The organism is Brasilonema angustatum (assembly GCF_059505445.1).
The window spans coordinates 40,400-127,023 of sequence record NZ_JCACKO010000152.1 but is presented as its reverse complement, the minus strand read 5'-3'; the positions used below and the strand labels follow the sequence as shown (position 1 = coordinate 127,023).

Sequence of the window (86,624 nt, the reverse complement as noted above, 5' to 3'; positions counted from 1 at the left end):
TCCTCTGCTCCTCTGCTGCCTATTTGTATCAACCTTAAAGTGAAACGGTATTAGGAGTCTTTAGCATCGCTCTCGTTTGATGTCGCCAAATTTCACGAGGCTATTTGCGCCAAGCTGCCAATAACCCGTCACCAGAAAAAATATTATGACCAGTATTTTACCGCCAGTCGATGCTGCAACTGAAATTGAGAACCGCAAAGCCGATCACCTTCGTGTGTGCTTAGAGGAGGATGTACAATTCCGGGAGGTAACGAATGGGTTTGAGTGCTATCGCTTTACTCATTGCTGTCTTCCGGAATTAGACCGCAGTGATATCAATATTCAAACAACCTTCTTGGGTAAAAATCTTGGTGCACCACTTCTGATTTCTTCCATGACAGGAGGGACAGAACTCGCGCGGCTAGTCAACACTCGGCTTGCAAGTGTTGCTCAACGTTACCGATTAGCAATGGGAATTGGTTCGCAACGAATTGCTCTAGAGATGCCCCACCTAGCCTCGACTTTCGCAGTGCGCCACCTCGCTCCTGACATTCTGCTGTTTGCAAATTTGGGAGCTGTGCAGTTGAATTATGGATGTGGTCTTGTCGAATGTTTGCAACTTGTCGATATGTTGGCAGCGGATGCGCTGATTCTGCATCTTAACCCCCTGCAAGAGTGCGTACAATCTCATGGGGACACAAATTTCCGGGGGCTGCTTCGTAAGATTGCTGAACTTTGCGAAAAACTTCCCGTTCCTGTGGTTGTCAAGGAAGTGGGAAATGGAATCTCAGCAGCAATGGCACAAAAGTTAATTGATGTGGGAGTGACAGCAATAGACGTAGCTGGTGCGGGTGGAACCTCATGGGCAAAAGTGGAAAGCGAACGGGCAAAAGATAACAAACAGCGCCGTCTGGGACAAACTTTTGCTGACTGGGGACTTCCAACAGCTGAGTGCATAACCTCAATCCGTGCAGTCGCGCCAACAATTCCTTTAATTGCTTCTGGAGGGCTGCGTAATGGATTAGACGTAGCTAAGGCGATCGCCCTGGGAGCCGATCTCGCAGGTTTAGCCAGACCTTTTCTAGAAGCGGCTGTAAACTCAGAAGCCGCTGTTGATGAGTTGGTTGAAGTTCTTATTGCTGAACTGGAAACAGTTTTATTTTGCACTGACAATGTAACCTTGGAAGAACTCAAAAATTCTGGTGTGCTGCAACGACACGTTACAGTTCCAGGTGTTTGAAAGTAAGCTTATCGTTTGTCAAACGCTTAATTCAGCGCTATCGAAATACGAAGTGATACCTTTACCTGATTCTGATGGGGGGAACCCTCTAGCGTTAGTGATCACGTGCGCTAACACTAAAATCAAAGTTAATGATTTATGAACCGTTTCAAACCCACTAACCTTGAGTTTCGTCACAGCTAGTCGTAAGGATCGTTCCTAGTTCAATCAAAGGCTAGCAAGGCTTCTGGAAAACTTTTCGGTAAACCTGAGTTGGGTTAATTGTCTACTCACCCATTCAGAATTGAAGACACTGCGGTAGATGGGATTTTTAATTCTAAGATAGCCGTCGCGCTTTTCAACCAATCCGGATAGTAAAAGTTCTGCCTGTTCTGGACTATTGTCGGTAGGTACACCAGATGTTTGACTTTCCTCTGCTTGCAACACTCGCTCTATAAGACTTAACAATTGGACTGCACGCTGTTTGTTAAAAAGTAGGCGATCGCGAATCGTGTGGAGGTGTTCTGGCTCATCTTTTTCTTCCCAGTGTTGGATAATGTGCGTTTTCACCAATTGTTCTACCCATAACGCTTCTGTGTGTCTTGGTAAATTAATTATTCTATTAGATGTTTCCAAGGCAATTTGAACTATTAACTGAGAAAGTTTTTGGGTAAGAAATGGCTGTCCTCCTGTCCAGTAGAGAATCTCTTGCATAACAGCTTCGCTTTGGCTAATCGCTTCCTTTAACCTTTCAAGCAGGGGAGTGACTTCATGCAGTTGAAAGTCATGTAACTCTATTGGGATACCAATATTAAAAAGTGTGAGGTATTTGTCAGAAATTAGATCAGATGGACTGGCTACCCCAAATAGTGCAAATCCCAAGCGTTGAAAATTCGGGTTGTCTGCCTGCTGATTGTAGCAATGAGAAATCCAAGCAAAAAAGTCATTGACAGGAAAATTCAAACTCAACAAACTATCAATTTCATCAATGAAGATAAAAATGCGTTCGGCTTTGCCGTCTTTGGGAGATTTGCTTTGAATATGTATCAACAACACTTCTTCTACGAACTGGTATAATTTCTTTACCGGGCAAGTTCCTGCTTGCGTATCCCACCAATTTTGAAAATTGACCTGTTGCCCTAAATTTAAGCTGTGGAACAAGCTAAGAATGACGCTTTTATACCATTTTTCTGGTGTAAGATTATTGGCAGCCAACCTGTTCATGTCCAAATAAAGGCATTCATAGCCTTCTGATCTCAGACGAAAAATTGTCCGCTGTAGTAAAGATGACTTACCCATCTGGCGAGAGTTTAAGACATAACAGAAATCGCTAGCTTTCAAGCTAGCATAAAGTTGTTCGTCTGCCTGACGAACAATATATGAAAGATCGTCACTACGAAGGCTACCAGCAACTTGATACCGCATCTTAAGTTGTGATTAAAAAACAAAGAGATTGAATCGGCAGTAACAACAAGCGTTGGACACTCGAACCTCTGTTTCAAATACTTACGAAGAATTAAGTGTCTGAAATAATACGCAAAAGTTAGTAAACAAAAAAGTTTTTTAGAAACCCTGCTGTGTGGATATTTCAGCCTTTATCAACTAGTTATATCCAATAGCAGCTCTTTGAGGCGGTGTCCCCCCTCCGGGGGGACACCAAGGTTGCTGCATTTTATTCCAGTCAGAATGCTAGGGATTTTTTCAAACTTCCTTTTCCCAACCTTATGCGCTAAACATATCAATAAAAAATAAGGAACTTATAGGGATGCTAAATTTTTTCTCAAACGACTCTGGCTCAAATAGTAGATTCATTCTCAGCCGACAAATTCCATCCAAGAGGGCGATAAGCCAGAGGCTTGACGCTGCGCGTATCGCGCTTATTAACTTGTGAATTAGCTTCGTCTTAGTAGTTCCCTGTTAAGCGTTAAGCGTTCCCTGCTATAAAATTTAACGCCAAGATCTACTGACTCCAACCCATCAGTTGGGCTACTTGTTCGCAAATCAGGGTTGGATCGAAGGGTTTGGTGATAATTCCAGCGATATCCATTTGAGCAAAACGCCTACGCTCGTCCGGTAATACCTTAGCGGTTAGCAAAATCACCGGAATCGTTTGAGTTGTTGGGTTGGCTCTGAGTTGCGTGTAGAATTGGAAGCCATCCATCTCGGGCATCGATACATCAAGGAGAATAACATCAAAAGCATACCCTTGGACTTTAAGAAGTCCTTCATGACCCGATTGGGCAGATTGTGTCTCCCACCCTCCCAAATCCTCCAAGCAAGTGCAGATAAGGTCTTGCAGCGATTCTTCATCATCAATAACAAGGATGCGTTTAGTCATGATTTTCTCTTGATGGTATTGGCAATGTAAAATAAAAAGTGCTGCCTTCACCCAGTTTGCTCTGTGCCCAAATACTCCCCTTATGTTGTTGGACAATACTTTGGCAAATCGCTAAGCCTAAGCCAGTTCCTCCTTTAGCACGAGAATCGGAAACGTCAACCTGTTGGAAGCGTTCAAAAATCGTTTCTAGCTTGTCGGCGGGAATGCCTCTGCCTTGGTCTTTGACTTCAAACAGAACTGAGTTGAACTGAGGTTGGGCAGACAGGGTAATAACCGAGTTAGGGGCAGAGAACTTGATGGCATTGCTCAACAAATTGGTCAGCATTTGGATGATTGAGTCGGGCGAAGCCCATACGCAAGCGTTGGTGGGAGTAATCAAGAGTGTAATCGCAGCTCCAAGAGCGATTGACTGTACCCCTTCGACGGATCGTTGCATTAAATCTTCTGCTTGACAAACTTCCTTTGTAAGCTGTACTCGCCCCGAAGATAAGCGTTCTAAATCAAGGATGTCATTAACCAGACGCACAAGGCGATCGCTGTTTGTCAAAGCTTGCTGGAGCATCCGTTTGGCTTTTTCGGGTTTGTTGTCGTACATACCAGTATTGAGCAGCCCTAAAAATCCTCGGATTGCGGTGAGCGGGGTGCGAAGTTCATGGCTAACGACGGAAATGAATTCATTTTTCATCTGCTCAATAGCCCGCTGTTCGCTGATATCTTGGATCTGTGTGACGTAATATAAAGACTTGTAGTAAGAATCTCGTACCAATGACAGGCTCGTTAATCCCCAAGCGATCCGTCCTCCCTGGCACAAGTAGCGCAACTCTACTTGAGCATTGCGGTTTTCATTGCTCAAAACTTGCTTGATGCAATCCTGAAGTTGATGAACATCTTCCGGGTGAATGAACTCAAAAGCGTTCACGCTTAGTAACTCTGATTCAGAGCAGCCAAGCATTTCACCTAGCATCGGATTAATTTGCAGCCAGCGATGATTCAATCCCAGCAGCGCCATACCAATGGGAGCATCATGAAACGCATGGCGAAACCGCTCTTCACTCTCTTGTAAAGCGGCTGTCCTTTGAGCAACTTGCTTTTCTAAAGTACGATTGTAGTCAGTTAAAATCTGCTGAGCTTGTTTGCGTTCTGTGATATCTTGAAACGTGGTAATCGCATACGCAATATTACCCTTTTCATCAAAGACGGGTGTTCCTCGACTTTCCACGGGAATAATCCTATCTTTTTGGTGAATTTCTATATCATCCGCGATCGCCTGATTACCGCTCAACGCCCGCATGATTGGTAGTTGATCACTCGGGTATTGCTTAGAAGTTTGCGCAACATAAAGTTGATAAACTTCTCCCAATTGTTCGGCTGTAGCTGACGGCACAACTCCTTTACCCATTAACTCCACAGCCGTTCGGTTAGCATAGCACGATCTACCTTGAGCATCCAGCACTCCGATACCTATGGGTATTGCCTCTAAAAATTGAGACAGCCTCCTCTCATTTTCACGCACTTGAGCATAAAGCTTGGCATTTTCTATCGAAATTGCTGCCTGCGAAGATAACAGTTTCAAGACTTCCAATCTGTCTGGCGTAAAAGCCTCAGTTGTCAGATTATTTTCCAGGTACAAAATACCTACCAGTTTGCCTTGATTGAGCAGAGGCGCACACAAAATTGATTTCGGTTGCTGTTTAACAATGTAAGAAGTACGAATGAAATTGCCTTCACGAAAAGCATCATTCAAAACAATACTTTCTTGGGTACGGATAACGTAATTGACGATCGCATCACACACCATTGGGGTATGACTGCTGCCACCAACAGTTTCAAGCGGGATGGATGGTAAAATCTTGAATTCATTATTATCAACTGTTCCTGATGCCTCAATTACCCATTGCCCATTCTTGTTCCCTGGTTCAATCTGCGATTGTAAAATAAGGTAACCTTTCTGTGCCCCTGCATTTTCCAGGACAATTTTCATCATTTTTTCTAACAGGGTAGTTAGCACAATTTCACTTGACAGGGCTTGTGAGGCTTTGAGAACGCTGCTTAAATCGAGTTCACTAGATGTTTTTGAATCGGTGCTGAAAATTGCATTAGAGGTGTAAGGCTTAATGCCGTGGGAACTTGTTTTGGGAAAAAATTGGGGGTAGTGTTTTTCTAAATCTTTGACCTTTGCTGTTGCTCCCCAGCGTGTGTAGGTGTAATGAGCTTCTTGCATATAAGTTTGGGCAAACTTCAATCTACCACGCCCTAAATAAAACTTAGCAGCTAATTCATAAGCTAAGGCTTCTTCCTGGACATATTCATTTTCTCTTGCTCCTTGAATCGCTTGTTCGTAAAACTCCTCGGCTTCAAAATATTGACCTAAAACTCGTGCTTTCTCTGCCTCGACTAAATAAAATTTATGCAGATAATTCATCGGAGCATGATATGCCCATTTCTGCATCTTCTCTTGGTTTATATTCACTCGATTGAGATAAGTTTCTTTTTCGGAGCTTGAAGCCTCGACAAATGCACTCAAATGTGCCAAAGAATCATAGAAATGCAGTAAACCAGTAACTAGCATTGTAGCGAATCCTTCTAGATACTGTTTAGCGAGTACTCCATTTTGGACGGCTTGTTGAGTGTCACCAAATAAATAACACAATATAAGTTTATTTAAGTAAAAAAATAAAAGTTCTATTCTGTTATTGACTTTGATAGCAAGTGGTAGGCTTTGCTCTTCGTTATAGGCATTACCAAATAAGCGGATGGGATTTTCAGCTTTACCCAACAAATTGAGAACTGCTTGTCGAAAGATGGCTGTCCAATGAAAAGATGCTTCTTGTTTGATTCGAGCGATCGCTTTACTATAAATGGCTATCTCTTGTTCTAACTGTGTAAGTTCGTGACCGAGAAAATATAAATGTTCGCACACATAACAGGCGCAATAGCCAGCATATTCAAAGTCCCCAATTTCAACTCCGCCTTGATAGCCCTCAATCAAAACTGATATTGTTTCCTTGACATGCTCCTTCCAGTGCATTGAGTGAGCACCAAATCCCAGACAGATTTTAGCTTTTTCTTTCTGAGCATTTAACTGTTCTCCCAAAACTAAAGAAAGTTTGCCAAATTTATAAGCTGACTCATAGTCTTGGAGTATTCCACACAGAACTACTGTGTATTGACCATAAGCAAATGCTGATAATTCTATATTGCCATATGTAATAGATAGATTAATTTTTGATAATGCGATCAGTAAAAAAAGATTGGGACTCGTTATAAATGAAGCTGATGCTATACTTGATAGGACAAGCATCGCTGCTAGCTTTTCAGGTTCGGTCATCTTTGGCAAGCTAATTAAGTCTTCAATTTCCTGCCCATTCAAAAGTGAAGCTGTTTCCTCCAATCCTTTTTGAATATCTAACTGGCTCGGTTCTTCTGGTAATATCACTCCTAACAAATTTAGCACTTGCAGTCCAATATTAATGGCTTCTTTGAGGTTGCCCTGTGACACATATGCTTGGATTTTGTCATCATAAACTTTTACTTTGTCCAGCACTGTTTTGGCATTGTTTAACACAACTAGAGCCAATGGCTCCATCGTGATAAAGTCTCCGTTGAGGTACGCCGCCTCTGCTGCTTCTTCGTACAAAGCTAAGGTTAGGTCATACTCTTTGTGCCAACTATCTGCACTCAAGAGTTTTAGCCCGACATTCAAATACTCGACTGCTGCCCCATAAGCTGTTCCTACTTTGGCTTTCTGACCCGCCATCAAATTGAGTTTGGCGATTTCATTTCGCTCCTGTTGATAGGTGACTAATTCAACCCCAAGATTAAAATGATCAACAATGTCAAATAACCCATCGAATAAAGCATCGACTGAGATATTCTGTAACAATAGGCGACCGATTTCTAGGTGAATATTTTTTTTTTGCTTATCATCTATCAAAGCATAAGCTGCTTGTTGTACTCGGTCATGTAAAAATTTATAATTTTGAATGAATAGGTTCGTATCTAACTCAGATATACATAAGATTAATCCGGATTGAACTGCTGTCATTAAGTCAGAAAAAATTTCGCCCTGAGATTTTTCACAAATAATAGAAAGGGTTTTTAAGTCAAATTCAGCACCAACACAAGCTGCTAAACGCAAAATGTGCTGTGTGGATTCCGGCAATTTCTTTAACTCACCAATCATCAACTCCACCACATTGTCAGTGATATTCGTTGCCTGAATTTGAGCTAAGTTCCATTGCCAAGCATTGCGTTCAAAATCAAAGGTAAGGAGATTGTCCGCGTGCAGTGTTTTCAAAAATTGATTAACGAAGAAAGGATTGCCGTCAGTTTTACGCACTATAAGGGATGCCAACTGGCTGACTGATGGCATGTCTGCGTGCAATGTATCAGCAATTAATTGACTGATAGACTCACTTTGTAAAGGAGCTAAGGTAATAAAATTGACAGTCGCTCCAATATTACGCAACCTATCAAGAGTCATCATCAATGGATGAGTGCAGTTGACTTCATTATCTCGATACGCTCCAATCAGAAACAGATATTGTGTATCTGCATCTGTCATCATCAGATCTATCAACTTGAGGCTGGCGGAGTCAGCCCACTGCAAATCATCCAAAAAGATCACTAAAGGATGCTCTTTTAGACAAAATGTCTGGATAAAGTTTTGAAAAACCAGATTAAAGCGATTTTGCGACTCAGCAGCGCCTAACTCTAACACAGATGGCTGTTTACCAACAATCAGTTCCACTTCCGGAAGGACATCAATAATGACTTGACCATTAGAACCCAAAGCAAGTCGAAGTTTTTCTCGCCATTGCTCAAGCTGCACTTCAGTTTCAGTTAACAGTTGCTGTATTAATCCGGCGAACGCGCTTACAATGGCTGAGTAAGGGATATTTCGCTTAAACTGGTCAAATTTACCAGTTAGGAAATAACCGCGTTTTTCAGTAATGGGTTTATAAATCTCCTGTACTAAAGCTGATTTTCCAACACCAGAATAACCCGTCACCAACATCATCTCAATTTTGGATTTTAACCCTTGAATTGGTGACTGGTGATTGATGACTGGTGATTGCAGGTTTTCTTTTTCTCCTCCCCCTGCGACTCGCTCAAACGCCACCAGTAAAGTTTCAACTTCCGCGTCACGTCCATAAACTTTTTGGGGTATTTGAAACTTGTCAGAAATATCAGTCGAACCGAGAGAAAACGGTTCAATTTTGCCAGTTGTCTGTAACTGCTGAAGGCATTTTTCTAAATCAGCTTTTAGTCCCCAAGCACTTTGGTATCGTTCTTCTGCTGTTTTCCCCATCAATTTCATCACAATATCTGAAACTGTCTTGGGAATGGCTGTACCGCTTTTACCCTCTACAAGCTGATGGGGTGGAATGGGGTGTTGAGCGATATGACAATGTACTAACTCTAGAGCATCATTCTTTTCAAACGGTAGTTTTCCTGTCAGCAGTTCGTAAAAGGTAACACCGAGAGAGTAAAAATCTGTACGGTAATCAAGACTTCGGTTCATTCGTCCCGTCTGCTCGGGCGATATGTATGCTAGAGTGCCTTCTAAAACATTGGGATTTTTAAGAGTCGGATTAGAGCGGGTAATGAGAGTGGAAATACCAAAGTCAATGATTTTGAGTTGTCCAGTTACCGGGTTGAGGACGATATTCGAGGGGTTGAGATCTTTGTGGATAACATTGGCAGTATGAATCGTACCCAAAATCTCAGCTATCTTGATGGCAAGCTTGAGAAATTCTAGTAAAGAAAAAATTGCGGAAAGGCAAAAACTCCCTCCTACCTCCTTTAATAGAGTTAAGGATGTTGCACCAAAATCCTCAAAGATGATGACTAGAGTTCTTTCTATCGGTTCTAAGCCATAAGCCTTAACCACTCCATCTAAATTGAGATTCCGAGTCATTTCATATTCCTGCTTATATCGAGTTAACTCAGATGGTGTGGGATAGTCATCTTTGAGAACTTTGAGAATAACAGGTTGATTACCTGACTCTCGGATACCTCGATACACCAAAGAATTAACACTTTCGTAGATTTGGGTAAGCAGTTGGTAGCCTCGGATGGTAATCATCAACTTAAGTTAGGTGGCTCTGATATTTGAATCAATTAGGAATGACGAATTGTTTGGTTTAAGTTCCAATTCTCCGCTTTAAGATTTTTAGTTCTTGCTGTAAGCGGGAGCGATCAATGCGACTGATAACACGGGTGACTAATTCTGGTCCCACTACGGGCTTACCGATAAAATCATCGGCTCCCGCCGCAAATACCTGCTGAATCGATTCTAAGTCTGTATGAGCAGTAACCACCAAAATCGGCAAATTTCCCCACTTAGGATCTTGTCGCACTACGCGGCACAAATCAACACCACTGTATGTTGGCATTTCCAAATCGATTACGAGTAAGTCAGGCGTTGTGGTAGTTAATACCTCCCAAAACTGTTGGGGATCTTGCAAAGTCTTCACCCTCAGCCCCCAAGGTTGCAGCAGATTGCTTAATAGCTCCAGTGCTATTGGATCGTCATCTAAAATCATCACTTTGGCTTCGGAAGCTTGAGATTTGGGCAGAACTTGAGCGATAAGCCGTTCGCGCAGCGTGCGCTTTGCGCTCAGGCTTGACGCTAGCCCCGATAGCCCAAGCGTGCCGTTAGGCATAGGGGGCGCTATGCCTATGTCCTGCGGACACGCTACGCTAACGGCACGACTTCGTCTATCGCAAACGCGTATCGCTTCAAATATTTCAGCTGTGCTCACTGGCTTGTGTAAAAATCGTTGTACCCCCAAACGAGAAACAGCAACTCTGTGTGTCAGATTGTCTTGCTCACCTATCACCAAAATTGGTGTCGTGGGAAGCTGTTCCTTGAGTTTTTGCAGCAAGGTTAAGCCCTTTTCTATCGGATCTTGTCCATTGAGATTAAGCAAAACAGCTTGGGGAGATTGAGAAATCACTGCCAGAGCGATCGCCCAATTGCTAGCAACTTCAATCCGCACTCCCCAACTCATAGCTTCGGTTTTCAGTTGATTGCTCAAAGATTCATCATCGATAACGAGCACCAGAGGAATCTGAGTTGGCTCAAACTGTTCGATAGTTGGTGGTGTAGGAGGTTTACTAAGCGTCCCTTTGAGTTCACTCAAGAGTCTTGAGAGTTGAGGGGCTTGCGTTGGCGCTAAAGGCTTGTCGCCCATAAGGAAATGTTCAATCGCCCGCGCTAACTTTGATCCCATCTCGTAGCCAAACGATCCCAGTGTGCCTGCTAGCTTGTGTGCTTCGTTGCTCGCATGGTACCGGAGTTCGATCTGCAATTTCCCTAAGCGCAAAGCTTGTTCTACTTGCTCTAGCAAAGTTACCCGTTGGGCAAACGTATCTTTGTAACGTTCTATTACTTTGTTGACTGAAGCAAGATTTGTTTGACGTTTTCTTTTCCCTGTCTGTGCAAGTCTGTGTGTCTGTTCGTCCTGTTCACCAAACAACACACCCTTTGTTTCCTCAGTTTTCGGTGGAGTCTTAAGTCGATAGCCCAAGCCATAGACGGTTTCTAGTACCTCGGCGGACATTCCCTGAGCCTTTAGCTTGTGCCGCAAGTCTTTAATCAGATTAGTCACAGTTCCTTCGCTAGGTATGGCATCCATTGACCAGAGGCGATCAATGATGTCACTGCGGCTAAAGACACGCTGTGGATTACGCAGGAACAGCCCCAACAGGCTATATTCTTTGGGGGTTAGAGATATAAGTTGCCCTTTGTAAGTCACTTCTGCCGACACAGGGTTGATGCAAAGATTCTCCCACATCAGTACAGTTGGCGCTAGCTCGGTCTGTCCTCTACGCAGCAACGCCCGCATCCGTGCCAGCAACTCAGACAACTTGTAGGGTTTAGTGAGATAATCGTCTGCGCCTGCATCTAATCCCTTGACTACGTCGGCACTCTGATCTTTAGCAGTGAGTAAGAGAATCGGCTTTTGAACTCCCTGAATGCGAAGTTGACGGCAAAGACTAATACCATCGAGTTTGGGAATCAGCAGATCCAACAAGATCAAGTCAAAGTTCGATGATGTTGCTAATGCCAACCCATCTTGACCATCCGTTGCCAGTTCAACCGTATAGTACTGAGCCGTGAGAACCTCACACAGTACTGCTGCCGTTGGGAGATCGTCCTCTACCAGCAGAATTTTCACAACCTCTACCTATTAACTGACTTTTGTACCACTGATTTTTTTACCTTAACAAATGCTAAGTAAAGCATTTCATAAATCCGTGACGAATTGAATCACCGAAGCCCCTATGCCTAACGTCACACTACGCTATCGGGGCGGGTGTAATACCATTTCACGATATGCCTGATACAAATGATTGGTTTCTAATTCTTTCCCCCTGCCCCCTGCTCCCTGTTCGGGTGCTCGGGTGCTCCCCATTTGTATCAACCTTAAAGTGAAACGGTATAAGGGGAGCTAGTGCTCGGCTAGAGTTTCCCGACTTGTAGACGCCCAGCAGAAGGCTTGATTTACCCCAACTTTACCCCAATAATTTGTCCAACTTCATCCAAAAATATCTAATGCGGCATTTTTTACACTCTCTGTAGACCAGAAAAAATAGCTGAAATAGGGTTTTCTGATAAACAGTCTACTTGCAAAAGCTTTCGCTATTAGGGGTTTTGGTTATTATGCCAGGAACCAGACTTGAACTGGTGACACGAGGATTTTCAGTCCTCTGCTCTACCAACTGAGCTATCCCGGCGTGGAATTTATAATTCCCACGATTAATTAATGTAGCAAAGTTATATTAATTTTGCAAGTCCTTGCAGAAAAAAAATTTACGCAGCTTTTGTTTTCAACTTGACCCAGGCAAAAACAAAAAAATATACCACAAATTGAACAATAACGATACTAGGATCGGAAGCAAAGTTGAAAAGACCTGATACAAAGATGCCAACGATACTGCTTATGGAACCGACAATCACACATAGCAACACCAAACGAGCGAGAATCTCGCGAAATAGCACGCTCATGAGTTACCGCGATATCCTTGAATTAAGCTAGTGAGAATCATGCCTACTGCCAACGCACCTGACAAGACGATATTCAAAACGCTATCATTCGCTAAATTGGTTTTATCCATAAAGTAGAGGACAACCAATGTTCGAGAAAAGCATATGTTGTTTATACAAATCAATGAAAGTATTTTGAGTATGTAAGATTTATTTTTTCTTAAAAAATAACTATAAATTTTCTACATTAATATTATGTCAACTAGAGACACTTTTGCTGACAATATCACTCATTCTCTTTCCCAAAAGGAAACTAGTGAGTACAATCAAATATCCAGTCAAGTAGAGGGTGATAACGTCCAACCTGCGTCACATGAGCTTCTCAACAGTGAGAAAGCCCAGCGCATGGCAGAATTTTTTGGCTTTTTAGGCGATGCTAATCGTTTGCGTATTCTTTCACTGTTAGCTCAAGAAGAACTTTGTGTGAGTGATTTGGCAGCAGTATTAAATATGAGTGAATCTGCTGTTTCCCATCAACTGAGAAACTTACGGGCGATGCGTTTGGTTAGTTACCGCAAGCAAGGTCGTAATGTATTCTACCGCTTACATGACAGTCATGTTTTGCATCTTTATCAAGCTGTTGCTGAACATTTAGATCAACAGGAGTGAAAAATCATGGCGCGAAACTTTTTGCCAACTCATCGAGTTTCAGACACTCAAGTGCACCTGCGTTATACCCTGACGCATTTCGTACTGTCGCTTCAGCCAAGAGTGGCGAATTGTTTGACGAAGTAAGGGAGCAAGTTGAATCAATAGCCAACGTATCAGTGCATTTTTTCGTAGTAGTTCGCCTTGTGCTGCTTCCTCTGTCTGGAGTTGTTGGGCGCGGATAATTTCTGGCTCACGTTCCGCTTGAATGCGCGATAGTGCTGCGTCAATCTCTTCGTGTCCAGCTTGTGCGTCAAACAGTGGTACAAGGTGATTAGCAGCGACAATGACATCACGCAATGCGACGTTGATTCCTTGAGCGCGAATAGGAGACATTGGGTGTGCAGCATCACCCAGAAGCAACACTCCTGGCGCGTACCAGGATGGACAACGACCAACTACAACTGATAGCTTAATCGGAGTTTCGATGGTGTCTGCATAGCTACGGAAATGCTCTGCCATCCATGAGGGTGATAGCGATGCAAAAATTTCTGCCCAGTCTGCTTGTTTGCGATCGGTTTTTTCGTCTGCAGATATTACCCAAGCTAGATGCAGTTTTCCTTCCTCTGCTCCGTGAAAGATGGTGAATACGCGATCGCCACTAAGGATTAAATTAAACACATTATCTCCTGTAAACCTAGGACTGGCAGCAAGTTTGAACCAGAGAATATCCACATCCTTTGGCTGACGTACCAATTGCAACCCTGCCCGTTGTCGGATAACCGAGTTTCGACCGTCTGTCCCAATCACGAGTTCGGCCCAAATTTCACGTCCATTGCCCAGTTTCACACCCGCAACGCGATTATTAATCCACAGTAAATCCTTTACAGCAAAACCTTGTATAAATTCAAAGTTAGGATAAGCCTGAGCTTCCGTAATCATAGCTTCGAGCAATGGCGGTTGCGACACCAACGTACAAGGTTGATCTGCCCCCATTGGTTCCTCAACTCGAAACAACTGCTTTTTGCCTATGATGAACTCCCATGCGTCGAGTGGTCTATGAGGAATACGTTCCACAATCCCCGATAATCCCATTTGCTTAAGTGCATCCAACCCACTCGGCATTAACCCTTCACCGCGAAACACTCGATGGAAATCCTTCGCCGCCTCAATCAATGTCACTGCAATACCGCGTTTTACAAGCTGTAAAGCAAGCGTAGCACCAGTCGGACCTGCACCCACAATCACAATCTGCGCCATTACATATCCCCTACGTTTATTGAATTGTTTATAAAAAGGAGTCAGAAGTCAGAATGGGCTAGCCCCTAAGGGACGCTACGCAAACGCCCCGCTGCCCTAACACGAGTCAGAATTTTAAATTTTTAATTACTTATATTAACCCTTCCCACCGGTAAACGTTACACTCTCAATAAAATATCTGTTAAAAAACGCATAAATCGCCAAAGCCGGTAAAGTAAACACCATAGAAGCCGCCATAATATAGTTCCAATAACTAATGAATTGACCTTTAAAAGTATTCAATCCCAAAGGAAGAGTAAACATTTCTGGATCAAACAAAATAACTAGAGGTAACAAGAAATTATTCCAATTTCCCATAAATACAAAAACTGCTTGTGCTGCTAAAGCTGGTTTTGCTAAAGGTAAAACAATATGCCGAAAAATACCCCAAGTCTTCAATCCATCCAATTGAGCCGCTTCTTCTAATTCCTTGGGAAAATTCACGAAAAACTGCCGCATCATAAAAATGAAGGTAGCATTGACCATGCTAGGAACAATCATCCCTTGATAGGAATTTAGCCAGCCCAAAGCTTTTAAAATTAAAAATGTGGGAATGAGGGTGATCTGTGCAGGAACTGCTAAGACTGCCAAAATCAGGAAGAACCAGAAGCGTTTACCCTTAAAGTTCAGTCTTGCTAAGGCGTAACCTGCCATTGAGTTGAACAACAAGTTTAATACAGTCACACTGATAGCTATAACCACACTATTGAAAACCCAGCGCAGAAACAGCGGTTCTTGAAAAAAAATTTGTTTATAGTTGTCGAGAGTAAAGTTTTTAGGTACAAAATTAGGTTCACCGCTGACAATTTCTGATAGCGGCTTAAATGATGCTGATAATGCCCATAAAAAGGGAATGAGGGTGATAATTGCATACAGTGTTAGTACTATGTACAGCAGTACTTTTAGCCATGAGGTGCGAGAAATATGAGTCAAGTTTTTTCGCCTCCAAAAAACCGCCGTTGAATCAAAGTGATAACAATAATGACTGCTGCAAGTAAAAAGGCGATCGCCGCTGCATACCCCATCTGCAAGTTACGAAAGACAGCTTGATATATCAATAAAACTATTGTCAAAGTAGCATTATTAGGTCCACCAGTGCCGTTAGAAAAAATGTAGGATTGGTCAAACAACTGAAACGTGCCAATCACTCCTATTGTGACTACAAAAAAGGTGACTGGTCTGAGTATAGGAATTGTGATATGAATAAATTGCTGCCAGCCATTTGCTCCATCTAGGGATGCAGCCTCATAAAGTGAACGAGGAATATCCTGCAACGCTGCCAGATAAATCACCATGTAAAACGGTGCTGTTGACCAAATATTCATGAGCATAATACCTTTGAGTGCAACGGCTGGATCTCCTAACCAGTTGTAAGTAGGTAGCCCTACAAAAGCAAGAAAATCATTGAGTAACCCATTCGTGTTATAAATCCACATAAAAATCAGCGTCAACACAGCTGATGAAGTGACTGTCGGCAAAAAGTAGAGGATACGCCACCAATTTTTGGCGCGAATCCCAGAATTCAGCGTTACAGCTAGAATTAAAGCCAAGACAGTTTGAGCCGGGACAACAATTGCAACATATTGGGCTGTATTTCTTAAAGCAATCCAAACCTGTTCATCTTCAATGAGTCGCGTGAAGTTGCGAAAGCCTACAAATTGATACTCAATATTGCCAAGAAGTTGAACTTTGTGTAGGGAAAGATAAACAGCCCAGAGAATGGGTAGTACGACAAATGTGCCTAACACCAAAATAGTAGGCATCATAAACAAGTATCCAGCCAAGTCTTGTGTGATGTTCGATCTAGGCTTTGTTTGTCGCCTTCTGACTTCAAACACAAATGTACCTCCAACTCATTCGGCACCATCCCGACTGTAGCGATAGGCGATATATAAATTCAAAATTTCAAATCCAATCTCGAAAAAAATGCATGAAACTTTACTTATTCCATTGCAATCGCCTTAATCAGTTCATTCGCATCATCTTGTGCTCGTTGCATCGCCTGTTGTAGTGGTTGCTGTCCTAGCAAAGCACTGACAAATTGGTTGTCAAAATTGTTAACAATCGCTGCTGGGTACTCACCGACTTGCCAAGGTATAGCATAATTTACTCCTGCCACAAGTGCAGTTCGTAGGGGATCTTGCTCATAACCCAATTTCTGAGCAACAGATTTCCGAGATGGCAGAGCAAAGCCTGTTTTCGTCCACTTTGTCATACCTTCTTTACCCGTGAGATAAGAAATAAGTTCCCAAGCTTCGGCTTTGTGTTGGGTTTGCTTGTTCATCACGTAGGCAACAGTGAAAACCATTGTACTTTTGTTATTATTAATTGTAGGTAATTCTGCTGTAGCAAACTCTAAATTAGGAAAAGTTTCTGTAAGGTAGGGAATTGCCCAATTGCCCTCAATCACCATTGCAACTTTACCCTGACCAAACATTTCACTACCAGAATTTGTCCCAACATCAGACTTTTGAGCTGAGGAGTGGTCTTTTTGATACTGATCTACCGCCAATTGTAATCCTTGCAATCCGGCATGACTGGCAAAAGCTGCATAACCATTCTGGTCTATAAGTTGCCCACCAAAAGCTTTGATTTTGTAAGCTTGACGCGCTAACTCTGGAACTTCTCCAAAACCGTATTGATCAATTCTGCCATCTCGGTTACGGTCTATGGTCAACTTTTTTGAGTAGGCGCGTAATTCCTTCCAAGTTGTTGGAGGAGTGCTTAACCCTGCACTTCCAAAAGCTTTTTTGTTGTAGAATAAAGCAAGTGTCGAATAGTCCTTCGCAAGACCATAAATATGATCATTGTACTTGAAGCTATTGAGTAGCGTTTCCTCAAAGTCAGCTAGCTCAAAATCAGGAGTTATGTAGGCATCGAGTGGTTCGAGAACATTCTGGCTCATAAAAAAAGGAGCTTCAAGAGCATCTAAATAGAATACATCAGGAGCCGCTTCACCAACTAAGCGGGTTTTGATGACATCCATGTATTGGTCGTTGATGACTTCATGCCTAACTTTAATACCTGGATGCTTTGCTTCAAAGGCTTGTAGTAGTTCTTTCAAGAGTTTTTGCTCTGCTGGACTTGCTGTCCAACCACCGAGTTTGATGGTGAGTGCGGTTGGTGCTGAGGGAACGCTCGCAAAGGGGAGATTTTGACAACCAATCACCAAGAGGGCGATGCTTCCAAAAACAGATGCCCAAAAGGCGATCGCCACTAACAATCGTAAAAATTTCGACACGTTGGTTTGCATCACAGCCAAATAAAAATTCTGTAACTTTACATATTGCCTCTATAGCTCAAGATTAACTTTTTGTTTATCTAAATTTTTATTGAGACATGCAAGATAAAATAACGAACAATTACGAACAAAGTTTACACTCCCCGCTTGACTCATCTGTAGAGACAAGTATGGAACCCATTTCGCCAGAAACCGCTCTGCCTCTAGCCCCTAGAATACCCGAGATTGCAATTTCAGAACCGACTGTTGTTGCTAACTCAACACTCAGCCCTTCAGTTTTAAAGAAGAATGCTATTCGTATCAGCCTCAGAGCCTGCACTATAGATGGTGTCTTCACATCAATATACTTGACTATTGTCACTGGTGTTTTACTCTCTAATTTTCTGGTGGAATTAAATGCCAGTCCGTTGATTATTGGAATGCTGTCTTCCATTCCAATGCTGGTGAATCTCATTCAGCCGTTGGGTGCCTATCTATCAGAACGCACAACCAGTCGCTTTCGATATTCGCTCCTTACAAACGTAACTGCGAGGATAGTCTGGTTATTTCTACCCATTGGTATCGCCGCCCTTAGCTTCGGATATATAAATTCTCAGCAATTGATAGTTCTGACACTTGTGATTGTCTTGTTAATCAATATGTTGCAAGGATTAGGACATCCATCGTGGATGAGTTGGATGGCACTTTTAGTCCCTCGAAAGCTCCGAGGAAGATATTTTGGGTTGCGCAACGGTGCTTTCAGTTTAACTCATTTGATTTGTATACCAATAGCCGGTCTAGTTGTCTCAAAATGGCCTGGTGGAGCTTTACAAGGTTATGGAGTGCTTGTGCTGTTGGGGACTTTGTCAGGGCTGATAGGTCTTGGGTGTCAGTACTTCCAGGTGGATGTGAATCCACAGACGCAGCACGCTTCTGTCCTGGGTTCTTTTGTGAAAAATGCGATTTCTGGAGATACTGATAATTTAAATACAAATACTGATGAACAGTCAGAAACTATTTCTGGAGATACTGATAGTTTAAAGAAAAATACTGATGAACAGTCAGAAACTATAGAAAAAAAGACTCCTGTTATACCTGATTCGAGTGTGATAAAAAGTCTGTTAAATAACTTTAATTTCTTGATGTTTCTGTTGTATTTCAGTTTCCAGATGTTTAGCACTAACTTGAGTGCTCCTTATTTCTCATTCAAAATGTTAAATGATTTACATTTAGATGTCAGTGTTGTGGCACTCTACGCCAGTGTTCAGGCGGGGGTATACATGGTGATAACCATTTTCTGGGGTAAGTTATCAGACAAAATAGGTAATCGTCTAATCTTGATATTAGCGGGGATTCTACTTACACTTGTACCTTTATTTTGGTTGGAGATTAATGTTAGTTCCTTTAGCATTTGGCTGTGGTTACCGCTCCTACACATGTTAATGGGAACGGTTTGGGGAGCTATTGATTTATGCAACGACAATATGCAGATAGCAATTGCGCCTGTCAAACAACAATCCATTTATTTTGGAATGACTGCTGCCGTTACTGGGGTTTGTGGCGCTTTAGGTACAACTATAGGTGGTTTTATTGCACAAAATCCCTCATTAGGAGGTTTACCAGCAGTCTTTGTTGTGTCTTTTGTGTTCAGAATTGGAGCAATTATTCCCCTTTTCTTTGTGCAAGAAGCGCAAAGAAACTCTTTGACTCAAGTGATGCAAACTCTCTGGATATTTCGTAAAAAGGCAGTTGAGAATTAGACATGTTAAGTAGGTCAACCTAATTAAATATAAAACGCTTGACCTTTTTTGAATTCAAAGGAGGGCTACGCCCCGCTGCGCTAACGCTCGTTCAAAGGAGAGCTACGCCCCGTCGAGCGCTTTGACGAATGGATTTTTGCAAACCGCGTCGAGCATAATTGAGTGCGTTAAATAGCTGTTTCTACATAAAATTTTAGTTTCTACTTGCCTTATCATGTTCTGGTGTGCGACTTATTACTTCCGTTGTACCCAGAAAAAGGAGCAACTACTATGTTTCAAAAAAAGCGGTTTAAAGTCTTTGTTATCATAAGCACCTTACTGTTTTTGATACTAATACCACTTGTTAGTTCTGCACAGAAAGCTCCTTCTGCTAACATAACGACTTCTCCACAACAGACAATTGTCGCTCGTATGTGGCACAGTAGAACACCAGCTGCAAAATCTTCTGAATACGCAGAATACCTTTATGAAGCTGGGATCAAGAAAATACGCCTCATTGATGGTAATAAAGGTGTTCAAGTATTTCGACGCACAAATGATAAGGTAGCAGAATTTTATGTGCTTTCCTACTGGATATCACGAGAGGCAATTAAGAAGTTTGCTGGTGAGGATATTGAGAAAACTCATCACTTACCCAGAGACAAAGAATTCCTTCTCGAACTTGAACCTCAGGTAAAACATTTTGATTTGCTTGTTAATGAGTGGAACAAGTGAATTCTGAAATTGATAATGTTACATCGAACCCATGACAATACCCCAAAAATAAGCTTCAAAAGGATCCTCATCTTTATCTATATGCCTTTTGCTTCCCCAAGTGTAAACATCCATACTAATGCGACCGCTGTCGTGTTTCCACAACAGTCCCTGTCGAATTGAGATATTACCCAACACCGTGATCCAGTGAGTGGGGTAAGGTAGCGGTGGCGGATTGTCACCCAGCAAACCCTGTGCGGTAATCAAACCAAAGGCAACACCACCACCAGAGATAACTCTTGCTGCCTCATTCAAAGCATTGACTTCACCAAAAAGATAAGTGTGGGTGTATTTAACATTCCGGTAGCCTAAAACTTCCCGCGTCCATCCTTTCATCTCCCAGGATTTGGTCATCCCAGCTATATTGCGGACAATCTCCGGTGCATCTGGTTCAACAGGGAAAACCAAATTTTCTGATTCTCGCCACGTTGCTAGAACCATCCAATCAGCTTGCCCCATTCGTAGTCTGCCTCGACTTTGACGCAACCTATTTGATGCTTCAATGCGTTTGGTTCGTCCTTGAAAACCACCAGTTTCAAATAAACTACGGCAAATTTGCACGTAGCGCAGCGGTTGTTTACGAACGAGTTCAAATAAAATCGATGCAGGACCGCAAAACGGTTGTTGACCTTGGTTGACTTGAAAGGCGTCCAAAAGGCGCATTTTCATTTCCGCCAGCACTTGGTTTTTATCTAAATTTGACCAAACACTGGGGGCGTTGGATTTTTCAAATTCTGCTATTGCCGAAGCAACAGATGGATCTAACGTTGGGGAATTCATTGATTAAGTAGATGGGTAAAACATAAAAGAAACTGGCAGAGGTTACTAATTGCGACTTGTTAAGTGAGTGATTAACTACAAGCAATGAACTCTCGTACCTAATATTTATTAATACCCATCTACTTTTATCAATTACAGAATTTTTCCACGCAGCGAACGAACATCTCCACACCCATCGCTAAAATGGTTTCGTCAAAATCGAAACGGGGATGATGGTGGGGATATGCCAATCCTTTGTTAGGGTTCGCCGAACCCAAAAAGAAATAGCAACCTGGTATCTCTTGCAAGAAGTAAGACATATCCTCGCCACCCATTGTTTGGCATTCAGGAACAACACCTAGAGGCGTTTCTACCACTTCTTCGGCGACTGAGCGTACCAAATCCGCTATGGTAACATCATTGATCACTGGTGGGTAAAGCGACCAACAATTAAAGTCATAAGTAGCACCATGACTCTGGCAAATTCCCGCAATAATTTGCTCAATGCGCTGCTTGAAAAAGCCTTCATATGCTGGGTTAAAATACCTTACAGTACCACTCATCCTGGCTGTATCAGCAATGACATTATTCTTGGTTCCAGCATGAAGTTCGCCCACTGTCACCACTGCCGAGTCAATAGGGTTGACGTTACGAGCAACAATTGTTTGTAGAGCATTGACGATTTGGGCAGCAATCACCACTGAATCAACAGTTTGATGGGGCATGGCACCGTGTCCACCTTTGCCCATAATTGTGCATTTGAATGTTTCTACAGCTGCCATTAATGCACCAGCGCGGACACCTAGTGTCCCCAAAGGCAAATTATTCCAAAGGTGCAAACCGATAATTGCGTCAACATCAGGGTTTTTCAATACCCCAGCTTCTATCATCGGCTTTGCGCCTCCTGGTCCTTCTTCTGCTGGCTGGAAGAGAATTTTGACAGTACCAGCAAAAGTATCTCGATTCTGGTGAAGATAGTATGCTGTTCCTAGGGCAATTGCTGTATGTCCGTCATGTCCACAAGCATGCATCACCCCATCATGTTGTGAGCGGTAGGGTACTTCGTTAAGTTCTTGAATGGGCAAAGCGTCCATATCCGCGCGAATTGCCAACACTTTTTCAGTGCTGAGATTGTTACCCCGAATCGTTGCTACAATCCCAGTCTGAGCAATGCCAGTTTGATGCTCAATCCCCCATTCCTGCAACTTCTGCGAGACAAACTGGGAGGTTAATTTTTCTTGGAAACCCAGTTCTGGCTTTTGATGCAACTGTCGCCGCCATTCCACGAGTTGCGGTTGCAGTGAGCGGATGGGGAGCCGAACACGAGATAAATCAACACAAGAGGAGTTTGGGAATGTAGAAACCATGTTTCACATTTTTAAATTAAAATGACAGTTATGTATTTTTATTTTTACGCTTTAAACTTTTGCAAAAGGTATTTCTTGCCTCACTCTTCACACTTTTTTAGATATATAGCAATCGTTCTAAATCTAAATCTGATGCTACTTGTGCCATTTTAGATAAATCAGTTAAGTTATCTAGATAAGGTAAGCAGCCATAAATTGGAATGTGAGTCAGTGATTTGATCAATTCTATTGGTGTCCAATCAGCAATTTCTGTATTTGTTCGAGGTTGAACACAATTTAGAACAATACCTTTTAAATTGATTCGTGATTGTCGTGCTAATGCTACATTAGCGACTGCTTGACCTATTGCACCCAATTTGACTGGAACCACCAACACTGTTGGTAAGCGCCATTCTCCTGCCAAGTCAGCAACCGTCAATTCTTCAGTTACTGGCGAACCTAATCCTCCTAAAGCTTCTAAAAATAGAAAATCACGCCGCTCACGTAAAGCTATAAAACTTTGCCACACTTTTGCTAAATCTATAGTTTTATTTTCCCTTGCCGCAGCAATGGGAGGAGCAACGGGTGTTTGAAAATATAAAGGTGTCAGTTCTTCGGGAGATTGATTTAAGGAAAATATTTTTTGATACCACTCGCAATCACCTTCTCCCGATTGCATGAGTTTCATAATTCCCATACTCCGGGAGGAGTGATATTTTTGCCAATAGGCTGCCAATGCTGTCGTTAAAACAGTTTTGCCAACCTCTGTATCTGTTCCTGTAATCAATAGTGTGTTTAATAGCTTGTCAGTCATTAGTTATTAGTTATGAGTAGCCAACAACTAATGTCTCACAGTTACTATCATAAATTACTGACAATTCCATTCTATAAATATTTTGCATAGTTTTCATGCAGATTCTGCATGGAATTCTACAACCTTGACGGGAAAGCTGTTTCGTTTGGAACAGAGTTGGGTGGTTCACTAGCAGGCGGGGTATCTTGTGGTTCTGGAGCGGCTGTAGACGGCTGTTCGGGAGTAGGAGTGCTAGTGGGAATGGGAGTAGGAGTGCGAGTGGGAACGGGAGTAGGAGTGCGAGTGGGAACGGGAGTGGGGGTGCGAGTGGGAACGGGAATGGGCGTGGGGGTGGGAGTAGGAGTAGGTGTGGTTGTGGGAGTGGGAATAGGTGTGGCTGTGGGAGTGGGAGTAGGAGTGGGTGTAGCTGTAGAGTTAGATCTGCGTCTAACTGGATTTTCTAATCCGAGGCTAAAACTATAATTGCTTTGGGGTTGTCCTGGCACGGGACGTACTTGAACCGTATATTTCCCAGCAAAAGGCAATGTTCCTTGGTAAAATGAAAAGTCTTTAGCAGCATTGTCAATTGGTTCTTGATTTGCATCTAAAACTGATAGCAAAACACTACCCTGTTGAGTCAGCAATACGGTTAACTGCTGCCCTTTTGTACCAATAAATATGTACTGATCTATTTCATTGGCTTTTATTATACCGTCAGCATTAGCAGTGTTAGATCTACCAAAATTTAGGGTTTTGTTATTCACCACAGGCTCATTGCCAGCTGTTTGTGTTAAGGTCGTTCCATTGGGAATTACAGGTGAAGGGAAAGTTTGTGGATTTGTTTTTTCTGATGTAGCTTGTGAGCTAGTACGAATGGATCTGACCACCGTCCATGAACCAAATCCTGTTACAACAATTACAGCAACGGTAATTCCAAAAACTGCCAAGGGATTATCTAACAGTGAAGGGCTACCCTGTGTTGGAATGGCTGGCTTAGATGTATTGGGGGCAGATGGTTGTGCTTGTTCAGGGCGGCGACCAACGGCTACTGTTTGTACCTTAGACACATTTGAAGTGAAAACATTTGGTTGTTGTGGAGTTTGTAATGCTTGTAGTACATCAGGAGCTTTTAAGTAGCGATCGCCCAGTTTTTGACTTAACATTCGATTCAACACAGAGGCAAAGTGTGGATTGAGTGTGACCAAATGTTGCCAATTCCAAGTTAGTTGATGTTCATCAAATAAATTTTGGGGTTCTTTGCCTGTCAACAATACAATTGCTGTAACAGCTAGTGCATACAAGTCACTGCTGGGATATGTTCGACCTGTTTGCATTTGCTCAGTTGGGGCATAACCATGTTTTCCAACAGTGGTTGCTGGCGTTGTGTTATCTGGAGAGTTCAATTTCGTTACCAGTTCTTTTACAACTCCAAAGTCGATTAAAACTGGTAGGCGATCGCTTTCTCGCAGAATAATATTATCCGGTGAAATATCTCGATGAATAATTCCTTGATTATGAATATATTCTAAGACTGGTAACAAAGAGCGTATAAGTTGTAATACTTCTTGTTCTGTAAATGCACTCCCTGTGGCTTGACGCTGATCCAACAAAGTCTGATACGTTTTTCCGGCAACGTAGTCTTGCACCAAAAACAAGCGCTGATCTTGTTCAAATCTCTCGCGGAATTGAGGCACCTGGGGGTGTTGTATTTGATATAAAGTTGCTGCCTCTCGCTCAAAAAGCTCTTTTGCTTTTTCCCAAGCATAACCTTCCGTGACTATTGGAATTAATTCCTTAATTGCACAAAGTTCGTCAAAGCGCCTCTGGTCTTGTGCCAGATAGGTTCTACCAAATCCACCCTGACCCAAAACTTGAGTGATCCGGTAACGGTTTTGCAATATAGTGTCAGTTGTAATCGGTGCTTGCATTGTTGATCAATTGAGTGTTATAGCAACAGAGGAGGACTTCACTATGATACGGATAGTTTCCAGACGGAGACAGTCGGTTGAACTTTCTTTCAGGAGGCAATAAGCCGAACGCTTGATGCTACGCATATTGCCTATCACATGCATCTGCTGTAGGTAGTATGTCCGTTTTAACTTCTATCAGATTTCCCAACTCTTTAAACTTACGTGTGTGCTCTAAAGTTATCAGGTCAAGTATGACGGAAATTGGAAGGCACAAGCCCCGCAATGATACTGTTTGAGGACAAACTAAAAAAAGCCTAACAATTTCCGCGCTTTCCAATCAAAACTAGTATCATTAAGTATTCATGTTCTCTGATTTGAATCTTCGTTAAGTATTTATGCTTATCTTTCCTCAGATTCAACAGTCCAAGTGTTGATGCTTGTGCAAAGCAACTGATAAGGTAGTTAAAGGGCAAAGTCTACCAAACATACATCCAATTGAGTTGATTTTTTCAATTCATGCCAAAAAATCTAAATGATAGATATGGTTTCTAAGCAGAATATTCAGTTAAGCTATCAATTGTCTCTCTATGCAAGAGCTAGAGAATGTACAAAATGTAGTTTAATAGAGGTTTGTTTAAAGTTTTGATAAAAGCTTCAACAAAACTCACACCAAAAGCTTATGTATATTTTTTATAACTATTTTCGGTTAAAGCTGTCTAATCTCTGGTGATAAGATTGCCATGAATGCACATCGAGGATCTGCTGTGCTCAGTTCTGCAACACTAAAAGTGCAGCCGACGACAACAGGACTAGCTGAAAATACTCGCCTGCGGCTGTTATCTGGCTCTGCCAATGTACCCCTGTCCCAAGAAGTTGCTCGTTACCTGGGCATGGATTTGGGACCAATGATTCGCAAACGATTTGCGGATGGGGAACTATACATTCAAATCCAAGAATCAATCCGGGGTTGTGATGTTTATCTCATCCAGCCCGGTTGTAATCCTGTGAATGACAATTTGATGGAATTGCTGATTATAATCGATGCCTGCCGGCGTGCTTCTGCACGGCAAGTCACTGCAGTCATTCCCTATTATGGTTATGCCCGCGCTGACCGCAAAACTGCAGGAAGAGAGTCAATCACTGCCAAATTGGTGGCAAATCTCATTACACAAGCCGGTGCCGACCGTATTCTTGCAATGGATTTGCACTCAGCTCAGATTCAAGGCTATTTCGATATACCGCTAGATCACGTCTATGGTTCTCCAGTTTTACTCGATTATCTAGCAAGCAAACAACTACCTGACTTAGTGGTAGTTTCCCCAGATGTTGGTGGTGTAGCGCGAGCCAGGGCATTTGCGAAAAAGCTCAACGATGCACCGCTAGCGATTATAGATAAACGTCGTCAGGCTCACAACGTTGCCGAAGTCTTAAATGTCATCGGTGATGTTAAAGGCAAAACGGCAGTGCTTGTGGATGACATGATAGACACTGCTGGTACTATTGCTGCAGGGGCAAAACTTTTGCGTGAAGAAGGGGCGCGTCAGGTTTATGCTTGTGCCACTCACGCAGTGTTTTCACCAACAGCAATTGAGCGGCTCTCAAGTGGGTTATTTGAGGAAGTGATTGTTACAAATACGATTCCAATCCCAGAAACCCATGCTTCAGGGAAGTCGCTGCGCGAACGCTTTCCACAATTAGTTGTGCTGTCAGTCGCTAACTTACTTGGGGAAACTATCTGGCGGATTCACGAAGATAGTTCTGTAAGTAGCATGTTCCGTTAGCACAAACAAAACAGTTATCTTTGATTACAGTTGTGCATCAACTCAGGAGAATAAAGGATGAAGTTTTTAAAGCTTCATCCTTTATTCTTTATTTTTCTCCAAAAAATGATATCGCCAATACACAAGCAATTTAATATAGCGGTTTGCATTTGAGTGCAATACATTAAAGAATTAAAAAACCGCAGATGCAGGCGGATGGACGCAGATAAATCTGTACTTGATTCAAACGAGAAGCGCTATATCACCGCTAATTCTCAGAGCTTTTAGGGCAAAGAAGCAACCTGTGTTCTACCCGATTGAAAACCGGAGTAGAACTTGAAATGGTAGGCAAGGTAGAAGGATACTAGTGAGACTCTATGCATCTTGCTTTTAAGTCTATTCATGTTGTATTTGTGAGAAATTACATCCTTCTGCTAAAATTTAGCAGATTCACTGTTTTTTCCTTCTAAAAACAAAATATAACTCAGACATAATGCCGAAAAGGCGTCAATCTCAAAAATTCCGGAATAGATTTCCTAAGCGAAACTTTGCTGTCAAAGTAAACCATGTGACAGTAAGAGTGATAACTTTAGGTGTATTACTAGCTGTTTTGATAGCTAAATATCCATCAAAACAATTTATAAAACCATCTACCCAACAATCGTTACATGCACCAACAGCCACTTCGCCACTTCCTGTTATCCAAATTGCTGCCAAATCATCCAGCAAACAAAATTCTAAATCAGTAACTCCAGCTGTACCTCTTCCTGATTGGGCGATCGCCTTGGGACTGTCTATTCCCTCTCGTCAACCTGGCAAACAAAATTCAGAAGTCGTCTACAATCTCAAAAAATCTCCAAAATTTAAAGAATCTCAACAGTTGCAAGCAATTGTTAACAATATTGTTGAGCTTGCTGCTGAGGAAAATCTGCCTAAAGAAGCTTTATCTGTTACCTTAATAAATGCAAAAACTGGTGAAACAGCCGGATATCAACAAGATATACCAAGATATCCTGCCAGCGTAGTTAAGATGTTTTGGATGGTGGTTTTATATGCCCAAATAGAGAGGGGTTTTTGGCAAAATGAAAGAGATTTTGCTCCTTATTTGGCAAAAATGATTCAGGAGTCTGATAATGAAGCTGCTAGCTTTATTATTGATCAAGTCACAGGAACACGTTCGGAATCAGAATTAAAGAGGGAAAAATTTCAACAGTGGAAAAACAAACGCCAACAACTTAATCAATTTTTTCAACAAGCAGGTTACACAAATCTTAATATTATTCAAAAAACATTTCCCATTGACTATCTTAATCTTCAAGAGCCTGAGGGAAGTGAATCCCAGCTGCTTAATAACACAGTTGGAAATTGGAATAAGATAACGAGCAAACACGCAGCCAGACTATTGTATGAAATGTGTTACGCTGAACACGCTGTCTCTTTACAAGCCAGCAGAAAAATGTGTGGATGGCTCAAAAGGGATTTAAATCCTAAAATTTGGCAACCACCAGATTCTTATGATTTCAATCCGGTACGCACTTTTTTTGGTGAATCTTTAACCGACACTCGTGTTCGATTCTATTCTAAGGCAGGCGCAACTTCTGCTTCTCGCTCAGAAGCAGCAATGGTTGTTACAGAAGATAAAAAAGTTGCTTATATTTTGGCAGTTTTCGCTCCAGATTCGGCATACGCTGATGATGGAGAAATTTTCCCCAAGATGTCTGCCCTTGTCTATAAACGCATGACTTCTCGCAGTTCAAGATAGTAGTTATCAGTTTACATTAAACCATCATTTTCAGTGTATGATTTGAAATGGTGTAATAAGCCTCACAGTACTTTCATACTCCCTCATCTCAAAATTGCATATGCATGATAAGGTGTTATGCACTCTTTTCTCCTAACGCCGTAACTAATGCATTTGTACTATCTAGAGTCCCAACACCTTGAGGAATTAGTCCAAGGTAGCGGTATAGATTTAAACCTTGCGAAACTCAATTTTCTGTCTCTTAAAGGCAGAACCACTTATGATTACCTGCTAATTTCTGAACATCTTCCGCGTACAAATACTGGCATGGTCAAAAGCGGGTGGTTACAGCGTTATGCCCACATCACTGAAGGTGGTTGGTGGTGTTCTGGACTTGACTCCCTAAATCATTGGCAAGCGATGGAGTGGGGGTGTTTTAAGCCCAACCAACCTCGATTAAATGAAAATGGCAAGTTGATAAAGTACGAACATCCCCCTACTACACCAACGCGAGTATTTTGTCTGCGGGTATCACTGGATATCTGGCAGCAAGTGGCTCAACGTTACAATGTACCCATGCCCGACAGTATCAAGATTGCTGGTAATGGTGAAGCCAAAGGCTTTTGGCAATGGGTGATGGAACGGAACATCCCCATCATTATTTGCGAGGGTGTTAAAAAAGCAGCAGCACTGTTGACACAAGGATATGCAGCGTTTGCTATCCCTGGAATTACCAGTGGTTACCGCGTCATTAAGGATGACTTTGGCAAAATTATCAGTCGCCAGCTTATCCCAGATTTAGCAGCGTTTGCGAAGACTCGGCGTATCTTTTACATTTGCTTTGATTTTGAAACTGAACCTAACAAAATTGCAGCAGTCACTAATGCTATCTCCCAGCTAGGATTTCTGTTTCAAGAAAAAAATTGTTCCGTGCGAGTCATCAAACTTCCAGGAATAGAAAAAGGGATTGATGACTTTCTCGTCGCCAAAGGTGCAAGTGCTTTTGAGACAGTCTACCGCCAAAGTGTTGATTTAGAAGTTTACCTTGCTCAAACCAAGCCTCACACCGAGTTAACCATTCCGGCTGCACTCACCGTCAACCGCCGGTATTTAGGAGAAATACCGTTCCCCTCCTCTGGATTAGTTGGAGTGAACTCTGCAAAAGGAACAGGGAAAACCACAACACTGCAAACTGTTGTGAACCAAGCCAAAAGCACAAACAAACCCGTATTACTCATTACTCACAGAATTCAACTGGGACGTTTTTTATGCGAAAAAATCGGCATTCAGTGGGGAATGCCAAGGAGAGAGAGAAGGAGGGAAGGAGGGAAGGAAAGATATTTTTCCACACTCCCTCACCCTTCGGGGAGAACCTCCGGTTCCGCTGCGCTAACGCAGTCGCCTACGGAGGGAAACCCGTCATTCGCGCTGTCTCACTCCCACACTCCCTTATCTCCTGATTCCCTTGGATTATGTATTGATTCTATTTGGAAGCTGAATCCTGAGGATTGGCGAGGGGCAATCATAATTTTGGACGAAGTAGAACAGTCTTTATGGCATTTACTTAACAGCAATACTTGTAAAGATAAACGCGTCAAAATTTTAAAAGTCTTCCAGCAGCTTATTTCTACCGTGTTGATAAGTGGAGGATTAGTGATTGCCCAAGATGCAGATTTATCAGATGTTTCCTTAGAATATTTACAAGGATTGGCAGGTATTCAAATTATTCCTTGGGTTGTTGTAAATCAGTGGAAACCCCAGCAAGGTTGGGATGTGACTTTCTATGATTCTCCTAACCCAACTCCCTTAATTCATCAGCTAGAATTGGATTTAATTACAGGACAGAAATGTTATGTGACGACGGATAGTCGCTCTGGACGTTACAGTTGTGAAACGATTGAACGTTATCTTCAAGAGCGTTTACAAAGATTGCAAAAGCAATTTCCCAAAACTTTGGTTGTCAGTAGTCACACAACAAATACACTAGGTCATGAAGCTGTTGATTTTGTTGCAGCTATCAATCAAAAAGTGACTGAATACAACACTGTTTTTGTGACTCCTAGCCTTGGTACAGGAATTAGTATTGATGTTCAACATTTTGACCGGGTTTATGGTATTTTTCAAGGCGTTATTCCTGACTCGGAAGCACGACAAGCTTTAGCAAGAGTACGCGACGATGTGCCACGTATTGTCTGGTGTGCCAAGCGAGGAATTGGCTTAATTGGTAGTGGTAGTACAAATTATCGTTCATTGTCTTATTGGTATCAAGAAAATCAAAAAGAAAATATAGCTTTGCTCAGTCCACTACATAAAGTTGATGTCGATTTACCATTGGTGTATGATCCTATTCATTTACGAACTTGGGCAAAATTGTCTGCCAGGGTCAATGCTTCTATTACGCTTTACCGTAAATCTATGAAAGACGGTTTGATAGCTGATGGGCATCAAATTAATGTACGAGGTAATGATGTTCAAAAGAATATTATCAGAGATTTACGCCTTGCATTTATAGCAACTGAACCTAGTGACCTAACAACTCGTAAAAGATTAATTATAGAAATCTTCAAAGTTCAAAAAGATTGGTATAAAAGCCGTAAAAAATCAAAAGAGATTGACGAAAAAATAAGAGAAATTAAGCTAAAAAATCAATACGCGGCTGCAACGACTGTAGCTTATGCTAAAGATATTGATTATGTAGAATATGAACAGATCTTGCTTAAACACTCGTTGACTGAAGAGGAACGTAATCAAACTCAGAAATATCTTCTGAGACAAAAGTATGGTATAGAAGTCACTCCTCTACTAAAATTACGTGACGACAAAGGATATTATTACCAACTATTAATACATTATTATCTAACTCATGAAAGCGAGTACCTCTGCCTCAGAGACAAGCAAGAATGGTATCAACAACTAACTTGGGGTGAAGGTAAAGTTTTTCTGCCAGATTTAAAGACTTATAAACTTAAAGTTGAAGCTTTGAGAGCATTAGGAGTGCTACAGTATCTCGAACCAAAACGAGTTTTTACCGAAAATGACCCAGATTTATTATTATTGAGAAATGTGACTTTTCAATGTAGTCAACATATCAAAAGATCCATTGGTATTAATTTATTGCACCAAAAAGAGTATATTTCACCGATAAAAATACTTAAGCAACTGTTGAGTTTATTAGGATTAAAGCTGAAGCGGATAAATAATGCAGTTTATCAAATTGACTCTGAAACACTCTATGATGGTAGGGAAAAAATATTTGACGTTTGGCACAAACGTGATGAGTTGATGTTGGAAAAATTTAAAAGTATTGGTTTTGAGATAGCAAATACCCCAGTTATCGCTTGATTTCAAGATAAATATTGTGAGGTGAACTTAGAGTTATTTGTGTCAACTTAAGCCAGAGAACCGACTTCTTCAAGAAGTCGGTTCTCTTATACAATCTTTTACAATCCAATTAAGTTGCTCCTACCATAAACGTTGCTTGTACCGCCTTTGTGTCTCTTCTATAAAAACCTCTAAAGTTTCGCCCGGAACCTCTTCTTCAGTTAAAGATTTATAAAACTGCTGAGCCGTATTTCCAATTTGATAAACTAAATAGGTATCAGTTCCTGTATTAATAAATCCTCCTGCAACTGGAATGATTTGTGTTGCACTTAAACCGATTGTGGCTAATCTATTGGCTCTCAGTACGCGATCAAGAATTGCAAACGCTTCATTTTTACACTCTGGAATTTGTAGTTCAAAACCGTAAGCGACTGCGATCTGAAAAATAATTTCAGCTTGGATTAGAGCAATTTCAACATGATCAACCCCGACAGACTCTGCCATTTTGGATGGAACAACACTCATGACTACAGAAGTTCTGCTGACGCGGAAAAGCTGTCGGCGAAGCAGACGCTGAGTAATTTGTTCAGGCGTTGCGTTGGGAAATTTTGTTAAAAGAAGAGTGACAAATTTCTCAACTGCATCTAAATTAATCTGTTCAATATGTGCCCTTGCAGCAGCTTCCTTTGCTGTTTGATTTTCGTCTAGTTTCTTCCTGAGAGATTCTTGATTCTGTTCCAGCTTGTTTCCAAAAAACTGACGTGTTTCCTGTTGTGCTGTTTTCCCTCGTTCGATCGCAGATTGCACCACGTCTTGTCCAAAATCTGTAGCTGACTTAACTGATTGGACAATGTCTCGCTTTAACTTTGTTACCTCGCTAACCATATCCTCACTGATTTGAGAACTGACTTCACCTAAAGTTCCGCCAAGTTCTTGCAGTGTTTTAAGAAAGGACGGTTTCTTTATATTTCTTGGGGTATCACGACGTGATTGCCTACGGTGGAAGTTACTCATTGCTCTACTTTAAAGGTTTTAGCTTATTTATAGAATAAGTTTTTCTGAAAAAATCTGAGATGTTTCCCATAATCAAGCTATCACTAGTTAACTCTGAAGAAACACAGGGAACGCTTAACAGGGAAAGAGTGTTTCTTTCATTCGTCGCGGGTGGCGATACGCCACAGGCGTCTCTTACTTTGCGCGATACGCACAAGCTAAAGCCTCCGGCTTATCGCTATCCGTGGGGGGGCTTAAGAAGTACATTGTATAACCCTTATACAGCAAGGCTTTCACCAAAGCTAACTAATACCAATTCAAAAAATGTTTGCGACAGATAACCCCACCCGCCCTATCCTTACAAACGTTGAGGTGTCGCTGAGGAATTTAACACAAGCTAAAAACTTGATTTCTTTCATCTGTTTACATAAGTTATGAATCTATCCCAAGTGGCTGATTTGTCACAGAAGCCCGAAATCCCTGTATGCACAGCTTGAGGTAGGGGTTGAGGGTGAGGGTTTGTGTGTTATCTCAACGCAACTTAGTATTGTTTTGTAGCCTAATAATTTACAATATCTTTATCAAAGTAGTAGTAAATTTAAAAGTTTATTTTGAGCTTAATCATTTACAATATCTTTATCAACCTTTTGTGGTTACTTGTGTTAGTTCAAGACCATATTTTTATGTATTTTTCGGAAATGCCGCGCTTCAGAATTGTGTAATTGCTATTTCCAAATTTGGTACTTAACTTTGCAGAAAAAGGGAATGACTCAGCTAGTTGCTTGCGTATATCGTATTAATCAAGCGAGGAGTTGAGCAGCCAAAAAGAGGCAATCAACTAGTAGTGACAAGTCAATCCAACACAAACTTAAGAGGTTTTCAACCATGTCTCAACTATTTACCGATTTATCCGCTGCAGAACAAGAAGTTGTCGCTGGTGGTATTGACTTTAGTCAAATCAGCCAATCTCTCTACGCATTCAAGAGTTTAGCAGCAGGAAGCCAGATCACAACCGGTGCTGGTGCTGGTGGTGCAGGAACCACTTCAGTTAATATGTTGCAAACAAATTCTCTGGACACTAATGCTTTGAACAACATCACCGCTCAATTTCCTGGGATATCTTGATTAGCTAGAAATATATTCCAGAGTTTAACTTGACGTTTCGTTTTAGATAAACTGAACATCAACTTTGTTGTGTTAGTAGTCAACGCAAGGGAAAGTTAAACTCTGTGATTATTCGCTGAGTCAATTACACATATCGTATTAATCAAGCGAGGAGTTGAGCAGCCAAAAAGAGGTAATCAACGACGAGCTTAAAATCAATCCAACACAAACTTAAGAGGTTTTCAACTATGTCTCAACTATTTACCGATCTATCTGCTGCAGAACAAGAAGTTGTCGCTGGTGGTATTGACTTTGGTCAAATCAGCCAATCCCTTTATGCATTAAAGACTTTGGCAGCAGGAAGCCAGATCACAACCACTGCTGGTCCTGGTGGTGCAGGAACCACTTCAGTTAATATGTTGCAAACAAATTCTCTGGACACTAATGCTTTGAACGACATCACCGCTAAATTCCCTGGATTATCTTGATTAGCTAAAATGTATTCCAGAGTTTAACTTGACGTTTTGTTTTAGATAAACTGAACATCAACTTTGTTGTGTTAGTAATCAATGCAAGGGAAAGTTAAACTCTGTGGTTATTAGCTGACTCAATTCCACATTGTAACGCATTTTTGGTCTAGATGAGTTAGCTACTATTAGCTATCAGCTAGATTGAGAGTTATGGTAGAGAGGGAATTGCTCACCTCTCTACCACTCTTTTTATTAATACCAGGTCGGTTTTGTAGAACGGAAAGATTTGTCTAATCCTTATACTATTGTAAAGTACACGGACTGCCAAATCAGAAAGGTAATAGTATGTCTAACGATATCACACCTAAGAATTGTGAACTGCTAACAGATTTGTCTGACCAAGAACAGGAGGTTGTATCAGGTGGACGTTCACGTTCATCATTTGAGTTACGCGATTTGTTCTTTCAAAGGACAAATATCAGAAGTTCTGCAAACAGCGGATTTAATACTTCGCTAAATGGTGCTTCATTCTCAGATCACAGTGGATACATGTATTCACAAACTACCCTTTCAATTGGTTCTTTTCTCTTAGGGAATGGGCGCGGACGTAAATCAAGAGGTTTGAGTGGCAGTGATTTCTTATCTTTCTTGCTTTACACTCTGTTGCACTCTTGATGATAGTATCACCCAGGTAGTTAACAAGAGCGCAAAACACAGAATGCATCTCTATAAAATTAGGGAATTTGACAGCGTCAGCGAGAGTCATTCGACTTTTGTAAGGAGTTTATGATTCTGACTACTGACTGCTGGATTCTGTGTTTTTTATTTAGTTTAAAAAACTGTAATATATACACGCATTAATTGAGACCAAAAGATTAACCACACCTCTAGGTTCTGTTCTTTTGGGTGATTTGCCGATGAAATATCAGTTTATTCGACAGCATAGTGAGGAAGACTGTGGGGCTGCTTGTCTGGCTTCAATTGCTAGACATTATGGACGTACTTTTACTGTAAATCACATTCGTGAAGCCGTAGGTACTGGACAATTAGGTACAACTTTATTGGGGCTGAAGCGGGGAGCAGAAACACTTGGGTTTAATGCTCGTCCAGTCAAAACTTCTCCCGAATTGTTAGATCGGATAAAAGAAGCACCTCTTCCAGCAATTATTCACTGGAGGGGAAATCATTGGGTTGTACTATACGGTAAGAAAGGCAAAAAATGTGTTGTCGCCGATCCTGCTGTAGGTATCCGTTATCTGTCTAAAGAAGATTTAGCAGAGAGTTGGACAGATTGGTTGATGCTGTTATTGGAACCAGATCCAATACGCTTTTTTGCTCAAGAGAATGATCAAGTTGGTGGGTTTTGGCGTTTCTTCAAGCGCGTTTGGACTTTTCGCTCAATTCTGGCACAAGCGTTTCCCTTAAACCTCATCTTGGGACTACTCTCTTTAGCTTCGCCTTTTCTGCTGCAAATCCTCACTGATGATGTGCTGGTTCGCGGTGACACCAAGCTGCTCACAACTGTAGCAATTTGTGTGGTTGTGATGCATTTTATTTCCAGCAGCCTTTCTTATGTCCAGTCTCATTTAATCGCTCACTTTGCCCAACGTTTGCAATTAGGATTAGTTCTGGAATTTGGAAGGGCTATTCTGCACTTACCTCTTTCTTATTATGAATCTCGTCGCAGTGGAGAAATCGTTAGCCGTCTGCGGGATATTGACCAGATTAATCAGTTAGTTGCTCAAATCGTTGTTGGTTTGCCCAGCCAATTTTTTATTGCGCTGGTTTCTTTTGCTTTCATGGTTTTTTATAGCTGGAAACTGACATTGGTGGCTGTGTTGTTTGCTATAGTCATGTCAATCTCTACAATCATATTCCAGCCAACTTTGCAGCAAAAAACTCGTGAACTTTTAGTCACAGAAGCAGAAACACAAGGCGTTTTAGTAGAAACTTTTAAAGGCGCACTGACCCTCAAAACGACGACAGCAACACCGCAATTTTGGGATGAGTTCCAAAGTAGATTTGGCCGTCTTGCTAGCTTGACATTACGCACAATTCAGATAAGCATTATCAATCATACCTTTTCTAGCTTAGTTTCTGCTGTTGGCAGTGTTGTCTTGCTCTGGTGCGGTGGAAATTTAGTAATTAACCCAGTGGAAAACTTGAGTATTGGACAACTCTTTGCCTTTAACTCGATGAATGGTAATTTCCTCGGGTTTATTGGTAGTTTGATTAGTTTTGTCGATGAATTTACTCGTGCAAAAACGGCAACTCAACGCTTAACAGAAGTTATAGATACCACCCCAGAAAATAAAGGCGATGGAAAAAGACCTTTCGCTAATCTTCCTGGAGATGCTGATATTATTTGTACAGATGTGAACTTTCACTATGCTGGTAGGCTTGACTTGCTACAGGACTTTTCACTAACAATTCCCGGTGGTAAAGTTATCGCCCTAATCGGTAAGTCTGGTTGTGGTAAAAGTTCTTTAGCTAAGGTGATTGCTGGTTTATATCCACTGGAATCTGGCAATATCCGCATTGGAATTTATAACCTGAATGATCTTTCTCTTGATTGTCTACGCCAGCAGGTGATTCTTGTTCCCCAAGATGCTCATTTTTGGAGCCGTTCTATTGTAGAAAACTTTCGCCTAGGAACGCCCTACGTTACTTTTGAGCAGATTGTCAGAGCTTGCGAAATTGCTCATGCTGATGATTTTATTAGTAGACTTCCTGACAAATATCAAACTATTTTGGGGGAATTTGGCGCAAATATTTCAGGTGGACAACGTCAACGATTGGCGATCGCACGAGCCATTGTCACAGATCCACCAATCCTGATTTTAGATGAATCTACTTCTGGACTCGATCCAGTGAGTGAAGCACAGGTGCTAGATAGATTGTTTGAGCACCGTCGCGGTAAAACGACAATTTTGATTACCCACCGTCCCAAGATAGTTAATCGCGCTGATTGGATTGTTCTGTTGGATCAGGGTAAGTTGAAACTTCAAGGTTCTTTGGAGGAGCTATATTCAAAATCAGGGGATCATATGGATTTTTTAATTCCTTGAAATGGGGAATAGGGATTGTTTAGTTGGGATGCTCTCTTGTTATACTAACCACTCCTCATTCCCTACACTTTTTCATATCTGGTGATTTTAATATCTGGTGATTATATATGCTCTACACCCACAATCAAAAACTCCTCCCTAGTATTCAAACTGACGAGTTTCTTCCCCCTATTAGTCCGTGGACATCAATGGCTGGAATGTTTCTCGTCGGGACTGTTGGTACTGCAATTGGCGTATCTTCATGGGTGAAATACAATGTTACGGTGAAAGCTCCAGCAACTGTGCGTCCTGTGGGAGACACCCGACTGGTGCAGCCGGAAATGGAAGGTACTGTTAAAAGTATCTTTGTTAAAGAAAATCAGCTTGTTAAGCAGGGAGATGCGATCGCCCGCCTTGATGATGAGCAACTACTCATCAAAAAGAGCCAGTTGCAAGGTAATCTCGAACAAGGTAAGTTACAACTCATTCAAATGTATGCCCAAATTAAGAGTTTAGAAGTTCAGATTCTCGCTGAAAAGAGAGTTATAGACAGAACAGTTGGTTCTGCTAAAGCAGATTTGGAACGCAATCAACGGGAGTATCAAGAGCGTCAAATTACAACAACAAACGAATTGCTAGTAGCACAAGCAAGTTTGGAAAAAGCACAGACGGATGTGGAAAAAGCCCATGCTGATTTAGAGTTTGCTAAAGTAGATCGCGATCGATACAAACAGCTTTCAGAAATCGGAGCGATCGCGAGGCGTGAATTTGAACAGAAAAAACTCGCTGTTGAGCAGGTAAAAGCAATATTAGAGGGTGAAAAAAAAGCTGTTGATATCGCAAAAGCTAGGGTGAAATCAGCCGAAGCTGCACTCAATCCCAGTACAGCAATGATTAAGATTGCCTCTGAACGTATTGCCCAAGAAACTGCCAAAGGTGAATCAACTATTGCCACTTTGAGAAGAGAAAGAGAAGCTTTAAAGCAGCGGCAAGTTGAAGTGCAAAGTCAACTCAACCAATCTCAAAAAGAAATTCAACAACTTGATACTCAATTAAAAAGTAGCATTGTTCGTGCCACAAGTGATGGAACAATTCTCAAGCTAAACTTACGAAACCCTGGTCAGGTAGTACGACCGGGTGAAGCAATTGCTGAAATTGTACCTCAGAATGCTCCACTGGTTATCAAAACAATGGTTTCTGCTGCTGATATTAAAAAAGTCGAAGTTGGTCAAAAAGTACAACTGCGAGTTGATGCTTGTCCCTATCCTGATTATGGTACTCTCAATGGTGTTGTTAGCGCCATTTCTCCAGACGCAATTACACCTCAAGCTAACAATACAGGTAGCACAACTGGAACAACGCCTGCTGTTGGCTATTTTGAAGCTACAGTTAAACCCCAGGCGCGAAAATTTGGTCAACATCAGCATCAATGCTCTATCCAAGCAGGAATGGATGCCAAAGCTGATATTATTTCCAAAGAAGAAACAGCTTTGCAATTCTTGCTGAGAAAAGCGAGGCTAATAACAGATTTATGAGATGCTCAGTAGGTAAGGTGAAGTCAGAAAAAGTACTTTTTCTGACTTTCTTTTTCTGGTTAACTCAAGTGTATTTACAACAGACGTTTTTCTTTTATGCATTTTTCGGAAATAAAAATGGTATCTTTAAACAATTAAGTAGGCATAAATATACAATATCTTATCTAGGTTTTGTGTCTTAAACTAAGACAAGAAATAATTACAGTGGTTACCCGTGGTCTGCTTACTATGTATGCAAATTATACTTGTCGTTGTCTGCATCATAATTTTCATTTGGTTTGTCAGGTCTTATTATAGAACTCAACATGCCTTGCAGTGGTGGTCTTGTAGGCAGTCTCTGAAACTTTTTCTAGAAGCAGAGATTATTCGGGACAATTTACTACAAGAATTTTTCACTATACGCCGCAGCCTAGAACTTTTACCAGTAGAAAATCAGGGGTTATCATTCTCCCAAACTCAAGAATGCTTAACTAAGACTAATAGTTTTCATCTATCCTTAGCACAATTGAGCGATCGCTTGTTCCCGGCATACCTTCAAGATAGCTTGCCATTGGCGATGGAGTCCACAATTGAACCGTGGGTACACTCCCATCCTCATCTCTATTTTGATATAGATATGCCTAAGAGTTGGCGACATGAGCCAGCCGAAACCAGTCTGATAGTTTTAAGAACCTTAGAAGAGTTACTAGAAATAACTGTGCCAGAAGTTGTGACGGAATTATCTATCTATATAAGCTTGAAACAACTGGAAAATATTGGTCAACTTATGGTTAAAATTACTTATCCAGATGTATCTGAATATGCCTTTTATTCGAGTCTACCAGAATTAAGTTATCTTTGTGAAACTTTTCGATTCTTAACATCAGGGAAAACTTTTCGTCAAAGTAATAGTAACAGCATTGCTTGGTACTTCTGCTGGTCAGTACCAGTTTTATAGTTATAGCAGTTGCCACGTAGATTAGGACATAAACTAACGAGAAAATACGGAAATCACCAGACTTTCACACGTCTGTTAAGCGTTAAGCGCTCGGGTGCTCCCTACTCCCTACTATATTGTGAGGATGTTGATGATGACTCAAGCTTTAATAGAGCAAGCATTATTAAAAATTCTTGTGGTTGATGACCATGAATCTGTTTTGGGGGGAACAATCTGGGTACTTAACACTAAGTACCCAGATGCTGAAATCATCACTGCTCAAACTGCTGAAACTGTTAGAAATGCAGTGAATAGCTTGCAGCCAGATCTTGTTGTCATGGATCTTTCTATTCCAGAAACCTTAGGGACGATAGCACGGTCTGATACAGGTCTTCAACTCCTGAGGTATTTGATGACAAACTATCCTACCCTGAATCTGGTTGTTCAAAGCGCCCACGTCAAAACCCTCGTGCGGATTAGACCTGAAATTGATGTTCATAAAGGAGGCTTTACAGTTGCGGATAAAAGTCTCTCTAGCAAGGAAATGTTGACTAGAGTTGATTGGGCATTACAGGGATTAACTCATACCAAAGATATTAAAGGAACATTCGTAGGACTAGAAGTTAAACCAGAGTGGCTGCAAGTGCTGAGGTTAGCATTTGAAGAAGGGTTACAAGATAAGGCGATCGCTGAACGCCTGTCTGTTTCAGAACGGATGGTACGTCACTACTGGACTAAACTCCAAGACGCTTTAAACGTTTATCCTGATGAGGGAAAAAATATCCGAATTCAGACTGAAATGCGAGCTAGAGAAGAAGGATTCATTGATTGATAACTTACAGTAGAATAAAGACGTCAGTCGTCAGGATTCAGAAGTAAAAAGAGCTTTCTATGTGCCTTTTAGACCTCAGTACTGCACTCCATTTACTTGTAAGGTGCTGTATCTAAATTTCTTCTTTAACAAGATATTAATGAGTTCCGGAATTTAAATTAATACTCAGTAATGGTTAACAAGGTTTCCCCTATTAACCATTACTAATTATTAATTTAAGAAGCTCATGTATCCCAGCATGTGGAAAAAAGTTAAAGAGGAAATTTTTGTTTGGCGCTTAGGTGCATCAACAGGAATTCTAATCATTGGGCTTGTGATCATAGCCCGTCTGACTGGTTCATTACAAGCTTTAGAATGGCTAGCTTTTGATACTTTTCTACGTCTGCGCCCATCAGAACCTATCGATGAACGAATTCTGATTGTGGGAATTAATGAAGATGATATCCGCAGTATAAAAAATTATCCTATACCAGATGGAGAGTTAGCATCGCTACTGGTAAAGTTGCAGACGTACAAACCCAGAGTCATCGGTCTGGATATATACAGAAATGTACCAGTACCTCCTCCAGGTAACCCTGAGATGATTGCTGCATTCAAAGACATGAGAAATTTGATTGCTATTGAAAAAGTTTTACCAGATAAAGTTGATCCAACGCCCTATTTGTCTTCTGAACAAATTGGTTTTGCGGATCAAATGACGGATACAGACGGTAAACTCAGACGTAGTCTGCTGGCAACGCCAACGCCTAAAGGATACAAATTTTCTTTGTCTTTACGTTTATCAGAAGCTTATTTAACCCATAAAGGTATCACCCTGGAGAATGGCTTACGCGATCGCGATACTATGAGATTTGCTAACACTGAGTTACCCCGCTTTTTGCCCAACTCTGGGGGATATGTCAAAGCAGATGCAGGTGGGGTTCAAGTTTTACTAAATTTTAAGAACGATCGAGAGCGATTTAGAACAGTTAGTCTGAATGATATCAAAACGGGAAACTTTAAGCCAGAGTGGATACGCGATCGCATTGTCATTATTGGCATGACTGCTTCTAGCGTAAAAGACCTGATCTCAACTTCCACAATTGCATCTACCAAAACTGCACCAGGACGAGTTTATGGAGTAGAAATTCAAGCTCATGAAACTTCACAGATTATCAGTGCAGTACTTGACGGACGACCACTCATAAATGCATGGACAAAAGAGTGGGAATATATTTGGATTATAGGTTGGGGTTTTGTAGGAATTTATTTCGCCAGACTCACTAAATATCCGTTAATAAATCTTTTGGCTGTTAGCATTGCTAGCATTAACCTTATAGGAAGTAGTTATTTGCTGCTACTCTTTTGGGGTTGCTGGGTTCCAGTGATACCAGCAATCCTTGTGTTGACTTTAAATGGTGTAGGACTCACCGCTTTGTTTCAATATGACCAAACTTTTCAAGCAAAAATTAACGCTCGTCAAATAATAATTGAACGCACATTTGAAACAATTCATAACGGACCATTACAAACTCTGGCTAAAGCTTTGAGACGTGTAAAAGATGGGAAAGATTTGCCACCAGACGAATTACTTTGCGAACTTGAAAAAGATTTGGAGAAATTAAACTATGAGCTACGGGGCATCTATGAGTTTTTGCAACGAGAACCGCAAAATCAAGATAATCGTCTTTATATTGGAAGTGGTATAGAACTCAATTTACAAAACCCTCTTCACGACATTCTCTATCAAGTTTACAACTATACCTTAGAGCGAGACTTTCCCTGTTTTAAAACTCTCAAGGTCAAAGTCCGTACCTTTGAGCCAATAGAAGATACACACTTAAGTATCGAACAAAAGCAAGGTGTGTGTCGATTTCTGGAAGAAGCTTTGTGCAATGTTGGCAAACACGCCCTAGGACTAACCCGTCTAGAGGTGATTTACGAAAATGACAATGGCTGGCACACCTTGAGGATTAAAGATAACGGATTGAGTATGAAATCATACAAAGAAGGTCAAGGAACACGGCAGTTTAAGTATATTGCTCAACAACTCAAAGGCAAATTTACGCGATCGCCTCTTTTTCCCAAAGGCACTCTTTGCGAATTATCTTGGCTGGCGTCAAAAAGTTGATTAAATAGCTAAGGCGAGCCAGTGCTCGGCTAGAGTTTTCCGACTTGTTGCAAGAGCGTCTGGTGCAGGAGTTAGCACCTGGTTTTGTCATGGTTTCACTCAACCCCTTCTTCTTGAGAAAGCCTGTAAAAACCACAGCTAGATATAAAAAATACATGAATAAGCAAGAACTATTTACAGAAACTTCATTAATTATATGTCATAAAATTGACTGAAAATTCATAGTAAAGTTAGCATGGCTAGAGAATCTACTAGATAGAAACTAAAAATTTCTCTACCATCCTCGTACTATTACTGACTCCATATCACTGTGGAGAGAGTGATTATAATGACTTACTTACTATGGCTTTTGTACAGAGTACTTAATCTCAGCTTATTAGCGAGTTGTATTTTGAGTTTCACGCTGAGTTCAACTCAGGCTGCATATGCTAAATACCAACCACCCCGTACTCAAAAACCTCCCAGTACTTATACAGACTCATCAGGGGTTAGAGGGAGTTGCCAAACAACTGGTGTTAGTTCACCCACCCTACTTGCTCCAATGACTCACGTTGGACAAACGACTTCAACTCACCCAACTTTTGCATGGTTTGTACCTTACGACCAAAAAATACCCATAGAATTTACTCTTTACGAGTTTGATACAAATGATCAACCAACCACCCTGACATATAAGTACCAGTTGCAAAGCTCTCCAGGGATAATGAAGCTATCTTTGCCACAGTACAAGCAAGGATTAACTTCAGGTAAAAAATATCTCTGGCAAGTGGAAACCTTGTGCAACCCTAACCGTCCATCTCGTAATTTTCTTGTTCGGGCAGAAATAGAGGTTGTACAAATGCCGTCAACTTTAAAAATTCTGCTTTCTCGCGAACGCGAACCTTCCGAAAGAGCGAATTCATATGCTGAAGCTGGTATGTGGTATGATGCCTTAGGCGAAGCTCTAGCCTTCACTGTAGATCGACAATTAAAAATAGTGGGGATAACTTTGATACAAGATCTCGCTCAATTAGAGAAGTCTCTCCAGAATTTGGATCTCTATAATCTTGCATTGAGCAATTGAAAAAAGGTCAACATTCAAGAGTTTTTTGGTGATGACTAAAACCAATTACCTACAAGAATAAAAGGAGCCCAGTAGTATGGATGAGCATATTTTTTACCATTGGTAATCAGTTCTTTTTGCACCCTTTGTAGAGCCTCTGCCTTACTGAGTCCATTCTCGTACCATTCAGCATAAAATTTTGTCACAAACGTTACAGTTGCAGCATCATTAATTGACCAAAGAGAAGCGAAAGCGCTTTTGACACCAGCGTTAACTGTGCTACCTGCTAAACCCAAAGGAATACGGTCATCTCCAATAGCAGTGTCGCAAGCCGTCAGTGTTAGTAATTCTACTGCTTGAGAACCACGAAGAGTATTGCGAATCAGAGTATATAAATCAGTCATGGTAAGTTTGCCATTATTTCCTGTGATCAAGAAGGTATCTTCGGAAACTGCGCTAAACTCACCGTGAGTGGCAATGTGAATAATAGGGTAAAAAGTTTGCCGAAGTTCAGTTTGCAGATTCGTGTATGTGAAGTTGTCATCCAATAATTGCTTGCTACCAGGAATTTGTGCTGTAACTTGATTGATTTCTTGCTTGACGTTACTGAGAGCCTCGTACTTTCTACCATCAACTATTGCATCTTTAGTTAACCCCATAGCAAGCATCCGTAGATTTTTACGGTTGACTTTTTTGGCATTGATAAGGGTAGTCGCTGAGGTTGTAGCGATGCTCCGTTCGCGTAGCGTGTCCTTCGGACTCAGGAAGCAAGCATTGCTGATCGCATACCTCTGAACCAAGAATTCCTTTCCATCATGCAGCGCCGTCATTGGTACACTACCAAGAATTCCATCATTAATAAAAATGAGAGTTTTAATGTGCAAGGAATCTAAGTCTTTAACAAAAGGACGAATAATCCAGTCGTACAGTTTCTGTGCTTGTTGAGGGTTGTAAATTATATTACTACGTTTTTCTAGACCTCTACGAAATTCGTTGATTTCTTGTCTTAGGCTTTTTCTATCAACGAATATCCACCTCAAATACTTCTTATTATCAGGAAGACTTATGATAATAGCGAGTCTATCTTCTAATATAATGGAGTGAAAAAAAGCAGTTGTATTATCTGTTTCTACTGAGTCAATTACTTTTTTATTAACTAAAATTAAGTCTGAATCTTCTCCTAAATAATTTTGTACTTCTGCCAGTTTTAAATTTTCAATTTTATTCAGTATTTCAGTCAAATCATGACTATTATTTTTAGATAAGTTAATACCTGTTAAACTTAACTTGACTTCAATCAACTCGCGTAAGATTTTTTCATTAGTATTTTCATGGCTAAAATCTTGTAAATAGGAATCAAAAATAACATGAGGATGGCGTAGATTTTTGAAAGTATTAATAGCTGCTTCATAAGCTGTCAGTGCCATCATAAGTTTATTTTGTGCTTTGAAAATGCGAGCAAATTGCCACTGACACAAATATAAGTTCTCTCTAGCATTTACATTGTTTTCAGCAAGAAACTGTGCTTCACGAGTTAATTTGAGCGCTTGCGTGTAATCGTGTTGACATTCATAAAAATGAGCAAGATAAGTCAAAGCAAAAGATAAAGCGCGATCATCTGCCAAACCTTGAGCAATTGAAACGGCTTGCTGAAGGAGATGTAGAGATGGAATATATTTTATTTCTACAATTGGTTGTTGACATTTCACTAAAGAGAGAGTGAAATTATCAGACGGAAGTTGTACAATTTTAGCTAATTCGATGGATGCATAAACTTTTTCGGGTGAATCAGGTAGTTGTTTGAGCAGCACTAAAGCTTCTTGCAAGTTTGTTTTAGCTAAGTCTGATTGTTTCGTGTGATGTGCAGGTGTAACTGAATTGATAAGTAAACGGATTTGTGCTAAGTTATCATTCTGTTTATGGGCAATAACAAGACTCTTTTCAAGGTATTCCAACGCAAGAAAATCAGAATCTAAACCTTGTTTTTTTAAAATATAAGCAACATCATCATCACCAAGTTCTACAGCCGATTCCGCACGAAGATAATTGACTTGAGCAAGCCTTATATAGGCTGTTCCTAAATTTTGGAAAACAGACGCACGAGCCATTAAATTCTTTTTTACATCAGAAAAATTTAAGCTAGCTTGTAAATCTGTAATCGCGTGTTTGTAATCACCTTTTTGTTGATAAGCTTCTCCTCGGCTGCTCAAAGCCAATGCTTCTAAGACACTATTGTTATGTGTACGAGCAATTTGCAACACACTATCTAAAAGAGCGATCGCTCTTTTAGGTTTCCCCAAATTCATATAAGCTTGAGCCTGCTGGATGAGCATTTGTCCAACCTGTAGCCAATCTTTGGTTTGGCGATGGTAGGCTAACGCTTGTTCCCTCTGTTCTATCTGCTGCACCAGTTTCCTAACATCACGAGTTTCTACAGAGACGACTTCCCCAAATCCCCACAGCAAAGGTGATAACGGAACGTGACTCAGCCATAAAATAAATACAAGACTGAACAGAAATATTAGTTTTAATGAACGACGGAGAATAGATGTCCTGTGTTGGCTTGGCATATGAGTGCTTTCTTCAGATATAGATTTTCGACAAATCTGGGAAGTCTGCTGTATCTTACTTTAGAATATACAAAAGCGTATTATAAAGCACATATAAACAGCAGTATTTCACCTGAAAACACGCTAAGGCACTTTTTTTTAGGAAAGCGTTTTGCCACAAGAATTTTGCATTTTCCATGCCACTATAGAGAAGAGAGTGGCAAATGCAGTAAGAGGAAGGCAAAATAAGGCCGTGGAGATAACATTTCTAGGGACGAGTTCCGGTGTACCTACGCGATCGCGCAATGTTTCCAGTGTCGCGCTGAGGTTACCACAACGTGCTCAGATGTGGTTATTTGACTGTGGTGAAGGAACTCAGCATCAAATTTTGCGGAGTGACCTCAGAGTCAGCCAACTCTCCCGAATTTTTATCACCCATATGCACGGCGATCATATTTTTGGCTTAATGGGTCTTCTCGCCAGTTGTGGTTTAGCAGGAAATGTACAACGCGTTGATATTTATGGTCCACCGGGATTAAATGAGTACCTACAAGCCGCCTCACGCTACTCCCACACCCACTTTTCTTATCCAGTCAAAGTTCACGCCGTACGTCCAGGGGTGATTTACGAAGATGATGAATTCATTGTAATCTGTGGTTTTTTGCATCATCGCGTTACCAGTTTTGGCTACCGTGTTTTAGAGAAAGACCGACCAGGACGTTTTGATGTAGAAAAAGCCAAAGCGTTGGAAATTCCTCCCGGTCGCATTTACGGTCAACTCAAACGTGGTGAAGTCGTGACTCTTGCTGATGGGCGAGTGATTGATGGTAAGCAACTGTGTGGACCGACAGAAATTGGACGCAAAATTGCCTATTGTACAGATACACTTTATTGTGACGGTGCAGTCGAATTGGCACAGGATGCAGATGTGTTAATTCACGAGGCGACATTCGCCCATCAAGATGCAGAGATGGCTTTTCAACGGTTACATTCCACAACCACAATGGCAGCGCAAACCGCTTTAGCTGCTGGGGTAAATCGACTCATAATGACACATTTTAGTCCCCGGTATGCTCCTGGAAATGAAATAGAGTTAAAAGATTTACTAGAGGAAGCTCGTGCTATTTTTCCTAAAACTGACATGGCATATGATTTTATGACTTATGAAGTACCTAGACGGCGGGATAAAGAATTAAAAAAGGCGGAGGCTATGGCTTAAATCAGTTAACTGTTCACTGTTAACTGTTAAATATAGCTTTTTGTCTCTACATCTAGAGCCTTTAATAGGCTTGATATCAAGAAATTTATTCATTTTCTACTCATTTGCGCCCATCTTCATAATAAATTTAAATTTTCTGATCGAAGAAGTCAAAAATTTTTCGGTGTTTGATTTCTGTAAAAGTAGATGAAAATACATGTCTATAAACAGAAAAAAGTAAATATCAATATTTTTAGCTGCTGACTAATCAACATACTGTACACAATTGTTCTATTTACCAAACTAGTACTAACAAAAACACAGCCAAATTTTTACTTGTTATTATTGAACTACTGATTTTATTCTCAAATCTGAAATATTCCAAAAATTTCTTTATTTAGCTTGTAATTATAAACATTTAGAATTCTTAGTACAATATAAATATGCAGATTTTCAGTCTCTATTAAAGTCTTTTTTAATACTATCAGCTTTCTGCTTTGGAAAAAATATTCAGTTTTTTTATATAAACATAGTGCGATTTTTCACCCAATCAAAAAAAAGCAATTGATTGTATAAACCGCTTCTTCAAAAATCACAATAGAAAAAACTTGGAATCGTAACGAGATGGTAAAGATAGACAGAGACAGTTGACTATTTCAATATTCTTCACTTAGCTTGAAATGAAATTGAAAATATTTCAGCAGAGGTGACATCTTGTACCTTAATTTCAAAATCCGTTTGCGCAGCGTCTGGGTAAGAGATATTCCGAATTCTTTTTTTTGAGTGTACTTGTATAAACTGTCAATTTTTTCTCACAATTTTGTAGAAAAAGTAATTCGGTATAATTCAGAGGACTTTGATTGTAGCTGACATGAGTCTGGAGCACAGAAAAATAATTATTACTTCCCCACAAAGCAAAGTTCAAGGCAGAAAACTCTCTACAATTCTGTTTCGCCGACGCTTGCAAATCTTAGGTGTTTCTGGCGTAGTCATGTCGGTTGCAAGCGTTCTGGCTTTAAGTGCAAAACCGACATATCAAAGTACTATACAAATACTAGTAAATTCTAAGCTAAATGAAGGGGTACGCTCAAGTCATACCCAACAGGGAGCAGAAAGCAATTTTACTAATACTAATCTTGACATTATTAACGACATGACTCAGCAAAAGCTTATGCTGAGTTCCAACTTGATTCAAAAAGCAGTTAATTTGCTTCGTTTTGAGTATCCAGATTTGACAGTTGAACATATAAAAGGTAATAAAGGTCAACAAGCACCTTTAGTGGTTACGCCATTACAGCCACAGACAGGGGACAACAAAGTGATGAGTCAAGTCTTTGAAGTTTCCTTCAAAGACAACGATCCCGTTAGATCAGAAAAGGTTCTCAAGTCTTTACAAAAGGTATATCAGGAAGAAAACATAGAACAACGAAAACAAAGTCTTTCCAAAGGGCTTACTTTTATCAAAAAAAGATTGTCCGAAGTCAAAAATAAAATGATTCAAGCGGATAAAAAATTGGAACAATTTCGCGAAAAAAATCATTTACTCGATCCGCAGGTACAAGGCAAAATTCTTCTTGAATCTCTTGCTGACATCACAAAACAGTTAAGAACTACCCGTGCACACCTTAAAGACTTACAAGCTCGTTACGACAACTTAAAAGAACAATTGTCGTCCTTACCTAAAAATGCTATTGTCTCCTTTCGTCTGAGTCAGTCAACCCGTTATCAAACACTACTTAATGAGATTCAAAAAACTGATTTAGCTTTAGCTCAAGAACGGTTACGTTATACAGATAATTATCCAGAAGTCCAAAAACTGATACAGCAGCGACGAACTCAAGCCGCGCTTTTGCAAGAAGAGATTCGACGAACGCTGGGAGACAAAGATATGCAAGCGATATCAGATACTTTATTTCAAAAAAAGCCGTTGGATACAGAAATATCGTCTGGTACGCAAGAATTACAACAGACTACAAGGCAAGTAGGAGAAGCTAACTTGAAGCTGATGCAAGACTTGACTCAGGTACAGACAGCAATCTTAGGGCTGCGTGCCAATGAAAAGAGTCTTGCTGACTCACAAGAGCAAATTCGTGCTGAACTAAGCAAATACCCAAGTTTAATAGCACAGTACAACCGTCTGCTACCAGAAGTAGAAACGAATCGCAAAACACTTGAGCAACTCATGGCAGCACAACAATCTCTAGGATTGATGATGGCTCAAGGAGGATCTCATTTCCAAGTCTTGGAACAACCTCAAGTAGAAAACTATCTAGATAGCAACAAGCTATCTATATTACTTGCAGGAGTGCTCCTAGCACCGATTTTAGGTATTGGCACAGCCCTAATATCAGAATCCAAGGATGTTATCTCTTCTCCACAAGAGTTACAGAGGCTGACAAACCTTCGTTTATTAGGGACAGTCCCACAATTATCACAGCTGAGTACAAAAAAGAGGTCGTTTCGCCGATCCTTGCGACGAGTCATAACTCATTTCTCATCACAAGCCATATCTGACGAAAAGCACTTCAACGTCTACGGCTTGTTACCCTCCCACGAAACGCTGGATATGGCGTACCAAAACATTCACATATCAAAGTCTTGTATTCGCCACAAATCTGTGATGGTTACTTCAGCAATGTCTGGAGAAGGGAAGTCAACTTTGGCGCTGGGACTTGCAGTCAGTGCTGCCCGTATGCATCAACGGGTTTTATTAATTGATGCCAACCTGCGACAGCCAAATCTGCACAAAATTTTGGGATTAACCAATGATTGGGGTCTATCCTTGTTGTTAGTTGAGGAAAGAAATTCCGAAGTTTTGGAATACATCCAGCCTATTCATCCCTCCATTGATGTTTTGACTGCTGGACCGACACTAGAAGATACAGTTAAGCTATTAAGTTCTGCACGGATGAAAGAATTGTTGGAATTTTTCGAGCAAACTTATGACCTCGTGCTTATAGATACTTCTCCTATTCTCGGCACAGTTGATGCCACAATCCTGGCATCTCTTTGCAATCAGATTGTCATGGTAGGGCGGATGGGGCAGGTAAGCTGCAACAAACTCATTCAATCTGCAGAAATCTTGAGTAATTTGAATCTGATTGGGATTATTGCTAATGGAACGAGTTATTCCTTGTAAGCCGGATCACTACAGAGACTTTTGTTTTTATCTCATCATGCTGTATCCAAATTTTGCCATCCTCAAGAAACAGTCTTTTCTGCATGAAAAAATTTGGCAATCATCAAAACGCTGATGAGCGCGATACGCGCAGCGTCAAGCCTCCGGCTTATCGCCCTTGGGGCGGCTTCGGAGCATCGCCCCACTCAGCGCAAACACTCCCCGATAGCCAATAGCGTTTCATCGCTCGTACTGAAAAACTGCGGTGCAGCTTCATTTTCCATAGACACAAATGGAAAATGAGGCGAAATTTCATGTTCATAAACTAAATGTGATTGCTGTAGGCGGGAAATTGCTTTTGAAGAATTTTGTCTCCAAACTAAAGTTGCAATGGTAAGCTGTCGCGCTTTGAATTTGCATATTCTTTTAGTCTAATCAATCATTGAAACCCTCTTTCCTTCTGCCTTCTGCCTTGCTGTTGTGCATTTTTAATGCGCAACAGCTTATTTGTCCCGCCAGAATCTATTTCTACCACGCTTACCGTTTGGAAACCTGGCTGCTCGATCCCCAGATCTAAACCAAAACCTTCCGCAAACAGATTAGTAGATATAGGTTTAACGTTGCTCACCTAAATCACCCTGAAGTCCCCGATTTAGTAAGCATTTATACTCATAATTTGGGATACACCACTGCCGTCCCACTCGTATCTCAGAAATTATACCGTGACGTTTTGATTAATCCAGAAGTGGGGAGGTAGAGAGAAACTCTCCCATCACTGCATCTGTGCCATCTCCTCATTACCCCGTCATACTCCCCCATTCCTTGATTACCTCGTCATAGCGTGTGTGGCGAACCACTAGGTTCAAAATTCGCGTCAATCATCCGCGCATAAATCTTCTATGAACTAAACTCTGTTTTTCACGTCTTATGAAAAGTAGACTTTATGCAATATCAATAAATATACAGATTATAATAAGTACATGAAAGCCGTCAATCTATCTGTAAAAACTACTATAAATTACTCAGAGTGGAACGATAAAATCGCACAGCATTTCTTCAACCCAGAAATGGCGGGGCGTACTGTTAATCTTTACGTCACAGAGGATTTTATTAATTCCTTAGGCGCATCTAAAGGGGTTGCCTACCAAGACTTTATCCAAACAGTAAAAAATGCAGTAAATATAAATGGTATCTGTAAAAAAGCCTGGGGGAGTATGCAAAACCCGGAATGGCGATACCATCGACAAGGTTATCCTCCATATATAGGCTACTTAGCTTTATTTGTTTTGGCAGCAGGTACTGAAGGTGATTTTTCTTCTAAAGCCTACTATCCGCGCTTGCGGGAATTACTGGGTGAAGAACCGACATCCCGACCATATCCCCACTTTGACCAGATGCAAACACTCTGGAAAGATTTAGAGAAATGGGCAAATGTCGATAAATCAGGTGAACTGGGCATTTTCAACGCAAATATTACTGGCAGGTTGGTTCACGTCGGTATACCCATCGCCCAAACTCTTTTGACGCAGAGGGAACTGAAGGCACTACCCGTTATTTTTGCAGAAGCAGGCTTAGAACCTATTTCCCTTCCCTCTGAAAGACATACAGCTTCTTTGTTAGTCAAACACGGACGTAACTATCTGCGAAGACGAACGCTGCGATTACTGGAAGAAACCAGCGAAGGCGATGAACTACGTCACGCACTGATCGAAAGGATTGTTAATGAGTTACGCACCTGGGATGGAACTACCGAAATACCGTCTGAAGGAAGAACTCAGGTTTACGGTGTCTTAAGACTATGTTGCAAACTCGACTTGATTGCCAAACGTGCCAGCTTCACCTTACGTTGTACGACAAAGCATGAATTTCCTGAAGATGGTCTGATTTTGAATTCTAATCACGATTCTTACTCTTGCACTGAACAGGGTAATGGTTGGTCTTCACCTATCCGCAAAGAATTAAATGGTAAAAATATCGACGCCTCCCAATTGGATTGGCGTCAGGGTTTGCGGATGGAATCCACTAACAAACAATGGTGTTTTAAATTGCCAGCTTCGCCAATCCGAGTGTTTGTTGAAGGCAGAAGTTTGGGGTTACCTGGACTTGTAGAAGTAGTGCAAATTCCTAAAGGTTTGCCTTTTTATTTAGCAGTGCAGCAAGAGTGTTGCAGTTTGTTAGAAAAATGGGGTGCATCCAGTTGTGAAGGCTTTGAGAAACTGCATACTGTCAAAGGTTTACCTACCGGATGGTACTTTTTTAAAGTGGCTGCTGCCCATAGTGATGAAATAGTAAAAAGCGAATATCCTATCTTGTCCTTTTCGACTAGCATCAGACTTGATTTAGAAGGTGGTGTACGCCTTGACAGAGGAAATTATTTCTTTAAATTCGCACCACCAAAATTAGTTTTACAAGGTGGTGATGAATCCGTAAAAGTATATTGCAATGGCAAGCTGTTACAAGACAAATCTGGAGAAGGTATTTATGAACTCTCTCCAGAGATTCCAGCCGACACCAAGCTTGAAATTGAAGCCTGCAAGGGTAAAGATATTATTAAGCGTTTATCTCTATTTTTAGTAGAAGATTTTCCTTCCCGAATCAGCAGAAAAACGCCATATCTTGACAGTTTTAGTTTGGTGACAACAAATCGACATGAAAACTCTCCAGGAGTGATTGGAGCATTGGTAAAGGGAATTGATTGTCCTGCTTTTAACTTCAATACTCTCTTGCCAATCCAAGGAAACCAACGCATTATTTTTGTGGGTAAAGAACCGGGGCAAGTTGCAATTTATCCAGAAGAATCACTACCTATTGATTGGTATCCTGTTTGGGCTATTGCCAAAGGAAGTTTTTTTGATAGAGCGATATTTTGTGGTACAAGCTTACAAGAATCAGAACTTAAGGTATTAATTTGTAAGGATAAGAAAAAATTGTTTTCTTGGAAAAAAATCTTGTTGGATAATCACAAACGAACTCTGCCTCCTATCGACGATATTCGTCTGAAGAAATTATGGGAAAAATTCCAAAAGGAGGCAAAGCGTGTCCAGGGATAGCGACGAACTACTCTATGTCATTTCTGCTAAAAAGGAAATGCCTTGGTTATCTCTTAAACAGGCATTTTATTATCTTTACAGTCTTAATAGAACTGCTTGTAGTGAGGAGGAGGATGACATTAAAGATAAAAGATTATCAACTGTTCGCGCTCTGGATTCATTGGGTCACTGTGAATTTGATTTCACTGACAATAACAAAAAAGTTTATGTCACTCCCCCTGTATTAATAAGATTACCTAGCGCTGGTTTTCCTCAAGCTATTTTAGCAGGATTTAGAACACCAAACACTATAGATAAATTAAGAAATACTTGTCAATCTGTTGGACGAAACATAAAGATTGAAGTGACAGAACAAAAGGCTGAATTAGTATTAGTACCTAAGCGAATAGCTGTACAAGCTGAGGATGTATCAGAATTACAGGAAATTGCTTCTCAATTAGCAATGAATTTTATAGAAACACCATCAGCTTGGTCGCTTTTAAATTTTTCCGCCTCCCTTGAAGATTATTTAACTAATTGCCAGTGGTCTAATGAGTCAGAATTAAACTGGAAACGTCAAACATTTGATCCTAATATATTACGCTTTCTCCCTTCTCCCTCATCAATGGGAGGTGCGTCGGGAATGAGAGTGCCGAATATCCGTCTCAGCAAATATCAACATCCCTCTCGCAAAACCCAAACATATTATCTTTGGCAAGAAGAAAGATGTACCCAAGTTGAACGTGACTGGGGGCGATATGCTGTTATTAATGCTGCTAAGATTAAAGTTATCATTTACGACAAACGTCGATTTATGATGGCAGTTCCGGTTGGCGCTAAACTACCAAAAGTGCTAGAAAGAGCTTTAACTTTATGCTCAGGATACGTACCAATAGTAGAAAAATTCCCATTACAAAAACTCACTTCTAATTCTTCTATCCCAAAACCGAAAGAAGTGGTCAACGGTTTTAATGTCAAAGGTTTCAACTTATTTCGAGACGTTCCCCCTCAAATAGCAGAAATGACTGCGGCTAAATTAGGTCAAACTCTATTAATACAATCTTTAGACGTCAAATTGTGAGGATAAATGAAAGACCCTATCGGCGCTTTTGAAAAGCTACGCGACAACTTAATCCTTTATGTTAAAACTGCTTTCGGTACACAATTTCCTGAAATTGAGAAGGAACGGGAACGACGTTTGCGTGAACCAGGAGTATTTTATCAAGAACCTTGGATCGAACCTTTACCTCGTTATCAAAAATCTGGGAAAACAATCAATAATTTACAACTTTCAGATGTTCCAGGTTTAGATAAGTCTGCACTGCTAGATTTTAAAGAATTAGCTTCCTGTGGACTGGTTGGTGATTTTGAATTATACACTCACCAACTGGAAATGCTCCGTCAAGGATTATCGGGTCAAAATGCAGTTGTTACTGCTGGTACAGGTTCAGGTAAAACAGAATCTTTCCTCTTACCCTTGTTTGCTTATCTAGCCAAAGAATCAAAAAACTGGCAAGCACCGTCAGCAGCGCCACCGCATATCGATGACTGGTGGGAAAACAAAGATTGGCAAAATAAATGCAACCCTCTAGTAAAGAAAAACCGCAGTTTTAAGCAATCTTATCGCCTACCTCAAAGGAATCATGAAAAACGAGATGCTGCGGTAAGGGCACTAATTTTATACCCGATGAATGCCCTTGTTGAAGACCAACTTACCAGGTTACGCCGCGCTTTAGATTCTGACAAGGCGCGAGATTGGTTTAAAAATAATAGAAAAGACAACAGAATTTATTTTGGCAGATACAACGGCGTCACACCTGTACCAGGGCATGAGTACAAACAAAATGGTAAACCTAACGGGGACAAGATAGAAGAACTTCTTGAAGAAATGCAGCAGATGCAAAAATCAGTCCAAGCTGCTGAGGAACATTTTAAGAAAACTGGTGACAAGGATGTAACATTCTTTTTCCCGCGTTTAGATGGGGCGGAAATGCGCTGTCGTTGGGATATGCAAGATGATCCACCTGATATTTTAATTACTAATTATTCCATGCTCAGCATTATGCTGATGCGAGATATTGATAAAAATATTTTTGATAAAACACGGGAATGGTTAAAGAAAGAAGGCAGTGTTTTTCACTTAATTCTTGATGAATTACACCTTTATCGTGGCACTGCTGGGACAGAAGTTGCTTACCTGATTCGCCTGCTGCTGCAACGTTTGGAACTTTATCCTGGTCATCCTAAATTAAAAATTCTTGCCTCTAGTGCGTCTCTTGAACCAAATGACCCACAAAGTTTAAAATTCTTATCTGAATTCTTCGGTACAGAATGGCATTCCGAACAAATTATCCCTGGTCATCCTGAGGCAATTCCAGCAATTGTCGGACAAAAATTTTTAGAGAGTGAACCATTTATCGCCTTAGCAAACGCACCAGAGGAAGCCACTTTTCTCAAGAAATGTTTACAAGTCTTGTCATCACAAAGCGATACTGTAGGCGCTATAATGCTTAACTCTTGTAAGCTCGACAATACAATTCGTGCAGTATCTCTCAGGCAATTTGCTAAAGGGATTTTTGGTGAGAATTTAGATGAAGAAAATCTTAATTTAGCAGTAAAGGGATTGCTAATTGCTCGTGGTTTATCTGAAGATAAATCTTTAGAATCATTTCGGTTTAGGTTGCACTGGTTTTTCAGAAATATTGATGGGCTTTGGGCTTGCACTCAGCCAAATTATGATTGTCATGAGAATGAAAGTAGTAAAAACCGACCGGTAGGTAGACTCTTTGTAAAAAATCCACCAATAGTTCATGATGGATTTCGAGTGCTAGAAATGCTTTACTGCGAACAGTGCGGTACTGTCTTTTATGGTGGAAACCGTCTGGAACTAAAGGACGGTAATGGTTGGGAACTTTTGCCTACAGAACCAAATATTGAAAGCATTCCTGACCGCCAAATTGGTAATTTTTTAGAACGGCGAACATATCGTGAATATGCTATATTTTATCCCTCTACAAATCTTTATGACAAAGAATTAAATATAAAAGGCTGGAACCAACCATCAAGAGGCGATAAAATTAAAGAAAAAGCTTGGTGGGATAAAGCCTGGTTAGACACTCGTAGTAGTCGCGTTACTTTAGAAGAACCTGATTCAGATACAGCAGATAATCAGTGGATAAAAGGCTATATTTTCAACTTGCGAGATACATCACCAGAAACGCAAGCATTTATGGCAGCACAACCCTCTCTTTGCCCATGTTGTGGTGCAGATTACACTAGGCGAAGGTCTTGGAAATCTTCAATTAGAGGCTTCCGTACTGCATTTTCTAGGTTGAGTCAACTGCTATCTAAAGAAATCTTTTATCAGTTACCAGAAAAATCAGACTCTCGTAAATTAGTCGTATTTTCTGATAGTCGTGAAAATGCCGCTTCAATATCAAATGGGATTGAACGTACTCATTACTCTGACCTTGTTCGTGAGGCAATATTTGATGAACTTAATCAATTAGCTGTTGGTAAAGTTTACCTATTAGAAGATATTCAAAAATATGGTCAACCTGTTCGTTTAGAAGCAAGAGAATTTGCTCAAAATAACCCTGATGCTGTCGAAAAGTTTAAAAAAACTATAAAAAATGCTAATAAACCTTTGCCAGAAGGTCTTGATGATGATGATTTAGAACTGTATATCAATCGCCGAAATAAGGCTCAAAATCTCATCAATGAAATTAAAGAAACAGCTAAAACGCGCATCGTTTCACTTAAGGTGTTATTTGAAGGCGAAAAAGATACTCCAGGAGTACTTATTCAGAGATTAGCTAGTTTAGGCATAAATCCTGCTGGTAACGATATCAATGACCAAGAGTTTTCTTACGACAAGAAATTACATCATTGGACAGGATTTTTTGATTTTGTATCTCAATCACCAAAATGGAAAGCTGGTTCTTCTAGGGAAGCAATTGACAAGCGATATACTCTTATATCAAAAACAGAGTCTGAAGTATGCGATACTTTCTTTAGTCGCTTATTTTATAGCATTGAAGCATCCGCTCTAGGCTATGTTTGTCTTAATTTTCCACAAGAAGAAATCAATAAATTAGCTACACAATGCAAACTTTCACCAGAAGTTTTTATCGAAATATGCAACGGATGCTTGCGTGTCATTGGTGATTTGTATCGGTATCCTAAGTATCCTGCTGAGGATTGGAACAGTTGGCAAGATGCAAAAGCCAGATTGAAAAAATATGTCACTAAATGCGTGACACAGCATAAGCTTTCTGAGAAGCTATTATTTGATGCATTGTGGTCAGCTATTTGCCAACATGGTAAACATGAACATTTAAAAATTAACCCGCTGCATTTATGGGTACGAGTTGCAGTTCCCGGTGATCCAGTTTGGCAATGCACATCATGTGGACGCCCTCACCTACATCGTGCAGCCGGTATCTGTACAAATTGTCTTGCAGAATTACCCATATCACCTAATAAAAAATGCTCAGATTTATACGCTCGTAATTATTACGCGACAGAAGCAGTTAATAAGCGTCAACCCATGCGTTTGCATTGTGAAGAATTGACAGGACAAACCGACGATCAAGCAGAAAGACAGCGCCATTTTCGCAATATTGTTGTCAACATCGGCGAACAAGATAGAGATTTTATCCCAGTGGTTGATACTATCGACATCCTAAGTGTTACTACCACAATGGAAGTGGGAATTGATATTGGTAGTTTAATGGCTGTAGTGATGGCAAATATGCCACCCATGCGTTTTAATTACCAACAAAGAGCAGGTCGTGCAGGTCGTCGGGGTCAACCTTTCGCCATTGTATTAACTATTTGTCGTGGTAACAGTCACGATGAATTTTATTATCAACATCCCGAAAAAATTACAGGTGACCCGCCACCAGTTCCCTTTCTATCGATGTCACAAATTGAAATTGCACGGCGTCTATTAGCAAAAGAATGTCTGCGACGTGCGTTTCTATGTGCTGATGTTAAGTGGTGGGATGGTCCCACGCCGCCAGATAGTCACGGGGAATTTGGTACAGTAAAAGACTGGCTAGAAAAAGAATCTCGTCGTCAGAAAGTTTGTCAATGGTTACAGAGTTCACCTGAAGTTACCGAGGTAGTAAATGATTTGCTTATTGGTGTAAAAAATATCGCTCCCATCTTTTTTGAAAATTATGCGCGTCAGGACTTGTTTAACAAGATAAACGAGTGTGCAAATAATAAAGAATTGACAGGAAAGGGATTAGCAGAACTACTTGCAGAAGGTGGTGTTTTGCCCATGTTCGGTATGCCATCCAGAGTTCGGGATTTGTATCATCACAATCCATCAAAAAACAAGAAGATTGCTACTATCGACCGTGATTTAGATTTAGCTATTGCGGAATTTGCCCCAGGTGCAGAAAAGACTAAAGATAAACGAATTTACACCTCTATTGGTTTTACTGCACCGTTACTTCCAGACAGTAAAAATGGCTTTGTTCCTGCTGAGAATGACCCGCTTTCTTCCCGAAAGTGGATGTTGAGATGTCAGCGCTGCCAACATACAGAAACTTCTGATAATGAATTTGAAAATACGGTCTGTCCCAAATGTGGAGCAATACCAGAACAAGGTTTTAAAGTTTTTAAATGGGCAGTACCTTTGGCTTTTCGTACTAGCCTCAACTATGGTACAGATGCAAAGGAAGAACATGATGTATTAATCTCAGGTGCGGGTAGTGTTGCTGAGTCGCAACCTCAAAATTTTAACTTCATAGATAATACAAATACTCAGACCGCTTTTTCTCAAACTGGCAGAGTATTCCGTGTTAATGATAATCGCGGGAATTTGTTTAAAGGAGCAGTAGGTAAAGCTTCTTTTGGACGTGGTGAAAAAATTTTAGAATTTCAATGGATTGATGAACGATTTCAGAATCCATCCAATGGGATAATTTTTAAAGAACCGGGTGAATCTGAAGCACTGGCTATTGTTGCACCGAAAACAACTGGCGTTCTCCGCATCAAACCCGCATCTGTACCCACTGGATTATGTCTCGATCCCATTGCACCTGGTTCAGCTATTAAAGCTGCTTTCTATTCTGCGGCTTTTATTATCCGTGCTGTCGCAGCACAGGAATTAGATATTGATCCAGATGAATTAGATGTGAGTGGTTTACGGCAGCTTGAACTAGAAGAAACTGGTGAAAAAGTAGGAGAAATTGTAATTAGCGATCGCCTACCCAATGGTTCTGGTTTTACATTATGGCTTGCCCAACATTGGCAAAACATCCTCATAGAAAAAATTATCAAAGCACAAAATACTTTTGTTGATGCCATGATGTCACAGCAGCATCGCAAGAAATGTGATTCTTCCTGTTATGAGTGCTTACGACACTACCGCAATATAAACTATCACGGCTTGCTCGATTGGCGTAGTGGTCTCTCTTTACTCAAGGCATTAGCTGATAATAATTTTAGTTGCGGTTTGCACGGCGATTTTTCTGCCCCAGACTTAGAAAACTGGCGACAAACAGCAACTGAACTTCGAGATGCTTTTTGTGCATCTTTTAGTAGTTGTTCTCCGCAATATTTCGGAAGTTTGCCTGGTTTTACAGTGGGTGATATAACAGTTATTATTGTTCATCCGTTGTGGAACCTCAATAACCCCATTGGCTTATTAACTGATGCTGTTGCTACAGTAGCACCAGACAGCCGAATTCGTTACATTGATACCTTTAATCTTTTGCGCCGTCCTAGCTGGTGTTATCAGTCACTGGGTTCGCCGTAGGCATATTCTGAAAATTTTCATTGTATAAATACCACTATGATCTCAAAAGCTGAAAGTCTTTCTTTGTCCTTTACAGTTCTCCATTCAGATGACCAAACTAATTGAATACGAACAAGCGAGTGACGAAGTGCGTGTCGTATATGACGACATCCGCGCCACTCGTAAGACTGATTACATTAACAATTTTTGGAAAGCGATCGCCAACCATCCCCCCACTCTACGCCGAACGTGGGAGACACTCAAAGAAGTGATGACTAGTCCAGGCGAACTCGATCCGTTGATGCGCGAACTGATTTATATTGCGGTGAGTGTGACAAATGGTTGTGAGTACTGCATCGCCTCGCACACAGCAGGGGCATATGCAAAAGGCATGAGCGATGTTATGTTCGCCGAACTTATGGGGATTATTGCTACAGCAAATACAACCAATCGCCTTGCCAATGGCTACCAAATTCCAGTGGATGAGCAATTCAAGACGTAGAGGCTTATCCTCACAGCAATGATTCTTTCAATTGTTGGAAATTTTTATCTGAATTAACAACAAAATAATCAGCCTTTAGTAAAAGGGAAAAGGCTAAAAGTCAAAAGATTTATATTTCCTTTTTTCTTTTTCCTTTTCCTTGCTTTACACCTGATGCTTACTTAATATTAGCTCTAGCATCCCTGACTGCAGCAACAAAAAATAATCCTGTCAGTGGAATGCTTATTGCGAGGATAATTGCAGTTATCTCAGTACCCAAGTCTGGTTGTCCAGAACCGAGTTCAAACATTGAACCGACTGCGGCTATAGCGGTAATACAAGAACCAGCGAGAAATAAACCGCTTTTTGGAGTCATTATATTCACTAGCGAACCACCCTATCTATTGGTTTTACAGCCTGATGTGAAAACCCATGCTTAGATAGCTCTTGCGTCAAAGCTAAAGAGTTTTCTACACGATCTACAAATACCACGCCGTTGAGGTGATCCATCTCGTGCTGAATGCATCGTCCAAGTAAATCTCCAGCTTTTAGAGTCCGGGGACGCCCGTGTTCATCTTTATAAGAAATTTCTACAACTTGCGGACGCTTTACATCCATGTAAACCCCTGGAATACTCAAACATCCTTCTTGCGCCATACAAATTTCACGGCTAGCTTTTGTGATAGTGGGATTGATTAATACCAGTGGTGGGTTAGCTGGGTTATCTGGTTCGCAGTCGATGACAATGAGTTGTTTGTTAACTCCCACTTGAGGCGCAGCCAAACCAATGCCATCCTTGCTGTACATAGTTTGTAGCATTTCGCGTATCACTTGACGAATTTCCTCATCGACTTTCGATACACGCTTAGTAGCTTGACGGAGAACGCGATCGCCCAAGTAATGAAGTTCTAATGGCGGATTTTGTAACTTTTTCTTTTCAACAGCGATTTCTATAGGCATGGTCTTGTAACTCAGTTGTGCTGGCTGTTTTAATATATTGTGATTTCTCTAATCTTAACAATTCCAGTCCCCTTCCTGAATTGGGTAAAACCCACCATTAAGGGATGTAATGCCCATATTCCCTATGAAAATAGGAGTGAGGAAGAAACATTTTCATCCTTCCATCGACTCAATCCAATCGCAAGGGTTTTGACAAATTTACATTCTGTTACATAGTGAGGTTTATTCACGCCTACCTACTTACTCGATCACTGCTAACACCGCTTTCGGCAACAATTTATCTTTAAACCAAACAATTCTAGCAGGCACATCATTTAATTGAACTCCGGCTTTCTCCAGATTCAATCGCTCTGAAATTGCCAAAATCAAATCATCACGTCCTGCACGTCGTACTTGGGAAAACTTCTTTTGTAAATATTCTGGTCGCCAATAACCAACTATTTCTAATAACAGCGATCGCCCATCAGGATGGACTAATCTAAAATCAGGAATCATCACACTTCCAGGAATAGGAATTAAGTCAACCTCTCGCTCCAACACCCAATCCGTTTTTGTTGACTCCCACTTATCAGCAAAAGACTCTTCCAACATACTATCGTATGGTTTACCAGTGGAATAATGAGACACCAAACCGCATTCAGAATTGAGAGTAAAACGTCCCGTTTTCCATGTATTTGTGTATGGATCACGAATTTGTAATATAGTGGAAAGACTCCATTTTGTGACATGAAGTAAAGCCGGGATTAGCTTCGCTATAGCCAAACCATACCGCGTACTGGGAGTAAACAAACTCGTCGGACCATCAATTGTAATTGTAAAACCGTGGTCAGCATCTCCCTCAATATAAGACATTAATTGAAACAACTTGAGGTAGCGAAACAAAAGCTTATATTGTCCAGGCACATTGCGATGAGCATTTATCACCAACTGACTTGCTCTATAAAACACCCCCTGCACCTGAGATAAATTGTAGCGATGCAATAAATCATGGGGTGCTGGCGCATCAAAAGCAGTTAAAATCTTATTCTCAGACAAATCCGCATATAATCCTTCACCAACTTGTTTTGGCAAAACTTCACGCTCAAGTTCATGACTCAATTCATCAGCAATCTTTGTTAAAGTCGTTTCTGTCAACTCGCGACTCGGAGCAGACTTCGCCGCCAAAGCAAAAACCCTTTCTCGTAACATTTGAGGTTCCAAAGGACTCACCACCTCAAAAGTGGAGAAACTGCTTTTGAGGATATAAGCTAAACCCCGCTTGAGTCTATAATCTGGAGTATCCCCCTCCAACTCCGACAACTGACGCTCAAGTGTACCTTGAGTCTCACCTACCGCCTCCTGAAAACAACTTGTTAACTCAGTGGCGATCGCCAAATGATTATCATCAATCTTCAGTCTCTTCGGGATAATTTCTTCCCCATTTTGCCTGTGACTTAGTAACTCTGTTGGTAGCATTGAACTTTTTAACCGCAGATAAATGCAGATGAATACAGGTAATTATGGAAACATTCCAAATGTGCAACTTTACTGTCATCTCGTATTGAGACGGGAACAGGAGAATAAAATAATAAACCGCAAAGGACGCAAAGAGCACGAAGGTAAGAGAGTTTAAAAGGGTTTTTGGGTAAGTCTTAGTATTTTTGTATGCATTGGGATGTTCCTATAATTATTGCAAGATTATCAGGTTTCATCCGTATTTATCGGCGGTTTCTTTTGAACTTTATAATTTATCTCCAACTGTTCAGCAGCTTTAAGACTCTTTTCCTTCCCACTCCCATAAATAACCCGTAAATTCCCTTTCTTCTCCTCTTTCTCTTGGCGTTCTTGGCGTCTTGGCGGTTCATTTTTCTTCTCCACACCTCTTCTCCTCGCTGAAGTCCCTTCCTCACTCGTATCTTCCGCCACCACCTCGTACAAAATCGCCTGCTTCTTATTATCCTTACCTTTTCTTAAAACTCTTCCCAATCTTTGAATATACTCCCGTGTTGAACCAGTACCAGATAAAATAATCGCAACAGAAGCCGCAGGAACATCAACACCCTCATTCAACACGTGAGAAGCAACCAAAGTTTTAAACTCTCCCTCTCGAAACTTTGTTAATATTTCATGCCGTTCCTTGACAGGAGTTTGATGAGTAATTGCTGGAACCAGAAAATTTTGAGAAATGTGGTAAACTGTCGCATTATCAGCAGTAAAAATCAAAACTCTTTCTGGATAATGTTCTGTTAATATATCAGCAAGAACTCTTATCTTCCCATCAGTACCCAAAGCAATTTCTTTCGCTTCCCGATGCGCTAACATGGCTCTACGCCCAGCTTGCGATCGCGCACTCATTTGCACAAATCTCTGCCAGCCTTGAAGACTCCCCAAAGAAATCTTTGATTCCTTCAAAAAATCATTGCGAACTTGAATCAGTTGAGTGTATTTTTCCCGCTCATTTTGTGATAATTTCACCTTAATTTGTACAACTTCATGTTCTGCTAACGCATTCCCTGCTAAATCTTCAGCCCTTTTGCGATAAACTTCTCTACCTATTAAAAAATTCAAGTCAGCGTGTTTACCATCAGTGCGTTCGGGTGTCGCAGATAGTCCCAAACGGTAGGGTGCGATCGCATATTCCGCAATCACCCGACTAAAATCTGTTGGCAAATGATGACATTCATCAAAAATTAACAAAGCATACAGATTCCCCAAACTTTCCGCATGGATAGCCGCACTATCATAAGTGGCAACAAGTACAGGTGTTCTATCGCGCGAACCACCGCCAAGTAACCCAACCTCAGCATCAGGAAACGCCGCCTTCAAATGAGCATACCACTGATGCATTAAATCCAGCGTTGGCACGACAATAAGTGTCGTGCGCGGCGTCGCTTGCATCGCCATTTGCGCCAGATACGTCTTTCCCGCTGCGGTGGGAAGCACGACGACTCCTTGTCTTCCCGCGAGTTTCCAAGCAGCTAACGCCTCACTTTGGTGGGGATAAGGTTCCATTTCCAGACTCGGAACCAACTCTATCGGATAAAACGCCTTAGCTTCATCGATAAAATTAGTATCTTGGGCTTGCATTGCTTCCACCAAAGCACGGTATTGAATAGCCGGAATGCGGAATTTTTCTACTCTATCATCCCATGTAGCAAAATCCATCCAAGCCCTGCCGCGTGGTGGTGGATGCAAAATTAATGTGCCACGATCAAAAGTTAGTGTGGGCGTGCGAGCCATTTTTGCTTTTCTCGGCTTTGTTAAAATGTAAGATGTGTCTCACTTTTAACTATTAATAACGTAAAAGCTGTTATTACGAACCTACCTAGACGCATGTAACGTTCATGATCGTGAATTGAGGAACGTAAAGTCCTAGACAGTACAGAACAAAGACATCTTGTCAATAAGAATAACTAAAATATTAATAAAATTCCAAACAATCGCAGTGAACGCGAACGCTTATTAACGATCGCAACACTTTGAAAATATATCCCTAATTTTGTCGCGCCATCACGGACTCGCGCAACCGAAGCAATTGTTTATCGTTAATTCCAACACTTATCAAGGAATTGACTGTGTGCATGAGGTAGTCAGCACAAGAACCAAGCTCACCGCAAGCTGTGGCAATGCTATTAACTGTAGTTTCAAGGGAAATCTTACCACTGTAAGCTCGATGTTGGTGATTGATGACAAAAGCGATCGCCTGTAATCTTTGCGTACCGTCAAACACTCTCACCCAACGAGGAATGTAACAACCAACTACCATTTCTCGTCGCCAAAGTAGCTCTAGTTCTGAGTGTACATCACTAGCAGCTATGCGGTAGGCGACACCGCGACAACTACCGCCTCTATCCAAACCGAGTGCCAACCCTGGGTTTTCTGGAGTACCACGCCCCTGGGGAACCCATAAACAAAAACGGCGATGCCAACCGTAAATCGTGCCGATGCGCTGTTCTGCAAATTTGAAGATGGGGTTCCAAATCAGAGAACCATAGGCAAACAACCAAACATCAGAGTTTGGGTTTTGTTGCCCAAGAGTTTCATGCATTGACGCCTGCAACTGGGCTTCACTCAGGACATTTACCGCACGTCCAGATTGTAAGATGGTTTGCTGCAAGCGGCTGGATTCAAGGTCGGAGCGTGTTAGTGACAAGATTGTACTCAAGCCAAAATAAACATAGCTAGGAACAAATGACTCAGGCATACAATCTAGCTTACGCGGAATATGTGATAATAAACCGCGCATACAGTTATAAATTAATAAACTATAAAATCGTGCAATATAACGAATCTATTGATGAGTTGGCTGCACTTCTGCAACAGCCGGCTGATTTTGAATTTGAACTACCTGATCCCGAAGATGAGGAAATTCCTGAACCGGAATTTCAAAAGCAGCTAGATGTCGCTTGGCAGGTGTGCGATCGCTTTGATTTGCAAACCGACATTTGGCGAGGACGAATTTTACGCGCTGTTCGCGACAGAGAGAAAATAGGCGGTGAGGGACGAGGTGCTGGTTTTCTCAAATGGCTCAAAGAACGAGAAATTGGCAAAAGTCAAGCATATGCTCTGATTCAACTAGCGAACAGCGCTGATACTCTCTTAGAAGAAGGAAGATTAGAACCATCAGCCATCAATAATTTTAGCAAACGGGCGTTTATCGAAACAGCCAAAGCTGCGCCAGAAGTCCAACAGATGGTAGGTGAAGCAGCCCAAAAAGGCGATCGCATCACCAGACGAGAAGTACGTCAAATCAACGACGAATGGACAGCAATGTCTTCCGAGTTGCTACCCGAACCAGTCAAGGTAAAAGCAGCAGAAAATTCTCTTCCTCCGCGTTACATCGCGCCATTGGTAAAGGAGATGGAGAAATTACCAGAATCTCACCAAAACGCGATTCAAAAGGAAATATCTCAAAATCCTGACATAGATACCATCAAGCAAGTCACCACAGATGCTCGTAATCTGGCAAAATATCTCAAAGCAGCAGCTCAAGTCCAAGCACTAAACGCTCAAGAAGTTGACATCGAAACAGCCCTGATAGAAGCTCAAAGAGTTGGCTGTCTGAGCATAGCAGCAGACTTAGTGAATCAAGCATCTCAACTAGAGCAAATGATTGCCAAATTGTACATGAGTTGGAAGAAAATTGGTAATCTATCAGACCGTTTGTATGTGGATACGGGTGCAAGTACACCACGCTTGCGAGAACTTCTTGAATGCTTGGAACCCCTTGGCGGTGAAGTTATGGAGTTACAACTGAGTGGTGGCACTGAACACACTATCCGTCTACAAATTCAGGAGACTGGTTAGGGAATGGGGAGTGAAGAAGGCTTTTGAAACTCAGCTAACGCCAGGTGCAGCGATCGCGCACTAAGCTAGAATTAGCAAAAGCAAGTAAAAGTTAACCTGTCTCCCAGGCATCGTGATAATGGACTAAAAATCAGCCATTTTCCCCTAAAACACAAGATAGTGCCTTATTAGGAACAAAGGATGTCAACAACTCGACAACTAAAGGTAATAATACTATAACAGCAGCTAGCAGTAGAATTTCTAGGCTCCGGGAAGTTTTCAATTTAGCTGCTACTACCCATTGCTGAAGTCTCCTTCTAAAGGTTGATGTTGAGAGTGCTTGGCGTTTAAGATTTTGGATTCGTCATCCATGATCAATCCCCTGTCTCTGTTACTTCCTGGTTCTTTTGTGAATTAGCTTGAGCTAATCCCACCAGCAAAAGCTAATCTATAACATAGAGACTTGTTAAGTAAAATTAAATCATAGTTACCCTTGCCCTTATTTCACGGGCAAAACTCGATTCTTGTATAAGATAATTCATTTCACGGGAGTGAATGTACAATGCAGCAGCTTGTAGATCAACCAAAACTTGACTTCCAGAGCGAAGTATACAAAGACGCTTACAGCCGGATCAATGCGATTGTGATAGAAGGCGAACAGGAAGCCCACGCAAATTATCTCAAACTCGCTGAACTGCTGAGCGATAATCAAGATGAGCTCATTCGCCTTTCTAAGATGGAAAGTCGCCACAAAAAAGGATTTGAAGCTTGTGGGCGCAATCTGAAGGTAACGCCAGATATGCAATTTGCTCAAGAGTTTTTTGCTCCATTGCATCAAAATTTTCAAAAAGCAGCGGCTGAAGGTAAAGTCGTTACTTGCTTGCTGATTCAGTCTTTGATTATTGAATGTTTTGCGATCGCCGCATACGAAATTTACATCGAAGTTGCTGATGATTTTGCTCGTAAAATCACTGAAGGAGTAGTCAAAGACGAATACAGCCACCTCAACTTTGGAGAAGTATGGTTGAAAGAACACTTTGAACAATCCAAAGCGGAATTAGAAGAAGCAAATCGCCAAAACTTGCCCATAGTGTGGAAAATGCTCAACTCTGTTGAGGATGATGCGCGCACCTTAGCTATGGATAAGGACGCTTTAGTAGAAGCTTTCATGATTCAGTACGGAGAAGCCCTTAGTAATATTGGTTTTTCCACCCGCGAGCTCATGCGTCTGTCTGCCTACGGAATCACCGGATAGGAGAACAGGAAACTCAAAGTCCCCACTTTTTGAAAGAGTGGGAATTAGGGATCTACCCTTGGGAGGAATTCAAAATTCAAAGGATGAGTGCGTGCCGCTGCGCTAACAAAGTTCAAAATTAAAGAGTCTTTTTTTTGAATTTTGCATTTTGAGAGAAGTTGGAGCGGAGGTTTCCTCCGCTCGAATATTCGGTGATTTTGAATTTCTCAAAAGCTAGAGCAGACTCTCATTTGCTGGTTAGTTTTTGTGTAGTATTTTGAAGGGTTAATTATATCTTAACCCGCCTATTCCACCCTTCTAACGAAGGATACGCGTCACAACATCGTTCATGTTTGGTCTAATCGGACACCTTACTAGTTTAGAACACGCGCAAGCAGTAGCCAAAGAATTGGGCTACCCAGAATATGCTGATCAGGGGTTAGATTTTTGGTGCAGCGCTCCACCCCAAATTGTCGATAACATTACAGTTACCAGTGTTACCGGACAAAAAATTGAAGGGCGGTATGTAGAGTCAGGCTTTTTGCCAGAAATGCTGGCAACTCGTCGCATCAAAGCTGCAACACGCAAAATCCTCAACGCTATGGCTCACGCTCAAAAGCACGGGATAAGTATCACAGCTTTAGGCGGATTTTCTTCAATAATTTTTGAAAACTTTAATTTAGAGCAATTCAAACAAGTCCGCAATATAAAATTAGAGTTTGAACGCTTTACCACAGGTAACACTCATACAGCATACATCATTTGTCAACAGGTAGAAAAAGCGTCGAAACAAGTAGGCATTGAACTATCAAATGCAACGGTTGCTGTATGCGGGGCGACTGGAGATATTGGTAGTGCTGTTTGTCGTTGGTTGGATGCAAAAACAGATGTCAAGGAACTGTTGCTAGTAGCCCGTAACCAAGAACGCCTACAACAGCTGCAAGACGAACTGGGGCGTGGAAAAATCCTGTCTATGGAAGAAGCACTTCCCCAAGCTGATATTGTCGTTTGGGTTGCTAGTATGCCTAAAGGGATGGAAATCGACCCCAAAGTTTTAAAGCAACCTTGTTTGCTGATTGATGGTGGCTATCCAAAAAATCTCGCAACTAAAGTTCAGCATCCTGGTGTACACGTCCTAAATGGTGGGATTGTGGAACATTCCCTGGATATTGATTGGAAAATTATGGGCATCGTCAATATGGATGTTCCAGCACGCCAGTTGTTTGCTTGTTTTGCAGAATCAATGCTATTGGAATTTGAGAAGTTATACACTAACTTCTCTTGGGGGCGCAATCGGATTACTGTAGAAAAAATGGAGCAAATTGGTCAGGTATCAAGAAAGCATGGATTTAGACCACTCCTGGTTTAGTGATTAGTCATAAGTCATGAGTTATTAGTTATGAGCTAGTGACTCATGAGTATAGAAAATCCCATTGCCCCACACCTCAATTTTTACTCTTCACTTTTTTCGTCAAAAAATGGCTACTACCGAGCGTAAACCGCTACTGTTGGATTTTGAAAAGCCGCTAGCAGAACTGGCAACTAGAATAGAGCAAATTCGGCAACTTGCAGAAGAAAACGGTGTCGATGTTTCTGGTCAAATTCGTCAGCTAGAAGCACGCGCCATGCAACTGCGTGAAGAAATATTTGGTAGTCTATCGCCGTCTCAGCGACTACAAGTCGCCCGTCATCCGCGCCGCCCTAGTACGCTTGATTATATTCAAGCTATCAGTGATGAATGGATGGAGTTACATGGCGATCGCTGTGGTTCTAACGACCCTGCCTTAGTTGGTGGTGTAGGTCGTTTGGGCGGACAACCTGTGGTTATGCTGGGTAATCAAAAAGGGCGCGACACAAAAGACAATATTGCCCGTAATTTCGGTATGGCTTCCCCAGGTGGCTATCGTAAGGCGATGCGCTTGATGGAACACGCCAACAAGTTTGGCATGCCAATTTTAACTTTTATCGACACGCCAGGAGCTTTACCTACAGTCGTCGCTGAACGACAAGGTGCAGGAGAAGCGATCGCATACAACCTACGTGAGATGTTTTCCTTGGATGTGCCGATAGTTTGTGCTGTTATTGGTGAAGCCTTTTCTGGCGGTGCATTGGGTATTAGTGTTGGCGATCGCCTGCTAATGTTTGAACACGCCGTTTACACTGTGATTACTCCTGAAGCCTGCGCTGCTATTTTGTGGAAAGATGCTGGCAAAGCCCCCCAAGCAGCTGCTGTCTTGAAAATGACAGCACCGGATTTGAAAAACTTGGGAATCATCGACCAGATATTACCTGAACCCGTTGGTGGTGCTCATTCTGATCCTCTGGGAGCAGTCACCACTCTCAAGCAAGCCCTCTTAGACAATTTGGAGGAACTCAACCGCTTCACTCCTAGTGAACGACGCCAAATGCGCTACGAAAAATTCCGTAAAATTGGTGTCTTTACTGAACTTTCCCACTCATAAAACTTCAGCTACTTGATGAGAATAGCGGCAATGCTATAATTGCCTATGTCAGTTAAAGATTTTTAACAATCTTTGAAGTCATAGGCATTTGTATTTTTAGTCATGAGTCAACTGCTAAGCCTTACGTTCTGTCCCTATGGCTAATATAGAAACTTGTAGTTCTTGGTAGGAGGTACAAACCGCGTACTCGTTAAACTACTAAGCTGACTATCCCCTTCAATTATGATATGAATTTCTAGGGAGTAGGAGCGCAAATGTCTTACCTATTCCAGTACGAGCGGCGATGCTGTACAGATATTAGCGGTTTCTACAACTTTTCCAACTGTCATCTACAGTTTCTTCTAACCCTATGGAATATGTGAGATGCGGAAAATATCTCTTTGCAATACAAAATAGCAATTGTCGAAGAAAGTTAATCGGATTCTTAGGTTTGTTTAATCTATCGACACTACGAGACTTATATAACAAAGTAGTGACGTGGTTATCAAACCGTTAAACAATTTGAAAGTTAATTCTTGAGCTTCCTTTGCTACCACAACAGGCAGTTATTGATGAATTGACTATCGTGCCTGGGGCTGGCACACTCTAGCTAGTCATAAGTCTATTGTCTTTGGTTTTTGCTAATAATACAGACTCATGACTGCTGACTCATTACTCCTAATCAAACCTTCATTAATACTCGACACCATGACTATTGCTCGTTCCAACGGTTCCAATTGCTCTCAACAATCTCCTCTTGTTCCAGACTTGACAGAAGCCATCTCCACAAGACCAGACCGCAACACTCACAATGGGCAGCAAGCTGATTTGCACCCGCAAACAGAAGAGCAGATGGAGCAGATGACGGACGCCGTGCGGACTCTACTGGTGGGTGTAGGAGAAGATCCCGAACGCGAGGGATTGCTGAAAACACCCAAGCGGGTAGCAGAGGCAATGCGGTTTCTCACCAGCGGCTATAACCAGTCTTTAGAAGAAATCGTCAACGGAGCCATCTTTGATGAAGGCCATAATGAGATGGTATTAGTACGGGACATCAACGTTTTTAGCTTATGCGAACACCATATGTTGCCATTTATGGGCAAAGCTCATGTTGCCTATATCCCTAATCAAAAAGTTGTGGGATTGAGCAAGCTTGCTCGTATTGTCGAGATGTATTCCCGACGCTTGCAAGTACAAGAAAGGCTCACTCGCCAAATTGCTGAAGCAATTCAGATGATTCTAGAACCACAGGGAGTTGCCGTTGTGATGGAAGCTACACATATGTGCATGGTTATGCGGGGTGTGCAAAAACCTGGTTCCTGGACTGTGACAAGCGCAATGCAGGGTGTGTTTCAAGAAGAGCATAAAACTCGTGAAGAATTCTTCAACTTAATTCGTCACCAATCATCGTTATTCTAAGTCCTCAGCACTGAGAACAGTGAACAGTTATCAAGCAAAAAATAACTGATAACTGTTAATCACTTAGCACTTTGAACGCAGCTTCTCAAACAACTTAGCTACCTTGTCTAAATCCTTATCTCCTGGGGCACGTTCTACACCACTCGATAAGTCAATGCCACTAGGCGTTATCTGAGTCAAAGCTTGTATAATATTCTCTGGAGTGAGTCCCCCCGCCAAAAACCAAGGACAGCTAGGGCTGAATTGCTGCAACATTGTCCAGTCTAGAGTTGTGCCTGTACCACCTAGTTGCTGTGGATGGTAAGCATCAAGTAACAGCGTATCTCCTTTTGAAGTATAAGTTTCTACTTTTTCAATATCCTCAAAGGTACGGATTCTCAAAGCTTTAATAATTTCTACATTTGGTAGCAATTGACGCAACTGGTGACAAAATTCCGGGGATTCATCTCCGTGCAGTTGAACGCCAGTTAAGCCAGAATGAACTACTGTTTGAGTAATTTCAAGAGCAGTGGAGTTGGCAAAAACTCCAATTTTGTCGATTTTTTCGGGCAGTTGTTCCACGATAGCCCGAATCTGCTCTACTTTAACATAGCGGGGTGAGGTTGGAACACAAATAAATCCTAATGCTGTTGCACCAAGGGAGGCGATCGCCTTCCCCTGTTGTGGTTGAGTTATTCCGCAAATCTTTACCCGCATAGATATTTTTGATAATAGTAGTAATAGTTACATAAAACCAAAAATGTATAAACAATTTCAAGTTCTTTCCCTTATAATTCTATAATTTTTATGGCTTAGCAATAAGCAGTCAGCACATAGCTAGCCAAATGCGAATGACTGACCACTTGTCAATTTTTCTATTTAGGAGATAAAAGCTTGATTTCATCAATCTTACTAGCAGCCGCCGCCAATGTCCCCGCAACACCTGAGTGGAACCCCACAGTAGGAATCATCATCAGCGTCAGCTGTTTGGTAGTTCTTTTGCTGACATCGTTTATTAAATCTCCCAAGGTAGGTCCCAAATTGCCTGTACTTTCCATAAGTCTTCCAGCATTCATTGGTGCTATGTGTTTTGGGCATATTATTGGCATTGGCATCGTTCTAGGGCTGACAAATATTAGTAATCGCCTCTAGATTTTTAGATATCACGTTCTTTATCACACTATGTCGATCTCTTTACTTGGGAAAATTAACATCTTCCCCAAGAAAGAGAATTCTGCTATTTCATTAGACTTCGTGGCAGTTGTCAGGGAAAAGGTTAAGGGGGAACTCACCGGTTCCCTCTGGGGATAAGGGGGAGGGAGGAAGGAAAAATAAAAACCCTTTACCCTTTTACCCAACTCGTGGCAATTGGGACTTTTGCAAGAGTCCTATTGATTAGAGCATAAACCTAGAAGCAGGAACTATGGTTGAGGCACAGCATTGCTGTGCCTCAACCATATGGTTTGTCGTTGCTGCACATAAAAACCGTCGTAAATTGCTGCGTCGCTAGTTCAGTTGCTCGCTCTTCAGAATTGTCTATTCTAGAAATTGGAGCCTATAAACTCGGCCATGCTGCAGTATCCAAATCTCAGCAAGCATAGTTGGTGCCGCAACATTATATATGTGTAAAAAACAACATATGAGACGTCTTTCTGGACGGTTGAAAATATCTAGTTTTAGGAAAATGTAATGCAAACAAATTGGAAAATCGGGTCTTTATTCGGAATTCCACTGTTTTTAGACCCTCTGTGGTTTGTGATTTTAGGGCTGGCAACCCTTAACTTTGGAGTCGCTTACCAAGCATGGGGAACGACTCTAGCTTGGAGTGCTGGAGTGGTGATGGCATTGCTGCTCTTTGGTTCAGTATTATTGCACGAATTGGGTCATAGCTTAGTTGCGCGATCGCAAGGTATAAAAGTCAATTCGATTACCCTGTTTCTGTTTGGTGGTATTGCTTCTATCGAAGAAGAATCCAAAACCCCAGGAAAAGCATTTCAAGTTGCAATTGCTGGACCATTCGTGAGTGTTGTCCTGTTTGTCCTCCTCAGCCTGCTAGTAAATGTTTTGCCTGATAACAGTCCTGCCAGCGTTATGGTTGGAGATTTAAGCAGAATCAACTTAGTTTTGGCACTGTTCAACCTGATTCCTGGTTTGCCTTTAGATGGCGGACAAGTTTTAAAAGCAGCTTTGTGGAAAACAACAGGGAACCGTTTTCAAGCGGTACGGTTAGCAGCAAAAGCAGGGCAAATTTTGGGTTATGGGGCGATCGCCCTAGGCCTGGCAGTAGATTATTTTACTGGGGAATTAGTCACTGGTTTGTGGATAGCTTTGTTAGGTTGGTTTGGTATCCGTAATGCTAATAGCTATGACCGCATAACAATTTTACAAGAAACCTTACTCAGTCTGGTTGCCGCTAATGCCATGACTCGTGAGTTTCGGGTCGTCGATGCTAATCAGACTTTGCGTTCTTTCGCCGACTCCTACCTTTTGGAGACTAACACTCCTGGAGTTTATTTTGCCGAATCTGATGGACGTTACCGGGGCATCATTTCCATAGACGATTTGCGCCTTGTGGAAAGAAGTGAATGGGAAACCCTAACGGTGCAAAGTATAGTGCATCCCCTGACAGAAATTCCCACTGTTGTTGAGTCAACTCCTATAGCAGAGGTGATTAACAAGCTGGAAAATGAACAATTACCCCGCATCACCGTGCTTTCTCCTGCTGATGCTGTCGCTGGTGTGATTGATCGAGGGGATATTGTGCAGGAGTTAGCACAAAAGTTAAATTTGCGGATCACTGAAGCCGAGATTAAGCGGATAAAAGAGGAAGGGAGTTATCCGCCTGGTTTGCAATTAGGAGTTATTGCAAAATCGCTGCAATCGTAAACAGTTGTTAATATATTTGGGGTGCCAACAAAGTAAAGCACCCCAAGTATGCTTTTCTATAAATTTTGTTTTATAACAAAATTTATAGAAAAGCTTGCACACCCAATTGTTTCTGCTTACTGGAGTTATCTTGAACTAAAATTTTGTCCCCTAGACTAATGCGGCCTTGGATAGAGTCTTTTTGGTTCAAAGCTATAGCCAGCTATAGCCAGTGGAAGCTTTGGAATTGGGTTTGGCTTGTATTAATACAGCATTACCAACGCGATCGCCTGCATGATTGTTGGTTCAATCACTGTGGTCTATTTACCGGAAAATTGCTGTAATGAGCGGTAAAAGCGCACTTGCTTAATTTGCGATAGTTAGTCCGGCGAACTTGAGAAGGTTAGCGAAGATGACTTCTCCATTGCCTCCTAGGATGGGCTTCCAGTGTTCAGGTGCTGCATTGAAGTAGGACTCACTATCCGAATCCAACAGACCATAAAACACCTCGGCTACAATCCGACCGCCCACCCAGCCTAGCTGGGTTTTGGCTCCACCTCCATTGAGTAGTTGTTCTTCGTTGAACGTGCCATCTTTATCTAATTTGATTGCATCCACCACTGAGGCTTGAGCCTCAGCCAAGATATAAAACCACAGAGGAGTATCTGTTTGAAGAGTTGAATCGATTTCTTCAAATTTGAACAATGCCTCCCCATTCTTTCCTTCAACCGCTTTTCTCGTAGATAGGTACTTTGGTTCTAGTATTTTAACCGGAAAACAATTTTTCTTGAGTACATTTGCGATCGCTTGTCCGCCTTGCACTTTATATGTGTTGCCACGAAGTAAGTTGAGGAGGGCTAACGAAGGGCGCGGAGGATTAACCTCTTTGTCTGGTAACTTATCAGGGCTTATTGTGTCCTCAACTTCCTTAACCAATCCCCCAACCGTCGCGCTGGTTGGTAGCACCGGAGGTGGCAAAACACCAAGTGGATCTACCAAGGTTGGATCAATTTTGTAAGCAAATTGTAGCCGGACTTCAGGACGCGGTTTTTCATCTGCGGCCTGGTCTCGAGGTTCGGTGGGGAAAACGCCAGGTTTCGTATTTGGAAAAAAGCGACCCCAGTCATCAATGACATGGGTTTTCGGTAGTGGATCAAATCCCAGCAAACTGTCTTTGTCGTCATCTTCTGGGTTCTTGGGTGGCATGCTGGGTGGGAAAATACTCAAGCGTTTGTTTGTATTGAGCCGATAACCTGTCCTTACTCCTGAGTGTCCAAAGCGGTAAGCCGCCACCACAAACTCGCGGGGCAAGTTTTGACGCTTGTCTTTAGTATAAAGGGCGTAGAGTTTTTGCCGCTTTTCACGTGTTGTGGCTTCCTTAAGGTCAGCAAGCACTTCAGCTTTGACAATGCGCGGTAAAAAGTCTTCGATCACCAGCTTTTGATAAGTCCAGCGCACCTCATTGCGTGCTTGATTAAATAGGGCAGTACCAGTTAATTGTGGATCATCTTTCTTAAGCTTTTGAACCACTGCATTGTGATATTTTACAAATGCCAAATGGATTTGGCTGATGATAGAGTTTTCATCATTGCGCTTGTCGCCAATAATAGCACGACCGTTGGGGCTACGCAGTAAGTCTTCAGTTGCTTGCTCAACACTTAATTGATTCTTATCACTATCTTTGAACAGCAAAGTGGCACCGTCCTCAGCATATAAGAAAGGCTGAGCATCCGGTCCGTCGCCATATAACGAATCCAAATCAAAGCGTGGCGTACGCAAGTTGCTAGGTAAACGATCTTGTTGTCCCGCATCTGCTGGGTTCAGTGATGATGTGTTATCGAAGGTCAGATCGTGATCGATGAATTGACCAAAGTAGGTATAGCCTGCTGGTACCCAAAGGTTTTCTTCAGGATCTGGTCCATCTTTAACCGTATCAACTTCTGCCTTTATATTTGCGGCAAGTTCCACAAGTTTATGTGTTGGATAGCCTTCTTTTCTTAATTCCAGTAGAGTCGTAAATTCTTGTTCCCGTGTCCCGACAGAACCGTGACCAAATCCACTCATATAATGTTCCTTAATGAAGGTTGAGTTTGAGTAAGGATAATAGATACCCTTTGATTCTTTATTAGGTGTAAGTGAAATTAACTTATGCACTTACCACGGGGTATAGCCGCACCCACGCAATTGAAGTAGTCACTCATTGTCGCTAATGGGGTAAAAATAGCCCAGACACTGTTGGCAAATTCGGAAATCATTTATGCCAAACTTGTCAATGAGCCCGATGAACTGATTGATACCATTTCTCTGTAAACTTGCACTTAATACTTACTCTTTAATTCTTGGCGTCCTTGGCGACGCCAGTCGCCTCAAGTCGGGAGACTTGCCCACGGCGCTGGCTCGTCTATGTCCTGCGGACACGCTGCGCTAAGGCGGTTCGTTTCATAAATATTAAGTGCATCTATGGCTACGCCGCGCAAACTATCATGGACAATTGGTATGAGTACCTTTTGAGCAGCTAACCGGATAGCAAAATCCTGGCTGAAGCAAGTAGAGTACGCAGTCAGTCGGTAGGAAGCTGACTGAAAAGGGGTAGCTCCCTTCGGTATCCTTTGGTATGGGGTCAACAAGTGCGATACGCATGATTGCGTCTGCGCTCTGCGCAATCGCCCATCATACAGATGCTTGAAAATGTGCGATCTGCGCGGAGCGCAGCAGCGTTTGCGCAGCGCCCCCTTAGGGGCTAGCTATCGCCTGATCATAATTTCCAGCTGCAAAAGCTTGCACGCCCAATTGTTTCTCGTTACTGAGGTTGTCTTGAACTAAAATTTTGTCCCCTAGACTGATGCGGCTTTGCATAGGGTTTTATTGGTTCAAAGCTGTAGCCAGTGGAAGCTTTGGGATTGGGTTTGACTTGTATTAATACAGCATTATCAACGCGATCGCCTGAAGGTAAAAACTTAATTGCACCTGTTGCTCCCTGTAGGGAAAAAGTACCAGATAACGCTTGTTGTACTCCGTCTCTAGTATCCTTTTGTTTAAGTGCTGCTGCAATGACTTTGGTAGCATCAAAGGCGGTAGCTGTACGCCAGGTAACTAAGTCTGTATCACCCCATAATTTGTATGCATTTTGGACAAAGTTTTTGTCGGGGGAGAGGGTGGCGTCCCAAGGAACTGCTATCACCATCCCGTTAACAGCATCGCCAGCAGCCAGAGTATCTTTGGTTTGTAAACTGGGGTTTCCTAATAACGTAATTTGACCTTGATTTGCTTTGGCGAGTGCGTTAAGCGTAGCTCTGCCTACGGCAATCGCTCTATCCATTCTGTTTACTTGAGGGTTCAGAAGTATGGCATTTACACCTTGTTCTTTTGCATTTTTTATAATAGTTTTTGGCTGGAAATTCTTGGACGCAAAATCGCAATCAATATTAATTAATTGAATTTTTTTTTGCTCAATTGCCTTCTCAAAATCATTTTTAAATGACTGGTCTGCTGCGTTAGAATCATTACAGGTACCAATTCTGTTTTTGCCAGTAGTTTTAGTATATTGCGCCAGAGCATCTGCAATTGTCGTAAAGCTGATAACTGTCCGATAGATATAGTTACCGTCGGTGCGATCTGAGCGATCTGTTAATCTTGTGGAACTACTGGTTGGTGAAATCATCACCAATTTTCCCGCCTGATATTTCTCAGAGGCTGGAAGGCTAGCATCGCTGCTGTTATGCCCAACAACTGCTAATATATCTTTTTCTTGCACAAATCTATCAGCAACCTTTACAGCAATAGCAGGATTGTTATCATCGTTTGCGATTTCAACTTTCAATAACTTCCCATTCATACCACCTTGATGATTTATCTCTTGTTGAGCTTGTGCCACTCCCCGGAGAATTTCTTGGGCAACATTGGGGTTAGTGGCAATGGGAACGGGAACACCAATTGTCAGTGCTGGTTTTTGAGCAATCTTGGCATTATTTAGATATATCAACGTTTCTGGATCGTTAGGATACTGCCGCAAAGACTTTTCAAACTTACTGATTGCTAGGTTGTAATTTTCCTGTCGAAACGCCTGTACGCCCTCTTTTTTATAGGAAGTTGTGAATGTCCTCACTAATATTTTATCGCCAGAACTAAACCGAGCACGGGATTGAAATTCATCAATAACACGCCATGAAATAACACCAAAACTTGCTATTGCACCGACAACAATAGCTGTTTGCAAAGCAACTTTTTTCCAACTTTGCTGTTGATGCTGTCGGGGATATTTCAGTTCTGCTGCTGCGGTATTTTGATAAATAACGGGTAGCCACGAAGCACAAGGATACTGATTTTCCCATTCTTCTTGCAAGCGTGCACGAGCTTGTTGTACAGATGCATATAGAGATTCACCAGCCGCAAATGCCGTGAGAAAATATTCCAAAAAATGTTGTGCTACTATATCGGGAACAGGCTCGCGCATGACAATTGTATAGGGAATGCGTGCATCAGCCAAATTACGTGCCAGTCCAAGTCCATCGCAAGAGTTAAAAATTGCTAGTTTTAATCCTTTTTGGACAGCATGTCTGAGACTATGGCGTAGATGTTCCAACGGTAAACTCTCGTTGGCATTAATTTTAATCTCTCCCGAACTATCATCTTGTTGGCTACAACTGTGTCCGGCAAAAAATAAAATATCCCAAGATTTCGTCCATAATTTATCTCTCAGTTCTTGAGATGATGGTTCTATTAACGATTCAATTATTGCGCCTGGTAAATTGTTTTCTAGGGCTGACAAATCTTGTGTAATATTGATACCTTGATTGTCGCCCAAAACGGCGAGGATTTTAACAGGAGTTTTTAACTTCTTTTTAGATGGTTCGTACTCCGAACTTACTATAATTTCCGGTTTGGGATGACTGAAAAGATCCCATAAATGCCAAGGAAGTCGCTGTAGCAAAGATTCTTGCGTTTGCAAAATAAAGCGCACATCCTGTAAATTACCAATTTTTAGTAAAAATTGTCGCTCTAATTTTCGTACTGATGGTTGATTTAACCATTCGTTGAAACTGGATTGAAACTTTTGAGCAGCTTGATTACAATCTTCTAAAGTAGATACATTTGTTATTTGACTCTCAGGAAGGGTGATTAACCAATTGGCTGGTAAGTTACGATAAATTCTTTGCCAATTTTCGTAGTTTTCCTTAACTGCCAATGCGGGCGGTAACCTACCAGAAAATTCGTCATAATCAGGTCTACCTTCTTCGCCAATTCTAACTCTGACAGGAAATCCTTTCTCAAAACTGCCTTGTTCAATCCCGAAGATAACCCGCATGTCCACTTTTCTTACCCTGTACTCATTGACTTAGCTAAATGATAAAGTGTTCCGTAATGCTTGCATTATTTATACTAACCTGAACTCCGAATCTTTCACCGAATTCTGCACAAAATTTTAATTGGATGTAATTATCAACTTCTCTGGCTTTGACTTCAAGAAACGGCTGTCCATTTTCATACAATCCAGCTAATTGCAAGTTTGGTGGTAGGTAGGGCTGGTTTCCTATCGGATATACTCGCAACAGAACAGCAACAGTTTTGTCAGGTTTAGATAAAATTGCTACCATTAAAGCCACTGGATTATTGGCGAGTTGCATCCCTAAATCCATGATGCGTCTAGCACTGATAGCAGAGTGCTTTGGTTCTATCGTCCACAAAGTTTCTGCAAGCTTCCAACGCTTTTCTTCATCTTCGCTTGTTCTTAAAAGCTGAGCAAGTACATCGGTAACACTAACAGAGTTAATGTTATCCTCAGGTGATTCTACGTCTTCAACTTGATTACCAGACATTTTTTCTAAAAGTTCTAATGGTAAGTTGTTTTCCCAACTGCGATGGGGATATAATTGATCAATTACTTTCCATACTTCTTGTGATGTATTTAACTGAAATCCTCCTGTCCGTCTAAAACGAAAGGCTACTTGAGGACTTCTTTGACAGGATAATTCTTCAATACTTTGCCATTGGGATTTGTAGATACCTTCTAGCCATTGCCGCAAATGCACAAGATGGGAAGATTCTATTAATCTTTCCAATGGTTGCAACTCTTCAATGTCAATTTGTGATGTTTGAATATCAGGTAAAAATCCCCTGATTTTTCCTTCTTTACAGGTTTGATTTAGTTCTACAACAACATAACCAATACGATTGTCCCAAACATCAGGAGGAACATAACAAAGGCGATCGCCTGTCCTGATTGCTCTACATTCTAAACGTCCTACTCCGGTAAGCAATAAATCTGCAACATCTGCCATCAAGCGCCCGTATTGATTCCAGCTATAACTGGCTTCTAATTCAGTCGGAATATCCAGCATTTCTAAGTAGCTCTTGACCACTAGTACAGCTAGAGTATTTACATACACTTGTTTAGCTTTTTGTTGAGTTGGTTGTTCTTGGGCAAATTCCAGAGCAGTTTCTCGAAATTTCGCCGGAATGGGAATAGAGATGATTTGCTGTTGGGTGGAGTAACTCATAGCCGTTAATTCAAAAATTAGGACTCGATATTAAAATAACCTTCGCTGTCAAAATAACCTTGGGATTTGCCAAAATTGAGAAGGCGGGGAAAACACTCACGTTGATAGAACCTGCTGAGGGTGGATATGGATACGCCGAACTCTTGAGATAAATCTTGCCAGGGAGTTTCGGGTGGTAAGCGACGTTCTATCAAAACTAGACAGTTGATATCTGGACGATTTTGTACGTGGATGCGACGCAAATTATTGGCTTCTTTTTTTAACCATTCCTGGATTTCTTGTAATATGGGTGGTGCTTGCGATCGTGCTGGAATTAAATTTACTGGATCTAGCTCTTCACCATTTTGATCTTGTATGGGATGAATTGTATTATTACTACCAACCCTACGACTATCTTCTAACCTGTACTTCAAATACCCGTTGAGCCATGTTATGATACTACCTTTTTCTGGATTGTAGGGATTCTTGGCGGTAGAAGCCTCACAAAGATTGCAGCAAAAATATAGCCAGGTTTTTTGTAGTGCTTCCTCCGCATCAGGTACGCCCGTACCCCGCAACAGTTTACCTGTTTTTTGAATTAGTAAAAAAAGTTTGTGCAATCCTTTTTGACGTTCAATACTACCTCTCGGATGCTGACAGGTTTGTTTCACAAGTTGAAGGATTTGTACTTCTAATTCATCCATACTGTCATCGTCAGTCTGATTTGATTGTTCAGGGTTACCTGGCAATAGTCTTGGCATAACTTACCCCTACAAGTCTTATGGCTACTTTTCCAGATGTGATCTGATTTCGTACTTGCTATTTTTGTCTTCAGACTTAAATTGATTGATAACCTTTGTAACATCGACACCAGTTGTCTGCCGTAACTGCTCTAAGAATGACGCCATTTTGGGAACACTACCACCATTTGTAGCATCAATGACAGTCAAATTGTCTACCTGTACCTCTGGGACTCCTGCAGCCAACATTCGCAACAATGGTTCTAATTTTTGGAAGATGAAGATTTCTCGGGCAGATGCACCAGCGTTTTGCCAAGATTCGGCTAGATACTGCGTCCCGGCTGCTTGGGCTTTACCCTGTTCAACAATGCGGGCTGCATCTCCTTTTGCTTTGGCGATCGCCCGTTGGGATTCTGCTTCTGCTGGTGCAACCACATCAGCTTGTAACTGATTTTCAACCTGTTTGATGCGTTCGGTTTGCACCCCAACTTCTGCCTGCACCTTTGCTACTTGGGCATTAACAACCGCTTCTACCTCTGCGATCATAGCAGTCCGCTTTGTCAGCGCGTCTTTAACTCTGCGTTCTGCGTCTGCTTTAGCAATTTCTAAATCCCGTTCAATTTGTTTGAGTTTGGTAATACGGTTATTTTCTGAAACTTTAATTATTGCCTCGGCTTTAGCTTGGGCTTCTCCTATACGCGCATCTCGCAACAATTCTGCCTGCTGCTTGCGTCCAATTGAATCAAGATAGCGCACCTCATCGAAGATATTCTTAATTTGCAAGTTGTCTAGTACCAATCCCAGCTTTTCCAAATCGTCTTCAGCTTCTTCAAGCAGGGTTTTGGCGAAGGCTATTTTATCTTCGTTTACCTGTTCTGGCGTCAGGTTTGCCAATACTCCTCGCAGATTTCCCTCTAACGTCTCCTTTGCCAACTGTTCGATATCTTTGCGGCTTTTACCCAAGAGTCGCTCAATTGCATTGTAAATTGTCGGTTCTTCTCCAGCAATTTTGATATTTGCGACTCCTTCAACTGTCAGGGGAATTCCGCCTTTTGAGTATGCATTCGATACTCGCAACTCAATAATCATGTTTGTCAAATCCATGCGGAAAGTTTTCTCTAATAGCGGGGTTTGAATCCTACTACCTCCTTTCACTAAACGGTATCCAACCGAACTCCCATCACCAAGAGAAGTGCGACTGCCAGCGAAGATGAGTACTTCACTTGGTTGACAAATATAGTATAAGTTACGAATCACCCACCAACCGGCGGCAGTTCCAGTACCAAAAATTCCCAGTAGTAAAGCGATTATTTCCATAATCTTTCTCCAGAATTCAAGTGTAATTTGTAGAACATTAAAACAGGTTAATTAACGTCATTAGCTTTGGGTAGGCGTTAAGCGTAGCTCTGCCGTAGGCAATCACTCATTTCAGGAATTGTCGTTCCTTTGCTTTTGTACCCAAAAGATGTGAGTTGGGGGACTTTACCCATAACTTGTTTCGCTGGGGTGCGTTCAACGGGATAACGAATCTGCTCTGGATATACTCGGAAAGAATCGAAGAAATTAGCTGTTTCTGTAGTTAATTCACCAGGTGCTACAGCTCCAAGAAAGTACATGCGTCGTTTAACTATAAAAGACTGATATTGTCCAAAGGCTCCATTAGAATGTTGCACCACAAACTCTGTACCAGGATACCCCTCAATCACAAGATCGGTACTCCGAACGACTTTACCAGACAACTCTTGTTTACCAGAGAATTTCTTTCGGAATTCATCTTGCATAATTTTCCGAAGCCCTAAAGTAGATAGATATTCAGTTTCTTTAGGTAAGTCTACGTAGAGGATGAAATATACCGTTTTAGTTGTTGGACTTTCAGAACTTAATTGTTGGGGTTTCTTCTCGGTTATACGCCCTGGCATCCAAATTTGAGTATCGCCCTGTGCTGTGGAATAAGTAACATCGTTGGCAATGAGATCTGGCTGGTTAGGTGCTATAAACACTACATTATGATGGGATACTGGTTTGTTAACCAATGCTGCAGATGGGTTCTGCGTTCCCAAAGTCACCGCAATCATGGTAATAGCAAAAGTTTTTAAGGTGTTCATAAAAAACCTCGGGAGTTTGGAAATAGTGAGTGACTTAAAACCTTAGTCCTTTCCTTGATTGAGAGTTCCTGTGACATCAATACCAAGGGTTTGATTGACGCTTTCTAGGAACTGAAATACAATTTCGGGATAAACGTTGACTAAGCTGGCTAAAGATTTTCCATCACCGTTGTCAATCACGTTGACTTTCTTGAGTTGAATACGCTTGGGAATCTGCACTGCTTCTTGGAGTACAGTTTCAATTTGTTGGATTAGGAATAATTTGGAAGCATCTGTTCCAGTTTGCTGCCAAACTTGGGAGAGAATATCGTTTACTAAAGCTGCGGCTTTAGCATTTTCTTCCAAAGAAGCGGCTTCCCCTCTGGCGCGGAGTTCTTGGGCTTGGCGTTCGGCTTGGGCTGGGAGAATTTCATCTGCTTGTAAGCGCAAGCGTTCTAATTCTGAACGTAATGCTTGCAGAACTTGTTCAGCTTTTGCCTTCTTTTCTTGAGCAACAGCTGTGGTAATTTCTTCTTCACAGCGGGCTTTTTGTCCTAGCTTTGCCTTGATTGTGCGGAGTTCGTTTTCTTTCTCCAGCACAATAATTCTGTCTTGGGTTTTGGCGACTTGGGCGTGTTCCTCACATTGGGCTTCTATTTGTTCTGCTTGGGCGATCGCATTTGATTCAGCAATTTCCGCATTTTTGACAACAAGAGCAATTTGCTTGCGTCCCCAAGATTTGAGATAATCTACATCATCAGAAACACTTTGAATTTTCAGGGTGTCGAGTTGTAATCCTAGTTTTGTAAGGTCACGGCTAACATCAGAGGCGATACGGTGGGCAAAACTGAGGCGATCTTCATTGAGTTCTTCAGGTGTGAGGGTGGCGACGACACCCCGCAGATAACCTTCTAGAGTTTCGCGAGAAACACGAGTTAATTCTGAGCGATCGCGATCCAAAAAGCGTTCAATAGCATTACCCACAACTCCTGGATCTGTGGAAATTTTCACATTGGCAATTGCTTGGATATTTAAAGGTGTTCCTCCTTTGGCGTAAGCATTCCGTACCTCCACCCGTACCGGCATAGTGGTGACATCCATACGCTTAACAGTTTCCACAATCGGAATACGAATAGCCCGTCCACCTAATAGCACTCGATAACCGACTTCTTGTCCATCCTGAGTACGCCACCTACGTCCAGAAAGAACCAATACTTCATTGGGTTTGCAGATACACAAAAAAGATTTAACGAACCATACAAATATAACAGCGCTAAAGATAGAAAGTGCAATGGGGATACTGCTAAAAAGTAATCCTTCAACACCATTGTTGTTCTTGTTTGTAGGTGTGTCAATATTAATTTGTGCTACTGGCACCGTCGCTATGTTTTGCTGAAATTTCATAGTTAGTAGTTAGTCATTAGTGATTAATTGTTGTTTTTAGTGCGTGGTCTTTTGTGTTATTTTGCCTCAAGTTACCTCACTCTCTACACAGATACCACCCATACTTTATTGCCCTTCATGCTAACAACAACAACACGGTCACCTTGATGAAGTTGTTGAGTTTCGTCAGTAAAGGCAACAAAATCTACTAAAGAACCTTTAAGATTAACACGTACCTTTCCAGGACTGTTGTCATTCAAAGGAATTTCTACCGTTCCAAAACAACCGATGATATTATCACTACGTACCAAGCTATCTACTACTTGGCGTCGTCGTTGGAGAGAAATTAATCCAACTATTAATACACCACCGATAATTCCCACAGCAACTGCAATTCCCGCAATTATCAGGATTAAGCTCTTCATTTCCTCCTGTCCAATTAATGAATAAATCCCTATATGTTTTTCAGTTGGAGTGGAACAAAATTATCTATCTTGTTACAGAACTTTACAATTGACTTTTCTTCCGATAAAAAGTAGGAGACTATTTCAGCCACCGCCACAACTACCGCCATCACCGCCACCGCCACTGTAATCATTGCCGCCACAGCTACCGTAATCATTGCCGCCACCGCCACCGTAATCATTGCCGCCACAGCTACCGTAATCATTGGTAGTAACATTAGTATTATTATTGCTACTAGTACCACCGTAATCATTGCCGCCACCGCCACCGTAATCATTGCCGCCACAGCTACCGTAA

At 41.4% G+C, this 86,624-nt stretch carries 60 protein-coding genes, 1 tRNA gene and 2 pseudogenes; 31 read left to right on the top strand and 32 right to left on the bottom strand.

Annotated elements, in window-relative coordinates:
• Nucleotides 1–145: 145 nt before the first annotated feature.
• A complete protein-coding gene (gene fni / locus AC5JM2_RS33220) occupies nucleotides 146–1,219 on the top strand; it encodes a type 2 isopentenyl-diphosphate Delta-isomerase (RefSeq protein WP_495840025.1) in 1,074 nt (357 codons plus the stop codon).
• A 207-nt stretch (nucleotides 1,220–1,426) separates the two neighbouring features.
• Here the strand turns inward: fni and AC5JM2_RS33215 are convergent, their stop codons facing one another.
• The 6 genes and pseudogenes from AC5JM2_RS33215 to AC5JM2_RS33190 all read right to left on the bottom strand — a co-directional run.
• Entirely contained in the window at nucleotides 1,427–2,623 is a 1,197-nt protein-coding gene (locus tag AC5JM2_RS33215; protein WP_495840023.1) for an AAA-like domain-containing protein, read from the bottom strand.
• 535 nt (nucleotides 2,624–3,158) lie between these two features.
• Nucleotides 3,159–3,536, bottom strand: a complete 378-nt coding sequence (locus AC5JM2_RS33210) for a response regulator (RefSeq protein ID WP_495840021.1) — start codon at nucleotides 3,534–3,536, stop codon at nucleotides 3,159–3,161.
• A complete protein-coding gene (locus AC5JM2_RS33205) occupies nucleotides 3,529–9,624 on the bottom strand; it encodes an AAA family ATPase (RefSeq protein ID WP_495840019.1) in 6,096 nt (2,031 codons plus the stop codon). Before AC5JM2_RS33205 ends, AC5JM2_RS33210 begins: the two co-directional genes overlap by 8 nt.
• Before the next feature lie 58 nt (nucleotides 9,625–9,682).
• Complete coding sequence (locus AC5JM2_RS33200; RefSeq protein WP_495840017.1) at nucleotides 9,683–11,722, bottom strand: response regulator; 2,040 nt, start codon at nucleotides 11,720–11,722, stop codon at nucleotides 9,683–9,685.
• Nucleotides 11,723–12,208: 486 nt separating this feature from the next.
• A tRNA-Phe gene (locus AC5JM2_RS33195) sits at nucleotides 12,209–12,281 on the bottom strand.
• A gap of 76 nt (nucleotides 12,282–12,357) precedes the next feature.
• Nucleotides 12,358–12,680 (bottom strand): annotated as a pseudogene (locus tag AC5JM2_RS33190) (metal ABC transporter permease); the annotation flags it as partial.
• Nucleotides 12,681–12,936: 256 nt separating this feature from the next.
• On the opposite strand from AC5JM2_RS33190, the gene AC5JM2_RS33185 reads away from it, so the two are divergent.
• The gene (locus AC5JM2_RS33185) at nucleotides 12,937–13,200 is read left to right on the top strand and encodes an ArsR/SmtB family transcription factor (protein ID WP_495840037.1); all 264 of its coding nucleotides are present in this window, start codon (nucleotides 12,937–12,939) and stop codon (nucleotides 13,198–13,200) included.
• 39 nt (nucleotides 13,201–13,239) lie between these two features.
• On the opposite strand, the gene AC5JM2_RS33180 is transcribed toward AC5JM2_RS33185, so the two are convergent.
• The 4 genes from AC5JM2_RS33180 to AC5JM2_RS33165 form a co-directional block, all read right to left on the bottom strand.
• Nucleotides 13,240–14,439: an FAD-dependent oxidoreductase gene (locus AC5JM2_RS33180; protein WP_495840015.1), complete on the bottom strand. Its 1,200-nt coding sequence runs from the start codon at nucleotides 14,437–14,439 to the stop codon at nucleotides 13,240–13,242.
• A gap of 135 nt (nucleotides 14,440–14,574) precedes the next feature.
• Nucleotides 14,575–15,411, bottom strand: a complete 837-nt coding sequence (locus AC5JM2_RS33175) for a carbohydrate ABC transporter permease (protein WP_495840013.1) — start codon at nucleotides 15,409–15,411, stop codon at nucleotides 14,575–14,577.
• Complete coding sequence (locus AC5JM2_RS33170; RefSeq protein ID WP_495840035.1) at nucleotides 15,408–16,241, bottom strand: carbohydrate ABC transporter permease; 834 nt, start codon at nucleotides 16,239–16,241, stop codon at nucleotides 15,408–15,410. Before AC5JM2_RS33170 ends, AC5JM2_RS33175 begins: the two co-directional genes overlap by 4 nt.
• A 179-nt stretch (nucleotides 16,242–16,420) precedes the next feature.
• Nucleotides 16,421–17,731 carry an ABC transporter substrate-binding protein gene (locus AC5JM2_RS33165; RefSeq protein ID WP_495840011.1) on the bottom strand — a complete coding sequence of 437 codons (1,311 nt, stop codon included), beginning with the start codon at nucleotides 17,729–17,731 and terminating at the stop codon, nucleotides 16,421–16,423.
• A 158-nt stretch (nucleotides 17,732–17,889) separates the two neighbouring features.
• Between AC5JM2_RS33165 and AC5JM2_RS33160 the strand changes: the two genes are divergently transcribed.
• Nucleotides 17,890–19,458, top strand: a complete 1,569-nt coding sequence (locus AC5JM2_RS33160) for an MFS transporter (RefSeq protein ID WP_495840033.1) — start codon at nucleotides 17,890–17,892, stop codon at nucleotides 19,456–19,458.
• 270 nt (nucleotides 19,459–19,728) lie between these two features.
• Complete coding sequence (locus AC5JM2_RS33155; protein ID WP_495840009.1) at nucleotides 19,729–20,172, top strand: antibiotic biosynthesis monooxygenase family protein; 444 nt, start codon at nucleotides 19,729–19,731, stop codon at nucleotides 20,170–20,172.
• Between the two features lie 18 nt (nucleotides 20,173–20,190).
• Here AC5JM2_RS33155 and AC5JM2_RS33150 read toward each other — a convergent pair whose 3' ends face one another.
• The 4 genes from AC5JM2_RS33150 to AC5JM2_RS33135 all read right to left on the bottom strand — a co-directional run bounded on the left by AC5JM2_RS33150 (nucleotide 20,191) and on the right by AC5JM2_RS33135 (nucleotide 25,037).
• Complete coding sequence (locus AC5JM2_RS33150; protein ID WP_495840007.1) at nucleotides 20,191–20,991, bottom strand: hypothetical protein; 801 nt, start codon at nucleotides 20,989–20,991, stop codon at nucleotides 20,191–20,193.
• A gap of 128 nt (nucleotides 20,992–21,119) precedes the next feature.
• Nucleotides 21,120–22,337 (bottom strand): M20 family metallopeptidase, encoded by a 1,218-nt coding sequence (locus AC5JM2_RS33145; protein WP_495840005.1) that lies wholly within the window; start codon nucleotides 22,335–22,337, stop codon nucleotides 21,120–21,122.
• A gap of 97 nt (nucleotides 22,338–22,434) precedes the next feature.
• On the bottom strand, nucleotides 22,435–23,130 hold the full coding sequence (bioD, locus tag AC5JM2_RS33140) for a dethiobiotin synthase (protein WP_495840003.1): 696 nt from the start codon (nucleotides 23,128–23,130) through the stop codon (nucleotides 22,435–22,437).
• A gap of 116 nt (nucleotides 23,131–23,246) precedes the next feature.
• On the bottom strand, nucleotides 23,247–25,037 hold the full coding sequence (locus AC5JM2_RS33135) for a protein kinase domain-containing protein (protein ID WP_495840001.1): 1,791 nt from the start codon (nucleotides 25,035–25,037) through the stop codon (nucleotides 23,247–23,249).
• A 722-nt stretch (nucleotides 25,038–25,759) separates the two neighbouring features.
• On the opposite strand from AC5JM2_RS33135, the gene AC5JM2_RS33130 reads away from it, so the two are divergent.
• From AC5JM2_RS33130 to AC5JM2_RS33120, 3 genes are all read left to right on the top strand, one after another.
• Nucleotides 25,760–26,800, top strand: coding sequence for a ribose-phosphate pyrophosphokinase (locus AC5JM2_RS33130; protein ID WP_495839999.1), 1,041 nt, complete (start codon nucleotides 25,760–25,762; stop codon nucleotides 26,798–26,800).
• Between the two features lie 472 nt (nucleotides 26,801–27,272).
• Nucleotides 27,273–28,541, top strand: a complete 1,269-nt coding sequence (locus AC5JM2_RS33125) for a serine hydrolase (RefSeq protein ID WP_495839996.1) — start codon at nucleotides 27,273–27,275, stop codon at nucleotides 28,539–28,541.
• Nucleotides 28,542–28,688: 147 nt separating this feature from the next.
• Nucleotides 28,689–31,862 carry a plasmid replication protein, CyRepA1 family gene (locus AC5JM2_RS33120; protein ID WP_495839994.1) on the top strand — a complete coding sequence of 1,058 codons (3,174 nt, stop codon included), beginning with the start codon at nucleotides 28,689–28,691 and terminating at the stop codon, nucleotides 31,860–31,862.
• Nucleotides 31,863–31,982: 120 nt separating this feature from the next.
• On the opposite strand, the gene AC5JM2_RS33115 is transcribed toward AC5JM2_RS33120, so the two are convergent.
• A complete protein-coding gene (locus AC5JM2_RS33115) occupies nucleotides 31,983–32,855 on the bottom strand; it encodes a hypothetical protein (RefSeq protein WP_495839992.1) in 873 nt (290 codons plus the stop codon).
• Between the two features lie 864 nt (nucleotides 32,856–33,719).
• Here AC5JM2_RS33115 and AC5JM2_RS33110 point away from each other — a divergent pair.
• From AC5JM2_RS33110 to AC5JM2_RS33070, 9 genes are all read left to right on the top strand, one after another.
• Entirely contained in the window at nucleotides 33,720–33,959 is a 240-nt protein-coding gene (locus AC5JM2_RS33110) for a CTB family bacteriocin (RefSeq protein WP_495839990.1), read from the top strand.
• Nucleotides 33,960–34,186: 227 nt separating this feature from the next.
• On the top strand, nucleotides 34,187–34,426 hold the full coding sequence (locus AC5JM2_RS33105; protein WP_495839988.1) for a CTB family bacteriocin: 240 nt from the start codon (nucleotides 34,187–34,189) through the stop codon (nucleotides 34,424–34,426).
• Between the two features lie 327 nt (nucleotides 34,427–34,753).
• Nucleotides 34,754–35,083 carry a CTB family bacteriocin gene (locus AC5JM2_RS33100; protein ID WP_495839986.1) on the top strand — a complete coding sequence of 110 codons (330 nt, stop codon included), beginning with the start codon at nucleotides 34,754–34,756 and terminating at the stop codon, nucleotides 35,081–35,083.
• A gap of 242 nt (nucleotides 35,084–35,325) precedes the next feature.
• Nucleotides 35,326–37,476 carry a peptidase domain-containing ABC transporter gene (locus AC5JM2_RS33095; RefSeq protein WP_495839984.1) on the top strand — a complete coding sequence of 717 codons (2,151 nt, stop codon included), beginning with the start codon at nucleotides 35,326–35,328 and terminating at the stop codon, nucleotides 37,474–37,476.
• Between the two features lie 107 nt (nucleotides 37,477–37,583).
• Nucleotides 37,584–38,990, top strand: a complete 1,407-nt coding sequence (locus tag AC5JM2_RS33090) for a beta-barrel domain-containing protein (protein ID WP_495839982.1) — start codon at nucleotides 37,584–37,586, stop codon at nucleotides 38,988–38,990.
• 232 nt (nucleotides 38,991–39,222) lie between these two features.
• The gene (locus tag AC5JM2_RS33085) at nucleotides 39,223–39,927 is read left to right on the top strand and encodes a hypothetical protein (RefSeq protein ID WP_495839980.1); all 705 of its coding nucleotides are present in this window, start codon (nucleotides 39,223–39,225) and stop codon (nucleotides 39,925–39,927) included.
• A gap of 133 nt (nucleotides 39,928–40,060) precedes the next feature.
• On the top strand, nucleotides 40,061–40,738 hold the full coding sequence (locus AC5JM2_RS33080; RefSeq protein ID WP_495840031.1) for a response regulator transcription factor: 678 nt from the start codon (nucleotides 40,061–40,063) through the stop codon (nucleotides 40,736–40,738).
• A 226-nt stretch (nucleotides 40,739–40,964) separates the two neighbouring features.
• Nucleotides 40,965–42,848 carry a sensor histidine kinase gene (locus AC5JM2_RS33075; RefSeq protein WP_495839978.1) on the top strand — a complete coding sequence of 628 codons (1,884 nt, stop codon included), beginning with the start codon at nucleotides 40,965–40,967 and terminating at the stop codon, nucleotides 42,846–42,848.
• A 328-nt stretch (nucleotides 42,849–43,176) separates the two neighbouring features.
• The gene (locus AC5JM2_RS33070) at nucleotides 43,177–43,911 is read left to right on the top strand and encodes a DUF928 domain-containing protein (RefSeq protein WP_495839976.1); all 735 of its coding nucleotides are present in this window, start codon (nucleotides 43,177–43,179) and stop codon (nucleotides 43,909–43,911) included.
• 35 nt (nucleotides 43,912–43,946) lie between these two features.
• On the opposite strand, the gene AC5JM2_RS33065 is transcribed toward AC5JM2_RS33070, so the two are convergent.
• Nucleotides 43,947–46,460, bottom strand: coding sequence for a CHAT domain-containing protein (locus AC5JM2_RS33065; protein ID WP_495839974.1), 2,514 nt, complete (start codon nucleotides 46,458–46,460; stop codon nucleotides 43,947–43,949).
• Nucleotides 46,461–46,692: 232 nt separating this feature from the next.
• Between AC5JM2_RS33065 and AC5JM2_RS33060 the strand changes: the two genes are divergently transcribed.
• From AC5JM2_RS33060 to AC5JM2_RS33050, 3 genes are all read left to right on the top strand, one after another.
• Nucleotides 46,693–47,658 (top strand): ribonuclease Z, encoded by a 966-nt coding sequence (locus AC5JM2_RS33060; RefSeq protein ID WP_210613840.1) that lies wholly within the window; start codon nucleotides 46,693–46,695, stop codon nucleotides 47,656–47,658.
• Between the two features lie 850 nt (nucleotides 47,659–48,508).
• Nucleotides 48,509–50,776, top strand: a complete 2,268-nt coding sequence (locus tag AC5JM2_RS33055) for a GumC family protein (RefSeq protein WP_495839971.1) — start codon at nucleotides 48,509–48,511, stop codon at nucleotides 50,774–50,776.
• Nucleotides 50,777–50,859: 83 nt separating this feature from the next.
• Nucleotides 50,860–50,991 (top strand): hypothetical protein, encoded by a 132-nt coding sequence (locus AC5JM2_RS33050; protein ID WP_495839969.1) that lies wholly within the window; start codon nucleotides 50,860–50,862, stop codon nucleotides 50,989–50,991.
• A 203-nt stretch (nucleotides 50,992–51,194) separates the two neighbouring features.
• Here AC5JM2_RS33050 and AC5JM2_RS33045 read toward each other — a convergent pair whose 3' ends face one another.
• The gene (locus AC5JM2_RS33045) at nucleotides 51,195–51,383 is read right to left on the bottom strand and encodes a hypothetical protein (protein ID WP_495839967.1); all 189 of its coding nucleotides are present in this window, start codon (nucleotides 51,381–51,383) and stop codon (nucleotides 51,195–51,197) included.
• A gap of 352 nt (nucleotides 51,384–51,735) precedes the next feature.
• On the opposite strand from AC5JM2_RS33045, the gene AC5JM2_RS33040 reads away from it, so the two are divergent.
• From AC5JM2_RS33040 to AC5JM2_RS33025, 4 genes are all read left to right on the top strand, one after another.
• Nucleotides 51,736–53,805, top strand: coding sequence for a hypothetical protein (locus AC5JM2_RS33040; RefSeq protein ID WP_495839965.1), 2,070 nt, complete (start codon nucleotides 51,736–51,738; stop codon nucleotides 53,803–53,805).
• Nucleotides 53,792–54,865, top strand: coding sequence for a hypothetical protein (locus tag AC5JM2_RS33035; RefSeq protein ID WP_495839963.1), 1,074 nt, complete (start codon nucleotides 53,792–53,794; stop codon nucleotides 54,863–54,865). Before AC5JM2_RS33040 ends, AC5JM2_RS33035 begins: the two co-directional genes overlap by 14 nt.
• A gap of 6 nt (nucleotides 54,866–54,871) precedes the next feature.
• Nucleotides 54,872–60,556: a DEAD/DEAH box helicase gene (locus AC5JM2_RS33030; RefSeq protein ID WP_495839962.1), complete on the top strand. Its 5,685-nt coding sequence runs from the start codon at nucleotides 54,872–54,874 to the stop codon at nucleotides 60,554–60,556.
• A gap of 88 nt (nucleotides 60,557–60,644) precedes the next feature.
• A complete protein-coding gene (locus AC5JM2_RS33025) occupies nucleotides 60,645–61,037 on the top strand; it encodes a carboxymuconolactone decarboxylase family protein (RefSeq protein WP_210613548.1) in 393 nt (130 codons plus the stop codon).
• 157 nt (nucleotides 61,038–61,194) lie between these two features.
• On the opposite strand, the gene AC5JM2_RS33020 is transcribed toward AC5JM2_RS33025, so the two are convergent.
• The 5 genes from AC5JM2_RS33020 to AC5JM2_RS33000 form a co-directional block, all read right to left on the bottom strand.
• Nucleotides 61,195–61,392, bottom strand: a complete 198-nt coding sequence (locus tag AC5JM2_RS33020; RefSeq protein ID WP_169264503.1) for a hypothetical protein — start codon at nucleotides 61,390–61,392, stop codon at nucleotides 61,195–61,197.
• An 8-nt stretch (nucleotides 61,393–61,400) separates the two neighbouring features.
• Nucleotides 61,401–61,976 (bottom strand): peptide deformylase, encoded by a 576-nt coding sequence (def, locus tag AC5JM2_RS33015; RefSeq protein WP_495839960.1) that lies wholly within the window; start codon nucleotides 61,974–61,976, stop codon nucleotides 61,401–61,403.
• Between the two features lie 240 nt (nucleotides 61,977–62,216).
• Nucleotides 62,217–63,431 carry a DUF790 family protein gene (locus tag AC5JM2_RS33010; RefSeq protein WP_495839958.1) on the bottom strand — a complete coding sequence of 405 codons (1,215 nt, stop codon included), beginning with the start codon at nucleotides 63,429–63,431 and terminating at the stop codon, nucleotides 62,217–62,219.
• A gap of 225 nt (nucleotides 63,432–63,656) precedes the next feature.
• A complete protein-coding gene (locus AC5JM2_RS33005; protein WP_495839956.1) occupies nucleotides 63,657–65,195 on the bottom strand; it encodes a DEAD/DEAH box helicase family protein in 1,539 nt (512 codons plus the stop codon).
• A gap of 253 nt (nucleotides 65,196–65,448) precedes the next feature.
• Nucleotides 65,449–66,159, bottom strand: coding sequence for a gamma-glutamylcyclotransferase (locus tag AC5JM2_RS33000; protein WP_495839954.1), 711 nt, complete (start codon nucleotides 66,157–66,159; stop codon nucleotides 65,449–65,451).
• A 71-nt stretch (nucleotides 66,160–66,230) separates the two neighbouring features.
• On the opposite strand from AC5JM2_RS33000, the gene AC5JM2_RS32995 reads away from it, so the two are divergent.
• The 5 genes from AC5JM2_RS32995 to folE all read left to right on the top strand — a co-directional run bounded on the left by AC5JM2_RS32995 (nucleotide 66,231) and on the right by folE (nucleotide 72,335).
• Complete coding sequence (locus AC5JM2_RS32995; RefSeq protein WP_210620247.1) at nucleotides 66,231–67,262, top strand: hypothetical protein; 1,032 nt, start codon at nucleotides 66,231–66,233, stop codon at nucleotides 67,260–67,262.
• Nucleotides 67,263–67,803: 541 nt separating this feature from the next.
• Nucleotides 67,804–68,496, top strand: coding sequence for an aldehyde oxygenase (deformylating) (locus AC5JM2_RS32990; RefSeq protein WP_495839951.1), 693 nt, complete (start codon nucleotides 67,804–67,806; stop codon nucleotides 68,494–68,496).
• 328 nt (nucleotides 68,497–68,824) lie between these two features.
• Entirely contained in the window at nucleotides 68,825–69,844 is a 1,020-nt protein-coding gene (locus AC5JM2_RS32985) for a long-chain acyl-[acyl-carrier-protein] reductase (RefSeq protein ID WP_169263761.1), read from the top strand.
• A gap of 109 nt (nucleotides 69,845–69,953) precedes the next feature.
• Nucleotides 69,954–70,937 carry an acetyl-CoA carboxylase carboxyltransferase subunit alpha gene (locus tag AC5JM2_RS32980; protein ID WP_495839949.1) on the top strand — a complete coding sequence of 328 codons (984 nt, stop codon included), beginning with the start codon at nucleotides 69,954–69,956 and terminating at the stop codon, nucleotides 70,935–70,937.
• A gap of 687 nt (nucleotides 70,938–71,624) precedes the next feature.
• Nucleotides 71,625–72,335 carry a GTP cyclohydrolase I FolE gene (folE, locus tag AC5JM2_RS32975; protein WP_495840029.1) on the top strand — a complete coding sequence of 237 codons (711 nt, stop codon included), beginning with the start codon at nucleotides 71,625–71,627 and terminating at the stop codon, nucleotides 72,333–72,335.
• Between the two features lie 63 nt (nucleotides 72,336–72,398).
• Here the strand turns inward: folE and AC5JM2_RS32970 are convergent, their stop codons facing one another.
• Nucleotides 72,399–73,031 carry a phosphoribosylanthranilate isomerase gene (locus tag AC5JM2_RS32970; protein WP_495839947.1) on the bottom strand — a complete coding sequence of 211 codons (633 nt, stop codon included), beginning with the start codon at nucleotides 73,029–73,031 and terminating at the stop codon, nucleotides 72,399–72,401.
• A 177-nt stretch (nucleotides 73,032–73,208) separates the two neighbouring features.
• On the opposite strand from AC5JM2_RS32970, the gene psaK reads away from it, so the two are divergent.
• The 3 genes from psaK (at nucleotide 73,209) to AC5JM2_RS32955 (ending at nucleotide 75,523) form a co-directional block, all read left to right on the top strand.
• Nucleotides 73,209–73,466 (top strand): photosystem I reaction center subunit PsaK, encoded by a 258-nt coding sequence (gene psaK / locus AC5JM2_RS32965; protein ID WP_495839946.1) that lies wholly within the window; start codon nucleotides 73,209–73,211, stop codon nucleotides 73,464–73,466.
• A gap of 537 nt (nucleotides 73,467–74,003) precedes the next feature.
• Complete coding sequence (locus AC5JM2_RS32960) at nucleotides 74,004–75,200, top strand: site-2 protease family protein (RefSeq protein WP_495839944.1); 1,197 nt, start codon at nucleotides 74,004–74,006, stop codon at nucleotides 75,198–75,200.
• Between the two features lie 158 nt (nucleotides 75,201–75,358).
• Nucleotides 75,359–75,523 (top strand): hypothetical protein, encoded by a 165-nt coding sequence (locus AC5JM2_RS32955; RefSeq protein ID WP_495839942.1) that lies wholly within the window; start codon nucleotides 75,359–75,361, stop codon nucleotides 75,521–75,523.
• Nucleotides 75,524–75,545: 22 nt separating this feature from the next.
• On the opposite strand, the gene AC5JM2_RS32950 is transcribed toward AC5JM2_RS32955, so the two are convergent.
• From AC5JM2_RS32950 to AC5JM2_RS32910, 9 genes and pseudogenes are all read right to left on the bottom strand, one after another.
• Entirely contained in the window at nucleotides 75,546–77,243 is a 1,698-nt protein-coding gene (locus AC5JM2_RS32950; protein WP_495839940.1) for a peroxidase family protein, read from the bottom strand.
• 736 nt (nucleotides 77,244–77,979) lie between these two features.
• On the bottom strand, nucleotides 77,980–80,484 hold the full coding sequence (locus AC5JM2_RS32945; protein WP_495839938.1) for an ABC transporter substrate-binding protein: 2,505 nt from the start codon (nucleotides 80,482–80,484) through the stop codon (nucleotides 77,980–77,982).
• A 34-nt stretch (nucleotides 80,485–80,518) separates the two neighbouring features.
• The gene (locus AC5JM2_RS32940; protein ID WP_495839936.1) at nucleotides 80,519–81,676 is read right to left on the bottom strand and encodes a DUF1822 family protein; all 1,158 of its coding nucleotides are present in this window, start codon (nucleotides 81,674–81,676) and stop codon (nucleotides 80,519–80,521) included.
• A 17-nt stretch (nucleotides 81,677–81,693) separates the two neighbouring features.
• Nucleotides 81,694–82,416, bottom strand: coding sequence for a sigma-70 family RNA polymerase sigma factor (locus tag AC5JM2_RS32935; protein WP_495839934.1), 723 nt, complete (start codon nucleotides 82,414–82,416; stop codon nucleotides 81,694–81,696).
• Nucleotides 82,417–82,440: 24 nt separating this feature from the next.
• Nucleotides 82,441–83,712 (bottom strand): flotillin family protein, encoded by a 1,272-nt coding sequence (locus tag AC5JM2_RS32930; protein WP_495839932.1) that lies wholly within the window; start codon nucleotides 83,710–83,712, stop codon nucleotides 82,441–82,443.
• Nucleotides 83,713–83,789: 77 nt separating this feature from the next.
• On the bottom strand, nucleotides 83,790–84,500 hold the full coding sequence (locus AC5JM2_RS32925; protein WP_495839930.1) for a hypothetical protein: 711 nt from the start codon (nucleotides 84,498–84,500) through the stop codon (nucleotides 83,790–83,792).
• A 42-nt stretch (nucleotides 84,501–84,542) separates the two neighbouring features.
• On the bottom strand, nucleotides 84,543–85,883 hold the full coding sequence (locus tag AC5JM2_RS32920) for a flotillin family protein (RefSeq protein ID WP_495839928.1): 1,341 nt from the start codon (nucleotides 85,881–85,883) through the stop codon (nucleotides 84,543–84,545).
• Between the two features lie 83 nt (nucleotides 85,884–85,966).
• Complete coding sequence (locus AC5JM2_RS32915) at nucleotides 85,967–86,287, bottom strand: NfeD family protein (RefSeq protein WP_495839926.1); 321 nt, start codon at nucleotides 86,285–86,287, stop codon at nucleotides 85,967–85,969.
• 123 nt (nucleotides 86,288–86,410) lie between these two features.
• Nucleotides 86,411–86,624: pseudogene (locus AC5JM2_RS32910) on the bottom strand (DUF2207 domain-containing protein); the annotation flags it as partial.

Excerpts from the sequence above, each read along its gene's own strand:
- AC5JM2_RS33025 (WP_210613548.1), top strand. The coding sequence starts at position 60,645 with ATGACCAAACTAATTGAATACGAACAAGCGAGTGACGAAGTGCGTGTC.
- AC5JM2_RS32935 (WP_495839934.1), bottom strand. The coding sequence starts at position 82,416 with ATGCCAAGACTATTGCCAGGTAACCCTGAACAATCAAATCAGACTGAC.
- AC5JM2_RS32940 (WP_495839936.1), bottom strand. The coding sequence starts at position 81,676 with ATGAGTTACTCCACCCAACAGCAAATCATCTCTATTCCCATTCCGGCG.
- def (WP_495839960.1), bottom strand. The coding sequence starts at position 61,976 with ATGCCTATAGAAATCGCTGTTGAAAAGAAAAAGTTACAAAATCCGCCA.
- AC5JM2_RS33130 (WP_495839999.1), top strand. The coding sequence starts at position 25,760 with ATGAATGCACATCGAGGATCTGCTGTGCTCAGTTCTGCAACACTAAAA.
- AC5JM2_RS32990 (WP_495839951.1), top strand. The coding sequence starts at position 67,804 with ATGCAGCAGCTTGTAGATCAACCAAAACTTGACTTCCAGAGCGAAGTA.
- bioD (WP_495840003.1), bottom strand. The coding sequence starts at position 23,130 with ATGACTGACAAGCTATTAAACACACTATTGATTACAGGAACAGATACA.
- AC5JM2_RS33160 (WP_495840033.1), top strand. The coding sequence starts at position 17,890 with ATGGAACCCATTTCGCCAGAAACCGCTCTGCCTCTAGCCCCTAGAATA.
- AC5JM2_RS32980 (WP_495839949.1), top strand. The coding sequence starts at position 69,954 with ATGGCTACTACCGAGCGTAAACCGCTACTGTTGGATTTTGAAAAGCCG.
- AC5JM2_RS32945 (WP_495839938.1), bottom strand. The coding sequence starts at position 80,484 with ATGCGGGTTATCTTCGGGATTGAACAAGGCAGTTTTGAGAAAGGATTT.
- AC5JM2_RS33075 (WP_495839978.1), top strand. The coding sequence starts at position 40,965 with ATGTATCCCAGCATGTGGAAAAAAGTTAAAGAGGAAATTTTTGTTTGG.
- AC5JM2_RS33090 (WP_495839982.1), top strand. The coding sequence starts at position 37,584 with ATGCTCTACACCCACAATCAAAAACTCCTCCCTAGTATTCAAACTGAC.
- AC5JM2_RS33005 (WP_495839956.1), bottom strand. The coding sequence starts at position 65,195 with ATGGCTCGCACGCCCACACTAACTTTTGATCGTGGCACATTAATTTTG.
- AC5JM2_RS33105 (WP_495839988.1), top strand. The coding sequence starts at position 34,187 with ATGTCTCAACTATTTACCGATCTATCTGCTGCAGAACAAGAAGTTGTC.
- AC5JM2_RS33000 (WP_495839954.1), bottom strand. The coding sequence starts at position 66,159 with ATGCCTGAGTCATTTGTTCCTAGCTATGTTTATTTTGGCTTGAGTACA.
- AC5JM2_RS32970 (WP_495839947.1), bottom strand. The coding sequence starts at position 73,031 with ATGCGGGTAAAGATTTGCGGAATAACTCAACCACAACAGGGGAAGGCG.
- AC5JM2_RS33100 (WP_495839986.1), top strand. The coding sequence starts at position 34,754 with ATGTCTAACGATATCACACCTAAGAATTGTGAACTGCTAACAGATTTG.
- AC5JM2_RS33070 (WP_495839976.1), top strand. The coding sequence starts at position 43,177 with ATGACTTACTTACTATGGCTTTTGTACAGAGTACTTAATCTCAGCTTA.
- AC5JM2_RS32985 (WP_169263761.1), top strand. The coding sequence starts at position 68,825 with ATGTTTGGTCTAATCGGACACCTTACTAGTTTAGAACACGCGCAAGCA.
- AC5JM2_RS33110 (WP_495839990.1), top strand. The coding sequence starts at position 33,720 with ATGTCTCAACTATTTACCGATTTATCCGCTGCAGAACAAGAAGTTGTC.
- AC5JM2_RS33185 (WP_495840037.1), top strand. The coding sequence starts at position 12,937 with ATGGCAGAATTTTTTGGCTTTTTAGGCGATGCTAATCGTTTGCGTATT.
- AC5JM2_RS33145 (WP_495840005.1), bottom strand. The coding sequence starts at position 22,337 with ATGGTTTCTACATTCCCAAACTCCTCTTGTGTTGATTTATCTCGTGTT.
- AC5JM2_RS33085 (WP_495839980.1), top strand. The coding sequence starts at position 39,223 with ATGCAAATTATACTTGTCGTTGTCTGCATCATAATTTTCATTTGGTTT.
- folE (WP_495840029.1), top strand. The coding sequence starts at position 71,625 with ATGACTATTGCTCGTTCCAACGGTTCCAATTGCTCTCAACAATCTCCT.
- AC5JM2_RS33095 (WP_495839984.1), top strand. The coding sequence starts at position 35,326 with ATGAAATATCAGTTTATTCGACAGCATAGTGAGGAAGACTGTGGGGCT.
- AC5JM2_RS33115 (WP_495839992.1), bottom strand. The coding sequence starts at position 32,855 with ATGAGTAACTTCCACCGTAGGCAATCACGTCGTGATACCCCAAGAAAT.
- AC5JM2_RS33180 (WP_495840015.1), bottom strand. The coding sequence starts at position 14,439 with ATGGCGCAGATTGTGATTGTGGGTGCAGGTCCGACTGGTGCTACGCTT.
- AC5JM2_RS33170 (WP_495840035.1), bottom strand. The coding sequence starts at position 16,241 with ATGCCTACTATTTTGGTGTTAGGCACATTTGTCGTACTACCCATTCTC.
- AC5JM2_RS32930 (WP_495839932.1), bottom strand. The coding sequence starts at position 83,712 with ATGGAAATAATCGCTTTACTACTGGGAATTTTTGGTACTGGAACTGCC.
- AC5JM2_RS32955 (WP_495839942.1), top strand. The coding sequence starts at position 75,359 with ATGCGGCCTTGGATAGAGTCTTTTTGGTTCAAAGCTATAGCCAGCTAT.
- AC5JM2_RS32915 (WP_495839926.1), bottom strand. The coding sequence starts at position 86,287 with ATGAAGAGCTTAATCCTGATAATTGCGGGAATTGCAGTTGCTGTGGGA.
- AC5JM2_RS33030 (WP_495839962.1), top strand. The coding sequence starts at position 54,872 with ATGAAAGACCCTATCGGCGCTTTTGAAAAGCTACGCGACAACTTAATC.
- AC5JM2_RS32920 (WP_495839928.1), bottom strand. The coding sequence starts at position 85,883 with ATGAAATTTCAGCAAAACATAGCGACGGTGCCAGTAGCACAAATTAAT.
- AC5JM2_RS33010 (WP_495839958.1), bottom strand. The coding sequence starts at position 63,431 with ATGCTACCAACAGAGTTACTAAGTCACAGGCAAAATGGGGAAGAAATT.
- AC5JM2_RS33080 (WP_495840031.1), top strand. The coding sequence starts at position 40,061 with ATGACTCAAGCTTTAATAGAGCAAGCATTATTAAAAATTCTTGTGGTT.
- AC5JM2_RS33120 (WP_495839994.1), top strand. The coding sequence starts at position 28,689 with ATGCATTTGTACTATCTAGAGTCCCAACACCTTGAGGAATTAGTCCAA.
- AC5JM2_RS33050 (WP_495839969.1), top strand. The coding sequence starts at position 50,860 with ATGAAAAAATTTGGCAATCATCAAAACGCTGATGAGCGCGATACGCGC.
- AC5JM2_RS33020 (WP_169264503.1), bottom strand. The coding sequence starts at position 61,392 with ATGACTCCAAAAAGCGGTTTATTTCTCGCTGGTTCTTGTATTACCGCT.
- fni (WP_495840025.1), top strand. The coding sequence starts at position 146 with ATGACCAGTATTTTACCGCCAGTCGATGCTGCAACTGAAATTGAGAAC.
- AC5JM2_RS32950 (WP_495839940.1), bottom strand. The coding sequence starts at position 77,243 with ATGAGTGGATTTGGTCACGGTTCTGTCGGGACACGGGAACAAGAATTT.
- AC5JM2_RS33135 (WP_495840001.1), bottom strand. The coding sequence starts at position 25,037 with ATGCAAGCACCGATTACAACTGACACTATATTGCAAAACCGTTACCGG.
- AC5JM2_RS33065 (WP_495839974.1), bottom strand. The coding sequence starts at position 46,460 with ATGCCAAGCCAACACAGGACATCTATTCTCCGTCGTTCATTAAAACTA.
- AC5JM2_RS33155 (WP_495840009.1), top strand. The coding sequence starts at position 19,729 with ATGTTTCAAAAAAAGCGGTTTAAAGTCTTTGTTATCATAAGCACCTTA.
- AC5JM2_RS33205 (WP_495840019.1), bottom strand. The coding sequence starts at position 9,624 with ATGATTACCATCCGAGGCTACCAACTGCTTACCCAAATCTACGAAAGT.
- AC5JM2_RS33055 (WP_495839971.1), top strand. The coding sequence starts at position 48,509 with ATGAGTCTGGAGCACAGAAAAATAATTATTACTTCCCCACAAAGCAAA.
- AC5JM2_RS32960 (WP_495839944.1), top strand. The coding sequence starts at position 74,004 with ATGCAAACAAATTGGAAAATCGGGTCTTTATTCGGAATTCCACTGTTT.
- AC5JM2_RS33125 (WP_495839996.1), top strand. The coding sequence starts at position 27,273 with ATGCCGAAAAGGCGTCAATCTCAAAAATTCCGGAATAGATTTCCTAAG.
- AC5JM2_RS33165 (WP_495840011.1), bottom strand. The coding sequence starts at position 17,731 with ATGCAAACCAACGTGTCGAAATTTTTACGATTGTTAGTGGCGATCGCC.
- AC5JM2_RS33210 (WP_495840021.1), bottom strand. The coding sequence starts at position 3,536 with ATGACTAAACGCATCCTTGTTATTGATGATGAAGAATCGCTGCAAGAC.
- AC5JM2_RS33040 (WP_495839965.1), top strand. The coding sequence starts at position 51,736 with ATGAAAGCCGTCAATCTATCTGTAAAAACTACTATAAATTACTCAGAG.
- AC5JM2_RS33215 (WP_495840023.1), bottom strand. The coding sequence starts at position 2,623 with ATGCGGTATCAAGTTGCTGGTAGCCTTCGTAGTGACGATCTTTCATAT.
- AC5JM2_RS33150 (WP_495840007.1), bottom strand. The coding sequence starts at position 20,991 with ATGAATTCCCCAACGTTAGATCCATCTGTTGCTTCGGCAATAGCAGAA.
- AC5JM2_RS32925 (WP_495839930.1), bottom strand. The coding sequence starts at position 84,500 with ATGAACACCTTAAAAACTTTTGCTATTACCATGATTGCGGTGACTTTG.